At 73.4% G+C, this 109,883-nt stretch carries 103 protein-coding genes and 1 pseudogene; 57 read left to right on the forward strand and 47 right to left on the reverse strand.

Going from position 1 to position 109,883, the window contains the following annotated elements; all coding sequences use genetic code 11:
• Positions 1-208: 208 nt before the first annotated feature.
• From GD632_RS07150 to GD632_RS07165, 4 genes are read right to left on the reverse strand one after another with little or no spacing between them, the layout of a single operon-like run.
• On the reverse strand, positions 209-691 hold the full coding sequence (locus tag GD632_RS07150) for an SRPBCC domain-containing protein (RefSeq protein ID WP_152190356.1): 483 nt from the start codon (positions 689-691) through the stop codon (positions 209-211).
• A complete protein-coding gene (locus tag GD632_RS07155) occupies positions 688-1,029 on the reverse strand; it encodes an ArsR/SmtB family transcription factor (RefSeq protein WP_152190358.1) in 342 nt (113 codons plus the stop codon). The genes GD632_RS07150 and GD632_RS07155 overlap by 4 nt, the downstream gene beginning before the upstream one ends.
• Positions 1,030-1,054: 25 nt before the next feature.
• Positions 1,055-1,750, reverse strand: a complete 696-nt coding sequence (locus tag GD632_RS07160; RefSeq protein ID WP_226924718.1) for an alpha/beta fold hydrolase — start codon at positions 1,748-1,750, stop codon at positions 1,055-1,057.
• 53 nt (positions 1,751-1,803) lie between these two features.
• Entirely contained in the window at positions 1,804-2,766 is a 963-nt protein-coding gene (locus GD632_RS07165) for a TIGR03885 family FMN-dependent LLM class oxidoreductase (protein WP_152190363.1), read from the reverse strand.
• 80 nt (positions 2,767-2,846) lie between these two features.
• Between GD632_RS07165 and GD632_RS07170 the strand changes: the two genes are divergently transcribed.
• Positions 2,847-4,739, forward strand: a complete 1,893-nt coding sequence (locus tag GD632_RS07170) for a penicillin-binding transpeptidase domain-containing protein (RefSeq protein ID WP_226924720.1) — start codon at positions 2,847-2,849, stop codon at positions 4,737-4,739.
• Between the two features lie 4 nt (positions 4,740-4,743).
• On the opposite strand, the gene GD632_RS07175 is transcribed toward GD632_RS07170, so the two are convergent.
• The gene (locus GD632_RS07175) at positions 4,744-5,739 is read right to left on the reverse strand and encodes an asparaginase domain-containing protein (protein WP_152190365.1); all 996 of its coding nucleotides are present in this window, start codon (positions 5,737-5,739) and stop codon (positions 4,744-4,746) included.
• A gap of 273 nt (positions 5,740-6,012) precedes the next feature.
• Here GD632_RS07175 and GD632_RS07180 point away from each other — a divergent pair, with 273 nt between their 5' ends.
• Positions 6,013-6,588: a CueP family metal-binding protein gene (locus GD632_RS07180; protein WP_152190367.1), complete on the forward strand. Its 576-nt coding sequence runs from the start codon at positions 6,013-6,015 to the stop codon at positions 6,586-6,588.
• Here the strand turns inward: GD632_RS07180 and GD632_RS07185 are convergent.
• Genes GD632_RS07185 through GD632_RS07200 form a run of 4 tightly spaced genes read right to left on the reverse strand, consistent with a single transcriptional unit; the run spans position 6,585 to position 10,461 of the window.
• The gene (locus GD632_RS07185; RefSeq protein ID WP_152190370.1) at positions 6,585-7,004 is read right to left on the reverse strand and encodes an ATP-binding protein; all 420 of its coding nucleotides are present in this window, start codon (positions 7,002-7,004) and stop codon (positions 6,585-6,587) included. The two genes, GD632_RS07180 and GD632_RS07185, sit on opposite strands and share 4 nt — an antisense overlap.
• Positions 6,994-7,326 (reverse strand): STAS domain-containing protein, encoded by a 333-nt coding sequence (locus tag GD632_RS07190; RefSeq protein ID WP_152190372.1) that lies wholly within the window; start codon positions 7,324-7,326, stop codon positions 6,994-6,996. The genes GD632_RS07185 and GD632_RS07190 overlap by 11 nt, the downstream gene beginning before the upstream one ends.
• On the reverse strand, positions 7,298-9,295 hold the full coding sequence (locus GD632_RS07195) for a glycosyltransferase family 2 protein (RefSeq protein WP_152190375.1): 1,998 nt from the start codon (positions 9,293-9,295) through the stop codon (positions 7,298-7,300). Before GD632_RS07195 ends, GD632_RS07190 begins: the two co-directional genes overlap by 29 nt.
• The gene (locus tag GD632_RS07200) at positions 9,292-10,461 is read right to left on the reverse strand and encodes a PP2C family protein-serine/threonine phosphatase (RefSeq protein WP_152190377.1); all 1,170 of its coding nucleotides are present in this window, start codon (positions 10,459-10,461) and stop codon (positions 9,292-9,294) included. Before GD632_RS07200 ends, GD632_RS07195 begins: the two co-directional genes overlap by 4 nt.
• 132 nt (positions 10,462-10,593) lie before the next feature.
• Between GD632_RS07200 and GD632_RS07205 the strand changes: the two genes are divergently transcribed.
• Positions 10,594-10,797, forward strand: coding sequence for a DUF3072 domain-containing protein (locus GD632_RS07205; protein WP_152190379.1), 204 nt, complete (start codon positions 10,594-10,596; stop codon positions 10,795-10,797).
• Here GD632_RS07205 and GD632_RS07210 read toward each other — a convergent pair.
• From GD632_RS07210 to GD632_RS07225, 4 genes are all read right to left on the reverse strand, one after another.
• Complete coding sequence (locus tag GD632_RS07210) at positions 10,784-11,668, reverse strand: oxygenase MpaB family protein (RefSeq protein ID WP_152190381.1); 885 nt, start codon at positions 11,666-11,668, stop codon at positions 10,784-10,786. The genes GD632_RS07205 and GD632_RS07210 overlap by 14 nt on opposite strands.
• A gap of 117 nt (positions 11,669-11,785) precedes the next feature.
• Positions 11,786-12,229, reverse strand: coding sequence for a DUF4383 domain-containing protein (locus GD632_RS07215; RefSeq protein ID WP_152190383.1), 444 nt, complete (start codon positions 12,227-12,229; stop codon positions 11,786-11,788).
• Between the two features lie 27 nt (positions 12,230-12,256).
• Positions 12,257-12,589, reverse strand: a complete 333-nt coding sequence (locus tag GD632_RS07220) for an STAS domain-containing protein (RefSeq protein WP_226924722.1) — start codon at positions 12,587-12,589, stop codon at positions 12,257-12,259.
• A gap of 93 nt (positions 12,590-12,682) precedes the next feature.
• Complete coding sequence (locus GD632_RS07225) at positions 12,683-14,194, reverse strand: SIR2 family protein (protein ID WP_152190387.1); 1,512 nt, start codon at positions 14,192-14,194, stop codon at positions 12,683-12,685.
• 138 nt (positions 14,195-14,332) lie between these two features.
• Between GD632_RS07225 and GD632_RS07230 the strand changes: the two genes are divergently transcribed.
• The 6 genes from GD632_RS07230 to GD632_RS07255 all read left to right on the forward strand — a co-directional run bounded on the left by GD632_RS07230 (position 14,333) and on the right by GD632_RS07255 (position 20,608).
• Entirely contained in the window at positions 14,333-15,130 is a 798-nt protein-coding gene (locus GD632_RS07230) for an SDR family NAD(P)-dependent oxidoreductase (RefSeq protein WP_152190389.1), read from the forward strand.
• A gap of 44 nt (positions 15,131-15,174) precedes the next feature.
• Positions 15,175-16,098 (forward strand): quinone oxidoreductase family protein, encoded by a 924-nt coding sequence (locus GD632_RS07235; RefSeq protein ID WP_152190391.1) that lies wholly within the window; start codon positions 15,175-15,177, stop codon positions 16,096-16,098.
• Positions 16,099-16,144: 46 nt separating this feature from the next.
• On the forward strand, positions 16,145-16,915 hold the full coding sequence (locus tag GD632_RS07240; protein ID WP_152190394.1) for an LLM class F420-dependent oxidoreductase: 771 nt from the start codon (positions 16,145-16,147) through the stop codon (positions 16,913-16,915).
• The gene (locus tag GD632_RS07245; protein ID WP_152190396.1) at positions 16,905-17,861 is read left to right on the forward strand and encodes a DUF368 domain-containing protein; all 957 of its coding nucleotides are present in this window, start codon (positions 16,905-16,907) and stop codon (positions 17,859-17,861) included. Before GD632_RS07240 ends, GD632_RS07245 begins: the two co-directional genes overlap by 11 nt.
• Before the next feature lie 61 nt (positions 17,862-17,922).
• A complete protein-coding gene (locus GD632_RS07250; protein ID WP_152190398.1) occupies positions 17,923-19,560 on the forward strand; it encodes a RecQ family ATP-dependent DNA helicase in 1,638 nt (545 codons plus the stop codon).
• A 34-nt stretch (positions 19,561-19,594) separates the two neighbouring features.
• Positions 19,595-20,608, forward strand: a complete 1,014-nt coding sequence (locus GD632_RS07255) for a PHP domain-containing protein (RefSeq protein ID WP_152190401.1) — start codon at positions 19,595-19,597, stop codon at positions 20,606-20,608.
• A 20-nt stretch (positions 20,609-20,628) separates the two neighbouring features.
• Here GD632_RS07255 and GD632_RS07260 read toward each other — a convergent pair whose 3' ends face one another.
• The gene (locus GD632_RS07260) at positions 20,629-21,069 is read right to left on the reverse strand and encodes an acyl-CoA thioesterase (RefSeq protein WP_152190403.1); all 441 of its coding nucleotides are present in this window, start codon (positions 21,067-21,069) and stop codon (positions 20,629-20,631) included.
• 152 nt (positions 21,070-21,221) lie between these two features.
• On the opposite strand from GD632_RS07260, the gene GD632_RS07265 reads away from it, so the two are divergent.
• The 7 genes from GD632_RS07265 (at position 21,222) to GD632_RS07295 (ending at position 29,116) form a co-directional block, all read left to right on the forward strand.
• Positions 21,222-22,163: a 5'-3' exonuclease gene (locus GD632_RS07265; RefSeq protein WP_152190405.1), complete on the forward strand. Its 942-nt coding sequence runs from the start codon at positions 21,222-21,224 to the stop codon at positions 22,161-22,163.
• A 104-nt stretch (positions 22,164-22,267) separates the two neighbouring features.
• A complete protein-coding gene (gene glnA, locus GD632_RS07270) occupies positions 22,268-23,605 on the forward strand; it encodes a type I glutamate--ammonia ligase (RefSeq protein WP_152190408.1) in 1,338 nt (445 codons plus the stop codon).
• A gap of 6 nt (positions 23,606-23,611) precedes the next feature.
• Positions 23,612-26,656: a bifunctional [glutamine synthetase] adenylyltransferase/[glutamine synthetase]-adenylyl-L-tyrosine phosphorylase gene (locus tag GD632_RS07275; RefSeq protein WP_152190410.1), complete on the forward strand. Its 3,045-nt coding sequence runs from the start codon at positions 23,612-23,614 to the stop codon at positions 26,654-26,656.
• Between the two features lie 131 nt (positions 26,657-26,787).
• Positions 26,788-27,222, forward strand: a complete 435-nt coding sequence (locus GD632_RS07280) for a hypothetical protein (protein ID WP_152190412.1) — start codon at positions 26,788-26,790, stop codon at positions 27,220-27,222.
• A gap of 46 nt (positions 27,223-27,268) precedes the next feature.
• A complete protein-coding gene (locus GD632_RS07285) occupies positions 27,269-27,949 on the forward strand; it encodes a histidine phosphatase family protein (protein WP_152190414.1) in 681 nt (226 codons plus the stop codon).
• Positions 27,950-27,995: 46 nt separating this feature from the next.
• Positions 27,996-28,499, forward strand: a complete 504-nt coding sequence (locus GD632_RS07290) for a metallophosphoesterase family protein (protein WP_152190416.1) — start codon at positions 27,996-27,998, stop codon at positions 28,497-28,499.
• Positions 28,500-28,534: 35 nt separating this feature from the next.
• Positions 28,535-29,116, forward strand: a complete 582-nt coding sequence (locus GD632_RS07295) for a GNAT family N-acetyltransferase (protein WP_152190419.1) — start codon at positions 28,535-28,537, stop codon at positions 29,114-29,116.
• Between the two features lie 50 nt (positions 29,117-29,166).
• Here GD632_RS07295 and glnA (GD632_RS07300) read toward each other — a convergent pair whose 3' ends face one another.
• From glnA (GD632_RS07300) to GD632_RS07310, 3 genes are all read right to left on the reverse strand, one after another.
• On the reverse strand, positions 29,167-30,591 hold the full coding sequence (gene glnA / locus GD632_RS07300; protein ID WP_152190421.1) for a type I glutamate--ammonia ligase: 1,425 nt from the start codon (positions 30,589-30,591) through the stop codon (positions 29,167-29,169).
• 136 nt (positions 30,592-30,727) lie between these two features.
• Positions 30,728-31,096 carry an RDD family protein gene (locus GD632_RS07305; RefSeq protein ID WP_226924723.1) on the reverse strand — a complete coding sequence of 123 codons (369 nt, stop codon included), beginning with the start codon at positions 31,094-31,096 and terminating at the stop codon, positions 30,728-30,730.
• A 2-nt stretch (positions 31,097-31,098) separates the two neighbouring features.
• Positions 31,099-31,821: a DUF4191 domain-containing protein gene (locus tag GD632_RS07310; protein WP_152190423.1), complete on the reverse strand. Its 723-nt coding sequence runs from the start codon at positions 31,819-31,821 to the stop codon at positions 31,099-31,101.
• A 96-nt stretch (positions 31,822-31,917) separates the two neighbouring features.
• Here GD632_RS07310 and GD632_RS07315 point away from each other — a divergent pair, with 96 nt between their 5' ends.
• Positions 31,918-33,435, forward strand: coding sequence for a protein kinase domain-containing protein (locus tag GD632_RS07315; RefSeq protein WP_193311386.1), 1,518 nt, complete (start codon positions 31,918-31,920; stop codon positions 33,433-33,435).
• A 58-nt stretch (positions 33,436-33,493) separates the two neighbouring features.
• Here GD632_RS07315 and sucB read toward each other — a convergent pair whose 3' ends face one another.
• On the reverse strand, positions 33,494-35,311 hold the full coding sequence (sucB, locus tag GD632_RS07320; RefSeq protein WP_152190428.1) for a 2-oxoglutarate dehydrogenase, E2 component, dihydrolipoamide succinyltransferase: 1,818 nt from the start codon (positions 35,309-35,311) through the stop codon (positions 33,494-33,496).
• 26 nt (positions 35,312-35,337) lie between these two features.
• Positions 35,338-36,726: a dihydrolipoyl dehydrogenase gene (gene lpdA / locus GD632_RS07325; protein ID WP_152190430.1), complete on the reverse strand. Its 1,389-nt coding sequence runs from the start codon at positions 36,724-36,726 to the stop codon at positions 35,338-35,340.
• Between the two features lie 132 nt (positions 36,727-36,858).
• On the opposite strand from lpdA, the gene GD632_RS07330 reads away from it, so the two are divergent.
• Positions 36,859-37,185 (forward strand): oxidoreductase, encoded by a 327-nt coding sequence (locus GD632_RS07330; protein WP_152190432.1) that lies wholly within the window; start codon positions 36,859-36,861, stop codon positions 37,183-37,185.
• A 101-nt stretch (positions 37,186-37,286) separates the two neighbouring features.
• Here the strand turns inward: GD632_RS07330 and GD632_RS07335 are convergent, their stop codons facing one another.
• Positions 37,287-38,765, reverse strand: a complete 1,479-nt coding sequence (locus GD632_RS07335) for a leucyl aminopeptidase (protein ID WP_152190434.1) — start codon at positions 38,763-38,765, stop codon at positions 37,287-37,289.
• A gap of 74 nt (positions 38,766-38,839) precedes the next feature.
• Between GD632_RS07335 and GD632_RS07340 the strand changes: the two genes are divergently transcribed.
• Together GD632_RS07340 and GD632_RS07345 are read left to right on the forward strand one after the other, a co-directional pair.
• Positions 38,840-39,193 (forward strand): hypothetical protein, encoded by a 354-nt coding sequence (locus tag GD632_RS07340; protein WP_152190436.1) that lies wholly within the window; start codon positions 38,840-38,842, stop codon positions 39,191-39,193.
• Positions 39,190-39,645: a hypothetical protein gene (locus GD632_RS07345; protein ID WP_152190438.1), complete on the forward strand. Its 456-nt coding sequence runs from the start codon at positions 39,190-39,192 to the stop codon at positions 39,643-39,645. Before GD632_RS07340 ends, GD632_RS07345 begins: the two co-directional genes overlap by 4 nt.
• A 1-nt stretch (position 39,646) precedes the next feature.
• On the opposite strand, the gene GD632_RS07350 is transcribed toward GD632_RS07345, so the two are convergent.
• The gene (locus tag GD632_RS07350) at positions 39,647-40,669 is read right to left on the reverse strand and encodes a quinone-dependent dihydroorotate dehydrogenase (protein WP_152190440.1); all 1,023 of its coding nucleotides are present in this window, start codon (positions 40,667-40,669) and stop codon (positions 39,647-39,649) included.
• 26 nt (positions 40,670-40,695) lie between these two features.
• Positions 40,696-41,277, reverse strand: a complete 582-nt coding sequence (locus GD632_RS07355; RefSeq protein WP_226924724.1) for a DUF3043 domain-containing protein — start codon at positions 41,275-41,277, stop codon at positions 40,696-40,698.
• A 121-nt stretch (positions 41,278-41,398) separates the two neighbouring features.
• Here GD632_RS07355 and GD632_RS07360 point away from each other — a divergent pair, with 121 nt between their 5' ends.
• The 7 genes from GD632_RS07360 to GD632_RS07390 all read left to right on the forward strand — a co-directional run bounded on the left by GD632_RS07360 (position 41,399) and on the right by GD632_RS07390 (position 48,443).
• Positions 41,399-42,145 (forward strand): MBL fold metallo-hydrolase, encoded by a 747-nt coding sequence (locus GD632_RS07360; protein WP_152190444.1) that lies wholly within the window; start codon positions 41,399-41,401, stop codon positions 42,143-42,145.
• A gap of 32 nt (positions 42,146-42,177) precedes the next feature.
• A complete protein-coding gene (locus GD632_RS07365) occupies positions 42,178-43,536 on the forward strand; it encodes a dipeptidase (RefSeq protein WP_152190446.1) in 1,359 nt (452 codons plus the stop codon).
• A gap of 28 nt (positions 43,537-43,564) precedes the next feature.
• Complete coding sequence (locus tag GD632_RS07370) at positions 43,565-44,686, forward strand: glycerate kinase (protein WP_193311387.1); 1,122 nt, start codon at positions 43,565-43,567, stop codon at positions 44,684-44,686.
• Positions 44,687-44,761: 75 nt separating this feature from the next.
• On the forward strand, positions 44,762-45,127 hold the full coding sequence (locus tag GD632_RS07375; RefSeq protein ID WP_110850942.1) for a HesB/IscA family protein: 366 nt from the start codon (positions 44,762-44,764) through the stop codon (positions 45,125-45,127).
• A 165-nt stretch (positions 45,128-45,292) separates the two neighbouring features.
• On the forward strand, positions 45,293-46,174 hold the full coding sequence (gene ctaC / locus GD632_RS07380; RefSeq protein ID WP_452176646.1) for an aa3-type cytochrome oxidase subunit II: 882 nt from the start codon (positions 45,293-45,295) through the stop codon (positions 46,172-46,174).
• Positions 46,174-47,988 (forward strand): aa3-type cytochrome oxidase subunit I, encoded by a 1,815-nt coding sequence (gene ctaD, locus GD632_RS07385; protein ID WP_152190451.1) that lies wholly within the window; start codon positions 46,174-46,176, stop codon positions 47,986-47,988. The genes ctaC and ctaD overlap by 1 nt, the downstream gene beginning before the upstream one ends.
• Positions 47,988-48,443, forward strand: a complete 456-nt coding sequence (locus tag GD632_RS07390) for a cytochrome c oxidase subunit 4 (RefSeq protein ID WP_405002527.1) — start codon at positions 47,988-47,990, stop codon at positions 48,441-48,443. The genes ctaD and GD632_RS07390 overlap by 1 nt, the downstream gene beginning before the upstream one ends.
• Before the next feature lie 405 nt (positions 48,444-48,848).
• Here GD632_RS07390 and GD632_RS07395 read toward each other — a convergent pair whose 3' ends face one another.
• The 5 genes from GD632_RS07395 to ctaE form a co-directional block, all read right to left on the reverse strand.
• Complete coding sequence (locus GD632_RS07395) at positions 48,849-49,484, reverse strand: superoxide dismutase (protein ID WP_152190453.1); 636 nt, start codon at positions 49,482-49,484, stop codon at positions 48,849-48,851.
• Positions 49,485-49,583: 99 nt separating this feature from the next.
• Positions 49,584-51,341 (reverse strand): cytochrome bc1 complex cytochrome b subunit, encoded by a 1,758-nt coding sequence (qcrB, locus tag GD632_RS07400; RefSeq protein WP_152190456.1) that lies wholly within the window; start codon positions 51,339-51,341, stop codon positions 49,584-49,586.
• Complete coding sequence (qcrA, locus tag GD632_RS07405) at positions 51,338-52,432, reverse strand: cytochrome bc1 complex Rieske iron-sulfur subunit (RefSeq protein ID WP_226924727.1); 1,095 nt, start codon at positions 52,430-52,432, stop codon at positions 51,338-51,340. The genes qcrB and qcrA overlap by 4 nt, the downstream gene beginning before the upstream one ends.
• Complete coding sequence (qcrC, locus tag GD632_RS07410) at positions 52,429-53,208, reverse strand: cytochrome bc1 complex diheme cytochrome c subunit (RefSeq protein WP_152190458.1); 780 nt, start codon at positions 53,206-53,208, stop codon at positions 52,429-52,431. Before qcrC ends, qcrA begins: the two co-directional genes overlap by 4 nt.
• 56 nt (positions 53,209-53,264) lie before the next feature.
• Entirely contained in the window at positions 53,265-53,915 is a 651-nt protein-coding gene (gene ctaE / locus GD632_RS07415; protein ID WP_152190460.1) for an aa3-type cytochrome oxidase subunit III, read from the reverse strand.
• A gap of 286 nt (positions 53,916-54,201) precedes the next feature.
• Between ctaE and GD632_RS07420 the strand changes: the two genes are divergently transcribed.
• The 3 genes from GD632_RS07420 (at position 54,202) to GD632_RS07430 (ending at position 56,058) form a co-directional block, all read left to right on the forward strand.
• Positions 54,202-54,633: a response regulator transcription factor gene (locus tag GD632_RS07420; protein WP_152190462.1), complete on the forward strand. Its 432-nt coding sequence runs from the start codon at positions 54,202-54,204 to the stop codon at positions 54,631-54,633.
• Positions 54,630-55,706 (forward strand): anthranilate phosphoribosyltransferase, encoded by a 1,077-nt coding sequence (trpD, locus tag GD632_RS07425; protein ID WP_152190464.1) that lies wholly within the window; start codon positions 54,630-54,632, stop codon positions 55,704-55,706. Before GD632_RS07420 ends, trpD begins: the two co-directional genes overlap by 4 nt.
• Before the next feature lie 70 nt (positions 55,707-55,776).
• On the forward strand, positions 55,777-56,058 hold the full coding sequence (locus tag GD632_RS07430) for an Lrp/AsnC family transcriptional regulator (RefSeq protein ID WP_110850950.1): 282 nt from the start codon (positions 55,777-55,779) through the stop codon (positions 56,056-56,058).
• A 10-nt stretch (positions 56,059-56,068) separates the two neighbouring features.
• Here the strand turns inward: GD632_RS07430 and GD632_RS07435 are convergent, their stop codons facing one another.
• Positions 56,069-57,841 carry a DEDD exonuclease domain-containing protein gene (locus GD632_RS07435; protein ID WP_226924728.1) on the reverse strand — a complete coding sequence of 591 codons (1,773 nt, stop codon included), beginning with the start codon at positions 57,839-57,841 and terminating at the stop codon, positions 56,069-56,071.
• 87 nt (positions 57,842-57,928) lie between these two features.
• Here GD632_RS07435 and GD632_RS07440 point away from each other — a divergent pair, with 87 nt between their 5' ends.
• Positions 57,929-58,126 (forward strand): hypothetical protein, encoded by a 198-nt coding sequence (locus tag GD632_RS07440; RefSeq protein ID WP_152190467.1) that lies wholly within the window; start codon positions 57,929-57,931, stop codon positions 58,124-58,126.
• Between the two features lie 115 nt (positions 58,127-58,241).
• Here GD632_RS07440 and GD632_RS07445 read toward each other — a convergent pair whose 3' ends face one another.
• Complete coding sequence (locus GD632_RS07445; RefSeq protein ID WP_152190469.1) at positions 58,242-60,065, reverse strand: AMP-dependent synthetase/ligase; 1,824 nt, start codon at positions 60,063-60,065, stop codon at positions 58,242-58,244.
• A gap of 125 nt (positions 60,066-60,190) precedes the next feature.
• Here GD632_RS07445 and GD632_RS07450 point away from each other — a divergent pair, with 125 nt between their 5' ends.
• On the forward strand, positions 60,191-61,129 hold the full coding sequence (locus GD632_RS07450) for an ROK family glucokinase (RefSeq protein ID WP_152190471.1): 939 nt from the start codon (positions 60,191-60,193) through the stop codon (positions 61,127-61,129).
• 48 nt (positions 61,130-61,177) lie between these two features.
• Here GD632_RS07450 and GD632_RS07455 read toward each other — a convergent pair whose 3' ends face one another.
• Positions 61,178-61,651 (reverse strand): hypothetical protein, encoded by a 474-nt coding sequence (locus tag GD632_RS07455; RefSeq protein ID WP_152190473.1) that lies wholly within the window; start codon positions 61,649-61,651, stop codon positions 61,178-61,180.
• A 73-nt stretch (positions 61,652-61,724) separates the two neighbouring features.
• Between GD632_RS07455 and GD632_RS07460 the strand changes: the two genes are divergently transcribed.
• The 5 genes from GD632_RS07460 (at position 61,725) to GD632_RS07480 (ending at position 68,284) form a co-directional block, all read left to right on the forward strand.
• Positions 61,725-62,603 carry a lysophospholipid acyltransferase family protein gene (locus GD632_RS07460; protein ID WP_226924729.1) on the forward strand — a complete coding sequence of 293 codons (879 nt, stop codon included), beginning with the start codon at positions 61,725-61,727 and terminating at the stop codon, positions 62,601-62,603.
• Positions 62,604-62,711: 108 nt separating this feature from the next.
• Positions 62,712-63,941: a pyrophosphate--fructose-6-phosphate 1-phosphotransferase gene (locus tag GD632_RS07465; protein WP_152190476.1), complete on the forward strand. Its 1,230-nt coding sequence runs from the start codon at positions 62,712-62,714 to the stop codon at positions 63,939-63,941.
• A gap of 141 nt (positions 63,942-64,082) precedes the next feature.
• Positions 64,083-66,233, forward strand: a complete 2,151-nt coding sequence (locus tag GD632_RS07470) for a beta-N-acetylhexosaminidase family protein (RefSeq protein WP_193311388.1) — start codon at positions 64,083-64,085, stop codon at positions 66,231-66,233.
• 61 nt (positions 66,234-66,294) lie between these two features.
• Positions 66,295-67,659 carry a class II 3-deoxy-7-phosphoheptulonate synthase gene (locus GD632_RS07475; protein WP_193311389.1) on the forward strand — a complete coding sequence of 455 codons (1,365 nt, stop codon included), beginning with the start codon at positions 66,295-66,297 and terminating at the stop codon, positions 67,657-67,659.
• Positions 67,660-67,762: 103 nt separating this feature from the next.
• The gene (locus GD632_RS07480) at positions 67,763-68,284 is read left to right on the forward strand and encodes a molybdopterin-dependent oxidoreductase (RefSeq protein WP_152190594.1); all 522 of its coding nucleotides are present in this window, start codon (positions 67,763-67,765) and stop codon (positions 68,282-68,284) included.
• 78 nt (positions 68,285-68,362) lie between these two features.
• On the opposite strand, the gene GD632_RS07485 is transcribed toward GD632_RS07480, so the two are convergent.
• From GD632_RS07485 to GD632_RS07520, 8 genes are all read right to left on the reverse strand, one after another.
• Positions 68,363-70,051: an FAD-binding oxidoreductase gene (locus tag GD632_RS07485; protein ID WP_226924731.1), complete on the reverse strand. Its 1,689-nt coding sequence runs from the start codon at positions 70,049-70,051 to the stop codon at positions 68,363-68,365.
• Positions 70,048-70,818, reverse strand: a complete 771-nt coding sequence (locus GD632_RS07490; RefSeq protein ID WP_152190480.1) for a lysophospholipid acyltransferase family protein — start codon at positions 70,816-70,818, stop codon at positions 70,048-70,050. The genes GD632_RS07485 and GD632_RS07490 overlap by 4 nt, the downstream gene beginning before the upstream one ends.
• A complete protein-coding gene (locus tag GD632_RS07495) occupies positions 70,815-71,636 on the reverse strand; it encodes an SDR family NAD(P)-dependent oxidoreductase (protein WP_152190482.1) in 822 nt (273 codons plus the stop codon). Before GD632_RS07495 ends, GD632_RS07490 begins: the two co-directional genes overlap by 4 nt.
• Complete coding sequence (locus tag GD632_RS07500) at positions 71,633-73,900, reverse strand: HAD-IB family hydrolase (RefSeq protein ID WP_152190484.1); 2,268 nt, start codon at positions 73,898-73,900, stop codon at positions 71,633-71,635. The genes GD632_RS07495 and GD632_RS07500 overlap by 4 nt, the downstream gene beginning before the upstream one ends.
• 156 nt (positions 73,901-74,056) lie before the next feature.
• Positions 74,057-74,815 carry an anaerobic ribonucleoside-triphosphate reductase activating protein gene (locus GD632_RS07505; protein WP_226924732.1) on the reverse strand — a complete coding sequence of 253 codons (759 nt, stop codon included), beginning with the start codon at positions 74,813-74,815 and terminating at the stop codon, positions 74,057-74,059.
• Positions 74,812-76,644 carry a ribonucleoside triphosphate reductase gene (locus GD632_RS07510; protein WP_152190487.1) on the reverse strand — a complete coding sequence of 611 codons (1,833 nt, stop codon included), beginning with the start codon at positions 76,642-76,644 and terminating at the stop codon, positions 74,812-74,814. The genes GD632_RS07505 and GD632_RS07510 overlap by 4 nt, the downstream gene beginning before the upstream one ends.
• Before the next feature lie 168 nt (positions 76,645-76,812).
• Entirely contained in the window at positions 76,813-78,732 is a 1,920-nt protein-coding gene (gene pknB, locus GD632_RS07515) for a Stk1 family PASTA domain-containing Ser/Thr kinase (RefSeq protein WP_152190489.1), read from the reverse strand.
• A gap of 76 nt (positions 78,733-78,808) precedes the next feature.
• On the reverse strand, positions 78,809-80,269 hold the full coding sequence (locus GD632_RS07520; protein ID WP_226924733.1) for a lytic transglycosylase domain-containing protein: 1,461 nt from the start codon (positions 80,267-80,269) through the stop codon (positions 78,809-78,811).
• Between the two features lie 158 nt (positions 80,270-80,427).
• Here GD632_RS07520 and GD632_RS07525 point away from each other — a divergent pair, with 158 nt between their 5' ends.
• Positions 80,428-80,802, forward strand: a complete 375-nt coding sequence (locus GD632_RS07525; RefSeq protein WP_152190492.1) for an Rv2175c family DNA-binding protein — start codon at positions 80,428-80,430, stop codon at positions 80,800-80,802.
• A 28-nt stretch (positions 80,803-80,830) separates the two neighbouring features.
• On the opposite strand, the gene GD632_RS07530 is transcribed toward GD632_RS07525, so the two are convergent.
• On the reverse strand, positions 80,831-81,910 hold the full coding sequence (locus tag GD632_RS07530) for a polyprenyl synthetase family protein (protein ID WP_152190494.1): 1,080 nt from the start codon (positions 81,908-81,910) through the stop codon (positions 80,831-80,833).
• Between the two features lie 115 nt (positions 81,911-82,025).
• Here GD632_RS07530 and GD632_RS07535 point away from each other — a divergent pair, with 115 nt between their 5' ends.
• From GD632_RS07535 to GD632_RS07545, 3 genes and pseudogenes are all read left to right on the forward strand, one after another.
• A complete protein-coding gene (locus GD632_RS07535; protein ID WP_193311390.1) occupies positions 82,026-83,207 on the forward strand; it encodes a DUF4192 domain-containing protein in 1,182 nt (393 codons plus the stop codon).
• A 62-nt stretch (positions 83,208-83,269) separates the two neighbouring features.
• Positions 83,270-83,677 carry a universal stress protein gene (locus GD632_RS07540; RefSeq protein WP_152190497.1) on the forward strand — a complete coding sequence of 136 codons (408 nt, stop codon included), beginning with the start codon at positions 83,270-83,272 and terminating at the stop codon, positions 83,675-83,677.
• 221 nt (positions 83,678-83,898) lie between these two features.
• Positions 83,899-85,119, forward strand: a pseudogene (locus tag GD632_RS07545) (RNA polymerase sigma factor); the annotation flags it as partial.
• Positions 85,120-85,171: 52 nt separating this feature from the next.
• Here the strand turns inward: GD632_RS07545 and GD632_RS07550 are convergent.
• Positions 85,172-85,966, reverse strand: a complete 795-nt coding sequence (locus GD632_RS07550) for a MerR family transcriptional regulator (RefSeq protein ID WP_152190501.1) — start codon at positions 85,964-85,966, stop codon at positions 85,172-85,174.
• 100 nt (positions 85,967-86,066) lie between these two features.
• Between GD632_RS07550 and GD632_RS07555 the strand changes: the two genes are divergently transcribed.
• Positions 86,067-86,927, forward strand: a complete 861-nt coding sequence (locus tag GD632_RS07555; protein WP_152190504.1) for a hypothetical protein — start codon at positions 86,067-86,069, stop codon at positions 86,925-86,927.
• 3 nt (positions 86,928-86,930) lie between these two features.
• On the opposite strand, the gene GD632_RS07560 is transcribed toward GD632_RS07555, so the two are convergent.
• Positions 86,931-87,917, reverse strand: coding sequence for a GNAT family N-acetyltransferase (locus GD632_RS07560; protein ID WP_152190506.1), 987 nt, complete (start codon positions 87,915-87,917; stop codon positions 86,931-86,933).
• Between the two features lie 104 nt (positions 87,918-88,021).
• The gene (locus tag GD632_RS07565) at positions 88,022-88,213 is read right to left on the reverse strand and encodes a DUF7455 domain-containing protein (RefSeq protein ID WP_152190508.1); all 192 of its coding nucleotides are present in this window, start codon (positions 88,211-88,213) and stop codon (positions 88,022-88,024) included.
• Positions 88,214-88,430: 217 nt separating this feature from the next.
• Between GD632_RS07565 and GD632_RS07570 the strand changes: the two genes are divergently transcribed.
• The 3 genes from GD632_RS07570 (at position 88,431) to GD632_RS07580 (ending at position 92,732) form a co-directional block, all read left to right on the forward strand.
• A complete protein-coding gene (locus tag GD632_RS07570) occupies positions 88,431-90,566 on the forward strand; it encodes a DNA gyrase/topoisomerase IV subunit B (RefSeq protein ID WP_152190510.1) in 2,136 nt (711 codons plus the stop codon).
• Between the two features lie 47 nt (positions 90,567-90,613).
• The gene (locus GD632_RS07575; protein ID WP_152190512.1) at positions 90,614-91,630 is read left to right on the forward strand and encodes a GNAT family N-acetyltransferase; all 1,017 of its coding nucleotides are present in this window, start codon (positions 90,614-90,616) and stop codon (positions 91,628-91,630) included.
• Positions 91,631-91,691: 61 nt separating this feature from the next.
• The gene (locus GD632_RS07580) at positions 91,692-92,732 is read left to right on the forward strand and encodes a GNAT family N-acetyltransferase (RefSeq protein WP_226924734.1); all 1,041 of its coding nucleotides are present in this window, start codon (positions 91,692-91,694) and stop codon (positions 92,730-92,732) included.
• A gap of 134 nt (positions 92,733-92,866) precedes the next feature.
• Here GD632_RS07580 and GD632_RS07585 read toward each other — a convergent pair whose 3' ends face one another.
• The gene (locus GD632_RS07585) at positions 92,867-95,323 is read right to left on the reverse strand and encodes a DNA gyrase/topoisomerase IV subunit A (RefSeq protein WP_152190514.1); all 2,457 of its coding nucleotides are present in this window, start codon (positions 95,321-95,323) and stop codon (positions 92,867-92,869) included.
• 91 nt (positions 95,324-95,414) lie between these two features.
• Here GD632_RS07585 and GD632_RS07590 point away from each other — a divergent pair, with 91 nt between their 5' ends.
• The 4 genes from GD632_RS07590 to GD632_RS07605 are packed head-to-tail and all read left to right on the forward strand — an operon-like array spanning position 95,415 to position 100,511.
• Positions 95,415-98,123: a bifunctional acetate--CoA ligase family protein/GNAT family N-acetyltransferase gene (locus GD632_RS07590; RefSeq protein WP_152190516.1), complete on the forward strand. Its 2,709-nt coding sequence runs from the start codon at positions 95,415-95,417 to the stop codon at positions 98,121-98,123.
• Positions 98,105-98,689, forward strand: a complete 585-nt coding sequence (locus GD632_RS07595) for a DUF5998 family protein (protein ID WP_152190518.1) — start codon at positions 98,105-98,107, stop codon at positions 98,687-98,689. The genes GD632_RS07590 and GD632_RS07595 overlap by 19 nt, the downstream gene beginning before the upstream one ends.
• The gene (locus GD632_RS07600) at positions 98,686-99,858 is read left to right on the forward strand and encodes an alkaline phosphatase family protein (protein WP_152190521.1); all 1,173 of its coding nucleotides are present in this window, start codon (positions 98,686-98,688) and stop codon (positions 99,856-99,858) included. The genes GD632_RS07595 and GD632_RS07600 overlap by 4 nt, the downstream gene beginning before the upstream one ends.
• The gene (locus GD632_RS07605; RefSeq protein WP_152190523.1) at positions 99,858-100,511 is read left to right on the forward strand and encodes a thymidine kinase; all 654 of its coding nucleotides are present in this window, start codon (positions 99,858-99,860) and stop codon (positions 100,509-100,511) included. The genes GD632_RS07600 and GD632_RS07605 overlap by 1 nt, the downstream gene beginning before the upstream one ends.
• A 110-nt stretch (positions 100,512-100,621) precedes the next feature.
• Here GD632_RS07605 and sepH read toward each other — a convergent pair whose 3' ends face one another.
• A complete protein-coding gene (gene sepH / locus GD632_RS07610) occupies positions 100,622-101,761 on the reverse strand; it encodes a septation protein SepH (RefSeq protein ID WP_152190526.1) in 1,140 nt (379 codons plus the stop codon).
• 169 nt (positions 101,762-101,930) lie between these two features.
• On the opposite strand from sepH, the gene GD632_RS07615 reads away from it, so the two are divergent.
• A complete protein-coding gene (locus GD632_RS07615) occupies positions 101,931-102,743 on the forward strand; it encodes an inositol monophosphatase family protein (protein ID WP_152190528.1) in 813 nt (270 codons plus the stop codon).
• 233 nt (positions 102,744-102,976) lie between these two features.
• The gene (locus GD632_RS07620; RefSeq protein WP_110850981.1) at positions 102,977-103,276 is read left to right on the forward strand and encodes a DUF4193 domain-containing protein; all 300 of its coding nucleotides are present in this window, start codon (positions 102,977-102,979) and stop codon (positions 103,274-103,276) included.
• Here the strand turns inward: GD632_RS07620 and GD632_RS07625 are convergent.
• Positions 103,231-103,740: a DUF3093 domain-containing protein gene (locus tag GD632_RS07625; RefSeq protein ID WP_193311392.1), complete on the reverse strand. Its 510-nt coding sequence runs from the start codon at positions 103,738-103,740 to the stop codon at positions 103,231-103,233. The genes GD632_RS07620 and GD632_RS07625 overlap by 46 nt on opposite strands.
• Before the next feature lie 157 nt (positions 103,741-103,897).
• Here GD632_RS07625 and dut point away from each other — a divergent pair, with 157 nt between their 5' ends.
• The 4 genes from dut to GD632_RS07645 are packed head-to-tail and all read left to right on the forward strand — an operon-like array spanning position 103,898 to position 106,098.
• Positions 103,898-104,371 carry a dUTP diphosphatase gene (dut, locus tag GD632_RS07630; RefSeq protein WP_226924735.1) on the forward strand — a complete coding sequence of 158 codons (474 nt, stop codon included), beginning with the start codon at positions 103,898-103,900 and terminating at the stop codon, positions 104,369-104,371.
• The gene (locus tag GD632_RS07635; RefSeq protein ID WP_152190535.1) at positions 104,371-105,093 is read left to right on the forward strand and encodes a DUF3710 domain-containing protein; all 723 of its coding nucleotides are present in this window, start codon (positions 104,371-104,373) and stop codon (positions 105,091-105,093) included. Before dut ends, GD632_RS07635 begins: the two co-directional genes overlap by 1 nt.
• A gap of 4 nt (positions 105,094-105,097) precedes the next feature.
• Complete coding sequence (locus tag GD632_RS07640; RefSeq protein WP_152190537.1) at positions 105,098-105,373, forward strand: OB-fold nucleic acid binding domain-containing protein; 276 nt, start codon at positions 105,098-105,100, stop codon at positions 105,371-105,373.
• On the forward strand, positions 105,370-106,098 hold the full coding sequence (locus GD632_RS07645) for a DUF3159 domain-containing protein (protein WP_152190540.1): 729 nt from the start codon (positions 105,370-105,372) through the stop codon (positions 106,096-106,098). The genes GD632_RS07640 and GD632_RS07645 overlap by 4 nt, the downstream gene beginning before the upstream one ends.
• Here GD632_RS07645 and GD632_RS07650 read toward each other — a convergent pair.
• Positions 106,034-106,708, reverse strand: a complete 675-nt coding sequence (locus GD632_RS07650; RefSeq protein ID WP_152190542.1) for a potassium channel family protein — start codon at positions 106,706-106,708, stop codon at positions 106,034-106,036. The genes GD632_RS07645 and GD632_RS07650 overlap by 65 nt on opposite strands.
• Positions 106,708-107,376: a potassium channel family protein gene (locus GD632_RS07655; protein ID WP_226924736.1), complete on the reverse strand. Its 669-nt coding sequence runs from the start codon at positions 107,374-107,376 to the stop codon at positions 106,708-106,710. The genes GD632_RS07650 and GD632_RS07655 overlap by 1 nt, the downstream gene beginning before the upstream one ends.
• A 39-nt stretch (positions 107,377-107,415) precedes the next feature.
• On the opposite strand from GD632_RS07655, the gene GD632_RS07660 reads away from it, so the two are divergent.
• Positions 107,416-109,101 carry a hypothetical protein gene (locus tag GD632_RS07660; RefSeq protein ID WP_152190545.1) on the forward strand — a complete coding sequence of 562 codons (1,686 nt, stop codon included), beginning with the start codon at positions 107,416-107,418 and terminating at the stop codon, positions 109,099-109,101.
• 5 nt (positions 109,102-109,106) lie between these two features.
• Positions 109,107-109,883: TRAM domain-containing protein (locus GD632_RS07665; protein WP_152190547.1), on the forward strand; the 777-nt coding region annotated here is incomplete at its 3' end.

Consider the following 109,883-nt stretch of genomic DNA (forward strand, 5'->3'; position numbering starts at 1 on the left):
CTGAGTCACCGGGTGACTCAGCTTGACGTCCCCGCGGCGCCCGCAGCACCCGCTCCCCGGTGCCGGGCTCGGCGAGGTTACCGCGGTCGAGCACGGCGATCCGGCCGGCATGCCGACGACGGCGAGGTCGTGGCTGATGGTGAGCGTCGCGAAGCCGAGGCGCTCCGGCAGCTCGGCGGCGGTCGTCCCGGACGACGGGCGGCACGCCTCAGGACGTCGGTGCGTCCATCGACCTGCCGGTCTCGACGAGGGTCTTGAGCCCAGACAGCGCCCACGGCCAGCCGCCGCCACCACCCTGCGGGTCGCCGCCGCCGTTGAGCTCCTCGGCCTGGTCGGGCGCGGCGGTGACATCGTGGGTGAGGACGACCTTGGTCTGGCCGTTGGGGTACTCCGTCAGCTCCCAGGTGAGCCGGGTGGCCGGCGCCCCGGGCCGCCAGGTCGGGCTCCAGGACAGGACGAGGAGGCGGGGCGGGTCGATCTCGACGACCTCGCCCTCGACGGCCACTGGGCCCATGCCGAAGGCGACCATGTCCGGGGTGGAGAGGTTGCGGTAGGTCCCCCCGGGCCGCGGGTCGAGCTCGACCTCCCCGCCGTAGCCCCACTGCGTCGTGCTCTCGGAGGTGGTGATGGCGTCCCAGATCCGCTGGGCCGGAGCGTTGATGTAGATGGTGTGGATGACGTCGGTGCTCATGACTGGTCCTTGTCCTCGAGTCGTTGCTTGAGATCGATGAGGGCGTCGGCGGTGCGCGCCCTGTCGGCGTACTTGCCGATCCACCGGCGGTGGATCTGCTGGACCGGTACCGGGTTGAGGTAGTGCTCCTTGACCCGGCCGACCTTGCGGGTGGTCACCAGTCCTGCCGCTTCGAGCAGCCGCAGGTGCTTGGCCACACCGAACCGCGTCATCTCGACGTGCTCGGTGACGACGGCCTCGAGCTCCCCGAGCGCGCGGCCGTCGCGCTCGAAGAGGGCGTCAAGAAGCAGTCGGCGGACCGGGTCCGCCAGTGCCTTGAACACGAGGTCCTCGTCCACACCCGCATAATAGGTGACTAACAGGTCACCTAACAAGACCGCCGTGGACCTCGGCGGCGTAGCGGTCGAGCAGCGCGGCCAGCTGGCCCGGGTGGCTGAGGGCGGCGAGGTGGCCGCCGTCGATGTCGTCGGGCACGATCCCGAGGCGCTCGCGGGCGATACGGTGCTGGAAGTCGCGGGGGAAGAGGCGGTCGTCGCGGCCGGTGACGACGCGGGTGGGCACGTCCGGCCACGCGGCGAGCGGCCACGGGTCGGCGAAGGGACGGCCGGACTGGTCACGGTCCCGCTCGCCCTCCTCGGAGAGCAGCTCGGGCGGGACGTCGTGGCCGTAGAGCACCGCGTCGTCCTGGAGGTCCGCCTCGCTCAGCCCGATGCTCCGGGCGTGCTCGACCATCGCCTCGTGCTGCCCCGTCACCCGCCACCAGTCCCCGCCGGTCTCGCCCGGGACCGGGACCATGGCGTTGTGCAGGACGAGGAGGCGGACCGGGAGGCGCTCGCAGAGGAGCGGCGCGGTGAGGGCACCCATCGACAGGGCGACGACGGCGACATCCTCCGCACCGGGCGGGACGGCGGCGACGGCAACATCGGTGTACGCGGCCAGGCCGGCGTCGTCGTCGCCGGCGGGAAGGTCGACCGGCACGGCGCGGTGCCCCCGGGCCTCGAGCTCCCGGGCGACGAGGTGCCAGACCCAGGCGGAGCCGCCGGCACCGGGGAGCAGCATGAAGGTGACCATGGGAGGGCAGACCGGCGCGCCCCCCGAAAGTCACCGGGCGCTCAGCCCCGCAGCGCCGGCAGCAGCTCGCGCTCGGCGAGGGCGAGGAAGGGGGCCTGGTCCTGGCCGACGTGGTGGAGGTACACCTCGTCGAAGCCGAGCTCCTCGTACTCGCGCAGCTGCTCGACCAGCCCGGCCACCGAGTCGGTGACGACGACGGCGCCGGCGACGACCTCGTCGGGCACGTAGCGGCCGACCTTGTCGAAGTCCTCGGGTGTGGCGGTGTCGTGCGCGATCGGCTCGGGGAAGGTGTTGTTCTGCCACTGGTCGCGCGCGATGTCGCGGGCCTCCGCCATCGTCGGGGCGATCGAGACGTGCACCTGGAGGGCGAGCGTGCCCTCCCCGCCGGCCTCCCGGTAGGCGCCGACGATCTCGCGCATCGCGTCGAGCTCGCTGTTGATCGTGATGAGCCCGTCGGCCCAGCGCGCGGCACGGGCGGCGGTGCCGGGGGACAGGGCGGGGCCCATGAGCGCCGGCGGCTCGGGCGGGAGGGTGTAGAGGCGCGCGCGCTCGACGGTCACGTGCCGGCCGCGGAAGGTGACCTCCTCCCCGGCGTGCAGCCGCCGGATGACCTCGACGCACTCCTCGAGGCGCTCCTGGCGCAGGTCCTTGCCGATCCACTTGTCGCCCGTGATGTGCTCGTTCATGTTCTGCCCGCTCCCCAGCGCCACCCAGAACCGGCCGGGGAACATCTCGGCGAGCGTCGCGGAGGCCTGCGCGACGATCGCCGGGTGGTAGCGCTGCCCGGGGGCGTTGACCGCACCCAGGCGCAGGGTCGTCGTGGCGAGCGCGGCGCCCAGCCACGACCACGTGAACCCGGAGTGCCCCTGCCGCACCGACCACGGAGCGAAGTGGTCCGAGCACATGGCCATGTCGAAGCCGGCGCGTTCGGCCTGCTGGACGTCCCGGAGGAGCTGGGAGGGGGCGATCTGCTCGTGCGAGGCGTGGAATCCGTAGCGGGGCATGGTTCCTGTCTAGCGTGCGCGCCCCGGTCCGGCACGCGGAGCCTTGCCCGTGGTGCGCGCGCCCGGGAATACTCGGCCCGGTGATCCGGCGCCTCGTTCCTGCCTGTGCCCTGCTCCTGCTCCTCACCGCCTGCTCGGGCCCCGAGGACGACGGCCTCGACGGTGCCGCCTCCGCCCTGGCCGCGGCCCTGGCCGAGCGCGGCCTGGACGGCGTCACGCTCACCGACCCGGCCGCCGCCGAGTCCTTCGCCGAGCTCGTCGCCCCGCTCGCCGGGTACGACGTCGCGGTGGAGGCGCAGGAGGTGACGCGCGGGGAGGAGGACGGCACGGCCAGCGTCGACCTCGCGTGGTCGTGGACCGTCGAGGACCACGAGTGGGACTACACGACGACGGCGGAGCTCGTCGAGCAGGAGGACGACGGCGGCTGGGCCGTGGCCTGGCGGCCCGACGTCCTCGTCCCCGGCCTTTCGGAGGGTGAGCACCTCGAGGTGACCCGCACGCTGCCCGAGCGCGCCGACGTCCTCGGCGCGGACGAGGAGGTCATCGTCACCGAGCGGCCCGTCGGCCGCTACGGCCTGGACAAGACGCTCGTCGAGGCCGACGAGGTGGGGGAGCGGGCCGAGCAGGTCGCCGAGGCTCTCGGCGTCGACCCCGCCGCCTTCCGTGAGCGCGCCGAGGCGATGGGAGCGAAGGCCTTCGTCGAGGCGATCGTCCTGCGCCCCGAGGACGCCGAGGACGCCGTCGGCGAGGACTTCGCCGACATCCCCGGCGCGCGCGTCGTCGAGGACAGCATCCCGCTCGCCCCCACCCGCGAGTTCGCCCGCGAGCTGCTCGGGCGGGTCGGGCCGGCGACGGCGGAGGTCGTCGAGGCCTCCGAGGGACGCGTCCGGGCGGGTGACGACGTCGGCCTGTCCGGCCTCCAGGCCACCTTCGAGGACCAGCTGCGCGGGACGCCCGATGTCGAGGTCGCCGCCGTCGACGCCGCCGACGCGCGCCGCACCCTCTTCGAGGGCCGGGGCACCGAGCCGGAGGACCTGCGCCTCACCCTGGACGTCGACGTCCAGCAGGCCGCGGAGGAGGTCCTCTACTCCAGCGAGGACACCGAGGGCTCCGCGAGCGCGATCGTCGCGCTTCGTCCCTCCACCGGTGAGGTCCTCGCCGCCGCGAACGGCCCGGGCAACGAGGGCCTCAACGCCGCGACCGCCGGCCAGTACGCACCCGGCTCGACGTTCAAGGTCGTCACCTCTCTCGCCCTCCTGCGGGCCGGCCTGGAGCCCGACGACGCGGTGACGTGCTCGGAGAGCCTCACCGTCGACGGCCGTGAGTTCACCAACTACGACGACTACCCGGCCTCCGCCCTCGGCGAGGTGCCCTTCCGCACGGCCCTGGCCCACTCGTGCAACACCGCGCTCATGGACCAGCGCGACCTCCTCGAGGACGGCGACCTCGCCGCGGCCGCGGAGGCGCTGGGCCTCGGGGCCGAGCGTGAGCTCGGCTTCCCCGCCTACCTCGGGCAGGTGCCGGCGCCGGAGGGCGAGACGGAGCGCGCCGCCTCGCTCATCGGGCAGGGCCGCGTGCTGGCCAGCCCCCTCGCGATGGCGACGGTCGCGGCGTCGGTGCAGGCGGGCCACGCCGTCCTCCCGCAGCTCGTCGTCGGCGCCGTCCCGGAGGCCGCCGAGCCGGCCGAGCCGCTCACCGAGGCCGAGGCCGAGCAGCTGCGCGAGCTCATGGGGGCGGTCGTCGCCGAGGGGTCGGGCGTCATCCTCCAGGACGTCCCGGGCGAGCCGGTCCTCGCGAAGACCGGCACCGCCGAGTACGGCTCCCCGGACGAGGGCGGCGCGCACGAGACGCACACGTGGATGATCGCCGCCCAGGGGGACCTCGCCGTCGCCGTCCTCGTCGAGACCGGCGTCTCCGGCGCCCAGACCGCCGGGCCGATCCTCGAGGAGCTCCTCACCGCCCTCGCGGGCTGAGGACTCACACGCGGGCGCGCTCCTCGAGCGCGGCAGCGAGCTCCTCACCGGAGTGCCCGGCGTGACGCAGGACGTGGAGGAGCAGCCGGGCCTTGCGCCCGGACAGCTCCCCAGCCATGAGCACCCCGGCCTCGATGAGCTGGGCCTCGGACCCGATGTACCCGTAGGTGGCCCGACCCGTGCCCCCGCGCGAGGTGCGGGAGGCGACCACGACGACGACGCCGTCGGCCACCGCCGCCGCAAGAACCGCGGAGGTGGCCGCGGAGACGTGCCCGAGCCCGCTGCCGTCGACGACGAGGGCGCCGAAGCCCGCCGCGAGGAGCGCGCGGACGACGCGGCCGTCGTCGGCGAGCGGCGCCTCCACGAGGGCGACGTCGACCGGCCCGGCCTCGGGCGGCGGCAGGGGGGCGGGACGCGGGACGGCGGGGGAGGCGAAGCGCGCCTGACGCTCCTGCACGCGGCCGACCGGGCCGAAGCCCGGCGAGGCGAAGGTGTCCAGCGCCGTCGAGCTCTCCTTGGTCACCCGCGCGGCGAGGTGGATCTCGTCGTTGAGGACGACGAGCACCCCGCGCTCACGCGCCTCGGTGGCGAGCGCGACGCGGGCGGCGGCGAGGAGGTTGGCGGGCGCGTCGGTGCCGGTGAGGTCCGCCTGGCGCATCGCGCCGGTGACGACGAGCGGCTCGGGCCGGTCCCACAGGAGGTCGAGGAGGAAGGCCGTCTCCTCGAGTGTGTCGGTGCCGTGCGTGACGACGACACCGCTCGCGCCGTCGTCGACCTGCGCGCGGGCCCAGGTGAGGGCCTCGAGGACGTCGGCCACCTCGACCGAGGCCGAGGGCTTGGTGCACACGGACGTCACGAGGACGGCGGCGAGCCCGGCGAGCTCGGGGACGCCGCGCACGAGGTCGACGGCGTCGAGCCGGGGCTGGGCGGCGGCACCGGGCGCGGGGGCGGTCATCGCGATGGTCCCGCCCATCGCGGCGACGGCGAGGATCGGCTGCATCCCGCCAGGATGCCACCCGCCCGCGGCCCTTCCCGCCGACAGCCGACTTCCCGCCGACAGCCGACTTCCCGCCGACAGCCGACTTCTCGCCGACAGCCGACTTCTCGCCGACAGCCGACTTCTCGCCGACAGCCGACTTCTCGCCGACAGCCGAGTTCCCGTCGACAGCCGACTTCTCGCCGACAGCCGAGTTGTCGGCGACAGGTGGACTCCGCCCGCAGTGGGGACCTTGGGCCCGGGACGCCGCGCGGCTCGGTGCCCGAGACTGGACATATGGCACGAACCCCACGCGTGGCCGCTGCCGCCGCCACCCTGCTGATCGCCCTGTCCGCCTGCTCCGACGCCGCGGACGACGCCGCTGCCCCTCTGGAGCCCGCACCCCTGCTCGCCGACCACGGCCTCGACGGCATGAGCGGCAAGGAGATCGTCGACCACCTCGACCGGCTCGGCGGTGCCGACCGGCCGGCCGACCTCACCGCCTCCGTCCGGCCCGGCGAGCTGCTCGTCTCAGACGGCACGGAGGAGCTCGCCGTCGCGCTGCCCGAGGACGAGTTCTACCTGTCCGTCGCGCCGTACGTGGACAGCAGCCACGAGTGCTACTTCCACTCGCTGACGACGTGCCAGGGCGAGCTCACCGAGGCGGACATCGAGGTCACCTTCACGACGTCCGACGGCGAGGTGCTCCTCGACGAGACGACGACGACCTTCGCCAACGGCTTCGCCGGCTTCTGGCTGCCGCGCGACGTCGAGGGCGTCCTGGAGGTCACCCACGACGGCCGCACCGGCGAGGTCCCCGTCGCCACCGGCGAGGAGGACCCCACCTGCCTCACGACGCTGCAGCTGACCTAGCCGGGCGTCCCCCCGGTCCGCCGCTGCGTGATCTGCCAGCGGTTGCCCGTGGGCCCGGCCTCGTGGACGAGCTCGTCGACGAGGGCGCCGGCGAGGGCGAGGCCGCGACCGGTCTCGGCCCACTCGTCGGGCATGTCGTGATCGGCGGCTCCGGGGGCGGGCTCACGGGCGTCGTCGGCGAGGTGGGCGACGACCTCGCCGGGACTCACCGCCACCTCGAGGGTGTACCGGACGCCGCCCGAGGGTCGCCCGTGCTCGACGATGTTCCCGACGAGCTCGATGAGCGCGGTCTCCACCCGCATGACGTCCTCCACCGTGAGACCGGGATGGGCCGCGGCCACCTCGGCGAAGAGCGCGTGGACCTCGGAGAGCGCCGCGGGCAGCGCGAGCCCGGTCCGGCGGTGCTCACCAGCCATCGCGAGCACCCGGCACGTCCGCGTAGGGCCGCAGCACCCGGTCGAGGTTCGTCAGCTTGAGGACCGTCCGTACCTGCTCGGTCACGGCCGCGATCCGCAGGTCACCGCCGGCCTGCCGGGCCCGCTTGAGCGCCGAGATCAGCGCCCCCAGCCCGGAGGAGTCGACGAAGCCCACCTCGCCGAGGTCGAGGACGAGCCGCGGTGGACCCGCGCCGAGCGCCTGCTCGACGGCGTCGCGCAGGCTGCGGGCAGTGACCATGGTCAACCTGCCGCTGCACTCCAGCACCTGGACCTCAGCCTCCTGCCTGGCCGTGATCTCCATGGACCGCTACCTCCTCGTGGTTGTCCGGCGCACGGAAGCGCGCCGCTTCGAAGATGACACTGATGACGACGAGGTCGTAGACGACCCAGACGACGTTGACGCCCGTGCCGATCGCGCTGCCCGCCGTGCCGGTCCACAGCCGGACGACGCCGACGACGCACGCGAGCACGAGGACGACGACCGCGACGGCCTGGGGAAGCACCAGCCGCCACGGGAAGCCGGTGCGAGCCTGTCGGGTCTTGGGGGTGACGACGAAGCCCAGCGGACGCCCCCCGACGACGTTGGCGGCAGCCGTCCAGCAGGCCCTGATCCACAGCGGGAACAGGGCGAGGCTGTACTGGTGGCCGCGCCACGTCTTGACGCCGTACCCGACGACCATGAAGAGCAGCTGGTTGAGGACGACGTAGGGCACGAAGCGCTGGAGGAACTCCATGCCGTAGGCGTTGACGGGCAGCACCCCGAAGCACAGGTAGATGACGGGGGCGGCGATGAAGACGACGGCCGCGAAGCCCGAGAGGTAGCTCCACATCGTCGCGAAGTACATGAGCCGCTGTCCCAGCGACAGCCCCCGCTGGACCAGCGGGTTCTCCCGGAGGAAGACCTGCATGGTGCCCTGGGCCCACCGCAGGCGCTGCTGGAGCATCGTGCGCAGGTCCTCGGGTGCCAGGCCCTTGGCGAGCGTCTCGTGGTGGTACACCGATCGCCAGCCCAGGGAGTGCAGCCGCATCGCCGTCGCCATGTCCTCGGTGACGGAGATGGTCGCGAGCGGCATGACCGGCTGCGCCTCGTCGCCACGGTCGACGTCGACGGCGCGCACGAGCTGGTCGACCGACTGGAGAGCCCCCAGCGGTGACCAGTCGCGCGCGGCGAGCCGTTCCAGGGACTGGTCGTCGACGACGGGCAGCCCGAGCTCCTCGTCGACCTCGACGGGACCACCCTCCGACATCCGCTCGAGCTCCTCGAGGTCGGCCCGGATCTGCGCGACATCGGCGTCGACCAGGGCGCGGGAGGCGGCGTCGACGGCGCGGCGGAAGTCGTAGGTCACCGACCCGAGCTCCTCCCCGGCACGGGCGCGCCGGCGGGCGGTCGTCACGGCGGCGGCGACGGCGTCGAGCGCGGCGACGACGGCCGGCCCGTGCGCCGTCGCGTCCCGCCGGGCGCGGCGCACGATGCGGCCTGCCGCGTCGAGCGCGTCCTCGACGGCCTCGCGGACCTCCCGCACGTAGCCGACGACGCCGAGCTGCATGAGTGCCTCCCGGCGCAGCACGGCGTTGGAGCCGCAGAAGAAGGCGGCGTTCCAGCCGTCCTTGCCCTGCTGGATCGGTCCGTAGAACAAGGGCGCCTGGCTACCCAGCGGGTCGCTCTCGGTGACGTTGCTGAACCACTGCGGGGTCTGGACGAGGGCGATCTCGGGGTCCGCGAAGTAGCCGAGCGTCCTGTCGAGGATCTCCGGCTCCGGCACCTGGTCGGCGTCGAGGATGAGGAGGAACTCTCCCTCCGTCTCGAACAGTGCGTTGTTGAGGTTGCCGGCCTTGGCGTGCCGGGGCCGGTCGGCCCAGTCCTCGCTCCGGGTGACGTAACCGACGCCCAGGCGCGCCGCCGCCTCCCGCATCTCCGGCCGCGCGCCGTCGTCGAGGATCCACGTCGTGTGGGGGTGGCGGATCCGCTGGGCTGCGCGGGCGGTGGCCACGACCATCTCGACGGGCTCGTTGTACGTCGTGATGAAGACGTCGACGGTCGCCTCGTCCGGGGCGGGATCCGGCTGCGGACGGCGGCGCGCCCGCCACATGGTCGTGCCGAAGAGGAAGGCGTCGACGAGCGCGTAGGTCTCGGCGAGGACGAGGGGCAGCGCGATCCACCAGCTGCTCCAGTTGACGGAGAACAGCCAGCGCCACCCGACGTACCAGGTCCCCGCGAGAAGCGTGAGGACGACGAGGACCCGCACGAGCGCGAGCCGTACAGGGTTCATGCCGCCCTCCGGACGACGAGGACGCTCACGTCGTCCAGGGGCACGCGGTCGACCGCCCACGAGATGAAGTTCTCGGCGATCTGCTCCGCGGAGACGCTCTCCCGTCCGAGCTCCTCGAGGGCGGCGCGCGCCTCGGCCTCGGAGGTGATGAAGTCGAGATACCCGTCGCTCACCGCGACGAGCGCGTCCCCGGGGCCGAGGACGGTTCGCCGCGAGTGCCACGGGTGGTCCGGGTCGATGCCGAGCGGCGGCTGTGTGTCCTTGAGGCGTCGGAACGCGCCCTCGGCCTCGAGGACGAAGCCCAGACCGTGACCGGCGTCGACGTACTCCACCTGCCCGTCGCGCCCGTCCACCCGCGCGAGGAAGGCGGTGACGAAGGCGCCGGCGCCGTCGAGGTCCTCGGCGATGCTGCGGGAGGACTTGCGCAGCGCGGTCTCCATGGTGTTGAAGCGCATCGTCGTGCGCAGTGTGGCGCGGACGCCGGCGGCCTGGATCGCCGCGCTGAGACCCTTGCCCATGACGTCGGCGAGGACGACGTTGAGCTGGCCGTCGGCATCCATCCAGTCGTAGAAGTCCCCGCCGACCCCGCGGGACTGGACGCACCGCCCGGCGACGTCCAGGCCCACGACCTCGGGCGCTGTCGACGGGAGGAGGCGTCGCTGGACCTCGGCGGCCTGGCGCATGTCCGCGCTGCGCGTCAGCTCGGACTCCGCCCAGCGCCCCAGCTCCTCGAGCAGCTCGAGCTGGTCGTCGGTCAGTTGCCGCGGCTGCTGGTCGACCAGGCACAGGGCTCCGACTCGCGCCCCGTCCACGGCGAGCGGCTGGCCGGCGTAGAAGCGCACCCCCGGGTCCTCGACCGTGGCCGGGTTGTCGCGGAAGCGGGCGTCGGCGCGGGCGTCGGGGACGACGAGCGCCCCCTCGTCGGTGACCGTCGTGGCACAGAAGCTCCGGGAGAGGGGCAGCTCCTGGGCGAACGGCAGCCCGCTCGCCGCCTTGCTCCACTGCCGGTCCGCGTCGATGAGGTTGACCGCCGCGTAGGGCACGTCGAAGATCCGCCGGGCGAGGTCGACGATCCGGTCGAAGCGCTCCTCCGCCGGGGTGTCGAGGAGGTCCAGCGACCGCACCGTCGCCACCCGCTCCACCTCAGGGCCGCCCGCCTGTGTCATGCTCTCCCCTTCCAAGGCGCACCGCCGCGCCCCGCGAGCCAGCGTAGACACATGTCGAGTATTCGGCACGGCAAGGTCGGGGACTGCTCGGTCCCGCTCGCCGGGCGGCGGGCGCGGTCCTAGCGTGGGCGCATGAGCGAGCAGCCCAGCGACACGATCAAGGACCCCGAGGACTGGACCACCGGCGACGAGCCGGCCACCGGCGCCCAGGTCAGCTACCTCAGCACGCTCGCCCGCGAGGCGGGCCGGGAGGTGCCTGAGAACCTGACCAAGGCGCAGGCCTCAAGCCTCATCGACGAGCTGCAGCAGGGCAGCGACCGCGTCAGCGGGGACTGACCGCCCGCGGCGTCGGTGCCGCGTCCAGCCCGCCCATCACCCACCGCAGGCTGTGCGTGGCCACGTGCCCGGCGGCCGCTCCCAGCGTCGCGTCGCGCCGCGGGTGGTCGGGCAGGCGCAGCGGCGCCCGCGCCCAGCGCGGCAGGGTTGCGACGGCCGCGCGCCCGATGAGGGCGTACCCGGCACGGGCGGGCCCGGTGACCGGCGGCCGGTGGAGGAGGAACTGCGCGGCCTCGAGCGCCTCGGGTGTCGAGCGCAGCTCGGGGCGGTAGTGCTCCAGGGCGGTGCGGAGCTCGGCGTGGGTCGTCGGCACGTCCTGCCCGCCCAGGCGCCGCGCCACGCCGGCCGCCTGCGCGACGTAGGTGTCGGTCTCCGCCGGCGTCAGCGGCCGGGCGCCGAAACGCTGGTGGGCGGTGAGGAAGCTGTCGATCTCGGCGATGTGGACCCACGTGATGAGCCGGGGGTCGTCGGCGCGGTAGGCGACGCCGTCCGTCGTCGTCCCCGAGATGTGCCGGTGGACGGCGCGGACGATCGCGACGGCACGTTCGGCGTCCTCCACCCGCGCGTAGGTGGTCTCGGCGATGAAGGTGCTCGTGCGGGCCAGGCGCCCCCACGGGTCGTTGCGGTAGTCGGAGTGCTGCGCCACGGCGGCCATCGCCAGCGGGTGCAGCGACTGGAGGAGCAGCGCACGCAGGCCACCGACGTACATCGACGCGTCCCCGTGCACCCGCTGGATGGGGTCCTCCGGCCCGTACCAGCGCTCACCCGGTTCCCCGTGGATGCGCCGGCGTGCGTCCTGGGCCTCGGGCCCGGCCACACGTGCCATCAGCAGGTCGCTCAGTCGCCTGCGGGCGGCGCGCACGGAGGTCATGGACACCAGTGTGCGTGAACGAGGCCCGGCCGTCGTGCGCGACGTGGACGCAACGCCGCGCCGCTGGCGACGGACGCGGGTCCTTCGCCAGCGGCGCGGCGGCCGGTACGGGCGCGGTCAGCGGCGGGTGGTGCCCCGCGCGTCGTCGGCGCGGCGACGCGGCCACAGCGCGATGGCGAGACCAGCGATGACGCTGGCGATGTGGAGCCAGTTGTCGGCCCAGTTGATGTTGAGGATGTTGGCGTCGGGGTTGTCCACGACGAACAGGCCGTAGACGAAGGCGGCGCCGTACCCGATGGCGAGGAGCCACCCGTAGGTGCGGGCGCGGGAGTCGCTGCGCCACAGGGCGAGGCCGGCCACTCCGATGAGGATGTGCACGATGTTGTGCAGGGGGTTGATCGCGAAACCGAGCAGTGTCTGGTCATGGTTGTGCTCGGTGAAGCCGTCGAACCCGGTGACGAAGAACCCGGCCACTCCCACGAGCGTGTAGACGGCGCCGATCACCAGCGCCAGGTACTGGTGCGTGCCTCGGGTGGGGACGGCGGTGTGGGGCTGTGTCATGAGAACCCTCCAGTCTTGGTTGAGACTTCAGACTTCACCGGCGGTGGCGCCCGTGCCGGTCTCGCGGATCTGGACGACGTCGCCGAGACGGGTGACGTCGAGGAGGAAACGGACGAGGTCGGGCGGGTCGACGAACACCGCGGTGCGCTGTCCGGCCGCGAGACGGGCGAGGCTGGTGAGCGCGAGGGAGTCCATGAAGGTGACGGCGCGCGTGTCGACCTCCACCGGGAGGCCGCCCGTACGCGCCTCGGTGACCGCCTGCTCGAGGGCCTGCTCCATGACGGCGTCGACCTCCCCGCCGAGCTCGAGCCGCACGAGGCCGTCCGTGCGTCGCAGGCGCACCCAGCCCTGGGTGCTCACCGGTCCTCTTCGCTCCATGACGTCCCCCACGCCGTGATCGTGCGCTGATCATGGCACGGCGCCGTCCGTACGGGAACGACTTCGCACCGCTTCTCAGCGAGCCCGGTCTCCGCCGGGGGCGGCGAGCGCCCGGGTGAGGGCCTCCCACGGCGGGCCGAGCGAGGCCACGCGGGCGTGCAGCTCGCGCGCCGCCCGGGCCGTCTCGCGCTCCTCGTCCGAAGCGAGGAGATTGGCGTAGCGCGGGTCGAGGAGGTGATGGTTCCCGGCGGCGTGCGCGGCGAGGAGGTCGAGGACGATCGCCAGGTCGCGGGACTGCTCCTCCGGCCGCTCCCGCTCCGAGGCGGCGACGTACTCGAAGACGCCCTCCCACAGGCGGGCCTTGCCGCCCACGTGCCGGCGGTCGACGACGGTGCCCAGCGGCGGGCGCGAGTCCTCCCCGCGGGGCCCCTGCTCCCGGAAGTCGACGACCTCGTGGGCCAGGCGCAGGAAGTTGTCGTCGGTGAGCGAGGCGCCGACGACGAGCAGGTGCCGGGTGAGCAGGAGAGCCTGGACGACCGAGCCGAGCGGCCGCGAGCGGGAGTCGTAGCGGACGAAGTCGCTGCGGGTGAGGACGATCCCCGCAGGGTCGCCGACGTCGCCGTGCATCTTGAGCACCCACGGGCTGCCGCTGACCGGCTGTCCGTAGGGCAGGGCGGGCACGGCGCCGCTGCCCTCGATGTCGCGGGCAGCGCTCTCGTAGAGAGCGTCGTAGTTCGTCGTGACGATCTCCCGGCAGCCCAGGGCCGCGAGCAGGCTGTGGGTGATGGCGTACCGGTTGACGCTGGAGGTCTCCCGGGCGACGGCGGCGCCGAAGTCGGCGCCGAGCTCACGGCGCAGCAGCTCGGCCCGGTCGAGCGGGGAGGGGACGTCGTCGAGGTCGACACCGGACTGGTCGGCGATGGTCGCGATGAGCGACTCCCAGGAGGGCAGCCCCGCCGCCATGCTCACCCCCGCCCCGATGAAGAGCGCCAGCTCACCACGGCGGGCGCGCGCGGCGAGGGCGCGCGCGGCGTCGGCCGGCTGCGTCGCGACATCCGGCTCCAGCCCGTGAACGAGGCGCGCGGACTGGAAGGCGGTGTAGTCCGAGGCGGTGGCGGCGACGATGACGACGTCGAGGTCGTGGGCGGCGACCGCGTCCTGACAGGTGGCGAGCTGGGCGTCGACGACGGCGCCCGTCACGTCGGCGAAGCCGCCGCCCCCGGTGCCGAGCGTGGGCAGCGCGACGAGCAGCTTCGCGCGGCCGGCTCCTGGGGTGAGCCCTGCCGCGGCGACGTCGGTGAGCGCGCTGCGCAGCCGGCCCATGACGGCGCGCAGCTCACTCGCGGTGTCGCCCGTCCCACGCACGACGTCGACGAACCACGCCGGCTGGAGGAGGCTGGGGGAGCGGCCCCGGCCGACGCCGCGCTCCCTCCAGCCCTCCGGCTCGAGCGCCGCGACCTCCGCCCCGTCCACCCCCAGCGCCGCGTGCCAGGCCTGCTCGACGACGAACTCACGGTCGGTGGGCACGACGATCGCGTCGCAGTCCAGGTGCCCGATCCGGCCCTGGACGACGAAGACGTGCCCCATGCGCCGACGCTACCCGGCGCGGCTCTGGCGCGCTCGTGCACAACTGGTGGACAACGCTGTGGACAGCCGGGCGCCCACCGCGCGCCGCGCCACCTGCCCGCCTACCGTGGGCCGCACCCACCAGACCCGGGAGGACCCATGTCAGCCACCCAGTCCGACCACCCCCTCGCCGTCGTCACCGGCGCCTCGACCGGGATCGGCCGCGAGGTCGCCATCCTCCTGGCCGAGCAGGGCTACGACCTCGTCATCTGCGCGGACGAGGAGGCCATCCACACCGTCCTGCCCCAGTCCCCGGGACTCACGGTCGAGCCGGTCCAGGCGGACCTGTCCACCTACGACGGCGTGGAGGACCTCCTCGACGCCGTGGGCGACCGCGACGTCGACGCGCTCGTCCTCAACGCCGGCATCGCCGTGGGCGGGGCCTTCGTCGAGACGTCCCTCGACGACGACCTCACGCTCATCGGCCTCAACGTCAGCGCCAACGTCCACCTCGCCAAGCGCCTCCTCCCCCGGATGGTCGCTGCCGGACGCGGGCGCGTCCTGCTCACCGGCTCGGTCACGAGCATGATGCCGGGGCCCTACTACGCCACCTACAGCGCCTCCAAGGCCTTCGTCCTCAACTTCGCCCAGTCGGTGAGGTACGAGCTGCGGGACACCGGTGTCACGCTCACGACGATGATGCCCGGTCCCACCGACACCGAGTTCTTCGCCCGCGCCGGCATGGAGGATACGCGGGTGGGACGCACCGACAGCAAGGACGACCCCGTCGAGGTCGCCCGGGACGGCGTCGCCGCGATGCTCGAGGGCAAGGACGACGCCGTCGTCGGGTCCACGGTGCGCAACACCCTCATGTCACGGGCCACGAAGCCGTTGCCCGAGCGGACCAAGGCGGCGACCCAGGCCCGGCTCACCAAGCCGGCGGAGGAGGACGGGTGAGCGTCGGGCGGGCGGGGGCTCCGTCGTCGCCCTAGCGTGGGCAGATGAGAGTCATCGGAGTCACCACGCCGGGCGGGCCCGAGCAGCTGGAGGTCCTGGACCGGCCCCTGCCTCGGCCCGGGCCGGGTGAGCTGCGCATCGCCGTCGTCGCGGCTGCCGTCAACCCCACCGACACGGTGCTCCGCGAGCGAGGCGCCGACGGCCTCGAGGCGCCGTGGATCCCCGGGATGGACGCGGCCGGCGTCGTCGACGCCGTCGGGAAGGGGGTCGAGCTCGCGCCGGGCGACCGCGTCGTCGCGATCCTCGACCCGCGTACCCCGCGCGGCGGTGCGTACGCCGAGCTCGTCGTCGTCCCCGCCAACGGCGTCGCCCGGCTCCCCGACGACGTCGACCTCGTCGCTGCGTCCTCCCTCCCGCTCAACGCGCTGACCGCGCGCCGCTGCCTCGAGGTGATGCGCGTGCCGCCGGCCGGCACTATCGCCGTGACGGGCGCGGCGGGCGCGGTCGGCGGGTACGCGATCGAGCTCGCCAAGCACGCGGGGCTGCGGGTTGTCGCCGACGCCAAGGACGAGGACGTCGCGCTCGTCGAGTCCTTCGGCGCCGACCTCGTCCTGCCCCGCGGGCAGGGCTTCCCGCAGGGCGTCCGCGAGCACGAGCCGGGCGGCGTGGACGCGCTGCTCGACGCCGCGGTCATGGGCGCCGCCGTCCTGCCGGCCGTGCGCGACGGTGGTGTCGTCGCCTGCGTGCGCGGCTTCGACGGGGAGCCCGAGCGCGGCATCGACGTCTACACCGTGACCCCGGCCGACTACGTGCACGACGCCGCGGGGCTGGCCGAGCTCGTCGACCTCGCCGCGCGCGGGGTGCTGTCGCTGCGCGTGGCGCGGACCCTGCCCGCGGAGCAGGCCGCGGAGGCGCACCGGCAGCTTAAGGCGGGCGGCACACGGGGCCGTCTGGTCCTCACCTTCTGACGGGCTCGGTGCGCGGGCCGTCGGTCGTGGCTGGCACGATGGCGCCATGACCCATCCCGTGAGGATCGCCGTCCAGCTCCAGCCCCAGCACGCCGACTACCGTCAGATCCGCGACGCGCTCCTGCGCGTCGAGGACGCCGGAGCGGACGTCGTCTTCAACTGGGACCACTTCTTCCCGCTCACCGGCGAGCCCGACGGCAAGCACTTCGAGTGCTGGACGATGCTCGGCGCGTGGGCGGAGCAGACGAGCCGCGTGGAGATCGGCGCGCTCGTCACGTGCAACAGCTACCGCAACCCCGACCTGCTCGCCGACATGGCCCGCACGGTGGACCACATCAGCGGCGGGCGGCTCATCCTCGGCATCGGGGCGGGCTGGTTCGAGCGCGACTACGACGAGTACGGCTACGAGTTTGGCACCCCCGGCTCGCGGCTGGCGGACCTCTCGCAGGCGCTGCCCCGCATCAGGGAGCGCTGGGCGCGGCTGAACCCGCCGCCCACCCGGGACATCCCCGTCCTCGTCGGCGGGGGAGGAGAGCGCAAGACCCTGCGCTACACCGCCGAGCACGCCGACATCTGGCACAGCTTCGCGGACCTGGAGACCCTGCGGCACAAGAGCGCCGTCCTCGACCAGCACTGCGCCGACGTCGGGCGCGCCCCTGGCGAGATCGAGCGCTCGGTCGCCGTCAAGGGCGACCCGCGCGAGAGCGGCGAGGCGCTCGTGGACGCCGGGGCGACCCTCTTCACCGTCTCGGCGAGCGGCCCCGACTACGACCTCTCCTCCCTGCGCGACTGGGTCGCCTGGCGCGATGCCCGCTGAGCCGCGCGAGGCCGTGCGCCCGCCCGCCCCCCGTCACGCCCACCAGCCGGTGCCCCAGCTGCTGCGTGGCTTCCTCATGGGGGCCGCCGACATCGTCCCAGGTGTCTCCGGCGGCACCATCGCCCTCGTCCTGGGGATCTACGAGCGACTGGTCCATGCCATCTCCACGGCGTCCTCCGCGCTCGGTGCCCTCGTGCGCGGTGACCTCCGGGGGACAGGGCGCCGGCTGGCAGCCGTGCCCTGGGTCTGGGTCATCGCGCTGCTGGCCGGCATCGGCACCGCCATCGTCCTGCTCTCCGCGCCGCTCGAGCGGTTGCTGGCGGACCGGCCCGAGGAGATGGCGGGGCTGTTCTTCGGCCTCATCGTCGGGGCCGTGGTCATCTCCTGGCGGCTGGTCAAGCGGCCCAGCCCCCGTCTCGCGCTGGTCGCGCTGGTGGCGGGAGCGTCCTTCGCGCTCTTCCTCGGGCTGCAGGAGGCCACCCACGCCTCGGGCACCGAGGCGGTGACCCGCCCGGCGTGGGTCTTCTTCCTGGCCGGGGCCGTGGCGATCTGCGCGATGATCCTGCCCGGTATCAGCGGCTCGTTCATCCTCGTCCTCCTCGGGATGTACGCCGAGGTGCTCGGCGCGGTCAACGAGCGGCAGATCGGCGTGCTGCTCGTCTTCCTCCTCGGAGCGGGCCTGGGACTTGCGGCCTTCTCCTCCCTGCTCACCTGGCTGCTCGAGCGGTACCACGACCTCGTGCTCGCGGCGCTCATCGGGCTCATGCTCGGCTCCCTGCGGCTGCTGTGGCCGTGGCCGCACGGTCTGGAGAGCACCGAGCTCGGCGCCCCTACGGGCTCCGTCGCCGCCCCGGTGCTGCTCGCGCTCCTCGGTCTCGCCGTCGTCGTCGGGGTGGACCGGCTGGGCCGTGTCCGGGCCGCCCGGCGCGAGTCGGCACCCGCCTGAACCAGCCGCCGACGGGTCACTCCCGCTTGCCGACCCCAGCGACGCGCCGGACCGTTGGGGGATGACCACACGCGACCAGCTGCGGGACATCGCTCGCGGCCAGTTCGGCTGGGACGACCTGCGGGGCGGGCAGCTCGAGGCGATCGAGGGTGCGCTCGAGGGCCGCGACGTCCTGGCGATCATGCCCACCGGCTACGGGAAGTCGGCGATCTACCAGGTGACGGGCGTCGTCCTGCCCGGGGCGACCGTCGTCATCTCCCCGCTCATCGCCCTCCAGGGGGACCAGATCGCCGGGATCACCGACGCGCCGGAGGCGCCTGACGCCGTCGCCCTCAACTCCGCGCTGCCGGCGGCGGACCGCAAGGAGGCGTGGCAGGCCGTGACAGCGGGGGAGGCGGAGTACCTCTTCCTCTCGCCCGAGCAGCTGGCGAAGGAGGACGTCGTGGCCCGGCTCGCGGACCTCAAGCCCTCGCTCGTCGTCGTCGACGAGGCGCACTGCGTCTCCGCCTGGGGTCACGACTTCCGGCCGGACTACCTGCGCCTGGGCCACGCGATCGACCGGCTCGGCCGCCCGCCGGTCATCGCGCTCACGGCGACGGCGGCGCCCCCGGTCCGTGACGACATCGCGGCGCGGCTCGGGCTGCGCGACCCGCTCCTCATCACCCGCGGCTTCGACCGCCCCAACCTCGAGCTGCGCGTGGTCCGGCACGTCGACGCCACGCGCAAGCGGCGAGCCCTGCTCGAGGACGCCGCGACCCTGCCCGGACCGGGGCTCGTGTACGCCGGGCGGCGCAAGGACACCGAGAGCCTCGCGGCGGACCTTGCCGAGCGGGGTCTGCGCGCCGCGGCCTACCACGCCGGGATGCGCGCCACGGACCGGCAGCAGGTGCACGAGGACTTCTCCGCGGGCCTGCTCGACGTCGTCGTCGCCACCTCCGCGTTCGGCATGGGCATCGACAAGGCCGACGTGCGCTTCGTCCTCCACGCCGACCCGCCCGGCTCGCTCGACAGCTACTACCAGGAGGTCGGGCGCGCGGGCCGGGACGAGGAGCCGGCCCTTGCCGTGCTCCACTACCGGCCCGAGGACCTCGGCCTGCGGGCGTTCTTCGCGACCTCCGGCGCCCGCGAGGAGGACCTGCGGGCGGTCCTCGGCGCGGTGCGCGAGGCCGACCGTCCGCTCGGCGCGACGGCGCTGCGGAACGCGCTGGAGCTGCCGCCGCGACGGGTGACGGCAGCCGTCAACCTGCTCCAGGAGGTCGGCGCGGTGCGGCAGACCCGGCGCGGGGTCGTGGCACGCGGGAAGCAGCGGGCGGGTGACGTCGTCGCCCTCGCCGAGGAGCACACCGAGTCGCGCCAGCGGGTGGAGCGCTCGCGTGTGGAGATGATGCGCGGCTACGCCGAGACGCTGTCCTGCCGCCGCGAGTTCCTCCTCGGCTACTTCGGCGAGGACTACCCCGGCCCCTGCGAGAACTGCGACACCTGCGCCGCCGGGACCGCCCAGGAGCGCGCCGCCGGGGGCACGGCCCCGGCCGGTGACGGGCCGGGGAGGCAGGACGAGGTGGTCCACGGCCAGTGGGGCCGCGGCACGGTGATGAGCACCGAGGACGACCGCCTCACCGTGTTCTTCCCCGACGAGGGCTACAAGACCCTGTCCAGGCAGGTGGTCGAGGAGCAGGGGCTGCTGCGGACGGCGGACTGAGCACGGACCGCCGCGGCGTCGTAACCTTCCGCAGATGGACCCGGTAGCGGCGCTCAAGCGCGTGGCCTACCTGCTCGAACGGGAGCGGGCCGAGGCCCGCCGTGCCACCGCGTTCCGCAAGGCGGCCGCCCGGCTCGGGGAGCTGGACGCCCGGGAGCTCGAGCAGCGCCTCCGCGCCGGGACGCTCACCGAGCTGCGCGACGTGGGACCGAGGACGGCGGCCGTCGCGATGGACGCGGCCCGGGGGGAGGTCCCCGCCTACCTCGCCGGCCTCGAGGAGCGGGCCGGGACGCCGCTCGCCGAGGGCGGGGAGGAGGTCCGCGGCTGGCTGCGCGGGGACCTGCACTCCCACTCGGAGTGGTCCGACGGCGGCACCCCGATCATCGACATGGCGCGCGCCGCCGCCGAGCTCGGGCACGACTACCTCGCGCTCACCGACCACTCGCCCCGGCTCACCGTCGCCCGCGGGCTGTCTCCCGAGCGGCTGCGGGAGCAGCTCGAGGTGGTCGATCGCCTCAACGCGGAGCTCGCGCCGTTCCGGATCCTCACCGGCATCGAGGTCGACATCCTCGAGGACGGCGGGCTCGACCAGGAGCCCGAGCTGCTCGCCCGCCTCGACGTCGTCGTCGCCAGCGTCCACTCCAAGCTGCGCATGGACAGCCGGGCGATGACGCGGCGGATGGTTGCCGCCGTCGAGCACCCCCTCGTCGACGTGCTCGGGCACTGCACCGGGCGGCTCGTCACCGGCGGTCGCGGCACCCGCCCCGAGTCGGAGTTCGATGCGGAGGCGGTGTTCCGGGCGTGCCTGGACAACGACGTCGCCGTCGAGCTCAACTCACGCCCGGAGCGGCTCGACCCGCCCACGCGGCTGCTCGAACGCGTCGTCGAGCTCGGGTGCCTCGTGGCCATCGACACCGACGCCCACGCACCCGGCCAGCTGGAGTTCCTCGACCACGGCTGCGCACGCGCCGCGGACGCAGGCGTGCGGCGCGAGCGCATCGTCAACGCGCTGCCCCCCGACGAGCTCCTCGCCTGGACCAACCGCTAAGAGCGCGCTGCCTCGGCGGCTCAGCGCGGGCGCGGCTCGTGGATGTCGGGGCGCAGGCGCTCGGGGATGCGGTCGCGGTCGAAGGTGATGTGCGTCTGGCCGTGCGCGGTCGGGCGCCCGTCCTCACCGAGGTTGACGAAGACGAGCGAGTCGATCGTGAGGATGCTGTGGCGGGTGAAGAGGTTACGCACCTCGGCGCGCATCGTCAGCGACGTCCGCCCGAAGCGGGTGGCGCGCAGGCCCATCTCGACGATGTCGCCCTGGGTGGCCGAGCTGAGGAAGTTGATCTCCGACATGTACTTCGTGACGACCCGCTCGTTGCCGAGCTGGATCATCGCGTAGATCGCGGCCTCCTCGTCGATCCACCGCAGGAGGCTGCCACCGAAGAGGGTGCCGTTGGCGTTGAGGTCCTCGGGGCGGATCCACTTGCGGGTGTGGAAGTTGATGTCGTCGGAGTGCATACGTCCAGGCTAGGTGCGCGACCCGGCACGGACCCGGCGAGGTGGGCGTGCGACCCGCCACGGTTCCGGCGGGGCAGCGGGAAGGGGTGGTGTGCGCGCACACACCGACTCCTCCCGCCTCCGTGCACCTGCCGATCTGGGAGGATCACCGCATGAGTGACCAGCCCGGACCGCTGCTTCTCCTCGACTCCGCCTCCATGTACTTCCGGGCGTTCTTCGCGTTGCCCGACACCATGACGGCGCCGGACGGCACACCGGTGAACGCCGTCCGCGGCTTCCTCGACGCGATCTCCCGGCTCGTCGAGGCGCACCGGCCCTCCCGCGTCATCGCGTGCTGGGACGACGACTGGCGCCCCGCCTTCCGGGTCGAGGCCATCCCCTCCTACAAGGAGCACCGCCTCTCCGACGACGGCGGTGAGGAGGTCCCGCCCGCGCTCACCACCCAGGTGCCCGTCATCGTCGACGTGCTCGCGGCACTCGGGATCCCGCGGCTCGGCTCACCGGGTTACGAGGCCGACGACGTCATCGGCACGCTCGTCGCCCGCGAGGTCGCGGCCACGGACCGCGCCCCCGAGGTCCTCGTCATGACGGGGGACCGGGACCTGTTCCAGCTCGTCGACGACGACGCCCACGTCACCGTCCTCTACCCGGTGCGCGGTCAGAAGGAGCCGCAGCGCATCGACGAGGCGTGGCTCCGGGAGAAGTACGGGGTCGACGGCGGGCAGGCCTACGCCGACATGGCGACGCTCCGCGGCGACCCCAGCGACGGACTGCCCGGCGTCGCGGGCATCGGGGAGAAGACCGCCGCCTCCCTCCTCGCGCAGCACGGCACGCTCGCCGGGATCGTCGACGCGGCGAACGACGCGCGGTCGTCCCTCACCTCCACCCAGCGCAAGCGCATCCTCGCGGCGGCCGACTACCTCGCCGTCGCGCCGACCGTCGTCCAGGTGGCGCGCGACGCGCCGGTCGCCGAGGAGCGCGGGGAGCTGGCCGACGTGCCCGCGGACGGCGACGCCCTGCTCGAGCTGGCCGGGCGGTGGGGCCTGGAGTCCTCGCTCAGGCGCCTTGTCGACGCCTGCTCCGCGGTCTCCTGACCCCGCGCGACCACCGGGTGGCTCGCTGACCGGGGATGGCGGCCGGGAACTGTACTCTCGGGCGCAGAGGGTGGCAGGAACGCGACGACGAGAGGAAGCCGCCGATGGACAGGCAGCAGGAGTACGTGCTCCGGGCGATCGAGGAGCGAGACATCCGGTTCATCCGGCTCTGGTTCACCGACGTGCTCGGCGTGCTCAAGTCCGTGGCCATCGCGCCGGCCGAGATCGAGGCCGCGTTCTCCGAGGGCATCGGCTTCGACGGCAGCTCCATCGAGGGCCTCACCCGGGTCTACGAGGCGGACATGCTCGCCAAGCCGGACCCGTCGACCTTCCAGCTGCTGCCCTGGCGCGGGGACGAGAACGGCGTCGCCCGGATGTTCTGCGACATCCTCACTCCCGACGGTGAGCCGGCCCGTTCCGACCCCCGCAACGTCCTCAAGCGCACGCTCGAGCGCGCCAAGGACGCCGGCTTCACCTGCTACACCCACCCCGAGATCGAGTTCTACCTCTTCGAGCAGCGGCAGAGCCCCGACGCCCCGCTCGTGCCGATCGACACGGCCGGCTACTTCGACCACGTCGCCCGCGGCACCGCGCACGACTTCCGCCGCGACACCATCACGCTGCTCGAGTCCATGGGCATCTCCGTGGAGTACTCCCACCACGAGGCCGGTCCCGGGCAGAACGAGATCGACCTGCGCTACGCGGACGCGCTGTCGACGGCTGACAACATCATGACGTTCCGCACCGTGGTCAAGGAGGTCGCCCTCCAGCAGGGCATCATGGCCACCTTCATGCCCAAGCCGCTCATCGAGGCGCCCGGCTCCGGGATGCACACGCACTTCTCCCTCTTCGAGGGCGACGCCAACGCCTTCTACGACCCCGCCGGGCAGTACCAGCTGTCCTCGTCCGGGCGCTCGTTCATCGCCGGCCTGCTCCACCACGCCGCCGAGATCACCGCCGTCACCAACCAGTACGTCAACTCCTACAAGCGCCTGTGGGGCGGGGGTGAGGCGCCGAGCTACGTGTGCTGGGGCCACAACAACCGCTCCGCGCTCGTCCGCGTGCCGATGCACAAGCCGGACAAGGGCCCCTCCACCCGCGCCGAGTACCGGGCGCTGGACTCCGCCGCCAACCCCTACCTCGCCTTCGCCATGCTCATCTCGGCCGGTCTCAAGGGGATCGAGGAGGGCTACGAGCTGCCCGACGGCGCCGAGGACAACGTGTGGGCGCTGTCGGACGTCGAGCGCAAGGCGATGGGCATCAAGCCGCTGCCCGGGAGCCTGGAGCAGGCGCTGGAGGTCATGGAGTCCTCCGAGCTCGTCGCCGAGACCCTCGGCGAGGACGTCTTCGAGTTCTTCGTCCGCAACAAGCGCCAGGAGTGGACCGAGTACCGCTCCCAGGTCACCCCCTACGAGCTGCGTAGCCTGCTGCCCGGCGTCTGACCTGCCGTGCGCGCCCCCACGCCCACCCAGGAGCTGCTCCGGCTCGGGTTCACCGACCCGCGCCGCGCGGCGGGCCTCCTCGGCGAGCCGGTCCTCGCCGAGCCGCTCGCCCGCGCGGAGGACGCCGGTGCGCCGCTCCCGGCCGCGCTCGGGCAGGTGGCCGACCCGGACCTCGCCCTCCTCACCCTGGTCCGGCTGCTCGAGGCGGCCCAGGACGACGACGGCGCCCCGGACCTCACCGCCGTCCTCGCGGCCGACGGTGGTCACCGGCGGCGGCTGCTCGCCGTCCTCGGGTCCTCCAGCGCGCTGGGGGACATGCTGGTGGCGCGCCCCACCGACGCCGCACTCCTCGCCGACGAGCACGCCGAGGGCGTCCTCGACCTCACGCCGCAGGACGAGCGGGAGTGGGCGCTGCAGGCCGTGGGCGCCGACCCGGCCGACCCCGCACCGGTCGCCACGGTCACCGGCACGGACGGCGTCGAGGCGCTGCGCCGCTGCTACCGCCGCCGGCTGCTCGAGGTCGCGGCCGCCGACCTCACCAGCCCGGACCCGCTCGCCGCCTTCCCCGCCGTCGCCGGCGCGCTGTCCGACCTGGCCTCCGCGGCGCTCGAGGCGGCCCTGGCCGTCGCCCGCGCGGACCTGCCCGACCACGGCCGCGGCACGCGCCTCGCCGTCCTCGGCATGGGCAAGACGGGTGGGCGCGAGCTCAACTACATCTCCGACGTCGACGTCGTCTACGTCGTCGCCCCCGGGGAGGGTACCGACGAGGACGAGGCGACCGCCGTCGGCGCCCGGCTCGCCGGCGCGCTGGCCAAGAACGTGAGTGGCGCCGTCGGGGCGGAGCCGCCGCTGTGGCCCGTCGACGCGAACCTGCGCCCCGAGGGCAAGGACGGCCCCCTCGTGCGGACCGTCGCCTCGCACGTCGCGTACTACGAGCGCTGGGCCAAGACGTGGGAGTTCCAGGCGCTGCTCAAGGCGCGGCCGGTCGCCGGGGACGCGGCGCTGGGCGCGGAGTACGTCGCCGCCGTCGAGCCCTTCGTGTGGTCGGCGGTGGGGCGGGAGAACTTCGTCGAGGACTCCCAGGCGATGCGTCGCCGCGTCGAGGACACGATCCCCGCCGCCGAGGCGGAGCGGCAGCTCAAGCTCGGGCGTGGAGGTCTGCGCGACGTCGAGTTCACCGTCCAGCTCCTCCAGCTCGTCCACGGCCGCACCGAGGAGGCGATCCGCACCGCCGGCACCCTCGATGCGATCGCCCGGCTCGCCGAGACCGGCTACATCGGGCGCGACTCCGCCGAGCGGCTGGACGAGTGCTACCGCTACCTGCGCGTGCTCGAGCACCGTATGCAGCTGTACCGGCTGCGCCGCACGCACGTCATCCCCACCGGCGAGGCTGACCTCCGGCGCCTGGCGCGGGCGCTGCCGGGGGAGGGGCAGCGCAGCGCGGAGGCCCTCGAACGCCGGCTGCGCACCGTGCGGCGCGAGGTCCGCGACCTCCACGAGGACATCTTCTACCGGCCGATGCTCCCGCTCATCGCCCAGCTGAGCCACGCGGACGCGCGGCTGCGCCCCGAGGCCGTGCGGGAGCGGCTCGCCGCGATCGGCTACCGCGACCCCGCCGGAGCCGTCCGGCACCTCGACGCGCTCACCGCCGGGGTCTCGCGCACCGCGGCGATCCAGCGGCAGATCCTGCCCGCCATGCTCGGCATGTTCGCCCGCGGTGCCGACCCCGACGGCGGGCTGCTCGCCTTCCGCAAGGTGTCCGAGGCGCTCGGCAGCACCCACTGGTACCTCCAAATGCTCCGTGACTCGGGCGTGGCCGCCCCGCGGCTCAGCTACCTCCTCGCGACCAGCCGGTACGTCGCCGACGGACTGGAGGCGCTGCCCGAGGCCGCCGTCTGGCTGGGGGAGGACGAGCCGCTGCGCCCGCGCACGCCCGAGCAGCTGGCAAGGGAGGCCGCCGCCCTCGTCCGCCGCCGCCCCGCACCGGAGGAGGCGGTGCGAGCCGTGCGCTACCTGCGGCGCCGCGAGCTCCTGCGCGGCGCCGTCGGCGACGCCCTCGACGGCGTGCGCGACGACCGCGACCGCACCGTCCTGTCCGTGGCCGCCGACCAGGCGCTGACGACGACGCTTGAGGTGGCGCTGCGCCGCGCGGCCGAGCAGCGCGGGCTGGCGGCCTCGCCCACCCGCTTCGGGATCGTCGCGATGGGCCGCCTCGGCGGGCAGGAGATGGGGTACGGCTCCGACGCGGACGTCCTGTTCGTCCACGAGCCGCTCGAGGGCGAGGACGACGACGTCGCCCAGGAGGTCGCCGTCGCCGTCGCCGGGCACGTGCGCGCCCTCCTCGGGAACCCGGGCCCCGAGCTGCCGCTGCCGGTCGACTCCGCGCTGCGTCCGGAGGGGCGCAACGGGCCGATGGTCCGCTCCCTCGCCTCCTACGCCCAGTACTACGAGCGGTGGGCCGAGCCGTGGGAGCAGCAGGCGCTGCTGCGGGCGCGGCCGGTGGCCGGGGACGCCGGCCTGCTCGAGCGCTTCTGCGCGCTCATCGACCCCTACCGCTACCCGGCCGACGGTCTGGACGACCGCGCCCTGCGCGAGCTGCGGCGCGTCAAGGCCAGGGTCGAGTCCGAGCGCATGCCGCGCGGCGTCCCGGCCAGCCGGCAGCTCAAGCTCGGGCGCGGCGGCCTGTCGGACGTCGAGTGGACCGCTCAGCTCCTCCAGCTGCAGCACGCCGGGCGGGTGCCCGAGCTGCGGACCCCGCGCACGGTCGAGGCCCTGGCCGCCGCGCGTGACGCCGGCGTGCTGGGGGAGGAGGACTGCGAGCTGCTCGTCACCGCGTGGACCCTCGCCTCGCGGCTGCGCGCGGGGATCGCCCTGGCCACCGGCCGGGTCACCGGCGCGAAGATGGACGTCCTGCCGCACGACCCCGCCCAGCTCACCGCCGTCGCCCGCCTCCTGGGCTACGGCCCCGGCGAGTCCGTCGACCTCGAGGAGGACTACCTCCGCGCCACCCGCCGCGCACGCGCCGTCGTCGAACGCATCTTCTTCGGGTAGCGAGGACCCCCTCCCGCCGACAGCCGACTTGTCGCCGAGAGCGGACTTGTCACAGCGGACACCTCCCGGCGAGAGCGGGATCCTTCCACCCCACCCCGCCCCGGCCGGCCCGCCGGGCGTAGGTTGGCGCCATGAGCCAGTCCATGCGCCCCACCGACACGCCCGTCGACGAGTTCATCGCCGCGAACGACCCGGACGGCTCCCTCGCCACGCTCGACCGGGTCATCACTGCGGCGCTGCCCGGCGCGACCCGCGTCCTGTGGCAGGGCGTCTTCTGGGGCGGCACCGACCAGTCGATCATCGGCTACGGCGCCACCGTCCAGCCCCGCCCGCGCGGCGCCGACGTCGAGTGGTTCCTCGTCGGCCTCGCCCGGCAGGACAAGTACCTCAGCCTCTACGTCAACGCCGCCGAGGGCCGCGAGCCCCTCGCCAAGCGCTACGGCACGCGCCTGGGCGCCACGAAGGTGGGGGCCGCGAGCATCTCCTTCCGCTCGGCCGACGTCCTGGACCTGGCGGTTGTCGACGATATGGTCCGGCACGCCGGTCGAGTCATGGAGTGGCACTGACCTTCCCGTCACCTCCCGTTCGCCCGGCTGGGTCATGATGGGAGGCATGCGCCTCATCCTCGTCCGCCACGGCCAGACCAGCTCGAACGTCGCCGACCTGCTCGACACGGCCGAACCCGGCGCCGACCTCACCGAGCTCGGCCACCGGCAGGCCGCGGCTGTCCCGCGGAGCCTGGCCGACGAGGACATCGACGTCGTCTACGCCTCCACACTGGTGCGCACCCAGCAGACCGCCGCGCCGCTCCTCGCCGAGCGCGGACTCGAGCTGCGCGTCCGCGACGGCATCCGCGAGATCGCGGCGGGTGAGCTCGAGATGCGCGGGGACGAGGCGTCGATCCGCGCCTACGTCGGCACGATCTTCAGCTGGGCGGACGACCCGCTCCGCCGGGTGCCGGGCGGGGAGAACGGGCACGACGTGTGGCAGCGCTTCGACGAGGTCGTCGCCGAGGTGCACGCCGACGGTGCCGGGACCGCGGTGCTGTTCAGCCACGGCGCCGTCATCCGCTCGTGGACGGCCGTGCGCGCGGAGAACGTCACCGGCGAGCACGCCGCCTACCACCCGATCAGCAACACCGGCGCCGTCGTGCTCCAGGGCAGCCCGCGCGAGGGCTGGTGGTGCGAGCTGTGGGAGGGCGAGCCCCTCGGTGGTGACCGCGTGGGTGACGCGGCCCACGACGGCCCCGCCGCCGACCCGGCACCCGCGCAGGCGGTTCCCGCCGAGTCCTGACAGCCGGCGCGCGCGTGCCGGCACGTCGCCGTGGCACCGTGGACGCATGCGCGTCCTGCTGCTCGCCGACACCCACGTCCCCAAGCGCGCCCGGCAGCTGCCCGAGCAGGTGTGGCAGGAGGTCGAGGCGGCGGACCTCGTCGTCCACGCGGGCGACTGGGTGGTGCCCGAGCTGCTCGACGAGCTCGAGGAGCGCTCCGCGGCGCTGCTCGCCTGCTGGGGCAACAACGACGGCGCCGAGCTGCGCCGCCGGCTCCCCGAGGTCGCGCGCGCCGACGTCGAGGGGGTGCGCATCGCCGTCGTCCACGAGACGGGCCAGTCCCGCGGTCGCGACGATCGGATGCGGGCCGCCTACCCGGACACCGACCTGCTCGTCTTCGGCCACAGTCACATCCCGTGGGACGGCACCGCGGACGGCCTGCGCCTGCTCAACCCCGGCTCGCCGACCGACCGGCGCCGTCAGCCGCACTGCACGTACCTGACGCTCGCCCTCGGGGCGGGGAAGATCTGCGACGTCGAGCTGCACCGGCTGCCGCCTCGAGCCGCGTAGGCTGCCGCGGCACGCACCCACCCGCACGGAGCTCCATGACCGACACCGCCCTGCCCCCGCACCCGCTGCACACGGAGCGTCTGACGCTGCGGGCGGCTGTCCCCGGGGACACCGACCTCACGTGGCGCTACCGCCGGCTCGACGAGGTCGGTGAGTGGCTGACCAGCCGTCAGACCGACCTGTCAGCCCACCGGGCCCACGTCACCGACCCGGTCCGGCTCGGTCTCACCCTCGTCGTCCAGCTCGGGCACGGACCCGAGGGGACGGTCATCGGCGACCTGATGCTGCGGCGGACCGACGGCTGGGGGCAGACCGACGTCGCCGACCGCGCCGCCGGGACCGAGGTCGAGCTCGGCTGGGTCCTCGACCCCGCCCACCGCGGGCAGGGCTACGGCACCGAGGCCGTCCGGGAGCTGCTGCGGTACAGCTTCACCGAGCTCGGGGTCCGCCGCGCCGTCGCCAACTGCTTCCTCGCCAACGAGCCCTCGTGGCGGCTCATGGAACGGGTGGGGATGCGCCGCGAGGCGCACGCCGTCCGCGACTCGCTGCACCGCTCTGGGGAGTGGCTCGACTCGCTCGTCTACGCCGTCCTCGCCGAGGAGTGGTTCAGTCCGTGAACGACCCAGCCCCCGGCACCGATGACGGTGCCGGGGGCTGAGGACGCGGTCTAGATGTCGAAGTACATCTCGAACTCGTGCGGGTGAGGACGCAGCCGCAGCGGGTCGATCTCCTGGGTCCGCTTGTACTCGATCCAGGTCGAGATGAGGTCGGGGGTGAACACATCGCCCTCGGTGAGGAAGTCGTGGTCAGCCTCGAGGGCCAGGAGCGCGCCCTGCAGCGAGTCCGGGACCTGCTCGATCTGCGCGTGCTCCTCCGGCGGGAGCTCGTAGAGGTCCTTGTCGATCGGCTCCGGCGGCTCGATGCGGTTCTTGATGCCGTCCAGGCCGGCCATGAGCATCGCGGAGAAGGCGAGGTAGGGGTTCGCCGACGGGTCCGGCACGCGGAACTCGATGCGCTTGGCCTTGGGCGAGGTACCCGTCACCGGGATGCGGATGCACGCGGAGCGGTTGCGCGCCGAGTACACGAGGTTGACCGGCGCCTCGAAGCCCGGCACCAGGCGGTGGAAGGAGTTCACCGAGGGGTTGGTGAAGGCGAGCAGCGCGGGCGCGTGCTTGAGCAGGCCGCCGATGTACCACCGTGCCATGTCGGACAGGCCGCCGTAGCCGCGCTCGTCGAAGAACAGCGGCTTGCCGTCCTTCCACAGGCTCTGGTGGGAGTGCATGCCCGAGCCGTTGTCACCGAAGATCGGCTTCGGCATGAAGGTCGCGGTCTTGCCGTTGACCCACGCGGTGTTCTTGATGACGTACTTGAACTTCATGACGTCGTCGGCGGCGGCACGCAGCGTGTCGAAGCGGTAGTTGATCTCCTGCTGACCGGCGGTGCCCACCTCGTGGTGCGCGCGCTCGACCTCCAGCCCGACCTCCTGGAGGACGGTGACCATCTCGTCGCGCAGGTCGGCCATCTGGTCGTTGGGGGAGACCGGGAAGTAGCCGCCCTTGTAGCGCGTCTTGTACCCGAGGTTGCCGCCCTCCTCCTCGCGGCCGGTGTTCCAGGCGGCCTCGCTGGAGTTGAGGGAGTAGAAGCTCGAGTGCTGGTTCGTCGCGAAGCGGACGTCGTCGAAGATGTAGAACTCGGCCTCGGCACCGAAGTAGACGGTGTCGGCGATGCCGGTGCTGCGGAGGTAGGCCTCGGCCTTGGCCGCGATGTTGCGCGGGTCGCGGGAGTAGGCCTCATCGGTGAAGGGATCGACGATCGAGAAGTTGACGACGAGCGTCTTCTCCTTGCGGAACGGGTCGATGAAGGCGCTCGTCACGTCCGGGATGAGCTTCATGTCGGACTCGTGGATCGCCTGGAACCCGCGGATCGAGGAGCCGTCGAACATGAGGCCGTCGGTGAAGGCGTCAGCCGCGAAGGACTCGACGGGGATGTTGAAGTGCTGCATCACGCCCGGCAGGTCACAGAAGCGGACGTCGACGAACTTGACGCCCTCCTCCCGGGTGAAGGCGATGGCCTCCTCGGCATTGCTGAACATGTACCGCTCCTCTGGCGTGGGAATTCCGGGGGGACCGTCACGGTCCCGACGGGCAGGACGTTATCGACATCGCGTTTCGTCGTCGTCACCCCTATGTGTCCGGCATGTTACGTGGACGACGACGGCGAGGGCTCGGTCAGCCGCGCACGATCCGTGTGCCGGCCCACACGTCGTGCAGGCCGCGCCCGTCCAGACCCCAGACGACTGCGGGGATGACGAGGCACAGGCTCGCGGTGCGGATGAGCACCTGGAGGGGGCGCGCTGCGCCGCCGTCGACGGCGCGGACCCGCAGCCCCAGGAGCGTGTGGCCGATGGTGGCCCCGCGCGTCGCGAGCAGGAGAATCGTCATGACGGCGAAGATGCCGAGGGTGGCGAGCGCGTTGTTGTCGAGGAAGCCCGCGGAGATCGCCGTCGCGACCCCCCAGTCGACGGCGAGGGCGATGATGCGACGGCCCAGCGGCGCGGGGGCGGTGCTCCCGGCCGTCCCGGACTGCTCCTGTCTCACGCTCAGCGCCCGCGCATGCCCTTGCGGTCCGGGCGGGCGCGCAGCGGGTCGACGCCCTTGGGGATCGGCGGGCGCGAGGACTGGAGCGCGCGAAGGCGCTTGGCCACCGCCGCGACCTCGGCCTTGGTGAGAGTCGGCTTGAGCTTCTGGATGGTGCGCACGAGCTTCGGCAGCGGGGTCTGGCCCTCGTCGCGCCCGACCTCGACGAGGTGGACAGTGACGTTCGGGGCGACTCGCGCGACCTTCCTGCGCTCCCCCTCGAGGAGGCGCTTGACGCGGTGGCTGGGTCCCTCGCCGACGAGCACGACGCCGGGACGGCCGACGGCCCGGAAGACGACGTCCTGGGTGCGCGGGTCGATGGCGACCGGCTGCTCCTCGATGTTCCACCCGCGGCGGATGGTCCCGAGGGCGGAGGCGGAGGCGCCGGGTGTGCCCTCGATGCGCGAGTAGGCGGCCCGCTCGGCGCGCCGCGAGAGGAGGAGCATGACGACGATGAGCGCCACCGGCAGGCTCAGGAGTGTCACGTACACCGGGTGACCGACGGCCAGGCCGATGACGAGCCCGAGGGCGATGATCCCGACGAAGGAGCCGAGCAGCCACCAGACGATCGAGGGCTGCGCCTCGCGGGTCATCTGGAAGACTTCCCACAGCTGGTGGTACCAGCGCTTCTTCTTCTGCTTCGGCGCGGCGCCCTCGGCGGCGTCCTTCTTCTTCTTCAGGGCCATGATCGCCAATCCTACCGGCCCCCGGACGTCACCCTTCCGCCCCCGGGCCTGTGGATGACACCAGCGGGCCGCGGCCTGCTGCGCTTGGCTTGGACCATGGCACGACGACGGCGCACCGCGGGCGTGACGGGTGGCACGCGGCCTCCGCAGCTGCCGGGCCACGAGGTCGTCGGGACGGCCGGCTTCGGCGCGAACGGAGCCGTGTGGTCGGCCCGCGACGGGGCGGGGCGCGACGTCGTCGTCAGCGTGCTCGCCCTGCCGCGCGGGGAGGCGGGGACGGCCCAGCTGCGACGGCTGGCGGCGCTGCGCCACGGCACCCACCCCCACCTCGCCCGCACCCGGCAGGTCCACGCGCTCGACGGCGGCCGGTGCGCCGTCGTCAGCGACCGTGTCCCCGGGCCCACGCTCGCCACGGTGCTTGCGGCGCGCGGTGCCCTGTCGGGCCCCGAGCTGGCCGGCCTGCTCGGGGCGCTGGGCAGTGGGCTCGGCCACCTTCACGAGCGGGGCGTCGTCCACGGTGACGTGTCGCCCGCGAACGTCGTCGTCACCGGCGACGGCGTGCCCGTCCTCGTCGACCTCGCCGGCCAGGGCGCGCACGAGCTCGGCACGCCGGGCTTCGTGCCGCCCGAGCGTGAGCGGGGCGGCGCCGCCGGCGCACCTGGTGACGTGTGGGCGCTGGCACGGCTCGTCGAGCGGGCCGCCGGGCCGACGCCCGACCCGCACGTGCTCGGGCTGCTCCGCCCGGCGCTCGACACCGCGCCCGGTCGCCGCCCCTCCGCGCGCGACCTCGCGAGCCGGGCTCCGGGCATCGGGGCGGCGGCCCCGGTCGCCGTCCCGCCCGCGGCCGCGCTCGCCCAGGCGCGCATGCGCGACGACGGCGCCCCCACCCGGCGGCGCGCACCCACGCGGCGTGGCCGGCAGGTCGAGCGGACGGAGGGTCGGCCTGCCCCGGCGGGACGCCGGGCGGGTCCGGCCGGCAGGACGGGGTCCGTCACCAGTGCACCTGAGCGCGCCCCGGCGCCGGCCGCCCGGGCCGGCGCACCCGCGCGCGCCCCGGCCCTGTCCGCACCAGCAACGAGGGCGCCCCGTCACGTGCGTGAGCAGGCCCTGCCCGCCCCGTGGCTCGGCGGTGCTCTCACGCTCGGGGCGGCGGCGCTGCTCACCGGGCTCATCGTGTGGTCGGCACCGGGGGAGCGGGCGGGCGGCTACGGCCACCGCCCGGCGGCGCTGGGCGCGGAGCAGTACGCCGAGGTGGTCGGCAGCCTGCTGGCCCGGCGGGACGCCGCGCTCGTCGCCGGTGACGCGGCCGCCCTCGCCGCGACGACGGTGCCCGGAGGCCCGGCCGCGCGCACCGACGTCGTCCTCCTCGAGCGGCTCGCGGGCTCCGGGACGGAGCTGGAGGACCTGCGGACCGGGGTGAGCGCCGTCGAGGGCGTGACGGCGGTGGACGAGGGCGTCGCCGTCGACGTCGTCCTCGAGCAGGACGCGCACGCGCGCGTGGTGGCGGGGGAGCGGACGGCGGTCCCGGCGCAGCAGCCGGCCTGCGCACGCCTCGTCCTCGTGGCCGGCGCCGCGGACACGTGGCGGCTGTTCGGCAGCGAGCCGTGTCCCTGAGGTGGAACGGGGTCGGGGCCCGCACCAGCAGGTGCGGGCCCCGACGGGAGGGAGGTGCTCAGAGGCCGAGCTCGGCCTCGAAGGCACCCTCCTCGAGACGCTTCTTGATCGTCTGCATGAAGCGGCCGGCGTCCGCACCGTCGACCAGGCGGTGGTCGTAGGTGAGGGGCAGGTAGACCATCGAGCGGATGCCGATCGTCTCGTTGCCGTCCGCGTCGGTGACGACGACCGGGCGCTTGACGATCGCGCCCAGGCCGAGGATCGCGACCTCGGGCTGGTTGATGATCGGGGTGTCGAACAGGGCCCCGTTCGAGCCGAGGTTGGTGATCGTGAAGGTCGAGCCACCGAGCTCGTCCGGCTTGACCTTGTTGTCGCGGGTGCGGGCGGCGAGGTCCGCCACGCGCTTGGCGATGCCGGCGATGGTGAGGTCACCGGCCTCCTTGATCACCGGGACGAGCAGGCCGCGCTCGGTGTCGACCGCGATGCCGACGTTCTCCTCGCCGTGGTAGACGATCTGGTCACCGTCGATCGAGGCGTTGAGGCCGGGGTGGGCCTTGAGTGCCTCGGTCGCCGCCTTGATGAAGAACGGCAGGTAGGTGAGCTTGACGCCCTCCCGCTCCTGGAAGCTGTTCTTCGCGCGGGCGCGCAGCTTGGCGATGCGCGTGACGTCCACCTCGATGACCGTGGTCAGCTGGGCGGAGGTGTCGAGGGACTCGACCATGCGCTTGGCGATGACCTTGCGCAGCCGCGACATCTTCTCGGTGGTCCCGCGCAGCGGGGAGACCTCGGGGACCGAGGGTGCCTTGGCGGCGGGGGCCTCGGCCGGGGCGGACTGCTGCTGGGCCTTCTCCGCGGCGGCGAGGACGTCCTCCTTGCGGACCCGTCCACCGACGCCCGTGCCCTGGAGGGAGTCGAGGTCGACACCCTTCTCCTTGGCGAGCTTGCGCACGATCGGGGTGACGTAGGAGGTCGTGGCGGTGACGCCGGCGCTCGGGCGCTCGGCCGGGGTGGTCTGCGCCTCCGGCGGCGGGGTCTGCTCCTGCTCGGCCTTGGGCTGCTCGGCCTGCTTCGACTCGCTCGGCGCGGGCGCGGCCTCCTCGGAGGGGACCGTGCTCGTCGCCGCGCCCTGGTGCTGCTCGGCGCGCTGCTCGGAGGGCTGCTCGTCCTCCTTGGCCTGCTCCTCGGAGCCGTGCGGGGCCTCCTCGGACGCGGACGCGGAGCCGCCGCCGCTCTCGCCGCCGATGACGGCGAGGTCGGTGCCGACCTCCACGGTCTCGTCCTCCTGGACGAGGATCTTGCTCAGCACACCGGCGTACGGGGAGGGCACCTCGGTGTCGACCTTGTCGGTCGACACCTCGAGCAGCGGCTCGTCGACCTCGACCTGCTCGCCCTCGCTCTTGAGCCAGCGGGTGACGGTGCCCTCGGTGACGGACTCACCGAGCGCCGGCATCTGGACCTTCTGGCCCTCGCCGGAGCCGGAGGACCCGGACGACGCCTGCTGCTTGGCCTCCTGGGCGACCTCCTGCTCGGAGTGCTGCTCCTGCTCGGCGGGCTGCTCCTCCTCGGCGGAGGGCTCGGGCGCCTGCTCCTCCTCGGCGGGCTGCTCGTCCTGCGCGGGAGCGGAGTCGCCGCCGCCCTCACCGGAGCCGATGACGGCGAGCTCGGCGCCGACCTCGACGGTCTCGTCCTCCTGGACGAGGATCTTCTCGAGCACGCCGGCGAAGGGCGAGGGCACCTCGGTGTCGACCTTGTCGGTCGAGACCTCGAGCAAGGGCTCGTCGACCTCGACGCGGTCCCCCTCGTTCTTCAGCCAACGGGTGACGGTTCCCTCGGTGACGGACTCGCCCAGGGCGGGCATCTGCACGGAGTCGGACATGACCTGGTGTCTCCTTCGATCGAGGGTCAGTTGTGGGAGTGCAGCGGCTTGCCCGCGAGGGCGAGAGCTGCCTCGCCGAGGGCCTCGTTCTGCGTCGGGTGGGCGTGGATGAGGGAGGCGACGTCGTCCGGGTACGCCTCCCAGTTGACGATGAGCTGACCCTCGCCGATGAGCTCACCGGCACGGGAGCCGATCATGTGGACGCCCACGATCGGGCCGTCCTTCTGACGGACCAGCTTGACGAAGCCGGTGGTCTGGAGGATCTGGCTCTTGCCGTTTCCGGCGAGGTTGAAGTCGACGGTCTCGACGCCGTCGTCGCCGTGGGCCTCCTTGGCCTGCGCCTCGGTGAGGCCGACCGAGGCGACCTCGGGCTCGCAGTAGGTGACTCGCGGGATGCCGGACTCGACGATCGCCGCCGGGTTCATCCCGGCGATCTCCTCGGCCACGAAGACACCCTGCTGGAAGCCCCGGTGCGCGAGCTGGAGGCCGGGGACGATGTCGCCGACGGCGTAGATGTTGGCGACGCCCGTGTGGAGACGCTCGTTGGTGAGGACGAAGCCGCGCTCCATGGGGATGCCCTGCTCCTCGTAGCCGAGGTCCGCCGTCGCCGGCCCGCGGCCGACGGCGACGAGCAGGAGCTCCGCCTCGTAGGTCTTGCCGTCCTCGGTGGACACGACGACGCCGGAGTCGTTCTGCTCGACGCCGGAGAAGCGGGTGCCGGTGGCGAAGTTGATCTTGCGCTTGCGGTAGGCCCGCTCGAGGGCCTTGGACAGCGCGATGTCCTCGTTCGGGACGAGGTTGGGCAGCGCCTCGATGATCGTGACGTCGACCCCGAAGGACTTCCACACGGAGGCGAACTCCACGCCGATGACGCCGCCACCCAGGACGATGGCGCTCTTGGGCACGTAGTCGAGGCTCAGCGCCTGCTCGCTCGTGATGACCCGGCCGCCGATCTCCAGGCCGGGCAGCGAGCGGGCGTAGGAGCCGGTCGCGAGGATGATGTTGCGGCCGCGGTAGGTGGTGCCGTCGACCTCGACGGTGTCCTTGCCGGTGAGCCGTCCCCAGCCGGTGACGTAGTCGATCTTGCCGGCCTTGATGAGGCCCTGCAGACCCTTGTAGAGACGGCCGACGACACCGTCCTTGTAGGAGTTGACCGTCGGCATGTCGATGCCCTCGAAGGAGCTGTTGACGCCGACGTTCGAGCTGTGCTGGATCTCGTCAGCGACGGCGGCGCTGTGGAGGAGGGCCTTGGTGGGGATGCACCCGCGGTGCAGGCAGGTGCCGCCGACCTTGTCGGCTTCGATCAGGGCGATGGACAGCCCGAGCTGGGCGCCGCGCAGCGCGGCTGCGTAACCCCCGCTTCCAGCTCCCAGGATGACCAGGTCGTAGACATTTCCTTCAGGGCTGTCGGTCACAAACCTCTCCTCGAGCACACGTCGATCCCGGCCTGAGCCGGAGCTTGTCGTCCATCTTGTCACCGTCCGCGCTGCCGGGACCACCTGACACAGTGTCCGTCGGGTCACAACGGGAGCCGTACGCTTGGGCACATGCGGCTGTTCTCCCGACGCAAGAACCAGGGCACGACGGGCACCGACGTCCCTCCCGCGCAGCGCCGCGCGGAGGTCACCGCCCACTTCCGTGAGTTCATCGCGACCCGCGCCGGGGTCGAGGCGTACATCGAGCCGCCCACGCCGAACGACCCGACGACGATGGTGCTCGTGGCCCGCACCGGTGAGTGGACCCGCCGTCGCATCCCGGACCCCAAGGCGGCCTGGGCCCTGGCCCGGGAGCTGGAGATCCCGGTCTACGACGTCAACCTCACCGGCTACCCGAGCAGCATGCGCCGCTGGAGCGCCGCCCAGCGCAAGAAGTAGCTCCCCCACCAACGTCGCACTTGGCGAGTTGAGCGACGCTCTGGCGTGCATAAGCGTCAGTCAACCCACCAAGTGCGAAGTTTGGGGGGTGGGGTGGGGGGTTAGCGGGGGGAGGTCCGCTCCAGGACGGTCAGGAGCGTGCGGACGCCCATTCCCGTGCCGCCCTCGGGGGTGTAGCCGCGCGGGCTGCCCTCGTTGTAGGCGGGGCCGGCGATGTCGAGGTGGGCCCACGGGGTGTCCCCGACGAACTCCTTGAGGAACAGACCGGCGACGAGCATCCCGCCGAAGCGGTCACCCATGTTGGCGATGTCGGCCACCTGGGACTTCATCGAGTCGGCGAGCTCGGCGGGCAGCGGCATCGGCCAGAACTGCTCACCGGCGGCGCCGGCGGCGGCCACGACCTCCTCGCGCACGTCGTCGGTGCCCATGACGGCCCCGACCTGTGACCCGAGCGCGACCATCTGCGCGCCCGTCAGCGTGGCGATGTCGATGAGGAGGTCGGGGTTCTCCTCGCCGGCGGCGACGAGGGCGTCGGCCATGACCAGACGGCCCTCGGCGTCGGTGTTGAGCACCTCGACGGTCTTGCCGCCGCGGATCGTGATGACGTCGGAGGGGCGCTGCGCGGTGCCGGAGGGCATGTTCTCGGCCAGCGCGAGCCAGCCGGTCACCTTGACGGGCAGCTCGAGGGCCGCGGCGGCGAGGACCGTGTGGAGCACGGTCGCGGCGCCGGCCATGTCCATCTTCATCGTCTCCATGCCCTTGGCGGGCTTGATCGACAGGCCACCGGAGTCGAAGGTGATGCCCTTGCCCACCAGGCCCACGTGGGCCTTGGGGCGGGCGGGGGAGTAGGTGACCTTGACGAGGCGCGGCGGCCGGGCCGAACCCATGCCCACGCCGATGAGGCCGCCGAAGCCACCGGCCGCGAGCTCCTTCTCGTCGAGCACGGTGACCTTGACCTTCGTGCCCTTGGCCCCGGCCGTCGCCTCCTCGGCGAAGGACTCCGGGTACAGGTCGGCGGGGGAGGCGTTGACGAGGTCACGCACCCCGGACACCGCGTCGGCGAGGACGACGGCGCGGGCGTGCGCCGCCCTGGCCTCCTTGGACCTCGCGACGTCGGAGACGAGCTCGATCCGGGCGACGGGCGCGGTGCGCGTGGTCCGGTAGCGGTCGAAGCTGTAGGCGCCGAGGAGGGCGCCCTCGGCGACGGCGCCGACCTGCTCGGCCGTGGCGGCCGGGAGGGCAAGCGCGACGTCGGCGGTCCCGGCGAGGGAGCGCGCGGCCGCGCCGGCGGCGCGGCGGAGCGCCTCGAGGTCGGGGCCGTCCTCACCCACCGGGCCCACGCCGGTGAGGACGACGACGTCGGCCGCGAGGTCCTTGCCGGCCGCCACGCGCAGCACCTCGTCGGCCTTGCCGGAGACCCCGAGCGCGGGCAGCAGGGAGGTCAGCGCCTTGACGGTCGCGGACGGGAGGGCCGCGCCGGGGACGAGGACCGCCTCCTCCCCGCGCCGGCCGACGGCGACGACGACGGCGTCGGCCTTGATGCGAGCAACGTTCTTCGTGGTCAGCGTCAGTTCAGTCACGGACCCGACTCTATCCGGCCCGGTCCGGCCGGGCGTGGTGCGGGGCGGCCGGGACCGCGCCGTAGGATGACGCGGTGCTCCCCGTCGTCCTCGTCGTCTCGGCCCTCGCGGCCGCGCTCGGTGTGTGGGCACTCGTCTTCGCCGTGCAGAACCGTGCGGTCGTGCTGCGCCAGCTCATCGCGGGCGGGGTGGTCGAGGGGGCGCTCGTCGTCCAGGGCCTCGTCATCGCGGTCGAGCAGGTTGGGGGCTCTCTCGGGAGCGACCCCGTCCTCTTGTGGGGCTACCTGCTCGTCGCGATGATGCTGCTGCCGGGAGCGGCGCTGGCGGCGTTCGTCGAGCGCACCCGCTGGAGCTCGGTCGTCCTGGTCGTCGCGGCCTTCACCATCATCGTCATGGAGCTTCGGATGTGGCAGCTGTGGCAGGCATGAGCAAGCAGCCGGTGCACACCGCACCGGCCACCGACACCCGCCCGCCGGCCCGCGGCGCCGGACTCCTCGTCGTCGCGGTCTACGTCGTCTTCGCGCTGGCGGCGTCCGCGCGCGCCGGCGTCCAGCTGGTCCGCGACGCCGGCGAGGCGCCCCTGGCCTACGGGCTGTCGGCCTTCGCGGCCCTCGTCTACGTGCTGGCCGCGGTCGCCCTCGCCCACAACGGCCGCCGCATGCGCCGCCTGGCGTGGACGGCCGTGACGATCGAGCTCGTCGGCGTCGTCGGCGTCGGGGTCCTCAGCGTCGCCCAGCCCGAGCTGTTCCCCCGCGACACCGTGTGGTCGCACTTCGGCAGCGGGTACGGCTACGTCCCGCTGGTCCTGCCCGTCCTCGGCCTCTTCTGGCTGTGGCGCTCGAGCCCCGGCCGGGTCGCCCGCGCCAGCGAGAGCCGCTGACTCACCGGCGGGCCAGCGCCCGATTGACCGAGCCCGGCCACGCCGGGCCCTGGTAGACGAAGGCCGAGTACGCCTGGAGCAGGTCCGCGCCGGCGTCGAGCATCCTCCGGGCGGAGGCGACGTCATCGATGCCGCCGACGCCGATGACGAGCGCGTCCGGGGCCAGCCGCTCGCGCACCAGCCGCACCACCTCCAGCGCCCGGGCCTGCAGCGGGCGCCCGGACAGCCCGCCGGGTCCGTGGTCGTGGGCGATGGTCGTGTTCGTCGCGACCACGCCGGCCAGCGAGAGCTCGGTGACGAGGTCCGCGACGGCCGTGACGTCGTCGTCGTCCAGGTCGGGGGCCACCTTGACGAGGACCGGCACGCGCCGGCCGGCGGCGGCGTCCGCCTCCCGCTGGACGGCGGTGAGGATGGGGCGGAGCGCGTCGACGGACTGGAGGTCACGCAGCCCGGGGGTGTTGGGGGAGGAGACGTTGACCGTGAGGTAGTCCGCCCAGCGCGCGAGGAGGCGGGCGCTCGTCGCGTAGTCACCGACGGCGTCGTCCACGGGTGTCACCCGCGACTTGCCGATGTTGACCCCGACGACGACGGACCGTCCCCGGCGGGTGCTGCGCAGGGCCCGCAGCCGCCTGGCCGCCGCCTCCGCGCCCGCGTTGTTGAAGCCCATGCGGTTGCGCAGCGCACCCTCCTCGGGGTGCCGCCACAGCCGTGGGCGGTCGTTGCCCGGCTGGGCGTGGGCGGTGATGGTGCCGACCTCGACGTGCCCGAAGCCGAGCATGTCCATGCCGACCACCGAGCGCGCATCCTTGTCCATGCCCGCCGCGAGCCCGAGCACGCCCGGGACGGGCCGGCCCAGCGCGGTCGTCACCCGGTGGGTGGGCCGCCGTCCGAGGGTGGCGCGCACCGCGTGGGCCGCCACCGGGGTGGCCGCGACGCCGCGGATGAGCCGCAGCGCGAGCTCGTGGGCCCGTTCGGGGTCGGTGCGGAGCAGGAGGGACCGGAAGACCAGGCGGTACGGGCGCACCCCGCAAGGGTAGCCACCCCCGGGGGTCAGTCCCGCCGCTCGCCCCGCTTGACCTGCGGCTTGGGCGCGCGCAGGAAGCGCGGCTGGAAGAGCCGGCTGAAGGCGTAGATGCCGGTGAAGCGCGGGATCTCGCTCTCGTCGAAGCGGGCCCTGAGCTTGCGCTTGATGATGAGGGTGATGCCGATCGCGAAGGCGAGGGCGATCGCGAAGGCGACGTACATGACGACCATGCCGATGACGGCGACCTCAGGAACGACCGAGGCGAAGAACAGCAGGATGATCGAGGCCATCGCCAGCGGGAGGAAGTACTCGCTGGGGCTGAAGCGCGCGTCGACGTAGTCGCGCACCCAGCGGCGGACCGGGCCCTTGTCCCGCAGCGGCAGGTAGCGCTCGTCGCCGGTGCGCATGGCCTCCTGCTGCTTGGCGTACAGCTCGTTACGGCGCTTGCGCTGCTCCGCCTTGGCCACCTTGCGGTCGGTGGGGACCAGCGGACGCTGGTTGCGCGCCTGGGCCTCCTTGCGCGTGGGGGTGGGGCGGCCCTTGCCCGCGGGCGTCACCTCCGGCGCGGGGGCGGGCGCCGGGGTCTCCTTCTTGCTCCGTCCGATCACCCCTCGAGGGTAGTCGACCCCGGGTGCTGCCCGGGTGCGGCGGCCGGTGGTCGGGGCGATAGTGGACGGCGCGGCGCGTGCCACCACCGCGCCGAGAGCCGACCGACGAAGGGGAGCATCCATGAGGGCCACCGTCCGCGAGGTCGCCCCCGGCGTCCACCTCGTCGCCCACGCCTACGTCAACTGCTACCTCGTCGAGGACGACGACGGCATCACCCTCGTCGACGCCGGCCTCCCCGCGACCTGGCGGCCTCTGGGCGAGGCGGTCCGCGCGATCGGGCGCCGCCCCCGGGACCTGCGGGCGCTCGTCCTCACCCACGCGCACTTCGACCACGTCGGCGTGGTCCGCAAGGTGCAGGGCCTCGGCGTGCCCGTGTGGGCCACTGCCGCGGAGCACCACCTCGTGGCGCACCCGTTCTCCTACGCCCACGAGAACCCGCGCGCGACCTACCCGGTCCGGCACCCCGCCGCCCTGCCGATCCTCACCTCGATCCTCCTCGCCGGGCTCCCGCTCGTCCGCGGCACCACGGGCGTGCGGACCCTGCAGACCGGCGGGATCCTCGACGTGCCCGGCCGTCCGCACGTCATCGCCACCCCGGGGCACACCTACGGGCACGTCGCCCTGCACCTGCCCGACCGCGACGTCGTCATCTCCGGTGACGCGCTCGTCACGCTGGACCCGTACACCGCCCGGACCGGCCCCCGCATCGTGGCCGGCGCGGCGACGGCGGACTCCGCCCTCAACCTCGCCTCCCTGGAGGCCATCGCGGACACCGGGGCCGGCACGGTGCTCCCCGGGCACGGGGAGCCGTGGACGGACGGCGCACGCTCCGCCGTCGAGCTCGCCCGGGCCGCCGGCCCGTCCTGACCCGCCGTCCACGCCCCGGTTAGGCTTCCCGGGTGACCATCGAGGACCTGACCACCCGCACCGCCGCCGAGTTCCCCCGCATCCGCCGCGACCTCGAGTCGCTCGTGCGGATCCCGAGCGTCTCGGCGCCCGCCTTCGACCCCCAGCACCTCGAGGACAGCGCCGCCGCCGTCGCCCAGCTGTTCCGCGACGCCGGGCTGCCCGAGGTCGAGGTCGTGCGGGTCACCGGCCCGGACGGCCGCCCCGGCGCCCCCGCCGTCCTCGCGCACCGCCCCGCCCCGGCGGGCGCCCCCACCGTCCTCCTCTACGCCCACCACGACGTCCAGCCCCCGGGCGACCCGGCCGGCTGGACCTCCCCGCCCTTCGAGCCCACCGAGCGGGACGGACGGCTCTACGGCCGCGGCGCTGCCGACGACAAGGCCGGGATCATGGCTCACGTCGGGGCGCTGCGCGTGCTGGGCGAGGAGCTCGGCGTCGGCGTCACCGTCTTCAGCGAGGGCGAGGAGGAGATCGGCTCCCCGACCTTCCGCACCTTCCTCGAGACCTACCGCGACCGGCTCGCCGCCGACGTCATCGTCGTCGCCGACTCCTCGAACTGGAAGGTCGGCGTCCCGGGGCTCACCACCTCCCTGCGCGGGCTCGTCGACTGCACGGTCGAGCTGACCGTCCTCGACCACGCCGTCCACTCCGGCATGTTCGGTGGCCCGGTCCTCGACGCGCTGACGCTCATGTCGCGTCTCGTCGCCACCCTCCACGACGACGCCGGGAACGTCGCCGTGCCCGGCCTGGTCGCCACCGACCGCGCGGACGTCGACTACCCCGAGGCGGACTTCCGCGCCGACGCAGGCGTGCTCGAGGGCGTGCGCCTCGCCGGGACCGGCCCGCTCGCCGCGCGGCTGTGGACCAAGCCGGCGATCTCCGTCATCGGCATGGACGCGACGAGCGTGGACCACGCCTCCAACACCGTCATCCCCTCCGCCCGGGCGAAGCTGTCCATGCGCATCGCTCCCGGACAGGACCCGGCCGCCGCCGAGCGGGCCCTGCACGACCACCTCGTGGCCAACGCCCCCTTCGGCGCGCGCGTCACCGTGACGCCGGGGGAGACCGGGCAGGCCTTCCAGGCGCCGGAGGACTCCGCGGCCATGCAGGCCGCTCGCTGGGCCTTCACCACCGCGTGGGGCACCGAGCCGGTCGACCTCGGTGTCGGTGGCTCGATCCCCTTCATCGCCGACCTCGCCGACGTCTACCCCGGGGCCGCGATCCTCGTCACCGGTGTGGAGGACCCCGACTCGCGGGCGCACTCGGAGAACGAGTCGGTGCACCTCGGCGAGCTCGAGAGGGTCGTCCTCGCCGAGGCCCTGCTCCTCGCCCGCCTCGCCGACCGCCTGTGACCGCCGCCCGCCGAGGACAGGGGGGCACGTGCGGCTGCTCGTGAGCCCCGGGGCCCTGTCCGGCGCGCTCAGCGCCGCGCAGGTGGCCTCCGCCGTCCACCGCGGGTGGCTGCGCACCGCACCCGACACGCAGGTCCGCGCGCTGCCGATGTCCGACGCCGCCGCGGGCCTCCTCGACGCCGTCCACACGGCCCGCGGCGGGGCGCTCGTGTCGGTCTCCGCCCGCGGCCCGCTCGGGGAGCCGGTGCCCGCCACCCTCCTCCACGTCCCCGGCACGGGCGGCGGGACCGCGTACGTCGAGGCCGGGCAGGTGCTCGGCCGCCAGCTCGTGCCCGCCGGGGAGGACCTCCGGCACGCCGAGGAGGGCTCCAGCGCCGGGCTCGGTGAGCTGCTCCTCGCCGCCCGCGACCTCGGGGCCGGACGGGTCGTCGTCGGTCTGGGGGAGGCCGCCACCCACGACGGCGGAGCGGGCATGGTCCGGACCTTGGCCGGCGCGGACGCCGGGGACGACATCGACGCCCAGGTGCTCGCCGTCGCCCACGGGGTGCTCGCCGGGGCCGACGTCGTCGTCGCGACTGCCACGCAGGTCCCGCTGCTCGGGCTGCACGGCGCCGGAGCGCTCCTGTCCGACCGTCTCGGTCCCGCCGAGGCGCAGCGGCTCGACACCCGGGTCGGTGAGCTCGCCGCCCTCCTCGACCGCCTCGGTCGGGGCCTGCCCGCCCGCACGGCGCTGCTGCCCGCACCCGGTGGGCACGGTGGCGCGGCTCGTCCCGGACGCGCCGACGGCTCGGGGGCCGGGGGAGGGGCGGCCCACGCGCTGTCGGTGCTGGGCGGACGGCTGCTCCACGGCCCGGACGTCGTCGCCGCCGCCGTCGGCCTCCCGGAGGCGGTCGGGAGTGCCGACGTCGTCCTCACCGCGACCTCCGTCCTGGACGCCCCCGCGGTGGACGCCTCCGTCGTCGCCACGGTCGGACGAGCCGCGATGGAGCTCGGGCTGCCGGTCGTCGTCCTCGCCGAGGAGGTGCACACCTCCCGGCGGGAGGTGGCGCGCGCGGGGATCAGCGCGACCTACGAGACCGGACCCGGCGGTGTCGACGCGCTGGAGGGGTGGGCCCGACGTCTTGCGCGCACCTGGGCGCTCGGGGCGTAGGCTGGTCGGGAACAACCGCGGCCGCCCCGTGGTTGCCCCGGTTGTACTGCCCCAAAAGACAGCGGAGATGTGAGCATGAGCGAGACGACGGCCACGACGCCCACCGAGGTCCCGACGCACGAGATCGAACTCACCGACGTCGCCGCCCAGAAGGTCAAGACCCTCCTCGCGCAGGAGGGTCGTGACGACCTGCGGCTGCGGATCGCCGTGCAGCCCGGTGGCTGCTCCGGCCTCATCTACCAGCTCTACTTCGACGAGCGTCTGCTCGACGGTGACGCCGTGCGTGACTTCGGTGGCGTCGAGGTCATCGTCGACCGGATGAGCGTGCCCTACCTCGCCGGCGCGACGATCGACTTCGCCGACACCATCGAGAAGCAGGGCTTCACGATCGACAACCCGAACGCCGGCGGCTCCTGCGCCTGCGGCGACTCCTTCCACTGAGACACGCCACCGGCGGGATCTCTGCCGCGGCCCGTTGGGACCAGGGTTACACCCCTGGCCCGGCGGGCCGTTTCGCGTACCAGGGCAGTGTTCGCGGTAAGGTGGCCGAAGGGACGTTGGTCCTGTCTGAAATGCCCTAAACGCGTCGTGTCGGAAGGTCTTGAAGTGCGATCACCGTCCTCCGGTAGCCGCTCGCCCCGCGGTTGGCGACTGGTAGTCCTGGGCCTTGTGGCGGCCCTCACCCTCGCCGGCTGCGCCGAGCTCGGCGCCCCGCGGAACGGCTTCCTGCCCTCCGAGCCCGGCCTGACCGACAAGACCGAGTCGATCATCAACCACTGGAACGGCGCGTGGGTCGCCGCCCTCGCCGTCGGCTTCATCGTGTGGGGCCTGACGATCTGGTGCGTCGTGGCCTACCGCAAGCGCAAGAACGACAACGCGCTGCCGGTCCAGCTGCGCTACCACGTGCCGCTCGAGCTCATGTACGTCGTCGTGCCGATCCTCATGATCGGGGTGCTGTACTTCTACTCCACGCAGGTCACCCACGAGGTCACCGACGTGAGCGAGGAGCCGGACCTCACGATCCAGGCCTACGGCAAGCAGTGGAGCTGGGACTTCAACTACATCGACGACGGCGTCTTCTTCGAGGGCGGCCGCGTCCAGCTCACCGGTGAGGAGGGCGTCGAGGAGACCCTCCCGACCCTCTACCTGCCGGTGGACGAGACCGTCGAGTTCATCGTCGACTCCCGCGACGTCCAGCACTCGTTCTGGATCCCCGCCTTCCTCTTCAAGATCGACATGATCCCCGGGCACACCAACGTCTTCCAGGTGACGCCGCAGGAGGAGGGGCGCTACCAGGGCAAGTGCGCCGAGCTGTGCGGTGAGTTCCACTCGGAGATGCTCTTCAACGTCGAGGTCGTCGACCGCGCGACCTACGACGCCCAGATGGACGCGCTGCGCGAGGCCGGCAACGTCGGTGTCCGCGGCGAGGAGTACAACCGCGTGTACGACCAGCGCGGCTACCTGCAGGACGGGACGGTAAACAACTGATGGCCACCACCGACGAGGCACGCCCCCAGCTCGTTCCCGGGCTGCGGCCGGAGCGTCAGAGCCTGGGCCGCACGGTCGTCAGCTGGGTCACCTCCACCGACCACAAGGTCATCGGCTACCTCTACCTCATCACCGCGTTCGGCTTCTTCCTCATCGCCGGCCTGCTGGCGATGGCGATCCGGCTCGAGCTCTTCGACCCCGGCATGGCGCTGTTCCAGTCCAAGGAGCAGTACAACCAGTTCTTCACCATGCACGGCACGATCATGCTGTTCCTCTTCGCGACGCCGCTGTTCACGGGCTTCGGCAACATCTTCGTGCCGCTGCAGATCGGTGCTCCCGACGTCGCCTTCCCGCGGCTCAACATGTTCAGCTACTGGCTGTTCCTCTTCGGCGGGCTCATCGCGGTGGCCGGCTTCCTCACGCCCAAGGGTGCGGCGAGCTTCGGCTGGACGGCCTACACGCCACTGTCGCTGGAACCGTTCTCCCCAGGCCTCGGCGGCAACCTGTGGGTGCTGGGGATCGGACTCACCGGTTTCGGCACGATCTTCGGCTCGGTCAACTTCATCGCGACCATCATCACGATGCGCATGCCCGGCATGACGATGTTCCGGATGCCCATCTTCACGTGGAACATCCTCATCACGTCGCTGCTCGTCCTCATGGCCTTCCCGGTCCTCGCCGCCGCCCTGTTCGGGCTGGCCTTCGACCGGGTCCTCGGCGGGCAGATCTACAACCCGGAGAGCGGCGGGGCACTGCTGTGGCAGCACCTCTTCTGGTTCTTCGGTCACCCCGAGGTGTACGTCATCGCGCTGCCGTTCTTCGGGATCATCAGCGAGGTCCTGCCGGTGTTCTCGCGCAAGCCGATCTTCGGCTACAAGGGCATCGTCTTCGCGACGATCGCGATCGCTGCCCTGTCGATGACCGTGTGGGCGCACCACATGTACACGACCGGTGGCGCGCTGCTCGACTTCTTCGCGCTCATGACGATGCTCATCGCGGTCCCCACCGGGGTGAAGTTCTTCAACTGGATCGGCACGATGTGGCGCGGCAAGCTGACCTTCCACACGCCGATGCTGTGGTCGCTGGGCTTCCTCGTCACGTTCCTCTTCGGTGGGGTTACCGGCATCATCCTCGCCAGCCCGGCCATGGACTTCCAGGTCCACGACTCCTACTTCGTCGTCGCGCACTTCCACTACACCGTCTTCGGGACCGTGGTGTTCGCGATGTTCGCCGGCTTCTACTTCTGGTGGCCGAAGATGACCGGGCGGATGCTCAACGAGCGTCTCGGCAAGGTCCACTTCTGGATGCTCTTCTTCGGCTTCCACGGCACCTTCCTCATCCAGCACTGGCTCGGCGCCCAGGGCATGCCCCGTCGCTACCCCGACTACATGGTCGAGGACGGCTTCCAGCTCATGAACCAGGTCTCCACGGCCGGCGCGGCGCTGCTGACGCTGTCCACGCTGCCGTTCCTGTGGAACGTGTACGCGACCTCCCGGGGCCCGCGCACCGTGTTCGTCGACGACCCGTGGGGTTTCGCGAACTCCCTCGAGTGGGCGACGAGCTGCCCGCCGCCGCGCCACAACTTCACCTCCCTGCCCCGCATCCGCTCCGAGCGTCCGGCCTTCGACCTCCACCACCCCGAGGTCGCGGCGATGGACCAGGCGGCGGTGCCGGACCAGGGTGTGCTCGAGCAGGCACTGGGCGACGCCCAGCGCACCGGTGGCGGGGACGCCGCGTCCCAGCCGCAGCCGGGGCGTACGTCCACGGCCACGCTCGAGCGTGAGGACGACGACGAGAAGAAGGGCAAGGCCTGATGACACGCGAGCACGACCGCGCACCCGGCGAGCAGTCCGCCGAGCACCCCAAGCCCCTGGGCGTGGAGAAGTGGCTGTTCATCGCGGGTGTCGCCTTCTTCCTGCCCGTGGCACTGATCTACGGCTTCTGGACCGGCTGGGAGCCGGTCGGCACGGTCGCCCTGGCGCTCCTCGTCGGGCTGTACGGCCTCGCCGGCTTCTACCTGGCCCTGGTTGCCCGCCGGGTCGACCCGCGCCCGGAGGACAACCCGGTGAGCGACGTCGACGAGCACGCCGGGGAGATCGGTGTCTACTCCCCGCACTCGTGGTGGCCGCTGGTGCTCGGTGTCGCCTCCGCCCTGGTGTTCGCCGGCGTGGCGGTCGGCTGGTGGATCTTCGGGATCGGCATCGCCATCGGCGTCGTCGGCCTGGTCGGTCACACCTACGAGTTCTCCCGCGGTCAGCACGCGCACTGAGCGGGCCTGACGTCCCCGACGGGCGGCACTCCACGAGGAGTGCCGCCCGTCGGTGTCTCCGCGGTGTCTCCGCGGTGCGTCCCGGAGCGGACGCTTGCTCGCCGGTCCCGGGCGGTGGGCAGGCGCCAGGGCTGGACAGCCCAGGGTGCGGACCTTCGGACCGCGGTGGCCCACGAGTCCACTCCTCGGCTCGCCGGTGGTGCGCTGCCGGCAGCGTAGGGGCCTGTGCCCGAGGCGGGAGCCGCCGGGCGGGCCGGGGGCGGGGCCGTGGTGCGCGGCGGCGGCTGACGCAGGCCACGGGTCGGCCTGGTGTGCCCCGGGCCGCCGGACGGCCGGTACAGGACGACGAAGGCCCGGCGGCCCCTCTCGGGGGGCCTGCCGGGCCTTCGCTGGCGTCAGGGGGCGTCAGGCGACCGTGACGGGGGTGATGAGACCAGCCGTCTGGGTGCGCGCCCGCTCGAGGCGAGCGGCGACGTCGCGCCAGTTGACGATGTTCCAGAACGCCTTGACGTAGTCCGCCTTGACGTTGAGGTAGTCGAGGTAGAAGGCGTGCTCCCACATGTCGAGCATGAGCACCGGGGTCAGTCCGAGCGGGACGTTGCCCTGCTGGTCGAAGAGCTGGAAGATCGACAGCTTCTGGCCGATGGAGTCCCAGGCCAGCACGGACCAGCCCGAGCCCTGGATGCTCGTGGCGTTGGCGGTGAACTGCGCCTTGAAGCCCTCGAAGGAGCCGAGCTGGTCCTTGATGGCCTCGGCGAGCTCGCCCTCGGGCTCACCGCCGCCCTCGGGGGAGAGGTTGTTCCAGAAGACCGTGTGGTTGACGTGGCCACCGAGGTTGAACGCGAGGTTCTTCTCGAGCAGGTTGATGGCGGCGTTGTCGCCGCTCTCACGGGCGGCGGCGAGCTTCTCGAGGGCGGTGTTCGCGCCGTCGACGTAGGTCTTGTGGTGACGGTCGTGGTGCAGCTCCATGATCTTGCCGCTGATGTGCGGCTCGAGGGCGCTGTAGTCGTACGGGAGCTCCGGCAGGGTGTACACGGTCATGTGTCTCCTCCTCAGGTCGTCCCGGTGCGGGAACGCACCGGCCTACATACGGCGTGTGCCCGGCAGTGATGCCGGGCACACGCACTCATCGGATCTAACCTACGACGACGGGGGGTTGTTCCGCCCGTCGGTCCCGGACGACCCGGCGCCGATGGACGCACGCTCCTCCGGACGGTCGAAGGCCTCGCGCAGCCCGCCCGACTCGACCTCGGCGTGGTGGCCGTTGCCGTTGCCGTGGGCGCCGTGCTCCGCGTTCGCGGCGGCGAGCTCGGCGGGCGTCACCGGCTCGACACGGTCCTCGTAGAGGAAGCGGGACAGGCGCTGGAGCTGCTTGTCCTTGCCGTAGCCGCGGCGGCGCACCCCGTTCTCGTCCTCCGGCGGGGCGATCTCGAGCATCCGGTCCGCCTCGTGGTGGACGAGCAGCCAGCGCTCGTCCTGCGTGAGGGGCTGGTGCACCTCGAGGAACTCACCGGTGGGCATCCGCACGATGCGGCCGGTCTCGTGGCCGTGGAGCGCGAGCTCACGGTCACGGCGCTGCAGCGAGAGGCAGATGCGCTTCGTGAGCCAGAACGCGAAGACCGGCGCGACGAAGAACGCGATCCGCAGGAACCACGTGATGCCGTTGAGCGAGAGCTCGAAGTGCGTGGCGACGAGGTCGTTGGCGCCGGCGACGTTGAGGACCATGAACGCGGTGATGACCGCGACGCCGACGGCCGTGCGGACCGGTGCGTTGCGCGGGCGGTCCAGCACGTGGTGCTCGCCGCGGTCCTTCGTGACGGCCGCCTCCAGGAACGGCCACACGGCGAGCACGGTGAACAGGATGCCCGGCACCACGACGCCCGGGATGAGCACGTTGAGCGACAGGACGTAGCCGAAGATCGTGAACTCGGCGAAGCCCGGCATCAGGCGCAGTGCGCCCTCGAGGAACAGCATGTACCAGTCGGGCTGGGCACCCGCGCCGACAGGGGAGGGATCGTAGGGCCCGTGGGTCCACACCGGGTTGATCGACACCAGCCCGCCGAGCAGGGCGAGGAAGCCGAAGACGATGAAGAAGAAGCCACCGGCCTTGGCGGCGTACACCGGCAGGACCGGGTAGCCGACGACGTTCTTCTCCGTCTTGCCCGGCCCGGGGTACTGCGTGTGCTTGTGCACGACGACGAGGATGAGGTGGACCGTCACCAGCGCGATGATGAGCCCGGGCACGACGAGGATGTGGATGGTGAACAGCCTCGGCACGATGTCGGTGCCCGGGAACTCCCCACCGAAGAGGGCGAGGGAGACGTAGGACCCGACGATCGGGATCGCCCGCGCCACGCCGTCGGCGATGCGCAGGCCGTTGCCGGACAGGACGTCGTCGGGCAGGGAGTAGCCGGAGAAGCCGGCGAGCAGCGCGAGGATCATCAGCGAGAAGCCGACGAGCCAGTTGAGCTCGCGGGGCTTGCGGAAAGCACCGGTGAAGAACACCCGGAGCATGTGCGCGACGATCGCCGCGACGAACAGCAGGGCCGCCCAGTGGTGGATCTGCCGCATGAGCAGGCCGCCACGCACCTCGAAGGAGATGCGCAGCGTCGAGGCGAAGGCCTCGGACATCGCCACGCCCTGCATGGCCTCGGGCAGCGCGTCCTCGGGGTAGGTGATGTGACCCATGCTCGGCACGAAGAACATCGTGAGGAAGAAGCCGGACAGCACGAGGACGATGAAGCTGTAGAGCGCGACCTCGCCGAGAAGGAAGGACCAGTGGTCGGGGAAGACCTTGCGGGCGAACTCCCTGACGGCCTTGCCGATGCCCGTGCGCTGGTCGAGGTAGTCAGCGGCCGGTGCCGCCTTGCTGGGCCTGCGAGGCGTGGTGGTGCTCATCGGTTCTCATCCATTCGCTCGCGCTCCCAGAAGCTCGGGCCCACGGTCTCGTGGAAGTCCGAGCGGGCCACGAGGTAGCCCTCGGTGTCCACGGTGATGGGGAGCTGCGGAAGGGCGCGATTCGCCGGTCCGAAGACCACCTTGGCCTCGTTGGCGAGGTCGAAGGTGGACTGGTGGCAGGGACAGAGCAGGTGGTGGGTCTGCTGCTCGTAGAGGGCGACCGGGCAGCCCACGTGGGTGCAGACCTTGGAGTACGCGACGATGCCGTCGTAGCTCCAGTCCCGGCGCTCGGGGGAGACGTTGAGGTCGGAGGGGTCGATGCGCGTCATGAACACGACCGCCTTGGCCTTCTCCTCCAGGTAGTGCTCCTGGTCGCTGATGCCGTGCGGGATGACCTGGAAGGCCGACCCGTTGGTGACGTCGGCGGCGCGGATGAGGCGGTTGTCCGGGTCGGTCGCGAGGCGACGGCCCATCGTGCCGTCGGGCAGGCGGCCACCGGTGCCCTCGGGCACGTCGCCCCAGGCGGTGTAGCGGAACTTGCGGGTGTCCCAGGACGGGCTGAGCTCGCCGACCAGCGGGACGACGAAGGGCAGCGGCGCGAGGGCCGCCGCGCCGACGAGGGCGCCCTTGAGGACGGGACGGCGGGCGATGCCGGACTCGGCGATACCGATGTCGAGCTTCGCCACGGCCTCCTCGCGCACCTCGGGGGAGGAGGCTGCGGGCTTGCGCTGCTCGACGTACTCGGTGTTCGCCATGAGGGTCTTGGACCAGTGGACCGCCGCGAGGCCGATGCCGAGCATGCCCAGGCCCAGCCCGACGCCGAGTGCGATCGTCGACAGACGCACGTCCAGGAGCGTGGTGCCGACCGGGAGGAAGAGGAACCCGACGACCCCGCCGACCGAGGCGAGGATCGAGACGAGCAGGAGGGCGACGACCTGGTGCTCGGCGCGCTTGGCGGCCTTGGGGTCACGGTCCGCCATGCGCTCCGGGTGGTGCGGCAGACCCGGGTCCTCGAAGCGCTCGGGGACGTCGGCGACCGGCGCCCCGCCCGTGGCGGGGGTCAGGTCACCAGAGGGGCGATTCGTGCTCACGAGGACCGTGCTCCCATCCACACTGCGATACCGATGATGCCGCCGATGCCGACGAGCCAGACCCAGAAGCCCTCGGAGACGGGGCCGAGGTTGCCCAGCGAGAGGCCACCGGGGGAGACCTCACGCTGCTCCAGGATGTAGGCGATGACGTCGCGGGCGCCCTCGTCCGTCACCGACGCCTCGTTGAAGATCGGCATGGACTGGGGGCCGATCCGCATGGCCTCCCAGATCTGGGTGGGCGTCGCGTCGTCGAGCGGCGGGGCGACCTTGCCCTCGGTCAGCGCACCACCGGCGCCGACGGCGTTGTGGCACATCGAGCAGTTCGTGCGGAACAGCTCCATGCCGTTGGCGGCGTCACCGAGCTCGGGGTCGACCTGCTCGGAGGAGGGGATGGCCGGGCCGGGGCCCAGGCTGGCGACGTACGCGGCCATCGCCGCCGTCTGCTCCTCGTTGAACTGCGGGTCCTTGCGCTCCGCCTGCGGGGAGTTGTTGGCCATCGGCATGCGGCCGGTGGACACCTGGAAGTGCACGGAGGCGGCGCCCACACCGACGAGCGACGGCGCGATGTCGGTGCCCTGGGCGTCCAGGCCGTGGCAGGTGGAGCAGTTCGAGCGGAAAAGCGCCTCGCCTTCCTCGATCATGTCCTGGCTGGCGGCCTGGGCGTTGGCCGGCTCGGAGGTGACGGCGGAGTACGCCACCCCCGTGAGGATCAGGGCCAGGAGCAGGAGGACGACCGGCGCGAGCCGGTGCCTTCTGCTGGCGGCGAGTGCCTTCACGGTGATGTGTCCTTGTCTGGTGTTGCGGGTGGAACGGGGGCAGGACGCGCGGTCCTCTAGAACATCTCGAGGAAGTAGATGATGAAGAACATCGCGACCCAGACGACGTCGACGAAGTGCCAGTAGTAGGACACGACGACTGCGCCGGTGGCCTCGTAGTGGCCGAAGCGCTTGGCCGCGAAGGAGCGGCCGAGGATGAACAGGAAGGCGATGAGGCCGCCGAGCACGTGCAGGGCGTGGAAGCCCGTCATGATGTAGAAGACCGACCCGTACGGGCTGGAGGACACCGTGATGCCGTGCGAGACGAGCTCGGCGTACTCGAAGGTCTGACCGGCGACGAAGAACGCGCCCATGATGAAGGTGAGGACGAACCACTCCTCCATGCCCCAGCGGCGCACGTCGAGGAGCTTGCCGGTGCGGCGCGGCTGGAAGCGTTCGGCGGCGAACACACCCATCTGCGCGGTCACGGAGCTGGCGACAAGGACCAGGGTGATGGTCAGTGCCCAGGGGATGTTGAGCAACGAGTAGTTCTCGGGCCAGATCTCCGCCGACACCGACCGGTGGGTGAAGTACATGGCGAAGAGACCAGCGAAGAACATCAGCTCGCTGGACAGCCACACGATGGTGCCGACCGACACTGCGTTCGGCCGGTTGACGTTCACGTGGGGGGCGCTCGGAGCAGCCGTAGTAGACGACACGATTGCCATTATGGCCCGAAAGTTCGCCCCGATGACCACTCAGGGGCCGCGCGATTCCTCCCGCCGCTCGTCCCCACGCTAGGAGTTCCGCGACATCCCGCGCCTGAGTCCTTGGTCCCGATCCGGTCACGGCGCAACACGCCGGACACACTGGTGTCCGGTTCGTCTCATTCGAGAGTCCCCGTGTCGCGTGCCCGCTGCCCGGGAGCGTGCGTCCCCGTCCCCGCGGCGTGGCTACCATTCGAGGAGGTCACCGCGTCTCGCGGTGCGTACCGAGCGAACCTGGAGGACGACGATGACGCCCGCGCAGCCCGACGCAGCCGCGACCACCGACACCGACGTCGTGGACGTCCTGCTCTACAGCGACGACGTCACGACGCGCGAGCAGGTCCGCCGGGCCATCGGCCGCCGCGCCGCGGTCGACGTCCCGCGGATCCGCTGGACGGAGGCCGCCACGCACGAGGGCGTCGTCATGAAGGCCAACGAGGGTGACTTCGCTCTCATCGTCCTCGACGGCGAGGCGGCCAAGGCCGGCGGCATGGCGGTGAGCCGTCAGCTGAAGAGCGAGATGTACCAGTGCCCGCCGGTCCTCATCCTCACCGCCCGCCCGCAGGACGCGTGGCTGGCGACGTGGGCGCAGGCCGACGCGATCGTCCAGGCGCCCGTCGACCCGATCGAGATCCAGGAGGCCGTGGCCGGACTGCTGCGCTCGGGCGGTCGTCGGTGACCGTCGAGGGCGTCGAGCCGGTCCAGCCCACCTGGGCGGACCTCATCACCTCGCTCGTCGCCGGGGAGCACCTGAGCGCCACGCAGACCGGCTGGGCGATGGACCAGGTGATGTCGGGTCTCGCGAGCCCCGTCCAGCTCGCCGGCTTCCTCGTCGCGCTGCGCGCCAAGGGCGAGACCGTCGCCGAGCTCACCGGGCTGGCCGACGTCATGCTCGCCCACTCCGTGCCGATCGACGTGCCCGACGACGTCGTCGACATCGTCGGCACGGGCGGTGACCGTGCCCGCACCGTCAACATCTCGACGATGTCCTCCCTCGTCATCGCCGGCGCCGGGGTGCCGGTGGTCAAGCACGGCAACCGGGCGTCCAGCTCGGCGAGCGGCTCGGCCGACGTCCTCGAGGAGCTCGGGGTGCGCCTGGACATGACCGTCCCGCAGGTCGAGGCGGTCTTCCGCGAGGTCGGCATCACCTTCTGCTTCGCCCAGACCTTCCACCCCTCGTTCCGGCACACCGCCACGGCGCGGCGCGAGCTCGCCGTCCCCACCGCGTTCAACGTGCTGGGCCCGCTCACCAACCCCGCCCGCCCGCGGGCCGCCGCCATCGGCGTGGCCGACCGGCGCGTCGCCCCCCTCGTCGCCGGCGTGCTCGCGCGGCGGGGGACGCGCGGGCTCGTCTTCCGCGGGGAGGACGGCCTGGACGAGCTGACGACGACGGCGGCGAGCCGGGTCTGGCACGTCGCCGACGGGGAGGTGACCGAGCACCTGCTCGACACCCGCGAGGTCTTCGGACTCACGCCCTCGACCGTCGAGGACCTGCGCGGCGCTGACGCGACCTTCAACGCCGGTGTCGCCCGCGACATCCTCGACGGTGCCACCGGGCCGGTCCGGGACGCCGTCCTCCTCAACTCCGCCGCCGCGCTCGTCGCGCACGGCAGGCTCCCCGGCACGCGGGCCGAGGACGGCGACCTCGTCACCCGGCTGCGGGCCGCCATGGACCTGGCCGCCGCGGCCATCGACGACGGCCGGGCGCGCGGTGTGCTCGACCGGTGGGCGGCGGCCAGCGCCGCCCTCTGACGCAGGCGGCACCGGCCGCGTGCGAGACCGTCGGCGGGGAGCCCGCCGACGACGAGACGAAGGAGACACCATGCTCACCGCCATCGTTCTCATCGACACCGACGCCTCCCGCGTGCCCGAGGTCGCCAAGGAGGTCGCCGAGCTGGACGGGATCAGCGAGGTCTACTCGGTCACCGGGGACGTCGACCTCATCGCGCTGGCGCGGGTGCGCCGCCACGAGGACCTCGCCGACGTCGTCGCCGACCGCGTGGGCAAGGTCAAGGGCGTGACCAACACCCGCACGTACATCGCCTTCCAGGCCTACTCGAAGCACGACCTCGAGTCCGCCTTCGCCATCGGGCTGGGCGACTGACGGTCCTCGGTCAGCTGGTCGGGGGCAGGGGGTACCTGGCGGCGGCGTCGACGGGCCACGCGAGCGGCTCGTCGCCCTCCACGTGCTGGACCAGGCGGGTGGCGGGGTGCTCGATCCAGTCCGCGACGAGCTCCGTCTCCTCCGAGCCGGAGGCACCGAGGACGGTGGAGGGCGCCGGGACCGCCTCCCCGGTCGCGACGAGGGCGTCGATGGCCGGCATCGGGTTGACCCCCCGGGGCACGGTGCAGGTCCCGGCGAGCCGGCCGTAGCGCACGAGCACCACCTCCCACCCGCCGTCGTCGGTGCGACGGGCGGCGACGAGCTCGGGGCTGCGCCACAGGGGGCGCAGCCGTTGCGTGCGCCGGGCTGCGACGAGGTAGGCACGCAGCCGGTCACGCTCGGTGGCGGCCTCCTCGTACCGCTGCTGCCCGGCGAGCGACACGATCCGGGCGCGCAGCGCCGCGACGACCGGGCCCGCCGCGGAGGTGAGACCGGCGCGGACCGAGGCGGCGACGTCCGCGTACTCCTCCACGCTCTGCGCGCCGGTGCACGGGGCGCCGCAGCGCCCCATCTCCGCCAGTGCGCAGGCGCGGGCCTCGGGCGAGGGGACGGCCGGCAGGCGCTGGCTGCAGCGCCGCACCGTGAACGCCTCCTCCAGTGCCTCGAGCGCCGACTGCGCCGCGGCACGGGAGGCGAAGGGGCCGATCGCCTCCGCGCTTCGCCCGGCGGGCACGTTCCGCACGATGGACAGGCGCGGGAACGGCTCGTCGGTGAGACGGATCCACGGCCGGCGGTGGGGCTTGCGGGAGCGGCGGTTGTAGGGAGGGTCGAGCTCGGCGATGAGCCGCAGCTCGCGCACGGCCGCCTCGAGCTCGGTGGCGCACGGGATGGGCCGGACCTCCTGGGTGAGGTCGACCATCTCGCCGATGCGCTTGCGCTTCTCCGCCGCGGTGAAGTACGAGCGCACCCGGCGGCGCAGGTTGACGGCCTTGCCCACGTAGAGCACCTCCCCCGCCGGCCCGAGGAACTGGTAGACGCCGGGACCGGTGGGCAGCGAGTCGGCGAGGGTGGCCTTGCGGCGCCGCTTGTGCGGGACGGGGTCCCCGAGCGTGGCGAGGTCCTCCAGGTGGGTGGCACCGAGGGGGGCGAGCCGTCCGAGCAGGCCGTGCAGGACGTCGACGGTGGCGCGCGCGTCGTGCAGCGCGCGGTGGTCCGGGCTGGTGGTGGCACCGAAGAGGGCGGCGAGGGAGCCGAGTTTGTTGTTGGGGGCCTCGTCACGCGTGACGACGCGGCGGGCCAGCGCGACGGTGTCGACGACGGCGGGGGAGGGCCACGGCAGGTCGAGCCGTGTGGCGGCCGCGCGGAGGAAACCGACGTCGAAGCGCGCGTTGTGGGCGACGAGCACCGTGGTGGGGCCGAAGCCGGCGAACTCGAGGAAGGCGGGCAGCACCTCCCCGATCCGTGGCGCGCCGACGAGCATGGCGTCGGTGATGCCGGTGAGGACGGTGATCATCGGCGGGACGGGGCCACCGGGGTCCACGAGGGTCTGGAACTCGCCGAGGACCTCGCCGCCGCGCACCTTGACCGCGCCGATCTCGGTGATCTCGCACTGGGTGGGCGAGCCGCCGGTGGTCTCCAGGTCGACGACGACGAAGGTCACCTCCGAGAGCGGCACGCCGATCTCGTCGAAGCCGATCTGGAGCGGCGTCCCCTCCCCGGCGCGGGTGGCGCCCTCGAGGTCCAGCCGCCCTCCGGGGGCGGGTGCAAGCAGGTTCGCGGTCACGGTCCGACCGTACGGGCGACCACCGACACGCCAGCGTTGCCGTGCCGCGGCCCGGGCGATGTCAGAGGTCGCCCCTACGGTCGCGACATGATCATCGACTGCGACTCCTGCACCATGCGGACCATCGCCTGCGACGACTGCGTGGTCAGCTTCCTCACCGACCCTGCCCGGGAACAGGCACCGGCCGCCCGTGACCTCGGGGACGACGAGCGCACCGCGCTGGCGGTCCTCGCCGACAGCGGGCTCGTGCCGCCGCTGCGGTTGCGGCGGGCCGGGACGGCCTGAGCCCGTGCCCCGCCGCCCCGTCCCGGTGCCGCTCCCGGCGCGCGGAGCCGCGCGCGTGCCACGGCCGGTGCCCGCGCGGTCGCGGGCACCGGCCGTGGAGGTCGGGTCGGGGCGGTCAGCCGCGGGTGCCGGTGGGCGCCTCGGCGTAGATCTCGTCGACGACCTTCGCGTAGTCGCGCATCACCGCGTTGCGCCGCACCTTCATCGAGGGCGTGAGGTAGCCGTTGTCCACCGTGAAGTCCTCGTCGAGGACGACGAACTTCCGGATGGACTCGGCGCGCGAGACCTTCTTGTTCGTCCGGTCGATCTCCATCTGGATGTGCTCGCGGACGAGGGGGTCCTGCGCGGCCTCCGCGACGCTCATCGGCTCCTTGCCGTGGTTCTTCAGCCAGCTCGGGAGCATCTCGGCGTCGAGCGTGACGAGCATGCTGATGAAGTGCCGGCGGTCGCCGATCGCCAGGCACTGGGAGATCAGCGGGTGGGCGCGGGTGGGGTCCTCGAGCTGGCTGGGCGCGACGTTCTTGCCTCCCGCCGTCACGATGATCTCCTTCTTGCGGCCCGTGATCGTCAGGCAGCCGTCCTCGTCGAGCCGGCCGACGTCACCGGTGTGGAACCAGCCGTCCGAGAAGGCCTCGGCGGTCGCGTCGGCGTTGTTGTGGTAGCCCCGGAACACCGCGATCCCCTTGGCGAGGATCTCGCCGTCGTCGGCGATCTTGATCCCGCACCCCGGCAGCGGGGTGCCCACCGTGCCGATCTTCACGCGCCCCGGCCGCGCGACGGCGACGGGCGCGGTGGTCTCGGTCAGGCCGTAGCCCTCGAGCACCACGAGACCCAGTCCGCGGAAGAAGTGGCCGAGGCGCTCACCCAGCGGGGCGCCACCGGAGACCGCGTAGACGGCCTGCCCTCCGAGCACGGCGCGGATCTTCTTGAGCACGAGCGCGTCGGCGACCTTGTGGAGCGCCTTGAGCCGCACACCGGGGCCGCCCGGCTTGTCCAGCGCCCGGGAGTAGGCGATGTTCACCCTCGCGGCCCACCGGAAGATCTTCACCTTGCCGCCGGCCGCGGCCTTCTGCTCGGCGGCGTTGTAGACCTTCTCGAAGACGCGGGGGACGGAGAGGATGAACGTCGGGCGGTAGGTGCCCATGTCCGCGACGAGGTCCTTGGTGTCGGGCGTGTGCCCGAGGGGCACGCCCGCGGCGATGACGAGGACCTCGACGAAGCGGGCGAACACGTGGGCCAGCGGCATGAAGAGCAGCGTGCGCGCGCCGGGGTAGTCGAAGACCTCGTGGAGGTCCTCGATGGCGTTGCGGCACAGCTCGACGAAGTTGCCGTGGGTGAGCTCGGCACCCTTGGGACGGCCGGTGGTGCCCGAGGTGTAGATGATCGTCGCGATGTCGTCGAGGCCGACGGCGGAGTGCCGGGCGGCGAGGTCCGCGTCGCTGACGTCGCGGCCCCGGGCCACCAGGGTGTCGATGGCGCCGTCGTCGATCGCCCACACCTCACCCAGGTGCGGCAGCCCACCGTTCTCCTCGCGGGCCTGCGCGACGGTCGCGGCGTGGGCGGAGGTCTCCACGACGGCGGCGACGCAGTCGGAGTCACCGAGGATCCACGCGCACTGGTCGGGGGAGGAGGTCTCGTACACGGGCACCGGGACACCGCCGGCGTGCCAGATCGCGAAGTCGAGGATCGTCCACTCAAAGCGGGTGCGGGACATGATCGCGACGTGGTCCCCGGGACCGACGCCGGCGGCCATGAGCCCCTTGGCGACGTTCTCGACGAGCTCGAGGACCGCGGCGGTCGTGTACTCGCGCCAGACACCGTTCTCCTGGCGCTCGATGAGCACCTTGGAGGGGGAGGACGTGGCTTGCGCGATGAGCAGGTCGCTCACGCTCGTCGACGATTCGGACGTCACGGCAAGGGGGACATGGAACTCGTCCATACTGACTCCAGTGGCAGCGGTCGGAGGGAATGACTACCGGCTCCACGATATGGCAGATCTGGGCGTTTCGGTGCACCTCCGCAGGGAAGTGGCGCCGTGTCCACGACGACGGACAGGAATCATCGATGACGACGATCGGTATTGACATCGGCGGGACGAAGATCGCCGCCGGTGTGGTCGACGAGAACGGCCAGGTGCTGGCGCAGACCCGCCGGGCGACGGACGCCCTGGACCCCGAGGCGATCGAGAGTGCGGTCATCGCGTCCGTCGCCGAGCTGCGGTCCGGGTACGACGTGACCGGCGTCGGGGTGGCCGCAGCCGGCTTCGTCAGCCCGAACCGCGACGGCATGCTCTTCGCCCCGAACATCGCGTGGCGCGACTACCCGCTCCGGGAGCGGCTGGCCCGCGGGATCGAGGTGCCGATCGTCATCGAGAACGACGCGAACGCCGCCGGCTGGGCCGAGTTCCGCTTCGGCGCCGGCAGGTCCGCGCAGTCCATGGTCATGCTCACGCTCGGCACCGGGCTGGGCGGCGCGATCATCCTGGACAACCGGCTCATCCGCGGTGCCTTCGGTGCGGCTGCCGAGCTCGGCCACATGCGTGTGGTCCCCTCCGGCCACTACTGCGGCTGTGGCCACGAGGGCTGCTGGGAGATGTACGCCTCCGGCCGTGCGCTGACCCGGGCCGCCCGGATGGCGCTCATCACCGACGAGGACCGCGCCGGGCGCCTGCGCGAGCTCGCCGCCGCCGACGGCGGCAAGACGCGCGGGCAGCACGTCACCCAGGCCGCTTCCGAGGGCGACCCGCTCTCCCGCGACCTCGTCGCCGAGCTCGGCCGGTGGGTGGGCGCCGGGATCGCCGACCTCGTCGCCGTCCTCGACCCCGAGCTCTTCGTCATCGGTGGCGGGGTCGCCGACACGGGGGACCTCGTCCTCGAGGCCGCCCGTGCGTCCTTCCGCGAGCACCTCTCCGCCCGGGGCTACCGGCCCGAGGCGGAGATCGCCCTCGCCGAGATGGGCAGCGAGGCCGGCATCGTCGGTGCCGCCGACCTCGTCCGGCACTGACGCGGGCGCCCGCCCGGCCCGCGTGGCCGGGCGGGCCCCACGGGACGGTCAGAGGACGGCGCCGTCCCCGTAGTCGTCGGTGTCCCGGCGCGTCGGCATGCGCCACAGGAGCAGACCCACGCCCACGGCCAGCGCGCCGACCGCCACGAGCCACACGACGCCCGGCGCCGAGCGCCACAGCAGGACGCACAGCAGCATGACGGCCAGGCCCCCGAGCACCCCGCCCCAGGCGACGACGAGCACCGGCTCGGAACGGGACAGCGGGTCCGGGTCTGGCTCGGTGAAGCCGTCGACGACGTCACGCGCGCGGTCGTCGTCCTCCGTCTCCCCCGCGGGGGAGTAGTCGCGCGGGCCGGGTGCGGGCGGCGCGGCCGGGGGCAGCGGCTCGGGCTCCGGCGCGAGCTCCTCCTCGGGCGGCAGCCGCAGCTCGCCCAGACGCGCGGTCAGCTCCGCCCACTGGGCGTCGAGGTCGTCGTCGGGCACGTGGTCGCCGTCAGCGGCGCCCCGGGTAGGACCAGCCATGGGGAGCACTCTAGAGTGCTTCAGGAACGCGCGGCCCGATCCGGGCGCCGCGCGGACGGCGAAGGGGTAGTGAGTGTTCTACGGCTTGATGAAGGCGACGCTCGGCACGACGCTGCGCGTCTTCTACCAGCCGTGGATCCGCGGCGCGGAGAACGTGCCCGAGGAGGGCGCGGCGATCCTCGCGAGCAACCACATGGCCGTCATCGACTCCTTCTTCCTCCCGCTCATGGTGCGCCGCTCCGTCGTGTTCCTCGGCAAGCAGGACTACTTCACCGGGCGGGGGGTCAAGGGCAAGCTCGTCGCCGGGTTCATGCGCGGGGTGGGCACCATCCCGGTCGACCGCAGCGGCGGCCGCGCCGGTGAGGCCGCGCTCCGCACCGGGCTGCGCCGCCTCGAGGAGGGGGGCCTGTTCGGGATCTACCCCGAGGGCACCCGCAGCCCCGACGGACGCCTCTACCGCGGCAAGACCGGTGTCGCGCGCCTCGCGCTCCAGTCCGGCGCCCCCGTCATCCCCGTCGCGATGATCGGCACGAACATCGCCCAGCCGATCGGCACCCGCATCCCGCGGCTACGGCCGATCGGGATCGTCATCGGCAAGCCGCTCGACTTCAGCCGCTACGCCGGCCTGGAGGAGGACCGCTTCGTCCTGCGCTCGGTGACCGACGAGATCATGTACGAGATCATGCGCCTGTCCGGCCAGGAGTACGTCGACGCCTACGCCGCCTCCGTCAAGGCGCGCGCCACCTCCGGGACGGCGCCCGCGACCGCGGCGCCCGCCGCCCCGGCCGGTCCCGGCGGCCGCAGGGTCCCGGACACCGGGGTGCCCGAGCCCACCGAGCGCGAGCTGGCCGAGGGCAAGGAGCTCCTCGAGGCCGCTGCGCAGGACGCCGAGACCGCGGCCGGGCAGGACGACGACGGAGCGGGCGCACCGCCGTCCTCGTCCACGAGGTAGGCGGTCCCAGGCACCGGCTCCCGGCGTCACTACACTGGGTGGCGCGCGCGAGCACTCCCTGCTCGCCGGCCGCTGCCCTGGCGGCCGCCGTTCGACGAAAGGTTGCCGATGTCCGTCCGCCGTGTCGCCCTGCTCACCGCAGGTGGCTTCGCCCCCTGCCTGTCCTCCGCGGTCGGGGGCCTGATCGAGCGCTACACCGAGGTGGCGCCGGACGTGGAGATCATCGCCTACCAGTACGGCTACCACGGCCTGCTGACGGGCACCAAGGTCGTCATCGACGACGAGGCGCGCGCCAAGGCCAGCGTGCTGCACGACTTCGGCGGCAGCCCCATCGGCAACAGCCGCGTCAAGCTCACCAACGCCAAGAACCTCGTCGAGCGCGGACTCGTCCAGGAGGGTGACGACCCGCTCAAGGTCGCGGCCGAGCAGCTGCGCGCCGACGGCGTCGACGTCCTCCACACCATCGGCGGCGACGACACCAACACGACGGCCGCGGACCTCGCCGCCTACCTCGAGGACAACGGGTACCACATGGCCGTCGTCGGCCTGCCGAAGACGATCGACAACGACATCATCCCGATCCGTCAGTCGCTCGGCGCCCACACCGCCGCGGAGCAGGCCAGCCGCTTCGCCCAGAACATCATCGGCGAGCACCGTTCCAACCCCCGGATGCTCATCGTCCACGAGGTCATGGGCCGCCACTGCGGCTGGCTCACCGCCGCCGCCGCCCGGGACTACCACCAGTGGGTCGCCGAGCGTCCCGAGTGGAACCCGAGCGCCGGGCTGAGCAAGGAGCGGTGGGACGTTCACGCCGTCTTCCTGCCCGAGATGAAGCTCGACCTCGAGGGCGAGGCGCAGCGCCTGCGCGGCGTCATGGACGAGATCGGCAACGTCAACATCTTCCTCTCCGAGGGCGCCGGCGTGCCGGAGATCATCGCCGAGCTCGAGGCCAAGGGCGAGGAGGTCCAGCGCGACCCCTTCGGCCACGTCAAGCTCGACACGATCAACCCCGGCCAGTGGTTCGCCAAGCAGTTCGCCGAGCTCATCGGCGCCGAGAAGGTCATGGTCCAGAAGTCGGGCTACTTCTCGCGCTCGGCAGCGGCCAACGACCAGGACCTCGCGCTCATCAAGGAGATGGTCGACCTCGCCGTCGACAGCGCGTTCCGGGACGTCTCCGGCGTCGTCGGGCACGACGAGGAGAACGGTGACGAGCTGACGACCATCGCCTTCCCCCGGATCGCCGGCGGCAAGGCCTTCGACATCTCCCAGCCGTGGTTCAGCGAGCTCATGGCGAGCCTCGGCCAGGACGTCACCCCGGCGGAGAACGCCGGCCACTGACCGACGCACGCACGGTGAGGGCGGGTCGCGAGGGTGCGGCCCGCCCTCACCCGTGAGTTGACCGAGGTGTGGGCCGGGCCACAGGCTGGGCCACTCGTCCGGCACCCGCCGGCCGTGCTCCTGCCGAGAGGTGCTTCACCGATGAGACATCCCGTCCTGGCCTCGGGGGTGACGCTCGCGCTGGCCGCCGGTGCGGTCGCGCTCCCGTCGTCGGCCTCGCCCGCCGCAGCCGCCCTGCCCGACCCCCTCCTCGTCCCGGCTCCCGTCGAGGCCACCTACACCGGTGAGTCGGTGCCCGTCGGCGACGTCGACGTGGTGACGGACGCGACGACCGACGCCGCCGCGCTCGCCGCGCTGCTCGCCGCGTTCGCCGCGCACGGCGTCGAGGACGTCACCGTGCTCGTGCCGGGGGAGGAGCCGGACGGCTTCGCGGTCGCGGTCGTCGGTGCCGACGCCGTCGCGGACGAGGGTGTGCCGGCGGACGCCGAGGGGTACGCGCTCGTGACCGACGCGGACGGTGCACTCGTCGCCGGGCGCGACGGCGCCGGGCAGTTCTACGGCGTCCAGACGCTCGTCCAGCTGCTCGGGGAGGTCGACGGCGTCACCCACCTGCGGGAGGCCGCCGTCGTCGACCACCCGGCGATGGCGCTGCGCGGGACGATCGAGGGCTTCTACGGCGAGCCCTGGACGCACGCCGAGCGCCTGGACCACCTGGACTTCCTCGGGTCGGTCAAGGCCAACACCTACGTGTACGCCCCCAAGGACGACCCGTACCACCGCGACCAGTGGCGCGAGCCGTACCCCGCGGACACCCTCACCGAGCTCACCGAGCTCATCGCGCGCGCCGACGCGAACCACGTCCAGTTCACCTTCGCCGTCTCCCCGGGCGTGTCGATCTGCTACTCCGACCCCGAGCACCGCGCCGACCTCGAGGCGAAGCTCGACGCCATCTACGACGCCGGGGGCCGGTCCTTCTACATCGCGCTCGACGACATCGCCTACACCGACTGGAACTGCGAGGCCGACGCCGAGGCGTACGGTCCTGCCGGCCAGGCGGCCGCCGCGACGGCGCAGGTCGACCTGCTCAACGACGTCCAGCAGACGTGGGTGACCGAGCGTGAGGGCGTGCGCCCGCTGCAGATGGTGCCCACCGAGTACGGGGACCTCGAGGCGACCGCGTACAAGGACGTCATCCGCGAGACGCTCGACCCCGAGGTCGTCATCCAGTGGACCGGCACCGACGTCGTGCCCACCTCGATCACCACCGAGGACGCCGAGCGCTTCTCCGAGCTCTACGGGCGGCCGGCCTTCCTCTGGGACAACTACCCGGTCAACGACTTCGGCGACACGGCCGGACGGCTCCTGCTCGGCCCGTACGCCTACCGGGACAACGGCCTGTCCGAGCACCTCAGCGGGATCGTGTCCAACCCGATGAACCAGCCCTACGCCTCGGAGGTCGTCGTCGCGAGCGTCGCCGACTTCGCGTGGAACGACGCCACCTTCGACGCCGAGGAGTCGTGGCTGCGGTCCCTCGCCCTCCTCGCCGGCGGCGACGCCGAGGTCACGGCCGCGCTCGCCGTGTTCGCCGACCTCAACCGGCAGGCGCCGACCTTCGGTGCCGAGCCGTGGCAGCCGCAGGCACCGGGCCTCGCGGCTCTGGCAGAGGAGTTCGGCGCCCTGTGGGAGGAGAGCGACACCGACGGTGCCCTGGACCTGCTCAGCGCCTACGCCGAGCTGCTCGCCGCGGCCCCGGAGACCATCACCGACGGCGTGCACGACGGCTTCCTTGCCGACTCCGCGCGGTGGCTGGAGTCCACCGCGCTCTGGTCGGACGCGCTGCTCGACGCGATCGCCTCCGTCGACGCGCGCCTGGCCGGTGACGTCGTCGCCGGGGAGGAGCTGGCGGCACAGGCGCGGACGGCGGCCGCTGCCGCGGCCGACGTCCGTGTCGACCCGCTGCGCAACCGGTGGCCGGCCGACAGCCGGGTCAAGGTGGGTGACGGCGTGCTCGACGTGCTCATCGAGGACCTGCTCGCCCTCGAGGTGAGCATCCCCGAGCCGACGGAACCGCCCACCGACGGCCCGAGCCCCGAGCCCACCGACGACACCACGCCCGGGGACACGGACGACGCCCCCGGCTCCGGTGGGGAGACGGACGAGGCCACGGCCGCGCCCGGTGGTTCCCTCCCGAGCACGGGCGCCGGTGGCGTCGCGGGGTATGCCGCCCTCGCTGCCGTGCTCGCGGCGCTCGGCGGTGGACTCCTCCTGCGCCGGCGGACCGCCGGCGCCTGACCGCGCCGGGGCCCCTTCCCACCGGTCGGACCGGTGGGAAGGGGCCCGTGCCGTTCGTCGTATGGTGGAGCGCGTGAGTATCGAGGCTGATCCCGCGGTTCTGCGCGGGCTGGACATCTGGCGCGACCTCCCGGCATCCCAGCAGCCGGAGTGGCGCAGCGCCGAGGAGCTGCGCGCCGTCACCGACGAGCTCGCCGCCTCCCCGCCGCTCGTCTTCGCCGGCGAGGCGGACCAGCTGCGCGAGCAGCTGGCCAAGGCGTCCCGCGGTGAGGCATTCCTCCTCCAGGGCGGCGACTGCGCCGAGACCTTCGCGGAGTCGACGGCGGACAACATCCGCAACAAGATCCGCACGATCCTGCAGATGGCTGTCGTCCTCACCTACGGCGCGAGCCTGCCCATCATCAAGATGGGCCGCATGGCCGGCCAGTACGCCAAGCCGCGCAGCAACACGATGGAGACGCGCGACGGCGTCGAGCTGCCCGCCTACCGCGGTGACGCTGTCAACGGTCACGCGTTCACGCCCGACTCGCGGGTCCCGGACCCGAACCGGCTGCTGTCGGCCTACCACCGCTCCGCCACGACGCTCAACCTCATCCGCGCCTTCACCGGCGGCGGCTTCGCCGACCTGCGCCGGGTCCACGAGTGGAACCGGGGCTTCACCACCAACCCGGCCTACAAGCGCTACGAGCAGCTCGCCGCGGAGATCGACCGCGCGGTGCGCTTCATGGCTGCCGCGGGCGCCGACTTCGACGCGCTGCGCACGGTGGACTTCTACTCCAGCCACGAGGCCCTGCTCCTCGACTACGAGCGGGCGATGACCCGCATCGACTCGCGCACCGGGCACCCGTACAACACCTCGGCGCACTTCCTGTGGATCGGGGAGCGCACCCGCGAGCTCGACGGCGCGCACGTCGACCTCCTGTCCCGCGTGCACAACCCCATCGGTGTCAAGCTCGGGCCGACGACCACCCCGGCGACCGCCCTCGCCCTGCAGGAGCGGCTCAACCCGGAGGGCACCCCCGGGCGCCTCACCTTCATCACCCGCATGGGCGCCGAGCGCATCCGCGACGTCCTGCCGGGCCTCCTGTCCGCGGTGTCCGCCGAGGGCAGCCCCGTGACCTGGGTGTGCGACCCCATGCACGGCAACACCTTCTCCTCGCCCAGCGGGTACAAGACCCGCCGCTTCGACACGGTGCTCGACGAGGTCCGCGGCTTCTTCGAGGCGCACCAGGTGGCGGGCACCGTCCCCGGCGGCCTGCACGTGGAGCTCACCGGCGACGACGTCACCGAGGTGCTCGGCGGCGGTGAGGAGATCGACGAGGGCGCGCTCAGCCGCCGCTACGAGACGCTCGTCGACCCGCGCCTCAACCACCAGCAGTCGCTGGAGATGGCCTTCGCCGTCGCTGAGATGCTCCGCGGGAGCTGATGGTCGGGGATCGGGGGGAACGGTGAGCACGGCAGGGGCGATCGAGGTCCCACCCGAGCGGAGCGTCCCGCCCGGGCAGCACCTGGTCGCCCAGGCCCCGGTCATGCACTACGGGCCGGTGCCCAGGCCGCGGCCGGAGCGGTGGGACTTCACCGTCGGGGGGCTCACCCGCGACGGCGCGGAGCGGCGCTTCTCGCTGGACGAGGTCCTCGCGATGACACCGGTCGAGGTCATCGGTGACCTCCACTGCTCGGCGCGCTGGAGCACCCTGGACGAGCGGTGGTCCGGGGTCGCCGCCCGCGCCCTGGTCGAGGCCGCGCCTCCCGCGGACGGCGTCGAGGACGTCCTCGTCTTCGCGGAGTACGGCTACAGCGCGACGATCCGCGTCGACGACCTCATGTCGGCCCGCGCCGTCCTCGCCACCCACCACGACGGCGTGCCCCTCACCCAGGAGCGTGGCGCGCCGCTGCGCCTGGTCATCCCGCACCTGTACTCGTGGAAGGGCCCCAAGTGGGTCCGCGGGTGGAACTACACCGCCGCCCCCGAGCGCGGGTTCTGGGAGCAGCGCGGCTACCACCTGCGCGGCGACGCCTGGCGCGAGGAGCGCTACTCCTACCAGGAGTGAGCGCGCCCACAAGCGCCGAGAGCGGAGTTGTCACCCGGTGACAACTCCGCTCTCGGCGGTGGGTGGGGGAGGGTCAGCTCACCACTCGCGGGAGGCGGGCAGCAGCGTGCCGGGATTGAGGTTGCGGCCGGGGTCCACGCCCTGGAGCAGGGCCACCTGGACGTCCACGCCGGCGGGGGAGATGTCCTGCTCCAGCCAGGGCGCGTGGTCGGTGCCCACTCCGTGGTGGTGGGAGATCGTCCCGCCCTGGTCGACGAAGGACTGCTGGATCGCCCGCTTGACCACCCAGTACTGACGCAGCTGCTCCTCCATGTCCGAGCTCCCGGACACGAGGGCGAAGGTGAAGTACAGGCACGCACCGGAGTGGTAGCTGTGCGACAGGTGGCACATGATGTAGCCGCGCACGCCCAGGGAGTCGAAGGCCTCGCGCGCCGCGCGCAGGGTGCGGTGGTAGACCTCCATGAGCCGCGACCACGGCATCGCCGTCTCCGAGACATCGGCGAGCGCGCCGATGTCGAGGAGGAAGTCGCGGATGTAGGGGGTGTCGAACTTCTTCTGGTCGTACAGCGCGCCGGGCCCCTTGCCGAGCTTCACGCCGCCGTGCTCGCGGACGATCTTGCCGACGGTCGCCTTGTCGGCCCTGACCCGGGCGCTGCCGCCCTCGTAGCCGACGTAGCTGAGGCAGGCCTTGTCCAGGTCCCAGCCGCGCTTCTCGAGGAAGCCGAACAGTCCGTCCTGGACCGCCTTCTTCGCGCCCTTGGACGCCTTCTGCGTCGACAGCGAGAACGCGGTCTCGTTGCCGTCGGAGACGCGGGTGACCGACGGGTGGGCGTCGGACACGGAGATCGCGTGCATGGCCTGGACGGCGCTGCCCCAGTTCGGGAAGAGGTAGGCGATGATCTCGCGGTTCTCCGGCAGCCGGTGGACGTGCACCCACGCCTCGGTGATGACACCCAGGCGCCCCTCCGAGCCGAGGATCATCTCCCGCACGCTGGGGCCCGAGGACGTGCTCGGCAGCGGGCGCAGCACGACGACCTTGCCCGGCAGCACGACCCGCATGCCGCGGGTGATGTCGGCGATGTCCCCGTACTTGTCGGACTGCATGCCCGAGGAGCGGGTGGCGATCCACCCGCCGAGGGTCGAGTGCTTGAAGCTGTCGGGCTGGTGGCCCATCGTCCAGCCGCGGGCGGTCAGCTGCTCCTCGAGGTCGGGGCCGAGGGCACCGGCCTGGACGCGCGCGAGCCCGGCGTCCTCGTCGACCTCGAGGACACGGTTGAGGCGGCCGAGGTCGAGGGAGACGATCGGGCGGGTCTCCTCGGGCGGTGGGGTGAGGGACCCGGAGATGTTCGAGCCGCCGCCGAAGGGGATGAGGACGGCGTCGCTCGCGACGACGGCGTCGACGACGGCGCGCACCTCCTCCTCCGTGCCGGGGTAGACGACGACGTCGGGCACGCGCGGCAGGTACCCGGCGCGGACCCGGACGAGGTCGACGAGGCCCTTGCCGTAGGTGTGGATGACGCGGTCGAGGTCGGAGGTGACGACGTGGTCCTCACCGAGGGCCGACCGCAGCTCGGCGGCGAGGTCCTCGGGAAGCTTGGAGGCGGGGACGTCGATGTCGTCGAAGGACGGCGGCGGGGTGCCGGGTGCCGAGAGGTCGATCCCGATCCTGTCCATGACGAAGGGCGCCATCTTCGGCTTGTCCCGGTAGTTGAAGGCGATGCCCTCCACTCCCCAGCCCCACCACTTCTGGTGCGTCACTCCCGTCACGAAGCCTCCTCCTGGGACTGGCCCTCCGGCCCGCCCCTCCTCGAGTCGCCGACGACGTACGGCGTCTGCATGGTCATCATGGTGCTGATGTGCTGGGCGACGCGGTCGCTGAACGCGCGCGCCGGCTCCCCGGGGTGGGGCCGCATCGGTCGGCCGACGAGCACCCGGACACGCGGGCGGCCCGGGACCGGCCAGAACCGGCCCACCGGCATCGCCTCGTGGGTGCCGAGCAGCGCGACCGGGACGCACGGGACGCCGGAGGTCGCGCAGAGCACCGCCGCACCGGGCTTGAAGGGGCGCATGACGCCGTCGCGGCTGCGGGTGCCCTCCGGGAAGAGCAGGATCGGCAGGCCGCTCGTCAGCAGGCGCTGGGACATGCCCTTGTTGCGTCCGCGTCCACCGGTGCGCTCGATCGGGTAGGTGTTGAAGAACAGCGAGGTGAGCGCCTTGACCCACCACCGGGAGTAGAAGTAGTCGGCGGCAGCACCGACGGTGAGCTTCTTGGTCAGCCGGTAGGGGAGCTGGGACACCAGGACGCCGGTGTCCAGGTGGCTGCAGTGGTTGGCGACGACGACGAACGGACCGCGGAGGGAGTCGACGTTGTCGGTGCCCTCGACCGTCGTCGTCGTCACCGCCGAGACGACGGGCCGCAGGACGAGGCGCTGCGCGACGAAGCGCAGGGCCCGGTGCCAGCGGGCGTGGTAGCGGCTCAGGCGGGGGGCTCCTTCGCCCCCACGGCTGCCGCTTGCGGAGTCCCCCTCGGTCACGACCGACCTCCCTGGATGAGTGCGGTGGCGCGCCGCACGAGCGGCCGCGGTGCGTGCGCGGCGAGGAACGCGATGACGCGGAAGCGGAGCGAGGGCACCGAGCGGACCCGGCCACGCTCGACGTCCTCCAGCGCGTCGGACACGACGCGGTCGGCCTCGAGCCACAGGACGTTCGGGATCGCGCTCGTGCGGATCTTCGCCCGCTCGTGGAACTCGGTGCGCACCCAGCCGGGCACGAGCGCGGTGGCCTGGACGCCGGTCCCCGCGAGCTCCAGGGACAGGGACTCGGAGTAGGTCGCCACCCAGGACTTGATCGCCGAGTAGGCGCCCATGGGGACGAGGCCGGCCACCGAGGCGACGTTGACGATGACGCCGCGGCCCCGCGACACCATCGCGCGGCCCGCGGCGTTGCCCAGGACGAGGACGGCGCGGACCATGACGTCCAGCGACCGGTCGACCTCGCTGAGGTCCTCCGCGAGGAGCGGCACGTGCACGCCGTGGCCCGCGTTGTTGACGAGGACGTCCACGGGGGACCCGGCGTCCAGCAGCCGCGCCGCGACGGCGTCCACGTCGTCGCGCGCCGCGAGGTCGGCCACGAGCGTCTCCACCTCGACACCGTAGCGCCAACGCAGCTGCTCGGCCGTCTTCTCCAGGCGCTCCCGGTTGCGGGCGACGAGCACGAGCGCGAGCCCACGGGCGGCCAGCGCCCGGGCGAACTCGAGGCCGAGGCCGGACGTGCCGCCGGTGACGAGCGCGCGTCCCTGCAGGACGGAGGCGTCGGTGGGCGCCGAGAGCGGGCGTCGGGGACCGGTGGTCATCGCTGGACGGCCTCCTTCAGGCTGCGCAGGACTGGGGCGATGCGGCCCTCGACCGTCGTCGTCCACGTGTGGACGGGCCAGCGCTGGGCGCGTGCGTAACGGTAGAGCTGGGCGTCGGGGTTGACCACGTGGGGGTTGCCGACGACCTCGAGCCAGGGCCGGTCGGCGTAGCTGTCGCCGTAGGCGTACGAGGCCGACAGGTCCAGACCTTCGTCGCGGGCGTAGCGCGTGAGCCAGGTCGCCCGGGACTCCCCGACGAGCGGGGAGGCGAGGAGGTGGCCGGTCCAGCGGCCGTCGTCGTCCTTCTCCATCTGGCCGGCGACGACGACGTCGAAGAGCGGCGCGAGCGGCTCGACGAAGACGTCGATCTCCCCGGTGACGAGGACGGTGCGGTGGCCGGCGGCCCGGTGGGCGCGGATCTGCTTGACGGCCTCGGTGAGGACGTCACGGCGCAGGGAGTCCTGCACCCGCTCGGCGATCGCGGTGCGCAGCTCCGCCTCGTGGGTGCCGGCGTAGCGGCGCATGAAGGTGCGGATGAAGTCGCCGCGGTCGCGCATCTCCGCCTGGAGGTAGCGCGGGCCGAGGGCGACGAGGTTGCCCAGCGCCTTGGGCCAGCCGGCCGGCGGGCGGGTGGCGAGCTCGACCCACAGGTACTGCTCGACGAGGGTCGCGGCGATGACGGTGCGCTGGAGGTCGAAGACGGCGACGACGTCGCTGCGACGGGGCAGCTCGGCCTCGCGCGGCGTGCCGGCCTTGGGCCGCTCGCCACGCATGAGGCCCGGCACCCCGGGGATGTGGACCTCCTGGAGGTAGTGGCGCCAGTCGATCTCGGTGACGTCGAAGCCGTGCTCGGTCTGCCGCTCCGGCGGCAGGGAGGCGTGCAGCGCCCGGGTGCGGGCGTCGTCGAAGATGACCTCGATCTGCGTGTACGGCTGGTACAGCGAGGTGAACTTGCGCAGCGTGTCGAGGTCGCGGCGCGCCTTGTACAGCGTGGACATCCACTCGCGGGTGCGGGCGCGCGCCGGCAGGCGCCCGACGGCGCGGTCGGCCACCTGCACCGCCTTCTCCCGGCGGCGCACGGCGCGCTCGACGGCACCGCGGTGCGGGAAGGACCACGAGGGCACCGAGACGTGGGAGCCGCTGGAGTCCTTGAGCGGGTTCGCGGAGAAGTACTCGCGCACGTACTCGTAGAGCTTGCCGAAGCGCAGCGGGTTCGTGATCCCGGAGGAGACCTGGAAGTAGTGCGCGTCGCCCGCCGGCGGCGGCGCGGCGGCCGCGGCGAGGATCGCGTTGACGACGAAGTCGACGGGGATGACGTCGAGGACGGTGTCGGCGAGCGCCGGGAACTCCGGGAGCATGCCGCGGCCGTAGGCGGCGATGAGGGGGTCGGCGACCTTGAAGCCGTCGATCCAGCCCGGGTAGGGGTGGCGGAAGGAGGACTCGATGATCGTCGGGCGCACGACCGACAGGCGGTGCCCGCCGCCCTGCCACAGGTCCTCGGCGACCCGCTCGCCCATCGCCTTGGTGAAGGTGTAGACGTCCGGCCAGCCGAGCGACTCCGCGCGGGTGCGGGCGTGGTGGACGAGCTCCTCGCGGACCCACGCGACACGGGCCGCCTCGGCGGCCTGGGCGACGGCGCGGGGCCCGGCGCGGCGGTGGTCGACGTCGGCCTGGCGCAGCAGCGGCTCGAGGACCTCGGGGCGGCGCGAGGCCTCCTCGGCGGACTGGCGGGCCGCGAGCGCCGAGCGCAGCTCGGTGCCGTAGTCGACGTCGTGGTCGAGGCTGCGCTCCTCGGCCACGCCCTTGCGCAGGCCGGCGACGTAGCTCGTCGAGACGTGGACGACGTGCGGGTCGGTCCCGGTGGCGAGGAGCCGCTCGTAGAGGTTGACCGGGCCGGCGACGTTGGCGGCGAACGCCTCGTCGACGGGGAGGTCGAAGGAGACGCTGGAGGCGGAGTGGACGACGACGTCGAGGTCGTCGGGCAGCTCGGGGACGTCCTCGAGGTCGCCGGGGATGACGGTGACCCGCTCGGTGAAGGCGGCCAGCGCGTTCTCCTCGCCGACGGAGTCGCGCCAGCTGCGGAAGACCGGCTTGCGCAGCAGCTTCTCGGCGCGTCGCTGAGCGCTGAGGTCGCCGCGGGGGCGGACGAGGATGCTGATGCGGGTCGTCGGGTAGGCGGCGAGAAGCTTCTCGACGACGGCCTGGCCGACGAAGCCGGTGGCGCCCGTGACGAGGACGTGCGCGTGCTCCAACGGTGAGTGCATTTGCCGAACTCTATAGCCGGGAGCCCCCTCACCAGAACTAGGCCCGGCCCCCGCGCGCCGCCCACCCTAGAACTTCGCAGTTGGTGGGTTCGGCGACGCGATACGTGCGGCGAGGCGACAGCAGCCCACCAACTGCGACGGTGTCGGACGGACCGGTCAGGCGGGTCTCAGGTCGTAGCGGTCCAGGTCGAGGGCGCGGACCTGGTCGTCCAGGGTCGCGACCTCCTGCTGCCACGCGCGCTGGTCGGCCGCGGCGTGGGCGTGGGTGAACTCCTCGCGCGTGCCCTCGGTCCGCACGACCTGGAGCGCGAAGGCACGCGCGCCGGCGTCACGGGCACGGCGGGCGATCTCGACGGCGTGGCGGACCGCGGGGGAGCCGGGCGCGACCGTCGTGCGGACCTCGTGGTCGACGCCGGAGGCGACGAGCAGGTCGAGGCACTCCCACGCGAGGTGGCCCGCGCCCGGGCGCCGTACGACGTCGTCGTAGTCCTCGGGCAGGGCCTTGAGGTCCAGGCCCACCCAGTCGACGTCACCGAGCACCGCCTCGAGCCGCCGCGGGTAGGGACCCGCGGTGTGGAGACCGACGGCGAACCCGAGCGCGCGCACCTCCCGGGCGGCCGGGAGGAGCGCCGCCTGCCGGGTGGCCTCCCCGCCGGACAGGACGACGGCGTCCAGGAGGCGGCGTCGTCGGCGGAGGAAGGCGAGCACGTCCTGCCAGGGGAGCGTGCCCGGGGTGCGCGGGGGGATGAGCGTCGGGTTGTGGCAGTAGGAGCAGTCCCACGGGCAGCCCTGGCAGAAGACCGTCGCGGCGAGCCGCCCGGGCCAGTCGACCGTCGACAGCGGCGCCATCCCGGCGACCTGGAGGTCGTCGGCGCGGGCCGGTGAGGCGGGGCGGCCCGCCGCGACGGCGGTCACGGCGTCACGACCGGTGCGGGGACGGCGGCCTGCTCGGTGAACATCTCCCGCTCGGCGTACTCGCCCCTCTTGCCGATGTTGAAGGAGCTCACCGGCCGGAAGTAGCCCATGACCCGGGTCCACACCTCGCACGCCACCGGCTCGTCGCGCTCGACGGCGCAGCGCGGGCAGGAGTGGTGCTCCCCGGAGAGGTAGCCGTGGTTCGGGCACACCGAGAAGGTCGGGGTGATGGTGACGTAGGGCAGACGGAAGCCCTCCAGGGCCCGGCGCACGATCTCCTTGCACGCCTGCGCGGAGGAGATGCGCTCGCTCATGTACAGGTGCAGGACCGTGCCGCCGGTGTACTTGCCCTGGAGCTCCTCCTGGCGCTCGAGCGCCTCGAACGGGTCGTCGGTGAAGCCGACGGGCAGCTGGGAGGAGTTCGTGTAGTACGGGTTGGTCCCGGTGCCGGCCTGGAGGATGCCGGGGAAGCGCGTGCGGTCCTCCTTGGCGAAGCGGTACGTCGTGCCCTCCGCCGGGGTGGCCTCGAGGTTGTACAGGTGTCCGGTGGCCTCCTGGTACTCGACCATCCGGTCGCGGACGTGGTCGAGGAGGCGGGCGCACAGCGCGTGCCCGCGCGGGTCGGTGAGGTCGTACTCGTCGAGGGTGAAGTTGCGGACCATCTCGTTCATCCCGTTGACGCCGATGGTCGAGAAGTGGTTGTCCAGCGTCCCGAGGTAGCGGCGGGTCCACGGGAACAGGCCGCCGTCGATGTGCTCCTGGATGACGACCCGCTTGAGCTCCAGGGTGTCGCGGGCGACGTCCATGAGCTCGTCGAGGCGACGCACGAGCCCGGCCTCGTCGTGCGCGTGAAGGTAGCCCAGCCGCGCCATGTTGACGGTGACGACACCGAGGGACCCGGTCTGCTCCGCCGAGCCGAAGAGCCCGTTGCCGCGCTTGAGCAGCTCCCGCAGGTCGAGCTGGAGACGGCAGCACATCGAGCGGATCATGCCGGGGTCGAGGTCGGAGCTGATGAAGTTCTGGAAGTAGGGCAGCCCGTACTTCGCGGTCATCGCGAAGAGCCGCTCGGTGTTCTCCGAGTCCCAGTCGAAGTCCTTGGTGATGTTGTACGTGGGGATGGGGAAGGTGAACACCTGCCCGGTCGCGTCGCCCTCGGTCATCACCTCCAGGTAGGCGCGGTTGACGAGGTCCATCTCGTGCTGGAGGTCGCCGTAGGTGAAGTCGCACGGCTCCCCGCCGACGAGCGGCACCTGCCCCCGCAGGTCCGGCGGGCAGGTCCAGTCGAAGGTGAGGTTGGTGAAGGGGGTCTGGGTGCCCCAGCGGGAGGGCACGTTGAGGTTGTGGACGAGCTCCTGGACGCCCTGCTTGACGTCGTCGTAGGTCATCGCGTCCAGGCGGACGAAGGGGGCCATGTAGGTGTCGAAGGAGCTGAAGGCCTGCGCCCCGGCCCACTCGTTCTGCAGGGTCCCGAGGAAGTTGACGATCTGCCCGACGGCGGAGGAGAAGTGCCGGGCGGGTGCGGCGGAGATGGCCCCGGGCACGCCGTTGAAGCCCTCCTCCAGGAGGCGGCGCAGCGACCAGCCCGCGCAGTAGCCGGCGAACATGTCGAGGTCGTGGATGTGGAGGTCGCCCTCGCGGTGGGCGCGACCGGCCTCGGGGGCGTAGACACGGTCGAGCCAGTAGTTGGCCACGACCTTCCCCGAGGTGTTGAGCATCATCCCGCCGAGCGAGTAGCCCTGGTTCGCGTTGGCGTTGACGCGCCAGTCGCTGCGGTCCAGGTACTCCTCGACGGTGGTGGTCGGGTCGACGTGGGTGGGGCGGTGGTCCATGGGCTTCTCCCGTGCTCGTGCGGACTGCGGCACGACAGACGCTAGGACCGCGGGAGCGGGCGGGAACCCCTAGGTGTTGGGGTGTGTCGCACCAACCGCCGCTACATGTGGTGGTCGAAGCGGACGAACGTGACGGCGGCGGGACCTTGGTCCCGAGGCCGGGAGGCCTCAGACGACGGTGAGGGTGACGGTCGTGCCCGGCACCGCGAGCTCACCGGCGTCCGGGGACATGCTGCGCACGGTGCCGAAGATGCCGCCGAGCACCCGCTCGACCTCGACGACGAAGCCCGCGGCCTCGAGCTCCTCGGTGGCGGCGCCCACCTGTCGTCCGACGAGGTCCGGCAGCTCGACCGGCTGGGGGCCGAGGGAGACGGTGACGGTGACCTCGTCGCCGCGGTAGAGCTGGACGTCCTCGTCCGGCGTGGGGTCCTGGCTCACGACCCGGCCGGCGGGCACCTCGGGGTGGTAGTCCTCCTCGACGACGGCGCCGAGGCCGGCGCGCTCGAGGTCGGAGACAGCGGTGTCCGCGTCGGCCCCGACGACCGAGACGAGCTCGACCGGCTCGCGGCCCGCGGACACGACGAGGTCGACCGGCTGGTCGTAGGGGATGACCTCACCGGCCTCCCGGCCGGCGGAGATCACCTCACCGGCGGGGGCGTCGTCGTCGTACGGGGTCTCGACCTGCCCGACGGTGAGCTGGGCGGCCTCGAGCGCACCGGTCGCCTCCTCCTGGGTGAGGCCGACGAGCTCGGGCACCTCGACCATGAGGATGCCGCGGGAGACGTGGAGGACGACGGTGCCGTCGGTGCGCACGCGGTCGCCCGGTGCGGGCTCGGCGGAGACGACCTCGTGCTCGGGCACGGTGTCGTGGTGCTCGCGCTCGACGGTGAGGTCGAGGCCGGCGTCGCTGAGCACGGCGACGGCCTCGTCCTCGGTGAGGCCGACGACCGCGGGCACGGTGGCGTAGGCGCCGGGGCCGTGGGTGAACCACCACCACGAGCCGCCGCCGGTGAGGGCGAGGGCGAGCAGGACCATGGTGAGCGCGAAGACGCGGCGACGACGACGGCGGCGAGCCGGGCCGGCCGGTCCCGGATCGGGCACGCCGGCGTGGATCGCGCCGATGGGCAGGGCGACGGTGCCGGCGGGCAGCGGCGTGACGTCGGTGGCGGGACCCTCCGCACCGTCGGTGCCCCCCTCCTCGACCGCGGGGGCCACGTCCGCGCGGCGCGCGAGCGTGGCGTCGTCCAGGGCGGCGCGGGTGCGGCGCAGGAGCGCGAGCGCGGCGTCGGCGTCCGTGGGGCGGTCCGCGGCGTCCTTCGCGGTGAGGGCGGCGACGAGCTCGTCGACCTCCGCCGGGAGCCACTCGACCCGGGAGGAGGGGCGCGGGACGCCGTCGTTGACGTGCTGGAAGGCCACCCGGATCGGCTGGTCGGCGACGAAGGGCTGGGTGCCGGTGATGAGCTCGAACAGGACGATCCCGACGGCGTAGACGTCCGCGCGCGCGTCGGCGACCCCGGAGGTGACGATCTCGGGGGCGAGGTAGGCGACGGTCCCGAGCACGGTGCCGGTCGACGCCGCCGTCGCCTCGGTGACGGCGCGCGCGAGACCGAAGTCGGTGACCTTGGGGCGCCCGTCGCGCTCGAGGAGGACGTTCTCCGGCTTGACGTCGCGGTGGACGACCCCGGCGCGGTGGGCGCAGGCGAGGGCGTCGAGGACGCCGTCGACGACGTCGAGGGCGCGCCCCAGGGGCAGGGCACCCTCCCGGCGCAGCTCGGTGCGCAGGTTGTGGCCCTCGATGAGCTCCATCGTGAGGTAGCTCGTGTCGTCGGCCAGGCCCTGGTCGTAGATCGCGACGATGCCGGGGTGGTTGAGCCGGGCGGCGGAGCGGGCCTCGCGGCGGAAGCGGGCGACGAAGTCCGCGCTCTCGGCGAGGTGCGGGTGCATGGCCTTGAGGGCGACGGTGCGGTCCAGACGCCGGTCCAGGGCCCGGTAGACGGTGGCCATGCCGCCCCGGGCGATGCGGGCACGCACCTCGTACCGGCCGTCGACGAGACGGCCGAGCATGGGGTCGCTCACGGTGCGCTGCACGGGGCCGAGTCTAGAGCCGCGGGCCCGCCCCGACCGGTAACGGGACCGGTGAGGCGGGCTGCGGCGTCGTGGCTGGTCAGAACTGACGCATGAGGGACTTGATCCCGGCGACGTAGTTGCGGGTGTCGGCGTACATGCCGTTGCGCTTGACCCCCGCGAGGCCCTGGTAGTAGCCGGCGACCGCCTGGTCGAAGTTGTCGGCGGTGCGGACGAGCTGGCGCAGGATCGCGATGCCGGCGGTGACGTTGTCCTGCGGGTCGAGGAGGTTGAGCTGGCGCCCGACGAGGTCCGAGGCCCACTGGCCGGAGCTCGGGATCACCTGCATGACGCCGACGGCGTTGGCGGGGGAGACGGCGCGTGCGTCGAAGCCGGACTCCTGCTGGGCCACGGCCAGGGCGAGCGCGGGGTCCACGCCCATGTTCACGGCGGTGTTCCGGACCATGGCGCGCATCTGGTCGCGCGAGGGGACGCTCATCGACAGGAGCGTCGCCTTGTTCGTGTTGGCCGCGCCGACGACGTTGCTCGCGTAGGTCCGCCCGAGGAACGTGCTGCCGACGAGCTGGCCGCCGCTCGTGCTGCCTCCGGCGCTCGTGCCGCCACCCGAGCCACCCGGCACGGTGAGGCGCTGGCCGACGTAGATGAGCCCGGAGCCGGGAAGGTTGTTGGCGGAGATGATCGCCGACGTCGTCGAGCCGTACCGCGAGGCGAGGCCCGAGACGGTGTCGCCGGCCGCGACGACGTGCGTGCGGGAGGCCGTGCTGCTGACGGGCGTCGTGGCGGGCTTGGCGGCGGGGGCCGAGGTCGAGCCGCCGCCGGAGACGGTGAGGCGCTGGCCGATCCGGATGAGGCCGGGGTTGCGCAGACCGTTGGCCGACGCGATGCGCTCGACGGTGGTGCCGTAGCGCTGGGCGATGCCGGAGACGGTGTCCCCGGCCCGGACCACGTGGGTGCTGGCGCTCTGGGCGGCGGGGCGGCTCGCCGCGGGGGCGGCGCTCGCGCCGGTGGCCGGAGCCGAGGTCCCGGGGATGGTGAGGCGCTGGCCGATGATGATGAGCGCGCGCGAACCGAGGCGGTTGGCGGAGACGATGTCCTCGACAGTGGTGCCGTACCGCTTGGCGAGGGCCGAGACCGTGTCACCCGCGGCGACCGTGTGGGTCGTCGCGGCGGCGGCCCGGGCGGGCGCGGCCGTGGCGGCCTTGCCGGCGGCCGGCAGACGGAGGACCTGGCCCACCTTGATGAGCGCCTGCGAGTTGAGGCCGTTGGCCGCGACGATCGCGGAGACGGACGTCCCCGCGCGGGCGGCGATGGCGCCGACCGTGTCGCCGGCTCGCACCTGGTAGGTGCCCGTCGGCAGGCTGCGCTGGGTGGCGGGCGCGGTGAGTGCGAGCGCCGTGGCGCCCGCGGTGGGCGCGGTGGTGGCCGCGGTGGCGGCGCCGGCCGGCACGGTCATCGCCGCGACGGTGGTCGCCGCGAGCACGAGGCCCACGCCGGCGCGGCCGGCGGGACGAGGCGCCCGGGTGTGAGTGCGAGCCTTCATCGATGTCCTCCGCGACGGGCCCCGGCGTGTCGGCGCACGGGACCACAGTGGCTGGTGTTATTGGTGGGGCGAGTGTGAACGCTGTGACCCTAGCGTTATCGAGGCGGCACGTAAAGGCGGGGACGGCGCCCGCTCCCGCGGCTCGTTAGGCTGCGGGAATGACCGAGAACGACGCCTCAGGCCTCCGCTGGTGCTCCCTCCCCGAGGTCGCCGAGCTCCTCGACGTGCGGCTGCGCGACGTCCGGGACCTCGTCCGCGACCACCACCTCGCAGGGACGCGCCCGCAGGAGGAGGGTCCCTTCCTCGTCCCGCGCGACTTCCTCCTCACCGCGGAGGACGGCGCCGCCGAGCCCGGTCCGGTGCCCTCGCTGCGCGGGACGCTCATCCTGCTGACCGACACCGGTTTCACGGTCGACGAGGCCGTGGCGTGGCTGCTCACCGAGCAGGAGGACCTGGGGACCACGCCGATCGCCGCCCTGCGGGCACAGCGGATCCACGAGGTGCGTCGGCTCGCTCAGACCTTCGCGGTCTGAGGCCGTCCGCGGCGCGGCGAGCCGGGGCTCACGCCGCGCGCGAGGTGAGCAGCCGCGCCAGCCCGGTGAGCATCTCGTGGCTCGCCGCGGGCAGGCCGAGCCCGTCCAGCGCGGCCAGGCCCTCGGCGAGGTGGCTGTCGACGAGCCGCTGGTGCTCCTCGACGGCGCCCGTGGTCTCCAGGACGGTCCGCAGCAGCGCGACGTCCTCCTCGGAGAGGTCCGGGCGGCCCACGTGCCGCTGCAGGGTGGCCCGCTGCTCGGCGTCCGCGCCCCGCAGCGCCAGGGCGAGGAGCACGGTGCGCTTGCCCTCGCGCAGGTCGTCGCCGGCCGGCTTGCCGGTCACCTCGGGCTCGCCGAACACGCCGAGGACGTCGTCCCAGAGCTGGAAGGCCACGCCGAGGGGCAGACCGACGCGGCGCAGCGCGGCGAGCGCGTCCTCCGGTGCTCCGGCGAGCGCCGCACCGAGGACGAGGGGGTGCTCGACGCTGTAGCGCGCCGACTTGTGCTTCACCACCGTGAGCGCCCGGGAGACGTCGTCCTGCTCGCTCCACGGCAGCACCTGGGAGCGCACGTCCAGGTACTGGCCCACGGCCACCTCCGTCGTCATGAGGTCCCACGTGGTCCGGGCCGCCGAGGAGGCGTCGCCGTCGACGAGCCGGCGCGCGAGGTCCATCTCGACCGAGGAGACCGACAGGAGCAGGTCGCCGAGGAGGATGGCGCCGGCGGCCCCGTGGCGGTCCGGGTCGCCCAGCCACCCGCGCTCGGCGTGCTCCCCCGCCATGCGGCGGTGCACCGCCGGCAGGCCCCGGCGGGTCAGGGACCCGTCCATGAGGTCGTCGTGGGCGAGCGCGGCGCCCTGGAAGAGCTCGAGGGCGCTGCCGGCCAGGACCGGCGCGGAGTCGGCGGTGACGGGCCGGTCGGTGAACGCCGTCCAGCCGGCGGTGCAGAAGGCGGCCCTCAGCCGCTTGCCCCCGCCGAGCAGCGCCGCCCCGGCGGCGAGCAGCTCCTCCACCCCCTCGAGGGACGCGAAGGGGCGGGTGTGCTCGCTCAGGGCGGTGGCGACACGGTCGGTCACGAGCGTGGCCAGGCCGGCGGTGGATGCTGCCATGCGCGCAGCCTACGGGGACGGGTCGCTGCTCCCCAGGCGGGCACCGCTCCGGGGCCGTCCACACGGCCCGCGCCGGGCCCGGCAGCGGGAGACTCCGCGGGTGTGGCATGGGGTCATGGACCCGACCACCATCACGATCTCCCAGCCCGAGGACATCGTCGCCTACCTGCCCTACCGGCTCGGTTTCCGGCCGCGTGACTCGGTGGTGCTCCTCGCGATGTGCGGGGCGCGCAACCGCCTCGGTCTCGTCACGCGGGCCGACCTCACCCACATCGGCCACCCGCGGCTCGGTGCGGCGCTCGTCCGGGACGTCGCGCGGCTCATGGAGGAGGAGGGTGCCCACGACGTCTTCGTCGTCCTCTACAGCGACCTGCCACGGGACCGGCTCTCGGCGGACCCGCTCGTGCGTCGCGCCGTGGAGCACCTGCGCACCCTGACCTCCTGGGCCGACCCGCCCGGCCCGTGGGTGGTGGGCGCCGGCACCTACGGCTGCTGGGGTACGGGGGAGGAGTGCGCCCCGGCCACCCGGGACGTCGCCGAGCTCGACCAGCGGCCCGTCGTCGCCACGCTCGTCCTCCACGGGCTCGCTCTCGTGCCCGCACGGGAGGACCTCGCGGTCGCCCGCACCACCGACGCGGAGCGGCGCCGCAGTGCCACCCGTGCCGTCCGGGAGGGACGTCGCCGGCTCGCCGGGCTGCGCGCCCGCAGCGGCGGGGGAGCTGCGGTCCCGGGCGCTGCGTTCGGGGTCCCGGGCGCGGTGCCCGCCGTGGACCAGCGCGAGATGGACGAGTGGCGGGAGGAGGAGCGTCGGCGCTGGGAGCGGCTGGTGGCCCTCGCCGTGCGCGGCGCCGTCCTGCCCGCCGGCGAGCTGGGGCTGCTCGCCGCCGCCCTCGAGGACAACACCGTGCGGGACAGCGTCCTGTGCTCGGTGGTCCACCCGCTGTCCGGGCGGGTGCTCGACCGGGCGCGGACCGAGGAGATCCTCGACCTCGCCATGCTCCCCGGTGGGCCGCCGCCCGACCAGGACCGCGTGGAGCCGGCGGCGGCCGTCCTGCGGGCCCTGGCTGCGTGCGTGCCGGGCCGCTCGGGGGCGCTGGCGCTCGGTCTGCTCGCCTGGATCGCGTGGTGGTGCGCCGACGGCGCGCGCGCCGACGTCCTCGCCCGGCAGGCGCTGCGGGCCCGACCCCGGACCCGCCTCGCCGAGCTCGTCGACCAGGCGCTCGCCGCGCGCCTCCCGCCGGGCTGGGTCCGGGCCGGCTCGGGCGACCCGGCGGCCCCGGGGCCGCCGATCCGGTAGCGTCAGCGCACACGGAGCAGGCCCAGGACGTCCCGGCGGGGAGCCGGAGGATGGAGTGCTGAATGACGGTCGTCGTGGGCTACCTCGCAACGCCGGAGGGTGAGGCGGCGCTGGAGACCGGCGTCGCGGAGGCCCGGCGACGGGACGCGCGCGTCGTCGTCGTCATCTCCCGCCGATCCCGCCAGGAGCAGCACGCCGATGTCGACGCCGAGCTCGAGGCCCTGCGCGACCGCCTCGACGACGCCGAGGTCGCCTACGACGTGCGCCAGCTCGGTCGCGGCAACGACGTCGCCGCCGACCTCGTGGAGACCGCCGAGGAGACGGGCGCCGAGCTCATCGTCATCGGGCTGCGGCGCCGGTCGCCGGTCGGCAAGCTCATCCTCGGCTCCAACGCCCAGCGCATCCTGCTCGACGCGCCGTGCCCCGTGCTCGCGGTCAAGCCGCCCTCCGCGGAGCGTCGCTCCTACTGACTCCCGCCGCCGGCCGGGGAATGCCGGGGCACCGCCCGGCGTTGTGACGGTGGCTGCCGATCGAGAGATCCGTCCTCGCTCAACCGTCGCGAGCGGGCACGGCGAGTTATAATTGTAGGCAGCGCACCGGCCAGCAGCCGGAACCCCCATTCCCCTCCGAAAGGCTTTCTGTGTCGTCGCACGCCCAGAGCACCTCCAGCCGCACGCACGCCGCGCGCACCTCAGCCGGCAGCACGACCGCGTCGGTCGAGGAGTCGTCGACGAGGACCCGGGCCAAGGCGCCCGCGAAGTCGACCACGGCCAAGAAGCCCGCGGCGAAGAAGGAGACGACCACGGCTACCAAGCGCACGACCACGAAGTCCACGACCGCCAAGAAGACCGCCCTCAAGGCCGTCCCCGACGTCGAGGAGACCGAGGAGGTGACCGAGGCCGCCGCCGCGCCGGAGGCCGAGGCCACGACGACCAAGGAGTCCGGCTTCGTCGTCTCCGACAACGACGACGACGACGCCCCGGTCCAGCAGGTCGTCACCGCCGGTGCGACCGCCGACCCGGTCAAGGACTACCTCAAGCAGATCGGCAAGGTCGCCCTTCTCAACGCCGAGCAGGAGGTCGAGCTCGCCAAGCGCATCGAGGCCGGCCTGTTCGCCGAGGAGAAGCTCGCCGCCGAGGACGTCAGCGGCAAGCTCAAGCGCGAGCTCGAGTGGATCGCCAACGACGGCCGCCTCGCCAAGAACCACCTCCTCGAGGCCAACCTGCGCCTCGTCGTCTCCCTCGCCAAGCGCTACACCGGGCGCGGCATGCTCTTCCTGGACCTCATCCAGGAGGGCAACCTCGGTCTCATCCGCGCCGTCGAGAAGTTCGACTACACCAAGGGCTACAAGTTCTCCACGTACGCCACCTGGTGGATCCGCCAGGCGATCACCCGCGCCATGGCCGACCAGGCCCGCACCATCCGTATCCCGGTGCACATGGTCGAGGTCATCAACAAGCTGGCCCGCGTCCAGCGCCAGATGCTCCAGGACCTGGGCCGCGAGCCCACCCCGGAGGAGCTGGCCAAGGAGCTGGACATGACGCCCGAGAAGGTCGTCGAGGTCCAGAAGTACGGCCGCGAGCCGATCTCCCTGCACACGCCCCTCGGAGAGGACGGCGACAGCGAGTTCGGCGACCTCATCGAGGACTCCGAGGCCGTCGTCCCGGCCGACGCCGTGAGCTTCACCCTCCTCCAGGAGCAGCTCCACCAGGTGCTCGACACGCTCTCCGAGCGCGAGGCCGGCGTGGTCTCCATGCGCTTCGGCCTCACCGACGGGCAGCCGAAGACCCTCGACGAGATCGGCAAGGTCTACGGCGTCACCCGTGAGCGCATCCGCCAGATCGAGAGCAAGACGATGTCCAAGCTCCGCCACCCCAGCCGCTCGCAGGTCCTGCGCGACTACCTGGACTGAGCCCGCGCGCACGACGAGGGCCCGCACCGGACGGTGCGGGCCCTCGCCTCGTCTAGGGGCGTGCCGCGTGACGGTCGGCGTTGGCGTGGACGGCGTCGCGCACGTACTGCGCGAGCCCCGGCCGGATGTCCTCGTAGGTCCTCGCGAATCGCGGGTCGCTGACGTACATGTCCCCGAGGTTGCGGTGGAACTCGGGCGTGAGGTCGTAGAAGCGCTCGTGGATGTGCCGCCGGGCGCCCTCCGCGGCGTCCATCGCCGCCTCGCTCGTCGGCGGCAGGCCGGCCTCCATCGCGGCGACGAAGGCCGCGTTGACCTCCTCCGACTCCGCCTTGATCTCCTGCCAGTCGGCCTTGGTGTAGCGGGTGGTGCGCTCCTGGGACTGCCGCCACGCCTCGGTGTCGCCCCAGCGCTCCTGCGCCTCGCTGGCGTACTCGTCGCTGAAACCGTCCCCGAACAGCTCGCGCTGCTCCTCCTTGGTGAGGTTCACTCCGGTCATCTCTCGCTCCAGTGCTCGGTCGATGGCGGTGACGAGCTCGGCGAGCTCGTCCAGCCGGGACATGACCGCGGACCGCTGCCGCCGCAGGTGCTCGAGGCGCGCCGGCCGCGTGCCGTCGTCGAGCAGCCCGGCGATCTCCTCGAGGGAGAAGCCGAGCCTGCGGTAGACGACGACGTGCTGCAGCCGGGAGACGTCCTCCTCGGTGTAGAGCCGGTAGCCCGCGTGGCTGCGGGCGCTCGGGCTGAGCAGGCCGATCGCGTCGTAGTGGTGCAGCGTGCGCACCGTCACGCCGAAGCGCTCGGCCACCTGGCCCACCGTCAGCACCGTGACGACTCCCGTTCTCTCGGTCATGCCTCCACCGTGGCGCCTCACGCCGCGTGAGGGTCAAGACCATTGTCGGGGGCGGGCGATGGCAGGGAGGACTGTCGGGCCTGCCCTCTACGATCGAGGCGTGAGCACCGACACCTCGTCCACGTCCCTCCCGCTGGGCCTGCGCGCCTCCGACCTCGTGACCGCCGCGGCCACCGGGCTCCTCACCCTGCCCGACCCGGCCCGCCGCACCCCGCTGACGCGCTTCGGGCTGCGGACCGCGATCGCCGGGACCACCGGTGCCGGGGTGTGGTTGGGCACGGCGGAGGACCGGGACGCCACCCTGGACCTCCCCTCGCGCGTCGCGTTCACGGCCGGTGCCGTCGGGCTCGTCTACGGCGCCGCCGAGCTCGGCGAGACGATGGACCGCGCCCTGCAGCGCCGGCTCGTGCGTGCCGGCGTGCGCCGCCCGCGTCTGGCGATGGCCCTGGCCGGGGTCGGACTCTCGCTCGCGATGTCCCTCCTCGAGCGCCGGGGTGCGGGCACCGGGGCGGTGGAGGAGGCTCCCGAGGGCCCCACCCTGCGCCCCCTCCCGCAGCCCGTGCACGAGCTCGTCAGCGCGATCCTCGCGCACACCGAGGACCACGACTCCCTGCGGCTGCGTGCCCAGCTCGCGCGGGCGAGCGAGGAGGTCTGGGGCGAGCCCGAGGAGGCGCCGCGCCTCGTCGCGATCGCCGTGCCCGACGACGTGCCGCTGGCGGTGCCGCACACCTTCACCTTCCCGGTGAGCGCCCGCTTCACCACCCCCCGCGGCGTGCCGTGCACCGCCGAGGTCCTCGTGAGCGAGGGCCGCCTCTTCGCCGTCGTCGTCGACATCGACGGCAAGGCGTGGGAGGTCCTCGCCGAGGACTGGGACCCGGCCGGTGGCGACCCCGACCCGCTCGCGGACGCGACGCTGCCCCGGGTCTCGGACGTCGTCCTCGTGGCCGAGTCCCGGGGCTGACGCTCACACGTCCTTGCCGTAGGCGAGGGACCGGCGCGACTCCCGGTAGCCGAGGCCGGTGTACAGGTCCAGCGCCCGGTTCGGGTTCTCGACGTCCACGCCGAGGTCCGCCCGCTCGATGCCGTCCTCCCGCAGCGCCCGCATGGTCGCCGCCAGGAGGGCGGTGGCCACACCCGCGCGGCGCCACGGCCGCCGGACACCGAGCAGGTCGGTCCAGCCCGCCGAGTAGCCCTGCGCCGTCCAGTCCTGCTCGTAGGCCGAGGTGAGGCTGTACCCGGCGACCTCCTCGCCGTCGAGCACCGCGAAGCTCCACGTCGGCCGGAAGTAGCGCCCGCCCACGCTCTGCCGCGCCCAGTTCTCCGGGTCACGCGGCTCGCTGCCCCAGTGGTCGGCGAAGGCCTCGTTGTGGGCGAGCCGGATGCGCTCGCTGAGCGACGCGTCGTAGGGCACGAGCCGTAGCCCCTCCCGCAGGGCAGGGGTCGGGACGTCGCCGCCGAGGGGGCGGGTGAGCTCGAGGTAGACGCGCAGGCGGCGGAAGCCCGCCCGGTGCAGCAGCCGCTCGGTGGCGGTGAGGCCGTCGTCGACGTGGACGAGCACCCGTCCGGGCCCGGTGGACCGGGCGGCGGCGATCTTCTCCCGCCCGAGGCGCTCCTGCCAGGCGAGCAGCTCGCGGCCGACGCCCTGGCCCCGCCACTGCGGGTGCACCCCGCCCCAGCAGAAGGCGCGCATCGTGCGCACGTCACCCGGGAGCACCTGGACGTGCCCGAAGGCGCGGGGGACGCCGTCGTCGTCCACGCCGATGGTGCTGTCGCGGGAGGGGTCCTTCCACGAGCCGTCGAGGAGCTCGTCGTGGAGGTCCTCCGGGGTGTACCGCTCGGCGGGGTCGTCGGCCGCCTCGATGGCCTGGACGAGCTCGTGCCAGGCGGGGACGTCGTGCGCGGTGATGGGCCGCCAGCGCAGGCCGGCGACGGGGGAGGGCGGTGTGCTCATGGCGCGGAGGCTACGGGCCAGGGGCCTCGCCCGTCACGAGAAATAGCGGAAGCGCCGGCGCCCCGGGGGGCGCCGGCGCTTCCGGGCAGTCGGGGGAGGGGGTGTCAGCTGGCGTTGTCCTCGGTGAGACGGTGCGTCTCGTCCTGGATGGCGGTCGCGACCCCTTCGAGCGCCTCGGCGTGCTTGCGGGCGTGGTGCGCGCAGAAGAGCAGCTCCCCTACGGGCAGACCCACGCGCACGTACGCCTGGGCGCCGCAGCGGTCACAGCGGTCCTGTGCGGTCAGTGGGGCGGTCATCGTTGCGTTCACATCTGCATACAACCACGACTGCGCGGGAAACTTCCCCGGGACGGTGCCCCGTTCGCTGGCAGCGGACCGGGTGGCGGAACCCCGTGACGAGGGTCACGACGGCGCGGGCCCGCGGGTGCTCCCCGTCACCTCCTCACGGGGTGACCTTGCCCCGTCCCGCGGGTCAGTCCGCGGAAGCGGGCGAAGTGGTTCGTATGATCGCCGGGTGCCTCCCAAGTCGACCGCCTCGCCCGCGCAGTACACCGCCCGCCACCTCTCCGTGCTCGAGGGGCTGGAGGCGGTCCGCAAGCGCCCGGGCATGTACATCGGCTCGACGGACTCGCGTGGGCTCATGCACTGCCTGTGGGAGGTCATCGACAACGCGGTCGACGAGGCGCTGGAGGGGCACGGCGACTCGATCGACGTCGTCCTCCACCCGGACGGTTCGGTCGAGGTCCGGGACAACGGCCGCGGGATCCCGGTCGACACCGTCGACTCCGTCGGGCTGAGCGGGGTCGAGGTCGTCTTCACCAAGCTCCACGCCGGCGGCAAGTTCGGCGGCAGCTCCTACGCCGCCTCGGGCGGCCTGCACGGCGTCGGCGCGTCGGTCGTCAACGCCCTGTCCGCGCGGCTGGACGTCGAGGTCGACCGCGGCGGCAAGACCTACCGGATGACCTTCCACCGCGGCGAGCCGGGCACCTACGACGACCGTGCCGGCGCCGGCCCGGAGGCGCCGTTCTCGCCGTTCGTCGACGCGAGCGAGCTCGCCGTGGTCGGCAAGACGCCCCGTGCCCGCACCGGCACCCGCGTGCGCTACTGGGCCGACCCGCAGATCTTCCCCTCGACGTCCCAGTTCTCCTACGACGAGCTCGTCACCCGGGCCCGTCAGACGACGTTCCTCGTCCCCGGGCTGACCATCACGGTGCGGGACGAGCGCCGCCTGCCCGGCACGCCCGGGGAGGAGGGCCCGGTCGAGGAGGTGTTCCGGCACGACGGCGGTGTCGTCGACTTCGCCGAGTTCCTCGCCACCGACCCCGCCGTGTCCGACATCTGGCACCTCACCGGCAGCGGCACCTTCACCGAGACGGTCCAGCAGCTCGACGCCTCGGGCCACCTGCGCCCGCAGGAGGTCGAGCGCACGTGCGAGGTCGACGTCGCGCTGCGGTGGGGACAGGGGTACGAGACGACGGCCCGTTCGTTCGTCAACATCATCGCCACCCCCAAGGGCGGCAGTCACCTCACCGGCTTCGAGCAGGGGCTCGTGCGCACGGTCCGCAAGCAGATCGAGGCGAACTCCCGGCGCCTGAAGGTGACGGCGAAGGACCCGAAGATCGAGAAGGACGACGTCCTCGCCGGGCTCACCGCCGTCGTCACCGTCCGGCTGCCCGAGCCCCAGTTCGAGGGCCAGACCAAGGAGATCCTGGGCACGGCGCCGGTGCGCGCCATCGTCGCGAGCGTCGTCGACAAGCAGCTCACCGAGATCCTCACCTCACCCAAGCGCCACGAGAAGGCGCAGGCCGCCGCGGTGCTGGAGAAGGTCGTGGGGGAGATGCGCGCCCGTGTCCAGGCGCGGCTCACCAAGGAGATCTCGCGCCGCAAGAACGCCCTGGAGAGCTCGCGGCTGCCCGCCAAGCTCGCGGACTGCCGCACCGACGACATCGAGCGCTCCGAGCTGTTCATCGTCGAGGGTGACAGCGCCCTCGGCACGGCCAAGCTCGCCCGGTCCAGCGACTTCCAGGCGCTCCTGCCGATCCGCGGGAAGATCCTCAACGTCCAGAAGGCCTCGCCCGCCGACATCCTGCGCAACGCGGAGGTCGCCTCGATCATCCAGGTCATCGGCGCCGGGTCCGGGCGCACCTTCGACCTCGACGCCGCTCGTTACGGCAAGGTCATCCTCATGACCGACGCGGACGTCGACGGCGCCCACATCCGCACCCTCCTCCTCACCCTGTTCTTCCGGTACATGCGTCCGCTCGTCGAGGCGGGGCGGGTGTACGCGGCCGTGCCGCCGCTGCACCGGGTGGAGATCACCGGCTCGGGCGGGAAGAAGGGGGAGAAGGTCTACACCTACTCCGAGGCGGAGCTCCACCAGCTGCTGCGCAGGCTCGAGCGCCAGGGCAAGCGCTTCAAGGAGCCGATCCAGCGCTACAAGGGGCTGGGCGAGATGGACGCCGACCAGCTCGCGGAGACGACGATGGACCCCGCGCACCGCACGCTGCGGCGGGTGAGCATGGCCGACGCCGAGGCGCTGGCCGAGGCGGAGCGGGTCTTCGAGCTCCTCATGGGCAACGACGTCGCCCCCCGCAAGGACTTCATCGTCGCCGGCGCCGGCCAGATCGACCGGGACCGCATCGACGCGTGAGGCGTCCCGCCCCGACCACCACCGCCAGCGCGCCTTAGGATTCCGTCATGCCCGACCTCCCCGACCGCGCCGCCCCGCCGGCCCACGCCGCCGTCCCCGCCCCCCACCTGGGCCTCACCTGGCGGCCCCTCACGACCGATGACGCCGACCTCGTCCACGCGCTGACCGAGCGCTGCGAGGCCGTGGACCAGCCCGTCCTGCGCACGGCCCGGGCCCAGGTGGAGGACGTCCTCGGGCGCCCGGCGACCGGCATGAAGGCCGACAGCCTGGGCGGGTTCGACGCCTCGGGCGAGCTGCGGGCCGCGGCGTTCGTCCACGCGCCGCTCGGCGACGAGACGCACGCCCGCGTGTTCATCAGTGCGTCGGTCGACCCGTCGTGGCGCGGGCGCGGCATCGGCCGCGCGCTGCTCACCTGGCAGGACGACCGCGCCCGCCAGATCCTCGCCACCCTCGACCCCCGCCTGCCCGGCCGCATCGCCGCGTACGTCGACGAGGACCTCGAGGACCGCCGCCGCCTGTACGCGGCTGCCGGCTTCAGTCCCAAGCGCACGTTCCGCGAGATGCGGCTGCGGCTGACCGAGCCGCCCGTCGCCGTCGACGTCCCCGAGGGCTACGAGATCCGGCAGTGGAGCCCGGAGATCGACGACGCGGTGCGCGACGCCCACAACGAGGCCTTCCGCGACCACTGGGGCTCCCAGCCCGTCGCGGAGTCCACCTGGGCGGCCTCGCACCGCTCGCTCGAGGCGGCGTGGAGCGTTGTCGCCGTCCACCTCGAGACCGGCAGCGTCGCGGGCTACGCGCTGACCGCCCGCCACGAGCACCAGTGGGAGGCGCTGGGCCACTCCGAGGGCTTCACCGAGCTGCTCGGCGTGCTCCGTCCGCACCGCGGCTCGGGAGTGGCGCGCGCGCTGCTCGCCGCGGTCCTCACCGCGCTGTACCGCGACGGCATCGAGGTCGCCGCCCTCGACGTCGACATGGAGAACCCCTCGGGCGCCCACCGCTTCTACGAGCGCATGGGCTACGAGCCGCAGGGCGCGCGGATCCTCTACACGATCGAGGTGTGACGCGTCCCGCTCGGCGGTCCCGCCGGTAGGCCGTGACGCGGTGACCACGTATCGTCGGACCATGCTCGAGGACTACGACGGCGCCACCCGCGCCCCGGCGCCCGGCGCCGGTGCGGACGGGGCCGGTGTGGTGCTGCCGCACGGGCACGACCTGCGGTGGCAGCGGCTGACTCTGGAGAACAACGACGCGCTCGTCGAGCTCCTCGGTCGCATCGAGGAGCACGACGACCCGCCCTACCGGACCACGGCAGAGGAGTCCGCGGAGACCTTCGTCGCGGTGGGGGCCGACGCCGGCAACGCCAAGGTCATCGGGATCGACGCCGACGGCGTGCCCCGCGCCTACGCGATCGTGCGGGTGCGGCCCACGGCCGGCACCTACCGGGCCCTGTGCGACGGCGGCGTGGACCCCGCGTGGCGCAGCCGCGGCATCGGCGCCGCCCTGCTGGACTGGCAGCTGCGCGCCGCCCGCGCCATCCTCGACGCCGCCGGGCAGGGCAGCGCCCTGGCCGTCGTCCACGTCGAGGACAACATGAGCCACGCACAGGCCATGCTGCGACTCGCCGGGTTCGTGCCCACCCGCTGGTACACCGAGATGCGCCGGGACCTCGCGCTCCCGCTGCCGGACGTCCAGCCGAAGGGCAAGGTGACGATCGAGCCGTGGGACCCGGCCCTGGACGACGCCGTCCGCCGCGCCCACAACGACGCCTTCAAGGACCAGTGGGGCGGGGAGCAGCACACCCCGGAGACCTGGGTGCAGGGCCGGACGTACTTCGCCCCGCAGTGGAGCTTCATCGCCCTGGACCGCACGAGCGACCGGGCCCGGGTGGCCGGCTACCTCATGTCCGGTCGCTACGAGGGCGACTGGGAGGCGCAGGGGTGGACCGAGGGCTACACCGAGATCCTCGGCGTCCGCGAGGAGTGGCGCGGCATGCGGGTGGCCACGGCGCTCCTCGTCACCGCGATGCGCGCCTACGCCGCCGACGGCATGCAGTACGCGGGCCTCGGGGTCGACTCACCGGCACCCGACGGTGACTTCGGCCTGTTCGGCCAGCTGGGCTACGAGCCCACCCGACACTCGCTCATGTTCACCCGTTCCGTCTGACGCCCGGACCCGTCTCCCGGTCACCGAGCGCTGAGGCCGCCCCGGGTGTCACCCCCACGGGGGTGCGGCGCGCCGGGTCGTGGAAGACCCCGGGTGTCAGGGACGGCTCGGTGGGTGGTGCTGGGCCCGGGCTCCTAGCCGATGGCGGCGACGGGGGCGGGCAGGGGGCGGCCGGAGCCGTCGCGGCGCTCGTCGACGTCGGGCAGGTCGACCGGCTGGCCCCCCGCGCCGACCGCACGGATCGGCTCGAGGCCGACCCACGCCGTCGTGACGGTGTCCTCCCCGCGGAGGAAGCGCTGCGCGCGGACGCCGCCCGTGGCGCGGCCCTTGCCGGGGAAGCGGTCGAAGGGGGTGACCTTCGCGCTGCCCGGCACGGTCCCCGGGAGGGCGGTGGAGGAACCGGCGACGGTGACGACGAGGCTGCGGGAGACGTCGTCGGGGTGGACGACGCCGAAGCCGACGACGCGCGCGTCCTCCGGCATCCTGACCCCGGCCATGCCGCCCGCTCCCCGCCCCTGGGGGCGGACGGCGGAGGCCGGGAAGTGGAGCAGGTGCGCCTCGGTCGTCACGAGCACGAGACGGTGCTCGTCGGGCGCGTGCGCGGCCCCGACGACGGCGTCACCGGGCTTGAGGGAGATGACCTCCCAGGCGTCGCCCTTGCCGGGGCGGTCGCTCGGGCTGACGCGCTTGACCGTGCCGCCGGCCGTGGCCAGGGCCAGGGGCGGTGCGTCGTCGTCCAGGCGGGTAAGGCCGGCCACCCGCTCACCGGGTTCGAGCTGGAGCAGCTCGCCGATGGGAGCGCCGCCGGACAGCCCCGGTGCGGAGTCGGTGGGCGGCAGCGCGGGGGCGTCGAGGACCGAGAGTCGCACGCAGCGCCCGCTGCTCAGCACGACCCCGACGTCGCCGCGGGTACGGGCCGGCACGGCCGCGGCGATGGCGTCGTGCGCCACGCGCGGGCCCAGGCGCGGCGGCTCCTGGGCGCTGCGGGCGAGCAGCCCGGTACCGGACAGTGCCACCCAGCACGGCTCGTCGGGGATCTCCAGCGGCACGCTCGTCCCGGTGCGACGGGCGGAGGCCGCCGAGCCGGTGGCCGGACCGCCGGCGTGCTCGAGGAGGACGGTGCGCCGCGGGGTGCCGTGCATGGCGGCGACCTCGGCCAGCTCGTCGCTCACCACCTGCCGCAGCAGCGCGTCGTCGGCGAGGATCGCGCGCAGCTCCTCGATCTCGCGGGCCAGCGCGTCGCGCTCGGCCTCGAGCTCGAGGCGGGAGAACTTCGTCAGGCGGCGCAGCCGCAGCGCGAGGATGTAGTCGGCCTGCGGCTCGGACAGGTCGAAGACCATCATGAGGCGCTGGCGGGCGGCGTCGGCGTCGTCGGAGGAGCGGATGACGGCGATGACCTCGTCGATGTCCGCGATCGCGACGAGCAGGCCGGCCACGAGGTGGGCGCGCTCGATGCGCTTGGCCAGCCGGTGCTCGGTGCGGCGGCGCACCACGTGGAGGCGGTGCTGGACGTAGACCGACAGCAGCTCGCGCAGGCCCAGGGTCTGCGGCTGCCCGTCGACGAGCGCGACGTTGTTGATCCCGAAGGAGTCCTCCATCGGGGTGAAGCGGTAGAGCTGCTCGAGGACCGCCTCGGGGTTGAAGCCGTTCTTCACCTCGATGACCAGACGCAGGCCGTGCGCGCGGTCGGTGTAGTCGGAGGCGTCGGCCACACCCTGGAGCTTCTTGGCGTCCGCGGCCTCCTTGATCTTCTCGAGCACCCGCTCCACGCCCACCTGGTAGGGCAGCTCGGTGACGACGATGGCCTTGCGGCGCGCCGTGACGTTCTCCAGGTGGGTGGTGGCCCGGGTGCGGAAGGACCCGCGGCCGGTGGCGTAGGCGTCTCGGATGCCGTCGAGGCCGACGATCTTGCCCCCGGAGGGCAGGTCGGGCCCGGGCACGAAGCGCATGAGCTCCTCGAGCGTCGCGTCCGGCTGGGCGATGAGGTGGCGCGCCGCGGCGACGACCTCGACGAGGTTGTGCGGCGCCATGTTCGTCGCCATCCCGACGGCGATCCCCGACGCGCCGTTGACGAGGAGGTTGGGCATGGCCGCGGGCAGCACGGAGGGCTGGACGAGCTGGTTGTCGTAGTTCGGGACGAAGTCGACGACGTCCTCGCCGAGGTCCGCCGTCATGAGCAGCGCCGCGGGCGTGAGGCGCGCCTCGGTGTATCGGGGGGCCGCGGGGCCGTCGTCGAGGGAGCCGAAGTTGCCGTGCCCGTCGATCAGCGGCACCCGGAGGGAGAAGTCCTGCGCCAGGCGCACGAGCGCGTCGTAGATGGCGGTGTCGCCGTGGGGGTGGAGCTTGCCCATGACCTCGCCGACGACGCGCGCGGACTTCACATGGCCGCGGTCCGGGCGCAGGCCCATGTCGTCCATCATGTAGAGGATCCGCCGCTGCACCGGCTTGAGGCCGTCGCGGGCGTCGGGCAGCGCGCGCGAGTAGATCACCGAGTAGGCGTACTCCAGGAAGGAGCCCTGCATCTCGGTCGAGACGTCGATGTCGACGATCTGCTCCGGCACGGGCGGCGGAGGGGTGCTGCGGCGTGGCATGGGGCCATTGTCCCCCGACACGGGCGCCCGCCCGTGCAGCACCCCACGCCGTGTCCGGGTCCGCGTCGGACCCGGCGGGTAGGTTGGACGCATGAGCGAGGACGCGCCCCCGTACCCCGCGCACTGGGAGGCCGACGTCGTGCTGCGCGACGGCATCCCGATGCACATCCGTCCCATCCGGCCGGAGGACGCGCCCGCGCTCCAGGCCATGCACCAGCGGCAGTCGCCGCTCTCGCAGTACTACCGCTTCTTCGCCCCCATGGAGCGACTCAGCGAGCGCGACCTCCACCGCTTCACGCACGTCGACCACGACGACCGCGTCGCGCTCGTCCTCACCAGCGGGGAGGACATCGTCGCCGTCGGCCGGTACGACCGCATCGACGGCGACCTCGCCGAGGTGGCCTTCTACGTCGCCGACTCCGAGCACGGCCGCGGTCTCGGCTCGGTGCTCCTCGAGCACCTCGCCGCCGCGGGACGCGAGCGCGGCGTCGCCCGGTTCACCGCGGAGGTGCTGCCCGCGAACGCCCGCATGGTGAGGGTCTTCAGGGACGCCGGGTACGACGTGCGCCAGGAGCTGGACGACGGCGTGCTCCACGTCAGCTTCCACATCGAGGAGACGGGCCGGTCCTGGACCGTCATGGCCGAGCGCGAGCAGCACGCGGAGTCGCTGAGCATGCGCACGCTCCTGGCGGCCGGGTCCGTCGTCGTCGTCGGCCTGGGCGGCCCCGAGCAGGTCTACGCCGAGCGCGCCGCCGTCGCCGTCCGCGACGGCAGCTTCACCGGCCCCGTCCACCTCGTCGGCCTGCCCGACGGCGGGACGGGCGCCCATGCCTCGCTCACCGCGCTCGCCGAGCACCTCGGGGCGACGGAGTCCACCGCCCCGGACCTGGCGGTCGTCGCGGGGGAGCCGGACGCCGTCGTCGGGGCCGTCCCGGAGCTCGCGGCGCTGGGTGTCCACGCCGTCGTCGTCCTGTCCGGCGGCTTCGCCGAGGGGGACGACGCGGGGCGGCAGCGGCAGGAGGAGCTGGTCCGCCGCACCCGGGCGGCGGGGATGCGTCTGCTCGGTCCGGCGTCCTACGGCGTCGTCGCCACCGGTCCCGCGGGACGGCTGGACGCCACGGTGCGCCACGGCATCGGGCAGGGCGGCCTCGCCCTGTTCTGCCAGTCCGCCGCCGCTGGCAGCGCGCTCCTCACCGCCGTCCAGCAGCGGGGCATCGGGCTGCGCAGCTTCGTCTCCGCGGGCAACCGCGCGGACGTGTCGGGCAACGACACGATGCAGGCCTGGCAGGACGACCCCGGCATCACCGCCGCCGTCGTCAACCTCGAGTCGATCGGCAACCCCCGCAAGTTCTCCCGCATCGCGCGGCGGCTCGGGGCGACGGTCCCGCTCGTCACCGTGCTCAGCGGGCAGACCGGTCAGCAGGTGCCCCCGGGCCACGCGGTCCGCACCACGCGGGAGCCGCAGCGGGTGCTCGCGCAGATGCTCGACCAGGCCGGGGTGGTGCGCACCCGCACGACCCAGGAGATGCTCGACCTCGCCCAGCTGCTCGTGTCCCAGCCGCTGCCGCGCGGGCCCCGGACGGCGGTGCTCGCCAACTCCGGTGCGCTCACCACCGCCATCGCCGGCGCGGCGCGCGGCCACGGCCTGCACCCGGTGCCCTGCGGTGCCCTGCCCACCCTCGCCACGGGGGAGGACTACGCCCGTGAGCTGGCCCGCCTGCGGGAGGACGACTCGTGGGACGCGCTCGTCGTCGCGCACGTCCCGCCGTTGGGCGACGGCGACGCCGGGGTGTGGCGGGCGCTCGCGACGGCGGCCACGGGGGAGGACCGACCGGTCCTGGCGGCCGTCCAGGGGCTGGTCGGCCTCACCGACGAGCTCACCGGCGACGGTCGCACCGTGCCGGCCTACGCGACGACCGCCGACGCCGTCGCGAGCCTCGCCGGGGCCGTCGCCCACGCGCGGTGGCGCGACGCGGACCGCGGTGAGCTCGTCGACCCCAGCGGCATCGCCCCCGCCCGTGCCCGCGAGCTCCTCGCCCCGGCGCTGCGCGGGCTCGGGCCCGGCGAGGTCGCGCGGCTCGGGCCCGACGCCGTCGCCGAGCTCCTCGCCTGCTACGGGCTGAGCCTCGTCCCCTCCCGCACGGCGCGGACGCCCGAGGAGGCGGTCGCGGCCGCCCAGGCGCTCGGCTGGCCGGTGGTCCTCAAGACCCGCGACGAGGTGCTGCGCCACCGCGCCGACCTCGGCGGCGTGCGCCTGGGCCTGCGCACCGCCGGGGAGCTCACCGCCGCGATGGCCGCGATGACCCGCGACCTCGAGGCGGTCGGCCGTCCCGGGCTCGGGGTCGAGGTCCAGGCCATGGCCCCGCCCGGCGTCGCCTGCGTCGTGCGCGGCACGGAGGACGACCTCTACGGGCCCGTCGTGTCCTTCGGGCTCGGCGGGGACGCCGTCGAGCTCCTCGACGACGTCTCCTACCGCATCCCGCCGCTCACCGACGTCGACGTCGCCCAGATGGTCCGGGCGGTCAAGGCCTCCCCCCGGCTCTTCGGCCACCGCGGCCTGCCGGTCATGGACGTCAAGGCCCTCGAGAACGTCGTGGCGCGCGTCTCGGTGCTCGTCGACGACCTGCCCGAGGTGCGCCAGATCCTCCTCAACCCCGTGCTCGTCGGACGGCGTGGGGCGGCCCTCCTCAGTGCGGTCGTCGAGGTCGCCCCGCCCGGGCGGGCCGACAGCGGACGACGCGTCCTGCCCGGCGTCGGCGCAAGTGGTGTCAAGATGGAGCCGTGGATCGCCGCAACGTGACGAACGACCTGCAGTCCCGCCTCCGTGCCGACCTGGACCGCGCCGGCTACTACCCGCGGCTCGTCCAGGGGGTGCTCGACATCGCGCTCGCGGGCGAGGAGGTCCGGGCCTACCTCGTGCACCCCGAGACGACCTTCGACTCCCGTGAGGTGCGCCGCCACCTCACCGCCCTGGCCCTGACACCCACCCGGCTGGTCATGGCGCACGTCGACGACGTCCCCGGCAACGAGGTGCCGTCGGCCGCCGCGACCACCGAGGCGGTACCCATCGACCGCATCGCCTCCGTCGCCCTCACCCACGGGGTGAGCGACCCCGCCGGCACCCACGGGGGGCTGCGCTCGGACGACCTCACCATCGCCGTCACCTGGGGCGGTGCCCAGCAGGTCGACCTCGCGCCCGCCGGCTGCAGCGACCCCGACTGCGAGGCGGACCACGGCTACACCGGCCTGCTCACCCCCGAGGACGTCGTCGTGCGGGTGAGCGCCCAGGCGGAGGGCGCCGAGGCGCTGGAGCACGCCCTGGCCTTCGCTCGCGCGCTGTCCGCCGCGACGGTGTCGTCGACGTGACCGAGCTCCCCCCGGACCTGCGCCTGCCCGACTACGACGGCGCCGGGCTGCGCGCCGTGCTGCCCGCCGCCCTCGACGCCATCGGTGCGCCGACGCGGAGCGCGGGCCGCAGCTCCGCCGACGACCGGGAGGCCCTGGGCCTGCCGCAGGCCCGCAAGGTGTGCGTCGTCCTCGTCGACGGGCTGGGCGCGCGCATGCTCGCCGAGCGTGGCGGGCACGCGCCGTTCCTGCGCCGGCACCTGGCCGACGGTCTCACCCTCACGAGCGGCTACCCCTCGACGACGGCGGCGAGCCTCACGATGTTCGGGACCGGCTGCCCGCCCGGCCTCACCGGCATGCTCGGGTACACGGTCCGCAACGATGCCGACGGCTCCCTCCTCAACCTCGTCAGCTGGGAGGAGGCGACCGTCGCCCCGCGGGAGTGGCAGCCCGAGCCCACCCTCGTCGAGCAGCTCGGCACCGAGTCGTGGGGCCGGCGCGTGGCGAGCGTCGGGCCGGCGCGCTTCGTCGGCTCCGGGCTCACCGAGGCCGCGTTGCGCGGCCCGCGCTTCGTCGCCGCCGACTCCATGGCCGACCGCGTGGACGCCACCTGCGCGCTGCTGCGCACCCGCGGCACCGACCTCGTCTACCTCTACTGGGGCGACGTCGACAAGATGGGCCACCAGCACGGCTGGGGATCGTGGCAGTGGGGCGAGGCCGTCGAGCTCGTCGACGCCGAGATCTCCCGGCTCGCCCGCCAGCTGCCGAAGGGCACCCTGCTGCTCGTCACCGCGGACCACGGCATGGTCGACCTCGGACCCGACTCGCGGATCGACGTCGCAACGACGCCCGAGCTCGACCGCGACGTCGCCCTCATCGCGGGGGAACCGCGTGCCGTCCACGTCCACACCGAGCCCGGGACCGCCGAGGACGTCGCCCGCCGCTGGCGTGACGTCCTCGGGGACACCGCGTGGGTGCTGCTGCGCGAGCAGGCCGAGGAGGTCGGCCTGTTCGGCCCGCTGAGCGAGCGCCACCGCACGACGGTGGGCGACGTCGTCGTCGCGACCCGGGGCCGGCGCGCCGTCGTCGACTCGCGCACGCAGACGCCGTCGTCGATCGCGCTCGTCGGTGTCCACGGCTCGCTCACCCCCGCCGAGCTGGAGATCCCGCTCGTGCGCGTGGTGGTGTGATGGCCGAGCTCGTCTTCTTCGCCGGGACGATGGACTCCGGCAAGTCCACCCTCGCGCTGCAGATCGACCACAACTACCGCCGGCGCGGGCTGACAGGCCTCATCTACAGCCGCAACGACCGCGCGGGCAGCGGTGTGCTCTCCTCCCGGCTGGGGCTGTCCGTCGCGGCCGTCGAGGCCGACGACGCGACCGACTTCTGGCAGGAGGTCGTCACCCGCCGCACCCACGGGGAGCGCGTGGACTACCTCGTGTGCGACGAGGCGCAGTTCTACAGCGTCGCCCAGGTCGAGCAGCTGGCCCGGCTCGTCGACGACATGGGCGTGGACGTCTTCGCCTTCGGCATCACCACCGACTTCCGCACCCGGCTGTTCCCCGGCTCCGCGCGGCTGCTCGAGCTGGCCGACCGCGTCGAGCAGCTCCAGGTCCAGTCGCTGTGCTGGTGCGGGCGTCGGGCCACGCACAACGCGCGCACCGTGGACGGGCGCATGGTCACCGAGGGCGAGCAGGTCGTCGTTGGGGACACCGAGGCGGAGCCGGAGCCGGCCGGCGGAGTGGGCTACGAGGTGCTGTGCCGCCGCCACCACGTGCGCCGCGAGACCGCCGCCGTCGCCGGCGCCGCCGAGCTCAGCCCCGAGACCCTCCCCCTCGGCTGACCGACCCCCACCCCCACGCCCCACACCCCGCCAATTGGTCAGTTCGACGACGCGGGAACCGCCGTGAGCGTCGCTGGAGCGACCAATTGCGAAGTTTTGGGGGGCGCGGGCTACTCGGGCTTGGCGCCGAAGACGATCTCGTCCCAGCTCGGGACGCTGGCGCGGCGCCCCCGGCTCGGGCGTCGCTTGGCGTCCTTGGCCTCGCCCTCGCGGCGCTGGGCCGGGCCCTGCGCCGCCCGGCGCCCCTGACCCTCGCCCGTGCGCGGCGCGGCCGACTCCTCGGCCCGCGTTGCCGCGGGCGTCGCGGGAGCCGGAGCCGGAGCCGGAGCTGGAGTCGGGACGGGAGGTTCGGGCTCCTCGACGGCGGGGCGGGCGTCGCGCGGCATGGGCAGCACCTGGGCGTCGACCGCCTCGTGGCTGCGTGAGGCGGGCGGGTGGGCGGCCGGGGGCAGCCCCCAGTCGTCGTCCTCCTCGGCCGGCTCGAGCTCGGGGCGCGTGCCGCGCGTGGCACGCAGCTCGGCGAGGAGGTCGTCGGTGCTCGCCGCCGGCAGGTCGCCGAAGCCGAGATCCTCGGGCTCGGCGTCGCTGAGGTCGGCGTCGACGGCCGCGAGGGCCGGGCCGAGGTCACCATCGGCCTCGACGTCGTAGAGCCGTACCGGCATGAGGTGGCGGCGGGAGGGGCTCGCGGGCGCCACGTCGGTCTCGGAGAGCCAGCGGCCCTCGTCGTCGAGCGCGTGGGTGGTGCGGGCGGCCATGTCGACCTCCCAGCGGGCCTCGCGGTGCTTGTCGCCGGCCGTGAAGCGCGCGACGAGCTCCCACGTGCGGTCCTGGCCGCGCACGGCGTCCCACTCGATGTCCGGCTCGCGCACCCCGCGGGTGGCCAGCCGGTCCAGGACGAGGTCACCCAGCGAGGGGGAGTCCTCGGCGCGTCCGACGGTGAAGCGGCGTGCCTGCTCCACCACCCAGCTGCGCTCGGCGAGGACCGGGCCCTCGTAGCGCTGGACGTGCTCCACGGGCAGCCCGGCGGCCTCAGCGACCTCCACGGCCGTGGACCCGGCACGGATGCGCGCCTGGATCTCCTTGGGCCGCAGGCCTGCACCGGCGCGGATCTGCTCGAGCTGGGGCCGGTCGCGCCGGACGGCAGCCCGCAGCGCGTCGTCGACCAGCAGGCGGTAGCGCTGGCCGTCCGGTCCGGCGAGCGTGAGGTGCTCGCCGTCGCTGTGCAGCCCGACGAGTTCGAGCTCTAGCATGTCGTCCCCCTTCGAGGTATGGGTCGAGGGTGCCACCGCTCGCGGCCCGGATGCCGGATTCCCGCCGGTGTGTTCTCGAGGGTGCTGACAGCATGGACCAGTGCGGCCGCCGGACCGGGGAGGTCCCCCGGCGTGGCACGACCGCCCGACGCCGCCGAGGAAGGACGCCATGACCGACACCACCGCCGTCAGCCAGGAGCTCATGGGGATCGCCGAGACCGTTGCCCGGGAGGCGGGCGACCTCGTGCGCGCCGCGCTCGGCGGGTCGGTCACCGTGGCCGCGACGAAGAGCAGCGGCGTCGACCTCGTCACCGAGGTGGACCAGGCGGCCGAGTCGCTCATCCGCCGCCGCCTCGCGGAGCTGCGCCCCGAGGACGGCGTGCTCGGGGAGGAGGAGGGCTGGCAGGCCGGTTCCTCGGGACTCGTGTGGGTGGTCGACCCCATCGACGGGACGACGAACTTCGTCTACGGGCTGCCCGGCTACTCGGTGAGCATCGCCGTGGCCCGCGCCGAGGGCGAGGACCCCTTCGCCTGGGAGCTGCTCGCCGGCGCCGTGCACGCCCCGGCCACCGGACAGACGTGGACCGCGGCCCGCGGCGGCGGTGCCTACGCCGACGGCGAGCGGCTCACCATCGGCGCGCCGTCCCGGCTCGCCACGGCGCTCGTGGGGACCGGCTTCGCCTACACCGCCGACCGCCGGGCCGGGCAGGCGCAGGTCCTGACGGCGCTGCTGCCCGAGGTCCGTGACATCCGCCGGCTCGGCTCCGCGGCGATGGACCTGTGCCTCGTCGCCGCCGGTGCCATGGACGTCTTCTTCGAGCGCTACCTCAACCCGTGGGACATGGCGGCGGGCGCGCTCGTCGTCGCCGAGGCGGGCGGGGTCGTCGAGCGGGTGGGGGAGGGCGTCGAGGGGCTGACCGTCGCCGGTCCGGCCGCGCTCGTCGAGGAGCTGCTCGCCGTCGTCCGTCCCGCGCTGCGCTGACGGCGCGTCCCGCCGGGAGATTCCGGTCACACCCGATCGCGACCTGGACTCGACAACGCGCGGGTTCGGGCGGAAACTCGGCACTTCGAGCGGTCCCGACCGCGACGGCGAGCGACCCGATGGTGCACAATCCGGGTGCCACGGGAACAACGAGCGGCCCTCGACGTTCCTGAGGTACGGCACGCGTGCCGTGCCCCTGACACAACTAAGACGAACCGGAGCGTGACGTCTACATGGCGACCGACTACGACGCGCCTCGCAAGAACGAGGAGGACCTCTCCGAGGACTCGATCGAGGAGCTCAAGGCCCGGCGGGCCGAGAAGAGCTCTCCCTCGGTCGACGAGGACGAGGCGGAGGCCGCCGAGGGCTTCGAGCTCCCGGGTGCGGACCTCAGCAACGAGGAGCTCTCCGTCCGGGTGCTGCCGCGCCAGGCCGACGAGTTCACCTGCTCGCGGTGCTTCCTCGTACACCACCGCAGCCAGCTCGCCTACGAGGACGGCGGCCAGCTCGTCTGCTCGGAGTGCGCTGCCTGACCTGCCCGTCCCAGGGCCGCGGCCAGCTCGGCAGGACGTCGGCTGGCCACGAGCCAGTAGGGCGTCGGGTCCTGCGGGTCCACAACCTCCACACGCACTCCCTGCCGCACCCACGGGCGGTGGCAGAGGAAGGCGCGGGCATCGGCCTGCGGGCCCATGGCCGCCCCCATCGCATCGGCGTCGAGCACCTCGGTCCCCCCGAGGTGCACGACGCCGATTCGTGCGTTCGCGGCGTGGAGCACCGGTCCCGTGCCCAGCTCCTCGTCGCCGAGCTCGACGACGACACGCGGTGAGGTGACGAGCAGGCCGACGACGACGGCGACCGCCGCCACCGCGCCGACGACGTAGCCGGCCGTCGCGCTGAAGGGCCACACGAGCGCGCCGACGGCTGCACCGGCCAGTGCGCCGAGCACGAGGTTGACCGGTCGGGGCCGCAGGCGCTCGGAGAAGATGACGGAGTCCACGGCTCTACTCTCCCACCCCCAGCTCCGCAGTTGGTCGGTGGACCGACGCCGCCGGGCGCTCAGGCGTCAGCAGACCGACCAGGTGCGCCGTTGGGGGGAGCGGGGCGGGCTGGACGGTGGTTGGGGGAGGGGCGCCGGGGTCAGTACAGTCGCGGGCGTGAGTGACTACGTCGACGTGCCGCTTGTCCGGCTCGACCCCGACCTGCCGGCCCCGTCCTACGCGCACCCCGGGGACGCCGGGGCCGACCTCCACGCCCGGTACGACGTCGAGCTGGGCCCCGGGGAGCGGGCCGTGGTCCCCACCGGGGTCGCGATCGCCCTGCCCGAGGGGTGGGCGGCGTTCGTCCACCCCCGCTCGGGCCTGGCCGCCAAGCACGGTGTCACGGTGGTCAACGCTCCGGGTACCGTGGACGCAGGGTTCCGGGGCGAGATCAACGTGATCCTCCTCAACACCGACCTGCGGGGGGCGGTGCGGATCGCGCGAGGCGACCGCGTGGCACAGCTCGTCGTCCAGCGCGTCGCGCAGGCCCGGTTCACCGAGGTGCAGGACCTGCCCGAGTCGGTACGCGGCACGGGCGGACTGGGGTCAACGGGTGGCTGGACGGCCACCGGAGCAGGAGGCGAGAACTGATGGGGCTCTTCTCACGACGCCGCAAGGGCGAGGAGGCCGCGCCGGCCCAGACCGAGGCGCAGACCGACGGCGTGTCCGCGGAGGGTGACGACGCCCCGGCGGGCCCCACCGGCCGCGGCCCCTGGGACGCCGCCGACGTCCCCGAGCTCGGCCAGCGCCTCGACCTCGGCGCGCTGCGCGTGCCCGCACGTCCCGGCCTCAAGCTGCGGATGGAGATGGACAAGCGCACCCGCCAGGTCGTGGCGACGAGCCTGTCCGTCTCCGGCTCCGCGCTCCAGCTCCAGGCCTTCGCCGCACCCCGCTCGGGCGGGCTGTGGGCCGAGCTGCGCCCCGAGATCATCGCCTCGGTCGAGAAGCAGGGCGGCACCGCCGACGAGGTCGACGGCCCCTTCGGCCGCGAGATCCTCGCCCGCCTCCCCGTCACCGCCCAGGACGGACGGATGGGCCACCGGCCCGCCCGGTTCATCGGCGCCGACGGCCCGCGCTGGTTCCTCCGCGGCGTGCTCAGCGGGCGCGCCGCCGTCGACCCCGACGCCGCCACCGAGCTCGAGGACCTCTTCGCCGACGTCGTCGTCGTCCGCGGGCAGGAGGCCCGTCCGCCCCGCGACGTCCTCGGGCTCCGCGTGCCGGGCAAGGCGAGCGAGGGGACGACGGCGGAGGAGACCCCGACGACGTCCTTCGACCCGCTCGCCCGCGGTCCCGAGATCACCGAGACCCGCTGAGGACGTGAGCCTGTCCGTGGCCGAGGCCCCCAGCCGCCGGCGCACCCGGGTCGACGGCGTGCTCGTGGCGGTCACCTACTGCCCCTCGGGCTCGCCCGTCGGGCTGGTGGGCCGGCTCACGGACGGGAGCTCCGAGGTCGACCTCGTGTGGCTGGGCCGCCGTGAGATCCCCGGCATCACCCCCGGCCGGCGCCTCGTCGCCGAGGGCGTCGTCCACTCCGGCGGGCTTCGCCCCACCATCTACAACCCGGCCTACCGGCTGCTGCGGGAGGACCCATGACCACCGGCCCCACCGACCCGGGCCGCACTGCGCCCGACAGCCCCCCGGAGGGCGTCGCCGAGGCGGTGACCCGTTCCCGGATGAGCCAGCTCGCCGGGGAGGACTTCTCGGTGGCCGACGCCGTCGGCGGCGTCCGCGGTCTCATCGAGTCGGTGGCTCCCGGGCTCGTCTTCGTCGTCGTCTACCTCGTCGCGGGCCAGGAGCTCGTGCCACCGCTCGTCGCCTCCCTCGCCGTGGCCGTCGCCCTCGTCGTCGCCCGGCTCGTCGGCGGCACACCGGTGACCCAGGCGCTGGGCGGTGTCGTCGGCGTCGTCGTCGGTGTCCTGTGGGCGTGGCGCTCGGGCGAGGCGCAGGACTACTTCGCCCTGGGCCTGTGGACCAACGGCGTCTACGCCGCCGCCCTGCTCGTCAGCGTCCTCGTGCGCTGGCCGCTCGTCGGCGTTGTCGTCGCCCTCCTGCGCCAGGAGGGCTTCGGCTGGCGCACCGACCCCGACCAGCGCCCCCGACTGCGCCGCTACACCGCCGCCACCTGGTTGTGGATCGGGCTGTTCGTCGCGCGCCTGGCCGTCCAGCTGCCGCTCTACCTCGACGCGTCGACGGCGTGGCTGGGGACCGCCCGGCTCGTCATGGGCGTCCCGCTGTGGGCCCTGGCCCTGTGGGTCACGTGGCTGCTGGTGCGGGAGCGACCAGCCGCTGCAGCGCAGCCGGGTCAGCCTGCTCGCTGAGCACGAGGACGAGCCGGTCACCGGCGACCAGGCGCTCGTCGGGGTCCGCCGGCACGGCTTCGCCCGCGCGGATGATCGCGGAGAGGAAGCACCCCGGGCCCCAGTCGAGCTCCCGCGCGGTGCGGCCCGCGACGGCCGAGCCGGGCGCGAGCGTGACCTCGTGCAGGCTCGTGCCCGAGCCGTGGAAGGAGAAGATCCGCACGAGGTCGCCGATGGTGACGGCCTCCTCGACGAGCGCCGTCATGATCCGCGGTGTGGAGACCGGGACGTCCACGCCCCACGCGGAGTCGAACATCCACTCGTTCTTCGGGTTGTTGACCCGCGCGACGACGCGCGGCACCCCGAACTCGGTCTTGGCGAGGAGGGAGATGACGAGGTTGGCCTTGTCGTCACCCGTCGCCGCGACGACGACGTCGCTCGAGTCGACCCCCGCCTCGGCGAGGCTGGAGATCTCGCAGGCGTCGGCGAGCTGCCACTCGGCGTCGGCCACCGAGGCGATGCGCATGGCGGCCGGCTGGCGGTCGACGAGCGTGACCGTGTGCCCGTGGGAGAGCAGCTCGCGAGCGATCGACCGGCCCACGCTGCCGGCCCCGGCGATGACGACCCGCATCAGACCTCCTCCTCGCGCGGGGGAGCGGACAGCACCCGCTGCACCTGCTCGACGGCGTCGGTGACGACGAGCACGTGGAGCAGGTCGCCGTCCTGGAGCACGGTGTCGGCGTCCGGCAGCAGGCCGGAGCCGTGCCTGGTGAGGAAGGCCGCCCGGGCCCCTGACGCGGCCTCGAGGTCGACGAGGGGGCGTCCCACCCAGTCGCTGTGGACGTCGAGCTGGAGGAGGGACACCCGCCCCGAGGCGTCGCGGTAGTCGGCCGCGGCACCGGCGGGCAGGAGCCGGCGCAGCACCTGGTCCGCGGTCCAGCGCACCGTCGCGACCGTCGGGATGCCGAGGCGCTCGTAGACCTCCGCGCGCCGTGGGTCGTAGATGCGGGCGACGACGCTGCCCACCCCGAAGGTCTCGCGCGCCACGCGGGCCGCCAGGACGTTGGAGTTGTCGCCGCTGGACACGGCGGCGAAGCCGTAGGCGTCCTCGATGCCCGTCTGGGAGAGGGCGTCACGGTCGAAGCCGAGGCCGGTCACCCGCTGCCCGGAGAAGTCGTCGGGCAGGCGCCGGAAGGCGTCGGGGTTCTGGTCGAGGACGGCCACCGAGTGGCCCTGCTCCTCCAGCTGGACGGCGAGGGAGGCACCCACCCGGCCGCAGCCCACGATGACGAAGTGCACGTCAGCACGCTACCGCGCCCAGGCCTAGCATGAGTGCCCGTGACCCTCGACCCCGCCGCCTTCCACCGGGCGCTCCTCGCCCGGCCCCGTGGCAGGCAGCGGCACCCGGCACCGGCGGCGGCGCTCGTCGTCCTTGCCGCACCCGCGGCGGCGGGCGTGCTCGGGATCGGCACGCACGCCGAGGAGCTCGCCCGGTGGGCCGTGCTCGGCACCCTCGGGGCGCTCGGTGTGCTGCTCCTCGCGCTCGCGCAGCTGCCGGAGGACGTCCCCCGAGGCGCGGACGGGGTCCGCACTCCGGCGCTCCTCGTCGAGCGGGTCCTCCTCCTCGCCGCGTCCGCGGCCGCCGGCGCCGAGCTCCTCACCGTCGCCGGCCTCGCCGTGCCGCGCGGGGTCCTCGCGGCGGTCCTCGTCGCGCTCGTCCTCGCGGTGCGGCTCGCCGTCGCGCCGCCTGCCCGACGGCGGGTGACGGCCGGGCTCGGCGTGCTCGCCGCCGTCGTCCTCGCCGTCGTCCTCGCCGCGGGTGTCGGGGCGGTCGCGGGCGGCACACCGACCGACCCGGCGGCCGGCGGGTCGGTCAGCCGCTCGTCGGTCACGCAGGTGCTCGCCGTCGGCGGCGGCGTCGCCCTCGCCGGCACGGTGCTCCAGCCCGCCCTCCTCGTCACCCGGCGGCGCGGGCTGCCCCGCGCGGCCGCCGCCGGAGTCGCCGTCGCGGTCCTCCTTGCACTCCTGGGCGCCGGCCTCGCGCTCAGCAGCGACAGTGCCCTGCTGGGCGTCACCGGCGCGGGCCTGGGCACCGGCACCGGCCCGTGGGTGGGCGTCGTGCTCGCCTGCGGGCTCCTCGCGGCAGGCGTGAGCGCCCTGTCCGGCCTGCCGCGCCCGCCCGCGACGTGGCCGGCGAGCCGCCGCTGGCCCGCCGGGGCGGCCGGCCGCCGGCTCAGCAGTGCGGTGGCCACGCTCGCGGTCGTCGTCGTCCTCGTCGGGGGCGGTGACCCGCGGCCGCTCGTCGCGTGCTACGCCGCCGTCGTCCTGGTCCTCGCCCTTCTCGCCCTGCTCGCGGGGCGCCGCGAGTGGCGGCGCCGGCTCGAGGTCCTCTACCGACCCGCCAGCCGACGCACCGCGCGCCGCGCCCGGGTGCTCACGGGCGCCGGCGTCGTCGTCTGCGCCGTCCTTCTCCTCCTCGCGGTGCCCCGCGGCTGGCCCGCTCTCGTCGCCGTCGCGGCCGGGTCGGCGATGATGTGGGGTGTGAGCCGACACGACCGCGAGCTGCGCGCGCGCCTGGCCCTGGACCACGCGACCGAGGACCGGCCGCTGCCGACCGTCGTGCGTGCCTTCGTCGTCCTCACCGAGCTCGACCGTTCCGCCGTGCGGGCGGTCACCTACGCACGGGCGATGCGGGCGACGTCGGTCGAGGCGCTCACCGTGCCCGGCGACGACGAGGCCGCGGCCGCCCTGCGCCGGCAGTGGGCCGCGCTCGACCTGCCCGTGCCGCTCGTCGAGCTCGCCGCACCCCCGGGTGACACCGGCGCCGGGGTGGTGGCGCACGTCGCCGCCGCCCGCCGCGCCGAGCCGGACGGGCTGGCCGTCGTCTACCTGCCCGAGACCACCGCCAGGCGCTGGTGGCGCCGGCTGCTACTCGGGAGCGGGCCGCAGCGGCTGCGCGCCCGGCTGCTCGCCCTGCCGGGCACCGTCGTCACCACCGTCCCCTGGCCCACCGAGGAGAGCTGAGCACCATGGACGTCCTGACCGGGGTCACCGTCGGCCCACCCGCCCACGGTGGCCACTGCGTGGCCCGAGTCGAGGGCCGCGTCGTCTTCGTGCGCCACTCCGCACCCGGTGAGGTCGTCGACGTGCGCCTCACCGACGCGGGCGAGGGGCGCAAGTTCTGGCGGGGGGACGCCGTCGCCGTCCACGAGGCCTCCCCGGACCGCGTCCCGAGCCGCTGGCCCGAGGCCGGCCCGGACGGCGTGGGCGGGGGAGAGCTGGCCCACCTGTCCCTACCGGGTCAGCGACGCTGGAAGGCGGAGGTCGTGCGCGACACGCTCCGCCGCATCGGCCACCTCGAGCTCGCCGACCTCGGCCCGCTGGTCGTCGCGCCGCTCGGTGACGACGACGCCCGCGACGGGCTCGGCACCCGCACGCGCATCGACCTCGTCCTCGACGCCGACTCCCGGCCGGGCATGTACCGCCACCGCACCCACGACGTCGTGGCGCTGGAGCAGATGCCGCTGGCCGTGCCGGCCATCACCGCCGCCGACCTCTTCGCCCCCGGCCGCTGGGACGGCGTGCCGCCCGGCACCCGGCTCGACGTCGTCGCCCCGAGCGACGGGGAGGTCGTCGTCCTCGCCGACGGCCGGCCCGTCGACCTCGCCGACCCCGCCCGGTCGCTCGCGGCCCGGCGCGAGGCGCGCCCGCGCCGCGGGCGCCGGGGCGGCGGCGCCCCGGCCCGGGTGGCGGTGCGTGAGCGTGTGGCCCCCGCCGTCGGGGACCTCGCCTACCGGGGGGACGCG

This window comes from Georgenia satyanarayanai (assembly GCF_009193135.1).
Classification (GTDB): Bacteria; Actinomycetota; Actinomycetes; order Actinomycetales; family Actinomycetaceae; genus Oceanitalea; species Oceanitalea satyanarayanai.

Bases quoted from the DNA above. Each gene is read 5' to 3' on its own strand.
- GD632_RS07150 (WP_152190356.1), bottom strand. From the start codon at position 691: ATGAGCACCGACGTCATCCACACCATCTACATCAACGCTCCGGCCCAG.
- GD632_RS07160 (WP_226924718.1), bottom strand. From the start codon at position 1,750: ATGCTGCTCCCCGGTGCCGGCGGCTCCGCCTGGGTCTGGCACCTCGTC.
- GD632_RS07165 (WP_152190363.1), bottom strand. From the start codon at position 2,766: ATGCCCCGCTACGGATTCCACGCCTCGCACGAGCAGATCGCCCCCTCC.
- GD632_RS07175 (WP_152190365.1), bottom strand. From the start codon at position 5,739: ATGCAGCCGATCCTCGCCGTCGCCGCGATGGGCGGGACCATCGCGATG.
- GD632_RS07180 (WP_152190367.1), top strand. From the start codon at position 6,013: ATGGCACGAACCCCACGCGTGGCCGCTGCCGCCGCCACCCTGCTGATC.
- GD632_RS07185 (WP_152190370.1), bottom strand. From the start codon at position 7,004: ATGGCTGGTGAGCACCGCCGGACCGGGCTCGCGCTGCCCGCGGCGCTC.
- GD632_RS07190 (WP_152190372.1), bottom strand. From the start codon at position 7,326: ATGGAGATCACGGCCAGGCAGGAGGCTGAGGTCCAGGTGCTGGAGTGC.
- GD632_RS07195 (WP_152190375.1), bottom strand. From the start codon at position 9,295: ATGAACCCTGTACGGCTCGCGCTCGTGCGGGTCCTCGTCGTCCTCACG.
- GD632_RS07200 (WP_152190377.1), bottom strand. From the start codon at position 10,461: ATGACACAGGCGGGCGGCCCTGAGGTGGAGCGGGTGGCGACGGTGCGG.
- GD632_RS07205 (WP_152190379.1), top strand. From the start codon at position 10,594: ATGAGCGAGCAGCCCAGCGACACGATCAAGGACCCCGAGGACTGGACC.
- GD632_RS07210 (WP_152190381.1), bottom strand. From the start codon at position 11,668: ATGACCTCCGTGCGCGCCGCCCGCAGGCGACTGAGCGACCTGCTGATG.
- GD632_RS07215 (WP_152190383.1), bottom strand. From the start codon at position 12,229: ATGACACAGCCCCACACCGCCGTCCCCACCCGAGGCACGCACCAGTAC.
- GD632_RS07225 (WP_152190387.1), bottom strand. From the start codon at position 14,194: ATGGGGCACGTCTTCGTCGTCCAGGGCCGGATCGGGCACCTGGACTGC.
- GD632_RS07230 (WP_152190389.1), top strand. From the start codon at position 14,333: ATGTCAGCCACCCAGTCCGACCACCCCCTCGCCGTCGTCACCGGCGCC.
- GD632_RS07235 (WP_152190391.1), top strand. From the start codon at position 15,175: ATGAGAGTCATCGGAGTCACCACGCCGGGCGGGCCCGAGCAGCTGGAG.
- GD632_RS07240 (WP_152190394.1), top strand. From the start codon at position 16,145: ATGACCCATCCCGTGAGGATCGCCGTCCAGCTCCAGCCCCAGCACGCC.
- GD632_RS07245 (WP_152190396.1), top strand. From the start codon at position 16,905: ATGCCCGCTGAGCCGCGCGAGGCCGTGCGCCCGCCCGCCCCCCGTCAC.
- GD632_RS07250 (WP_152190398.1), top strand. From the start codon at position 17,923: ATGACCACACGCGACCAGCTGCGGGACATCGCTCGCGGCCAGTTCGGC.
- GD632_RS07255 (WP_152190401.1), top strand. From the start codon at position 19,595: ATGGACCCGGTAGCGGCGCTCAAGCGCGTGGCCTACCTGCTCGAACGG.
- GD632_RS07260 (WP_152190403.1), bottom strand. From the start codon at position 21,069: ATGCACTCCGACGACATCAACTTCCACACCCGCAAGTGGATCCGCCCC.
- GD632_RS07265 (WP_152190405.1), top strand. From the start codon at position 21,222: ATGAGTGACCAGCCCGGACCGCTGCTTCTCCTCGACTCCGCCTCCATG.
- glnA (WP_152190408.1), top strand. From the start codon at position 22,268: ATGGACAGGCAGCAGGAGTACGTGCTCCGGGCGATCGAGGAGCGAGAC.
- GD632_RS07280 (WP_152190412.1), top strand. From the start codon at position 26,788: ATGAGCCAGTCCATGCGCCCCACCGACACGCCCGTCGACGAGTTCATC.
- GD632_RS07285 (WP_152190414.1), top strand. From the start codon at position 27,269: ATGCGCCTCATCCTCGTCCGCCACGGCCAGACCAGCTCGAACGTCGCC.
- GD632_RS07290 (WP_152190416.1), top strand. From the start codon at position 27,996: ATGCGCGTCCTGCTGCTCGCCGACACCCACGTCCCCAAGCGCGCCCGG.
- GD632_RS07295 (WP_152190419.1), top strand. From the start codon at position 28,535: ATGACCGACACCGCCCTGCCCCCGCACCCGCTGCACACGGAGCGTCTG.
- glnA (WP_152190421.1), bottom strand. From the start codon at position 30,591: ATGTTCAGCAATGCCGAGGAGGCCATCGCCTTCACCCGGGAGGAGGGC.
- GD632_RS07310 (WP_152190423.1), bottom strand. From the start codon at position 31,821: ATGGCCCTGAAGAAGAAGAAGGACGCCGCCGAGGGCGCCGCGCCGAAG.
- GD632_RS07315 (WP_193311386.1), top strand. From the start codon at position 31,918: ATGGCACGACGACGGCGCACCGCGGGCGTGACGGGTGGCACGCGGCCT.
- sucB (WP_152190428.1), bottom strand. From the start codon at position 35,311: ATGTCCGACTCCGTGCAGATGCCCGCCCTGGGCGAGTCCGTCACCGAG.
- GD632_RS07330 (WP_152190432.1), top strand. From the start codon at position 36,859: ATGCGGCTGTTCTCCCGACGCAAGAACCAGGGCACGACGGGCACCGAC.
- GD632_RS07345 (WP_152190438.1), top strand. From the start codon at position 39,190: ATGAGCAAGCAGCCGGTGCACACCGCACCGGCCACCGACACCCGCCCG.
- GD632_RS07360 (WP_152190444.1), top strand. From the start codon at position 41,399: ATGAGGGCCACCGTCCGCGAGGTCGCCCCCGGCGTCCACCTCGTCGCC.
- GD632_RS07375 (WP_110850942.1), top strand. From the start codon at position 44,762: ATGAGCGAGACGACGGCCACGACGCCCACCGAGGTCCCGACGCACGAG.
- ctaD (WP_152190451.1), top strand. From the start codon at position 46,174: ATGGCCACCACCGACGAGGCACGCCCCCAGCTCGTTCCCGGGCTGCGG.
- GD632_RS07390 (WP_405002527.1), top strand. From the start codon at position 47,988: ATGACACGCGAGCACGACCGCGCACCCGGCGAGCAGTCCGCCGAGCAC.
- GD632_RS07395 (WP_152190453.1), bottom strand. From the start codon at position 49,484: ATGACCGTGTACACCCTGCCGGAGCTCCCGTACGACTACAGCGCCCTC.
- qcrB (WP_152190456.1), bottom strand. From the start codon at position 51,341: ATGAGCACCACCACGCCTCGCAGGCCCAGCAAGGCGGCACCGGCCGCT.
- ctaE (WP_152190460.1), bottom strand. From the start codon at position 53,915: ATGGCAATCGTGTCGTCTACTACGGCTGCTCCGAGCGCCCCCCACGTG.
- GD632_RS07420 (WP_152190462.1), top strand. From the start codon at position 54,202: ATGACGCCCGCGCAGCCCGACGCAGCCGCGACCACCGACACCGACGTC.
- GD632_RS07430 (WP_110850950.1), top strand. From the start codon at position 55,777: ATGCTCACCGCCATCGTTCTCATCGACACCGACGCCTCCCGCGTGCCC.
- GD632_RS07440 (WP_152190467.1), top strand. From the start codon at position 57,929: ATGATCATCGACTGCGACTCCTGCACCATGCGGACCATCGCCTGCGAC.
- GD632_RS07445 (WP_152190469.1), bottom strand. From the start codon at position 60,065: ATGGACGAGTTCCATGTCCCCCTTGCCGTGACGTCCGAATCGTCGACG.
- GD632_RS07450 (WP_152190471.1), top strand. From the start codon at position 60,191: ATGACGACGATCGGTATTGACATCGGCGGGACGAAGATCGCCGCCGGT.
- GD632_RS07455 (WP_152190473.1), bottom strand. From the start codon at position 61,651: ATGGCTGGTCCTACCCGGGGCGCCGCTGACGGCGACCACGTGCCCGAC.
- GD632_RS07465 (WP_152190476.1), top strand. From the start codon at position 62,712: ATGTCCGTCCGCCGTGTCGCCCTGCTCACCGCAGGTGGCTTCGCCCCC.
- GD632_RS07470 (WP_193311388.1), top strand. From the start codon at position 64,083: ATGAGACATCCCGTCCTGGCCTCGGGGGTGACGCTCGCGCTGGCCGCC.
- GD632_RS07475 (WP_193311389.1), top strand. From the start codon at position 66,295: ATGGTGGAGCGCGTGAGTATCGAGGCTGATCCCGCGGTTCTGCGCGGG.
- GD632_RS07480 (WP_152190594.1), top strand. From the start codon at position 67,763: ATGCACTACGGGCCGGTGCCCAGGCCGCGGCCGGAGCGGTGGGACTTC.
- GD632_RS07495 (WP_152190482.1), bottom strand. From the start codon at position 71,636: ATGACCACCGGTCCCCGACGCCCGCTCTCGGCGCCCACCGACGCCTCC.
- GD632_RS07500 (WP_152190484.1), bottom strand. From the start codon at position 73,900: ATGCACTCACCGTTGGAGCACGCGCACGTCCTCGTCACGGGCGCCACC.
- GD632_RS07510 (WP_152190487.1), bottom strand. From the start codon at position 76,644: ATGGACCACCGCCCCACCCACGTCGACCCGACCACCACCGTCGAGGAG.
- GD632_RS07520 (WP_226924733.1), bottom strand. From the start codon at position 80,269: ATGAAGGCTCGCACTCACACCCGGGCGCCTCGTCCCGCCGGCCGCGCC.
- GD632_RS07525 (WP_152190492.1), top strand. From the start codon at position 80,428: ATGACCGAGAACGACGCCTCAGGCCTCCGCTGGTGCTCCCTCCCCGAG.
- GD632_RS07530 (WP_152190494.1), bottom strand. From the start codon at position 81,910: ATGGCAGCATCCACCGCCGGCCTGGCCACGCTCGTGACCGACCGTGTC.
- GD632_RS07535 (WP_193311390.1), top strand. From the start codon at position 82,026: ATGGACCCGACCACCATCACGATCTCCCAGCCCGAGGACATCGTCGCC.
- GD632_RS07540 (WP_152190497.1), top strand. From the start codon at position 83,270: ATGACGGTCGTCGTGGGCTACCTCGCAACGCCGGAGGGTGAGGCGGCG.
- GD632_RS07550 (WP_152190501.1), bottom strand. From the start codon at position 85,966: ATGACCGAGAGAACGGGAGTCGTCACGGTGCTGACGGTGGGCCAGGTG.
- GD632_RS07560 (WP_152190506.1), bottom strand. From the start codon at position 87,917: ATGAGCACACCGCCCTCCCCCGTCGCCGGCCTGCGCTGGCGGCCCATC.
- GD632_RS07565 (WP_152190508.1), bottom strand. From the start codon at position 88,213: ATGACCGCCCCACTGACCGCACAGGACCGCTGTGACCGCTGCGGCGCC.
- GD632_RS07575 (WP_152190512.1), top strand. From the start codon at position 90,614: ATGCCCGACCTCCCCGACCGCGCCGCCCCGCCGGCCCACGCCGCCGTC.
- GD632_RS07580 (WP_226924734.1), top strand. From the start codon at position 91,692: ATGCTCGAGGACTACGACGGCGCCACCCGCGCCCCGGCGCCCGGCGCC.
- GD632_RS07585 (WP_152190514.1), bottom strand. From the start codon at position 95,323: ATGCCACGCCGCAGCACCCCTCCGCCGCCCGTGCCGGAGCAGATCGTC.
- GD632_RS07590 (WP_152190516.1), top strand. From the start codon at position 95,415: ATGAGCGAGGACGCGCCCCCGTACCCCGCGCACTGGGAGGCCGACGTC.
- GD632_RS07605 (WP_152190523.1), top strand. From the start codon at position 99,858: ATGGCCGAGCTCGTCTTCTTCGCCGGGACGATGGACTCCGGCAAGTCC.
- sepH (WP_152190526.1), bottom strand. From the start codon at position 101,761: ATGCTAGAGCTCGAACTCGTCGGGCTGCACAGCGACGGCGAGCACCTC.
- GD632_RS07615 (WP_152190528.1), top strand. From the start codon at position 101,931: ATGACCGACACCACCGCCGTCAGCCAGGAGCTCATGGGGATCGCCGAG.
- GD632_RS07620 (WP_110850981.1), top strand. From the start codon at position 102,977: ATGGCGACCGACTACGACGCGCCTCGCAAGAACGAGGAGGACCTCTCC.
- GD632_RS07635 (WP_152190535.1), top strand. From the start codon at position 104,371: ATGGGGCTCTTCTCACGACGCCGCAAGGGCGAGGAGGCCGCGCCGGCC.
- GD632_RS07645 (WP_152190540.1), top strand. From the start codon at position 105,370: ATGACCACCGGCCCCACCGACCCGGGCCGCACTGCGCCCGACAGCCCC.
- GD632_RS07650 (WP_152190542.1), bottom strand. From the start codon at position 106,708: ATGCGGGTCGTCATCGCCGGGGCCGGCAGCGTGGGCCGGTCGATCGCT.